This is a genomic window from Cellulophaga sp. RHA_52 (assembly GCF_007827205.1).
Lineage (GTDB): Bacteria > Bacteroidota > Bacteroidia > Flavobacteriales > Flavobacteriaceae > Cellulophaga > Cellulophaga lytica.
On the sequence record NZ_VIRZ01000001.1, the window covers coordinates 634,386 to 749,728 of the forward strand.

Genomic DNA, 115,343 nt, shown 5'->3' on the forward strand with positions numbered 1-115,343 from the left:
AAATTACTTTAGACACCTTTTTTATTTCAATACTCTAATATAACTTTTTATACTACACCCATTCTTTAGGTGTTTTTAAAACCTGAAGCAATTTTTCTTCTTCACTACCTTCCTCTGGAGTATGATCATAAACCCATTGTACATGCGGCGGTAAACTCATTAAAATACTCTCTATACGTCCGTTTGTTTTTAGCCCAAACAACGTTCCTTTATCGTGCACCAAATTAAATTCTACATAACGGCCACGTCTAATCTCTAGCCAATCTCTTTCTTCTTTGGTATAAGGCAATTCTTTTCTTTTTTCTACAATAGGCACATAACAATCTAAAAAACTATTGCCTACCTCAGTAACAAAATTGTACCAATCTTGCATAGACATAGCGTCTGTTGCTTTACAATAATCAAAAAATAAACCACCAACACCACGAGCTTCATTTCTGTGTGCGTTCCAAAAATACTCATCACAACGTGCTTTGTATTTAGCGTAAAACTCTAGATTGTGCTTATCACAAGCAGTTTTACATACGTTATGAAAATGAGTAGCATCTTCATTAAACAAATAATAAGGGGTTAAATCTTGCCCACCACCAAACCATTGGTCTACAATGTTACCGTCTGTATCATACATTTCAAAATAACGCCAATTTGCGTGTACAGTAGGCACCATTGGGTTTTTAGGGTGTAATACTAAGCTTAGTCCACAAGCAAAAAAGTTAGCATCTTCTACACCAAAATACTTTTGCATACTTTCTGGTAACTTTCCGTGAACTCCAGAAATATTTACACCACCTTTTTCAAAAACAGCACCATTTTCTATAACTCTGGTTCTACCTCCACCACCTTCTGGACGTTTCCAAATGTCCTGCTTAAATTTAGCATCTCCATCTATAACTTCTAACTTAGTGGTAATAGTATCCTGTAATTCTTGTATATAGTTATAAAACTTATCTTTCATTATATCATAAATTTTTAAATGTCTTTTATAAATCTTGTCTACTAGCTACTACTTTATTGCTATCATTAATTAAATATGCATCGGTTATTGCTAAAAATAAATAATAGAGAACCCCAAAAAATAGCGGAATTTGTGGCTGACTAACAAACAAACCAGTAATTGTAAGATCTTTATAAAAATTAGATTTTGCTAAAAAATCTTTAGTTAAACCTAGTTCTGGAATTACAGATTGTATTAGTAGTGTTCCCAATAATAAAAAAAAATAACCTATTACAGAAATAACAGACTTTAGTATTAATTCATTTTTCAACTCTTGTTTAACATTAAAAAAAGCATAGCGCATACGATTAAAAACTACAACACAATACAGTATTAAAATATCATTACCTTCTATAAAACTATTAAAAGCAAGAGCAAAAGCACCATATAAAGGTACTAAGAGAAATAATGATGTCCGCTTAGGTAAAAAAGCCATAAATAAACCAGAATGCACCATAGCAAATTCAAAAGCCATAAGGGTAACATATGATAATATTTTAGTAGCATCAGTAATGTTTGGCGTATACCAAACTACAAATAACTTATAGGCAAAAATTATATTTAAAACTATAGCTCCGTACCGAAAAGGTTTATCGTATTTCTCAATAATATTCATTTATTATTTTATAAGTGCATTTATCTAAACAAAGCATATCTCTTAAAACCATACTATTTTAAATCATTGATTTATTGTAATAAGTTTCCTTTTCAAAATCTCTAATATTAATAGCTACAAAAGGGATTTCTGGGAATAACTGGCTTAATTTACGTGTTATTTCTTTTGATAAATTTGCTTTTTGTTCCTTAGTTCTACCCTCCATAATGTTAGCAAAAACGTGAATAAAAGGTTTTTGCTCACCTCCTACCAAATAGTGCTCTGCAAAAGGGTTTAAACGTACTTTTATATCTGCTTCATCAAATAAATTAGAAGCTACTGCTACAGCGTGTATTGATTGTAAAACCTCCGCTGGATTTTGCAGTTTTAAAATATCACTAGAACAATCTATAACAAAGTGTGGCATACTAATTATTTTTTAATAGTTAAAGTATCTTTCTTTAAAATTTCTACTGTTTTTAATGTTGCAGCAGTAACAGACAAAGGCAAAACAAGAATAATACCTACTAATGGTACAAACAAAAACAGCATAAAAACAATACCATTACCTATAGCTAAACCTCTATTTTTTTTAACAAATGCAACACTCTCTTTGTAGTTAAAATGGCGTTCTAAAGTATAGTCCATATTACCAAAACCTGCGTAATATGCTTGCATTAAAAACAGTAACACTGTAGAGACTACCCCAATTACTGGTATAAAACCAAGTAATAGAATTGGTATTGTAAATAAAATTTCTTTAGCTAAGTTTCTTACGTTTATGCGTATACCACGCCATAATTGCTCACTAAAAGTAGTGTTTGTATGGCTATGTGCCGGTACACCTGTTAAATGTGCCTCTATTTTTTCTGATACAGGACTCATAAAAGGTGCAGATAATGCCATTACAATGTGTTTGTATAACAATAAACCTATTACAACAATTACTGTTGCGCCTATAAAGTTAGAAACTGCAGTAAAAGCCTCTTTGCCCCAATCCCAAATCCAGATTTGTGCTATAAAACCACCAATACTACCAGACAACCAAATAGCTAACAAAACAATTATTGCTGCTGTTAATACGCTAATTAGTACAGGAACAAGAAAATATTTCCAAAGTTTTAGCTTAGAAATTAAAGCAAAAGTACCAGCATAGGCTTTTATTCCTTTTAAGATATTTTTGAGCATTTGTTATGTTTTAAAATTCTTAAAAACTAAGATACAATATATACCATATTTGCAGGATATAGTTTTATGTCTTTTGCATTTGCAATTTTTTCGGCTACCTTACTTTTTTCAAAAATAAAGTTTATTAATTCCGATTCCTTTTTGTCTGCATAATTAAAAAAATAAAGTCTACCAACAGCATTGTTCTGTAGGTCCATTAGTTCATCTAACTCATTATTATTAGTAACTTTTTCATACAAATCGGTTACTTTTTGAGCCCAAAACACACTTTTTTGCTTGCTTTTTGTACGTTTTAGTGAGTAAGTACACAAAAGAGCATTCCACACTGCGTGTCTAAACGCATTACCTTTATTACTTTTACCGTGCCCACCTGGATAGTAGGTATTGCAAAGAGCAAATGTTTGTTTTGTTGCTTTTATACTAGGAACCAATAATAACGGATGTCTTAAAAACAGCAAAGACAGTTTAAAAAACTGTCTTACACTTAAACTTTTTATTCTGGTCCAGACTTTCACTAATTAGCTTTATACTCTTTTACAGCGTCTATAAATGCTTTTGCATTTTCTAACGGTATGTTTGGCAAAATACCGTGACCAAGGTTTACTATATACTTATCCTTACCAAACTCATTTATCATTTGGTGCACCATTTTTTTAATATCTTCTGGTGGAGATAATAACCTAGACGGATCAAAATTACCTTGTAATGTAATATTACCTCCAGTTAAGTAACGTGCATTACGTGCAGAACAAGTCCAGTCTACACCTAATGCAGATGCACCAGATTTAGCCATATCACCCAATGCAAACCAACATCCCTTACCAAAAGCTATAACCGGAGCTTCATCTTTTAAGGCATCTATAATTTGCTGTATGTACTGCCAAGAAAACTCTTGATAATCTGTTGGTGATAACATACCTCCCCAAGAGTCAAACACCTGAACAGCGTTAACACCAGCCTTAACTTTTTCTTTAAGGTAAGCTATTGTAGTATCTGTAATTTTTTGCAATAATTGATGAGCTGCAACCGGGTTGGTAAAACAAAATTCCTTTGCTTTATCAAACGTTTTACTACCTTGCCCTTGTACGCAGTAACATAAAATTGTCCAAGGAGAACCTGCAAAACCAATTAAAGGAATATCATCATTTAACTTCTCTTTTGTCATTTTAATAGCATCCATAACATAACCAAGTGTGCTGTTTATGTCTGGTACAATAACAGATTCTAAATCTTTAGAAGTACGAATAGGGTTTGGCAAATAAGGCCCAAAATTAGGTTTCATTTCAACCTCTATATTCATTGCCTGTGGAATAACCAAAATATCAGAAAATAAAATAGCAGCATCCATACCATATCTACGTATGGGTTGCACTGTTATTTCTGATGCCAACTCTGGGGTTTGGCAACGCGTAAAGAAATCGTATTTTTTCTTTATTTCCATAAACTCTGGCAAGTATCTACCTGCCTGACGCATCATCCAAACTGGTGGCCTGTCTACGGTTTCACCTTTTAAGGCTCTTAAAAATAAATCGTTTTTTATCATATCCTTTCCCTAGCCCTCTCCGCAGGAGAAGGAATTTATTTAACTTAAACTATATTTTTTAATAAACAAAAGCTAAAAACTATAAGCTATTTATAATGCTCGTTTACTAAATCTATAACACTTTCTACAGTTGGTAGTTTTGCTACTCTAACATCTTCAAAATGTTTTTTTGCCTCTGCTGCTGTTGTATCTCCTATACAAAAAGCAATTGCATTGGCTTTATTTTCTTTTAAAAAGCTTTCTATACCAGACGGACTGTAAAACAATACAGCCTCTACAGTGTTTGGCACCTTTTTGGCATCAAACTTTGTTTGGTAAGCTTCTATTTCATTAACTTTAATATCATTTTTTTCTAAAATAGAAGGCATATCATCTAACCTTAAATTACCAGAAAAATAGGTTATTTCTTTTACCGCTAAATTAGCTACTAAATACTCTGCTAATTCTTTTGCACTTTTTTCAAAATGTGCAACCGGACCAATATTGTTTTTTATAAAACGTCTGGTTTTACGACCTACACAGTAAATATTATTAAACTGAAGCTCTGACCCTGCGTAATTAGTTAGTACAGATTCTACTGCATTTTTACTCGTAAAAACTACATTTTCAATCTCTTTTTTAAATACTCTTGGTGGTATTCTGTTAGAACTAATTTTTATAAAATCACTACTTTCTGCAGCAATACCATTTGCTAACCTATCTTTTTGGTCATTAGTTAACAATTTGGTAGAAAAAACAGTGGTTTCTTTATTAGCACTGTGTAAACCTTCCATAATATACTTACCACCACGTTCTAAAACGTGTTCTGCAGCTTCTATTGCCAAGTTATTATGATCGCCTAATTTTACAAGTCTGTCTACCTCTATTTTCTTAGTTCCATCTGGACTTAGTAATACGGCTCTAAAAATTACTTGTTCGCTTTTTATATATGCCAAAGCACCAATTGGAGCAGTACAACCACCCTCTAACCTATTTAAAAAAGTACGTTCTATTGTTGTACAAATTTCAGTTTCTCTATGGTTTATTTCTTCACAAATAGCTAAAATTTCTTCTTCGTCTTCTTTTGCTGTAACCATTATTGCACCTTGTCCTGGCGCAGGAATCATCCAATCTAAATTAACAGCTTCCTCTGGTCGTAAATTTAATCTACCTATACCAGCGGCAGCAAATATTGCTCCGTTCCATGTTTCAGAATCTTCTAATTTTTGCAAACGTGTATTTACATTACCACGTATATCTTCTACCTTATGAGTTGGGTAACGGTTTAGCCATTGTGCTTTACGGCGCAAACTACTGGTAGCAATAACACCATCACGGGCACCTAAAAACTCTTCGTTATTTTTATATACCAAAGTGTCTTTAACATTACCACGTTCTAAAACAGCTGCTTGTACAATACCTTTAGGCAAAACAGTTGGCACATCTTTTAAAGAGTGTACTGCAATATCTATTTCTCCTTTAAGCATTGCTATATCTAGGGTTCTAGTAAAAATACCCGTAATACCAAGCTCGTACAAAGGTTTATCTAACTCTAAATCTCCTGCAGATTTAACAGCTACTATTTTAGTTTTAAATCCTAGGGTTTCTAATTCTGACTTAACTCTGTTTGCCTGATACAATGCAAGTTCACTATCTCTGGTACCAATGCGTATTATTTTGCTCATTTTGTTGTATTCACTTCTAATTGAAAAACTTTCTGTATTAAGTCTAAACTATTGTTAGCGTCTGTATTTTCATCTTTTAAGTGATTGGCAAACTGCTTTGTAATTTTCTGTATAATACGGTCTGTTATAATATCTGCCTCTTCTAAGTTAAAGTTAGCAGCCTTTTTGCTATGAAAATCTAGCTCTTCTTCTTTAATAGTATTTAGCTTTTGCTTTAATGCCTTAATTACCGGAGCAAATTTGCGGGTCTCTAACCACTTTATAAACTCGGTTTTAATTTCATCATTAATGGCTTCTGCTTGTGGTATAAACTGCTTTCTTTTTTCTAAAGTTTCATCAGTCATTTGAGATAAATGATCTAAATGAATAAGCGACACATTATCTAACTCCTCTACATTATCTGCCACATTTTTAGGTATAGAAAGATCTAAAATTAATAGTGGTTTTTTTGTATAAATTAACTCTTTAGAAATGGTTGGTTGTGCAGCACCAGTGGCAACTATTAATACATCTGTATTTCTAATTTCTGCCTGTAAATCTCCATAATCTTTAACCACCAAATTAAACTTACCAGCAACTTTCTCTGCCTTGTCTTTGGTTCTATTAATTAAAGTAATGTGTGAGTTTTGTGTGTGTTTTATTAAGTTTTCACACGTATTACGCCCTATTTTACCTGTTCCAAAAAGTAAAATATTCTTTTCTGATATATTAGGTACGTTTTTAATAATGTATTGTACAGATGCAAAAGCTACAGATGTTGCTCCGCTAGATATTTCTGTTTCGTTTTTAATACGCTTACTTGCCTGTATAACCGCATTACATAAGCGCTCTATAAAAGGGTTTGCTAAATTGTGTTTTTTAGAACGAACAAAACTTTGCTTAAGCTGACTTATAATTTCAAAATCTCCTAGAATTTGACTGTCTAAACCTGTACCAACTTTAAATAAATGGCTAATAGCATCGTTATTTTTATATACATATGCTACTTCCTGAAACTCTTCTACAGTACCAGAAGCATTATCACACAACAATTTTATTAATTGAAATGGATGCTTTGCAAAACCATGCAATTCTGTTCTGTTACAAGTAGAGGTTACCAACAAACCATCTATACCTTCTTCTGCCGCCTCTACTAGCAATGTGTTCATTGCTTTTTCATCTAAACTAAATTTGCCTCTTACTACTGCATCTGCCTTTTCATAATTAAGACCTATGGTGTAAAAGGAACTATGTTTAGAAATATGATAATTCTTCATTGGGAATTTTTCAAATCGGTTACAAAAATAATTCTAGCATTAGAATAAAAATAACGCTAGAAGAACAATAAGTATCGATTACCGCTTTTTAATCTCTTATTTACACTAAAAAGAGGCTAAATGCTTATATTTGTTATGGTAACAATGAATAGCTCTTTTCTATTTAGAAAGTTTCTAAATAGAGTGAAACTGTAACAAAATTTAAAATGGAAGTAAAAAATACCGCTCAAGGTTCATTTGAAGAAGTACTAATTGAAGATGGTTTTTATGTACTTAAAATACAAAACGATAGTATTGAAAATCAAAAAGTTGAACGTGAAATAGACAGCTCTTTCATACAGTTTCATTACTGCTTAAAAGGCAACGGAAAGTTTATTTTTAATGACAGTAGCTATGCATTAGAGGTTTCTGAAGAAAACTCTCTTTTACTTTACAATACACAAAAAGATTTGCCACTAAACCTAGAGTTAAGCCCTAACTCTTGGATGGTATCTGTGGTAATGACAATTCGTAAATTTCATTCATTATTTTCTAAAGAAGCAGATTACATTCCGTTTTTAAGTTCAGATTTTCAAGATAAAAAATACTACTCACAGGAAAATGTGAGTCCGGCTACAGCAATAGTTCTAAGTCAGATTATGAATTACAATCTGCACTCTTCTATAAAAAGCCTATACATAAAAGGCAAAGTTTATGAGCTTATTGCTTTGTATTTTAACAAAAGTGAAGATGCAGATATTGAGCAATGTCCTTTTTTGGTTGATGAAGATAATGTACAACGAATTAGAAAAGCCAAAGAAATTATTATTGCTAGAATGGCAGAACCACCAACATTAGCAGAATTGTCTGATGAAATTGGCTTGTCTTTAAAAAAGCTAAAAGAAGGTTTTAAACAAATTTATGGCGACTCTGTATATAGTTTTTTGTTTGAGCACAAAATGGATTACGCACGTAAAATGCTAGAAACCGGCCAACATAATGTTAACGAAGTTGGCTTAAAAGTAGGTTACAGTACTGCAAGCCATTTTATAGCTGCTTTTAAAAAGAAATATGGCACAACACCAAAAAAATATTTAATGTCTTTAACTAACGGCTAATTTAAATTGGTCTTGCAACCATAATACCAATGTTACTTTTTATGTTTTTAAGGTAATCTACTAATGGCATTTTTGTAATCTCTACTTGCATAGATCCTGTAGAGGCGTGCAACATATGTATACGCCCATCTTCTGCACGTATTGCAATACCTGTATGCGTAACATCTAAACCATTAATAGAGGTTGCTAGCGCAATAATATCTCCAGATTGTATTAGGTGTTCGTTAGCTGCAATATCTTCTTGTGACAATACACAAAACTCTTTCTCTTTAAGTGCGGCTTCTGTTTTTAATATGGTGTTATAATTTGCATCATCTTTTAAAAATGGATATAAATCTCTGTGTGTACCCATAAAGTTAATTTCCTTTTTAACAATTTTACCGCCAATTTTATTGGTAATATTTTTTACCAATCCCTTAGTTTCATTGTTAGAAATCCACTCTGTAAAATAATGTAACCTAGACCCATAACCATCTAAATTACCATCTCTGTATCTAATTTTTTTTAAGGTCGAAGTAAATGAAGGAAAATACAAACTATCTGCTCTAGAGATTAACCCAAAAGCAAGTACATTCTCTACAAAAGTGGTACAGTCTAAACCCTGAAGATTAACCACTAAAGATTCTTTTTCTCCTATTTCTAATGTTTTTGCAACATATGGTATTTTTAAAAATGTTTTACCAATAGCAATTAAAGAGTCGCCAAAAGTAGTTGCCTTACCCACTAATTTTATTTCATTAATTTTATTAGCAAAAGCCACGCTATCTTTAGGAGAACACGTAATATGTTGTGCATTACAAAATACACAACTTGCAAGTATAAATATTAAAAACAATTGTTTTTTCATAGCTAGTAAAAGTAACTAAAGTTTAGTAATTGTAATACCCAAATTGCGTATTGTATGCATTAGGCCTGTATACTGCTGCACGTTTTCTATCCTTTAAAATAAACTCTTCTGTAACCATATCTATAACCTCATCCTGACTATAAACATCTTCAAAATTTCTTCCTTTATTTTGATAAAAAGGTTGTACACCAATTTCTTTGCTTTTTGGATAAACTATAAGGTATATTTTTTCAGTTTCATCATAACTAGTTTTTTGTGTAAACTTGTAATAATACCCAACATAATTAGTGCCCTTGTACATCAAGTCTTTCTGATTAATAAAATCTACCGTATACTTATTTCTATTGTACTTGTTACGTAGGTAAATTAAACTCTCTCCCAAGCTTTCTTGTGTGTAATAATCTTTAGGAAATACTTGTAATTTTTTAGCAACTTTAAGCTTATCAAAAAGTAATTTTCTGCTTGCAGGTTTGGCTGCTAAAGAATCTAAAATACCATTTGGTATAGATGAATTAGACCTAGCTAACAAAGCTACATAGGTTGTTTTAACGGCAGCGTCATTACTTAACAATAGTTTTGTATAAAACCATTGCACTTCTTTTTCTTTACGAAAAGGAAAAAGTAGTATTGTATAATCTTCTAACGTGTTATAAGTAAAATTTCTTGAGCCAAACACACCACTAATACCATTTACCTTGTCCTTGCCTAAATGTCTTTTAAGCTGAATTTTAGCATCATTTAAAATTTGCTTTTTATATTTTTTATAGGCGCCAACTTTTATGTGAGAATGCAATTGCAAACGTGCTAAAATTGAAAATATAGGCGCCTTGTATTCTTCTATTGCACTATACTCTAAAATTTTAGGAAACAGTTGTTTTGCTAAAGGCAAACTATCTAAATACGGTTTAAATATGGTGTTAATTTCATAACTATTACTCACCAAAGGCAAATCTTTAGACATTAGGTCTAACAATGTTTTTACAGATGCCTCATTGGCTTTAGCCGCTACTGCTTGTAATATTTTAGTTTGGGCGCTAGAGTTGTTATAAGAGTCTTCATAAAAAGTAGTAAAAAACGGCACAACCCTGTTACTTTTTAGTTTGCCCATTTGCTGTATTAAATGAGATTGTATTTTCTTTTGACTGTCATTAAAATCAAACTTAGTTACATAATGTACTAAAGAATCTAAGTGTTTAGGTTCAAAATTTATAAATCGATATCCATTAAGAGCAATACTATCATTTTCACGCAGAGCTTTAAAAAACAAAGGTGTTTTATCTTCTAAAAACGATTTACCAATAACAGTATCTACAGGGGTAAAATTATTAATAAATGTTGTCACATATTTGCTAGATTTTTGAGTGGTGTCTACAACTGCTTTAATCTCATACAACAAACCATCTTTAGATATATTTCTAACAAAAATACCTCTTGTACTTGCGGTATCTGTTAAAATTAAATTTAACTGCTCATAGCCCTCTGGGGTTGTAGATTGTTGTTCTTTATGAATTACAAAGCTCTTTTTTTTGTATATTTTTTTACGCAATGTCCAAAGAGAGTCTACACTTGGTAACATTAAAAAATCATGTGCCTTGTTTACAGAAACACTAACCATTTCTCCGTTATTATTTTGGTAGATATTGGTTTTGGTATACGGGTTGTATTCTTTGGGCTTTTTTCTACCATTATTAAAACTGTAGTTATTTACCGAAAAATTAGGTGGCTTAACCGTAGATTTTGTGGTAAAGTACAACGCAGTATCCTTTACAAAAGTAAACTCCTTTTTATAAGTTGGACTCTTTAACTCTAAAGAATTAAAATAGGTGTTTGCTACGGTAGAATCTGTGCTAACCGTGCCTAGCAAATAATAGTTTATGCCGTTTACAACAGATTTTAAAAATAATTTTTTACCAGAAACAGAATCTAAAACTGCGCTAGAAACAAGTGATTTATTTTTAGTGTCTTTATACTTAGGTTTAATTTTTAGTTGCTGGTAAAATCGTTTTTGAATTTGCTTAAGCTCAAACGTATCTTCTTCAATAAAACGTAGATCGTTTTGTACTACTCTTTTAAGAAAAAAGTAATCGTCTGTAGCCTCATCTACACCTTGCACCAAACGACTTCCCAACCTATATTTATTAGGAAAAATGTAATTAGATGGCATTTCCACAGAAAAATCTTTAAATCCGGATGTAACTTTTGCCTTTTTTAAAACATCTTTTTTTAACTTAATGGTATTAAAAATAGTATCTGAGTATTGTTGCACATAAGTACCTTCACCACCCATTTTAAAAATGATAATTTCTAAAGGTGTAATGTAAATTTGGTATCGTTGATGATCACCATTTTTAAGCAAGTTTTTAATTTCAAAAAACGGAACACCGTCTTTTTCTAGCATATTTTTCTCTATAATTTTACCAGGAATATTCTCAAAAAGCAACTCGTCAATTTTTTTAAAATCAAAAGTTCTATCGTCTTTTAAATACGAGAAAGTAGGTATACGAGTTATCATTACATAACTACCATTTGCAAGGTCTGGCACTATATAACTGGTTACATTACTATCTGTAACAGCATACATTTTATTAGGCAACATTAAAGAAAAAGCCTCATCATCTGGCGTTTGCTCCTTATAATTATTTTGCCTAAAAGTTTTAACTATTTTTTCTTTTAATTGTCTGCCTTTAAATCCAGACTTAGAGGTTAACGGCTTTACGGTATATCCCTTGCTACGCAACAAAGAAATTACACCATTATCTCCAGGTAAATGAGCCGCACCAATACCAGTAAAAACCTTATTAGTTTTTAATAATGTATCTAACTTATTAACCATATTCTGGTTGCGTATATACAGCATATTTTTTAAATAATGATTGGTATACACACCAGAGTCTAAGGAGTCTATTAAATTTATATTACGCTCTCTGTAAGCATCTTGCAACAAAAAATCCATTCCTTTTTGCTGCATTTTTTTTAGCAGCCAATCGTCTGGTTTGTCTTTCATTGCATTTAAATTTGCCCTACCCACTAAAATTGTAGATTCATTTAAATCTTCTAATGCAACTATTTTTTTGTTAAACTTTTGTCCTGCTTGGTATATAAACATATCTAAATATGTTTCCTCCTCAAAATCTTGAGCAAAAGAGCTGGTTCTGTACAACAATCCATTTAAAATACGATCTTCAAAAGCAAGGTAAGATCCCACCTGCTCTACCTCAGGGTTCATCATCATAAATGAACTTGCGTAAAAACCCTTAGGGACGTAATTGTAACGTATGGCATTTTGAGAAATATCTTCTTCTAACCACGTAGCTGGGTCCGACTCTAATGCTACTACATCACTTTTTAATAACGATTCGTAAAAAATATCATCTAACCTAAATGCCACTTTTTTACTCACATGCATTGTTCCGTACAAATAAGAAGTTTGTTTTAATCCGTTACCAGAAATCTCCCAAAGCAAACTGTTTTTTTCTTGTGCATTACCAAAACAAAGAAATAACAGTAAAACAGAACAAATAAGAAAGCGCATAAATAGTATTTTTATAAAATAACAACGTATAATTTAGTTGTAAGTTGCATTAAATATAATTATCGCAAAAAAAATACACACTAATTAACGTTACATTATGAAGATAGTAAACTTTTAAAAATGATTATAACTATTAAAGAATAAGTATAAATTATAACCAAAAGTGTTAAAGTTGAGCAACAAGCCTTATTTTTGCATTTCTAAAAAGATACAGTTGTGAAAGGAGTTTTATTAGTAAATTTAGGATCACCAGATAGTCCAACACCTAAAGATGTTAAGCCATATTTAGATGAGTTTTTAATGGATGAAAGGGTTATAGATGTACCTAATTGGTTACGTAATATTATTGTACGTGGTATTATTTTACGTACCAGACCTAAAAAATCTGCTGAAGCATATAAAAAAATATGGTGGGAAGAAGGTTCGCCACTTGTTGTAATTTCAGAACGTTTTACAGACAAGGTAAAAGAACACACCAAAATGCCTGTTGCTTTGGGTATGCGTTACGGTAGTATGACTATTAAAAACGGATTGCAAGAGCTTAAAGATAAGGGCGTAGATGAAGTTTTATTAGTTCCTCTATATCCGCAGTACGCAATGTCTTCTTTTGAAACCGTTGTGGTTAAAACAATGGAAGAAAAAGAGCAGCATTTTCCTGAAATGAAAATAACTACGCTACAAGCTTTTTATAAGAATGAAGATTATTTAAAAGTACTATCTAACAGTATAGCAAAGAGCTTAGAAGGTTTTAATTATGATCATATATTGTTCTCTTACCACGGTATTCCAGAACGTCACATAAAAAAATCAGATCCAACTAAGTTTCATTGTAAAATAGATGGTTCTTGCTGCGCTACCAACTCTGTAGCTCACAATACATGTTACCGTCACCAATGTTATGAAACTACAAAAAGAGTTACTGCTCTTTTAGGCATACCAGAAGATAAAATAAGTGTATCATTTCAATCTCGTTTACCAAACGACCCTTGGTTAAAACCGTATACAGATTTTGAGTTTGAACGTTTTCCTAAAGAAGGTAAAAAGAATTTAGCTGTAATTACACCAGCATTTGTTGCAGACTGTTTAGAGACTTTAGAAGAAATTGCTATGGAAGGTAAAGAGCAATTTACAGAAGCTGGCGGTGTAGAGTACAAACACATACCTTGTTTAAACACAGATGAAAACTGGGTTGCTGTAATGGCAGACTGGGTAAATAACTGGGAAAAAGATGGTAGCTTACCAAGCTAAATAAACTAGTGTACTAATGGAAGAATATTACCTGTATATAAAATCGCTTCACTTAATTTTTGTAATTACGTGGTTTGCTGGTTTGTTTTATATACCTAGGTTATTTATTTACCATATTGAAGCCAGTTTTAAACCTTCACCAGAAAAAGAAATATTAACAACACAGTTTAAATTAATGACCAAGCGTTTGTGGTACATTATTACTTGGCCATCTGCAATTTTGGCTGTGTTATTTGCCCTATTGCTACTTATAATTAACCCATCATTTTTACAACTGCCTTGGATGCACGTAAAACTTGGGTTTGTTTTTTTACTTATTTTATACCATTTAAAAAATCATCAAATAGTAAACCAATTACAAAAAAACCAAATAAAGTACAGCTCCAAATTTATGCGTATTTGGAATGAAGCTTCTACGCTTATTCTTTTTTCTGTGGTGTTTTTAGTTATTGTAAGAAATGCTATTAACTGGGTTTACGGTGTACTTGGCATTTTTACTTTGGCACTACTTTTAATGCTAGGTATTAAATTATACAAGCGCATTAGAAGTAAAAATCCTAATGCATAAATTATACTACCAACACAAACCACTAGTGCATTAATTTCTTTGGTTATTAGTTTTTTTCGCTATTTTTAGAGAGACTAATTACAACCAAGAACATTATGAAACTCAATCACCTAAAAAACAGCACGTTTTTGTTGCTGCTTTTATGCATTTCTCAAATTTCTTTTGCTCAAAAAAGAAAACAAAAATCTACAACAGACCAATACCCAGAAGCTTTATATAGCAGTATGCAATACCGCTTAATTGGACCCTTTAGAGGTGGCAGATCTGCGGCAGTAACTGGCGTACCAAACAAACCTAACTTATTTTACTTTGGAGCTACTGGTGGTGGCGTTTGGAAAACCGAAGATGGCGGAAGAAGCTGGGGTAATATTTCTGACGGCTTTTTTGGCGGTAGTATTGGCGCTATAGAAGTTGCACAAAGCGATCCTAATATTATTTATGTTGGTGGTGGAGAAAAAACACTACGTGGTAATGTTTCATCTGGTTATGGAATATGGAAAACTGAAGATGGTGGTAAAACTTGGACCTCTGCTGGCTTAAGTAAAAGCAGACACATACCACGTATAAAAATTCACCCTAAAAACCCTAACATTATTTACGCTGCAGTTTTGGGTAACATATACAAGCCTACAGAGGAACGTGGTGTTTATAAAAGTACAGATGGCGGTAAAACGTGGCGTAAAACACTATTTGTTAATAGCAGTGCAGGCGCTGTAGATTTAACGTTAGACCCAAACAATCCTCGTGTTTTATATGCATCTACGTGGCGCGCAAAAAGAACACCGTATAGTTTAAGCAGTGGCGGAGACGGTTCTGCTTTATGGAAAAGTACAGATAGTGGAGAAACTTGGACAGAAATCTCTAAAAACGAAGGTTTTCCTAAAGATACATTGGGGATTATTGGAGTTACTGTTTCTCCTAAAAACTCAGAACGTGTATGGGCAATTGTAGAAAACAAAGAAAAAGGCGGCCTATACCGTAGTGATGATGGCGGTAAAAAATGGACACAAGTAAACCAAGAACGTAAATTACGTCAACGTGCTTGGTACTATACACGTTTGTATGCAGACACAGAAGATGTTAATACTGTATACGTACTTAACGTGCAATACCACAAATCTACAGATGGCGGTAAAACGTTTAGCACATTTAATGCACCACACGGAGATCATCATGATTTATGGATAGCTCCAGAAAATCCAAAGAGAATGATTATTGGTGATGATGGTGGCGCGCAAATTACCTATGATGGTGGCGATACTTGGAGCACTTACAACAACCAACCTACAGCACAATTTTACAGAGTAACTACAGACAATGCATTTCCGTACAGAATTTATGCTGCACAGCAAGACAATTCTACCATACGTATAAACCACAGAAGTGATGGGCGCTCTATTAGTGATAATGACTGGGAGGAAACCGCAGGTGGCGAGTCGGCACATATTGCTGTAGACCCAACAAATAATGACATTGTATACGGTGGTAGTTATGGCGGATTTTTAACTAGAAAAAACCATAAAACAGGTACAACAAGAGCTATAAACGTATGGCCAGACAATCCTATGGGATATGGAGCAGATGGGATGAAATACCGTTTTCAATGGAACTTTCCTATACTATTTAGCAAACACAACCCTAAAAAACTATACACCTTCTCTAACCACGTACACGTTACAGAAAATGAAGGTCAGTCTTGGAAATTATTAAGTGATGATTTAACTCGTAATGATCCTAGCAAACTAGTTTCTAGTGGCGGACCAATTACACAAGACAATACAAGTGTAGAGTACTATTGCACCATTTTTGCAGCTAATGAGAGTCCGCTTAAAGAAGGCTTACTTTGGGTTGGTAGTGATGATGGCTTGGTGCACGTATCTAAAAACGGTGGCGAAACTTGGGAGAATGTTACACCTAAAAATATGCCCCAATGGTCTATGGTTAATAGCATAGAACCTTCTGCTTTTAATGAAGGTACGTGCTATGTAGCTGCTACTAAATACAAGTTGGGCGACTTTGCACCTTACTTATACAAGACTACAGATTACGGACAAACCTGGACAAAAATAACAAACGGTATAAACAATGAGCACTTTACACGTGTAGTGCGCGAAGATCCTAAACAAAAAGGATTGTTATACGCTGGTACGGAAACAGGAATGTATATTTCTTTTAACGATGGTGCTAGCTGGAAACCTTTTCAGTTAAACCTACCAATTGTACCAATAACAGATTTAACAATTAAAAACAACAATTTAATTGTTGCTACACAAGGTAGAAGTTTATGGATTTTAGATGATTTGTCTGTATTGCATCAATTAGATGAAAATACAAAAAATGCAACATCAATATTATACAAACCAAAAGATACTTATAGAACAAAAGGCGGTAGCAGTAGCAGACCATCTAAATTAGCCGGAAGCAACCACCCAAACGGTGTAATTACGCATTTTTATATTAACAAACTAGAAGAAAACGATAACGTTAAACTAATCTATTTTAATAAAAAAGGAGATACTTTAGCTACGTTTAGCAATAAGGCCAAAGAAAAAAACAAGAAATTAAAAGTTAAAAAAGGAGGCAACACTTTTGTGTGGGACACGCGCGGAAAGGGAGCCGAGAAACTTAAAGGTATGATTTTTTGGTGGGCTAGTTTTAATGGACCAAAAGCAGTACCTGGAGATTACAACGTACAATTGGTGGTTAATGGCGCTACACAAAGTAAAGACTTTACCATTGTGCCAGACCCAAGAGCAGAAGCTAGCATTGCAGATATGCAAAAGCAGTACAATTTTATAACAGAGGTAAATGAAACGGTAAACAAAGCACATACTTCTATTAAAAAAATGCGAAAAATTACAGCACAACTTTCTGCTTTTGAAAAACAATATAAAGATACTGAAGCAACAAAAGAACTGGTAGAAAAAGCCAAAACAATGCGAGAAAAGCTAGAGAATATAGAAAAAGAGCTGTATCAAACTAAAAACAGAAGTAATCAAGATCCGCTTAATTTTCCTATAAAACTCACAAATAAATTAGCGCATATAAATAGTTTAATTGGTTTGGATGATTTTCCGCCAACAGACCAAGATATTGCCGTTAAAAATGAACTAACAGCAAAAATTAACACACAACTAACTGCTTTTAATAAGGTGTTAGATGATGAAATAACCGCTTTTAATACTTCCTTTAACAACCTAAAGTTAAATTATTTATTTGTTGAAGAGTAGGCATATGTAACCCTAAATAATGTTCTAATGACACATCTATCAGAAGACGCGTACAACATAGGATCCTATAAAAGAAAATATGCGTTTGCAGAATACCCTTCTGTAAAAATTTACAAATCTTCTGATGGTAGGTCTTGGGGCAATCATCTTTTATTTGGTGATTATATAAAAATTTTAGATACCAAAATTGTAAATAATAGAGTATTTGCCAGAAGCAGAAATACCAATGGTTGGGTAAAAGTAGATGAACTTAGAAAAGAAAGGTTATTAGAGGTTAACTTTGTAGATATTGGCCAAGGAGACGGTTGCCATATTGTTACTCCAAATGATAAACACATACTTATAGATGCCGGAAAAACGGATAATATGAACCGGTATTTATCATGGCGTTTTAATTTGTATGACCGTAAATCTCCCTTATCTTTTCCGTTCACAACAATTATTAGTCATTCTGATGCTGACCACTACCAAGGTTTTGGGTATGTTTTTGACAATGATAAAATAAAAATAGACACTATTTACCATAATGGTTTAGTAGAACGCCCTGGTGCTAACAGGTTAGGCACTAAAAAAGATGGCTATTATACAAATGTAATAACAACTACAGCGCAAATGTTGCACTTAATTACAGACGCTAAAAACAGAAAAGGTGCAGGTTCTACCTATTGTAAAACACTGTACAAAGTATTAAAACATAACCCTAATGTTAGTTTTAAAGCGTTAGACATTAGCGCTAATTATTTGCCCAATTATAGTAAAGAAAGCACTGTAAATAATACTAAAAACTCAATAAAAATATTAGGGCCAATTACTAAAAAAATTGAGGGTAAAGATGCACTAAAAAGTATTAACAATTTAGGAAAAGACAAAAACGGACACTCTGTTATTTTAAAGTACGAGTTTGGTAAGTCTAAAATTCTTTTAGGAGGAGATGTTAACACAGAGTTTGGCCAAATACTACAAGATTATTACAAAAATAATGCTCAGTTACATGAATTACAAGTAGATGTAGCCAAGGCTTGCCACCATGGCAGCAATCATTTTCATTATGCCTTTATACAAGCAATAAATTCTAGTGCCACAGTAATATCTTCTGGTGATGATGAAAGTTATGCTCATCCAAGGCCAGATACTATTGGTGCGTTAGGCAAATGTGGTTATGGAGAAAAACCACTTATTTTCTCTACCGAATTGGCTAGGTCTACAAAAGAAATAACGTATATTAAACTACAAGGTATTTCTAAAATGTTTGAAGACTTAAAAATCATAAAAAAGAACTATAAAGAAGAAACCGAAGAAGCGCAAAAAAAGAAGTTTTTAAAAAGTATAAAAAAAATTAATAAAGAAATAAACTCGTTTTTAACCAAATACGGAATGATTAACCTTAGAACAGATGGTGAGCGTATGATAATTGCCCAAAAACTAGAGCGTAATGCAGGCCATAGCAAATGGGACATACACAAACTAAAGTATTCTAAAACTACAAAAAGGTTTGAGCAAGAATAGTATTTTTACGTGTTAAACCTTATTTAAAAACAAGCCTTATTTAAACCAAAAAACAATGAACCTAAACCAGGTAACTGTACCCTCTTTAGATTTAACAAAGTCTATACCGTTTTATGAAAAATTAGGGCTAAAACTAATTGTAAAAGCATTACCGCATTACGCAAGGTTTGTGTGTCCAGATGGCAACTCAACTTTTTCTGTTCACCAGACAAAAGAATTGCCAAAAGGAGAAGGTATTTATGTTTATTTTGAATGCAAAAACCTTGACGAGCAAGTGAATACTATACAACAAAACGGAATTAATTTTGACCTACTACCAACAGACCAAAGTTGGATGTGGAGAGAAGCCAGGCTAAAAGATGTAGATGGAAACCAACTGATATTATTTTATGCTGGTGAAAACAGACTAAACCCACCTTGGAGAATAGAAAACTAAATTACAATTTATACAAGCCTCTTTTTAGAGGCTTTTTTGTTACACTAGCACCAAAATATAAGTTTAGTAATACAACTATATATCACTTGGTTTGTACCACAAAAATAATTACTATATTGTAAGAAAAATAACTAAAACATACTGCCATATGTGCGTTTACATAACCCTATTGGCGAAATAAACGCAATAAATTGCGTTTATTAACTAGTTGTACAACATTTGATGAAAAACAAAACGATAATATTGATAATCGGACTTTTAGTTCTGATTTCCTGCTCTGAAAAGTCGGAATTTCTAAATGATTGCGAATGTGAAAAAATTGATTTGAAAAGTGGAATAATTGTAAACGGAAAGGAAAACCGATATTCAATTATTTTGCCAGATAATAGTTGGGAACCAGAAATCGCTGATAATGGAATAAGTGCTGGAACTTTTGGAGAAAATGCTTTTAAATATTTCGGAATTACTGAAATGAGAAAAGCAAAACCTTGGATGACTCTTGAAGAACAACAAAAGGATGTTGAAAGCAAATATGACGTAATTGAATCTGGAATTACAGACGTGTTTGAAAAGAAAGCAATTTGGAATCTTGTTGAAGAGAAATTTGATACGATACCAATAATCGGATTATATGTGACTGTTGAGCATCCAACGAATGATTTATTCTATACTGTGAACCTTGCAGTTTCGAAAAACAAATATGGGAAAAAAGAAATATGCGAACTCGAAAATATAATCAAGTCGTTTAATATGAATTAAAAAAACGTTGTACAACAACGTATAAAATTAATTGCTTTGTACAAGCCTACTTACGAAAATCCTCGCGGATTTTCTATTCGGTTTGTACTTGCAAAGTTAGTTGCTAAACCACGCAACTAATCTTATACAATACCGTTGGCATTAATTTAGAACAAATGAAAAATAAAACCTTAATAACAATTTTAACAATGGGAATATTTAGTTTTTTTGGTTGTAACCAAAACAAAAAAGATTCAAAAGAGACTAAAATCGAAAATGTAGAAATTAGTGAAGACTTAGACGAAATAATAATTAAAGAAATTGAAGTTTCTGATTTTGGTGGAGCAACACCTGAATTGACTTTGAGGAAAAGTGGAAATGCTTATCTGATTGTAGAAGTTCCACCGTTCAACGGTGGAGATGGAAATGATATAGATGGTGACGAAGATTTCCCTGAAGTAATGGAATTTGAAAATCTAATTGCTGAATATATTGGTCAAAATGTTGAACGTGAGGACAGAGAAGTATTTATAATTCCAAATGCAACGGAAGAATCTCTAAAAAAGACAAAATATTTTATGGAGAATTATTGGACATTACGAAAAGACAAGTATAAGAAAAACTAATGCTAACAAGGTATATAAATAATAAGGATTAAGTTCCAAACCCAAAGTTGGTGTATATTAACAAAATCCGCCAAATTTACAATTTGACGGTTAAATGAAAATAATGGTAAAATTGTAAATTTGGCTAAGTTCTAAACCGAAAAGTTAGCGTTTATTTATACGCTCCGTTTCATACACGTATTCCAAGATCAAATCCTAGTAATTTCTCATTAAATTTTAAGCTGCATATTGATTTAGGGCAACATATGGAGTGCCTCTTTTTACAACTGAAAACACTCTCGCTAATAATTTGTTCCTAACATTGTTTAGTGCTATCATTTTTGGTTTTCCTTCCTTTACTTTCCGTTTATAATATAATCTTAATTCTGGGTCATGTTGTATTGCTGATATACTTGCCATACTCAGTAAACTTTTCATTTTCCTATCTCCTAAATAATGACATTTTTTACGTCTATGAATACTTGTTCCTGAACTATATTCGTATGGAGCTAAACCGCAATAGCTTGAGAATTTTCGCCAGCTAGAAAAGCGTTTGAAGTTTTCAGTATGATATAATAATTGACACGCAACAACAAAACCTATTCCTCTTATAGAGAGTAACAATTTATAGTTTGAAGAAAGTGACTCATCTTCTTTTAATAGAGAATCCATTCTAGATTCAATGCTCTTAATTTGTTTGCTTAAATTTTCTATACTCCTTCTTAAAACAATACAGCTAGTATCTGTAGATGGACTGCTTAAAAGCTGCTCTATCTCTTTTAAAGTGCCTAACAATCCTGCTCTATTTCTAACTAATTGATCTCGCAAGCCTATAAGTCTACCTAACTCTTGATAAACAACACTTTTTAATTCACTAGAAACCAATTCTTCTCGATGGATCCAAGCATATCTAGCTATAATCTCGGAATCAATCTTATCTGTTTTTTCTCTAACTAAACCTGATGAACGTTTAATTTTAATAGGGCTTTCTTCCACATATGCAATTCCTTTATAACTTAGGTAACTTGCGAGTTTTAAAGAATAATTTCCTGTATTCTCAAAACAGTAAAAAACAGAAACGCCTTTGGTTTGCTTTGTTACCCAATTTAACATAGATTGAAACCCCTTAACATCATTAGTGAAAACACGGTGTTTCATTGATAAGTGGCAACTTGCATCTATTGTTTTTTTTGATACATCGATACCTACTACTTCTTCATAATTTTTCATACTTTTATATTTAGCTATTAAAATTATGTCGCATAAACTATTTCCTTTAACGGGTTCTGGTAACCTAGTATTCCAATTGGTTCTATGCAACAGTTAAGAAGAAAGAGGACTAGTACGTGTAATAAGTCGTTAACTTGAAGACCGTTTTAGTTCTCCTCTTTTCTTCTATTAAATTAATAAATCAAAATAAAGAAAACCGTTAGCAAAAATTATAAAAAATAAAATCTCTTGAGCTACATAATTTCAATAACTAGAAAGGACATTCCAAAAATTGATAAAATTGCATGGGATCTGCTAGAAAAGCTTGACCTTAGAGAAAAGAATAAAAAGCCTAGACAGGATTTTGTGACTTTAATTCAAAAATTCACATCTAAATACCCTTGTATTTCTGAATTATCAGATGAAAATATTGATGATGGAATTTGGAGCGATGGTCCATTAATTGATAATGCTGGACACGACATTACCATTCTTGGATTGACCTATGAAAAGGTAGACGAGGTTCTTCCTTTTTTAATTAATACAGCAAATGAGAATGGATTTGTGGTTTTTGATAAACAAACTAATATTATTCATCGCAGTAATGATAATAAACAGAGATGGATTTGGGCTTTGGCTATGATTCTTTCAATAGTTGTTTTTCTATTATTTATACCTAATAGTATTTATAATCTTTCTCCACTAATATTTTCAGTACTTGGTACTGCATTAACAATGTTTTGTTTAATTCAAACTTTTTACAATTTTAGAAATATTCAAGATTATCACGACAGAGTTGAGCACGGAAATGATATGAAGTTTAAACTTTTAGCTATTTCATCTATTCCCCTGTGTTTTATACTTTATATGACTTTTATAATGAATTTTACTTTTAAAAAATCAAATGATATCTCCCAATATGGAATAAAAACTAATGGCACAATAATATCAACTAATATTACTAAGACAGTAAGAAAAACAGGGACTGGCAAAATTTATTATGCTAAAGTCAAGTTTATAACCGAAGACGGACAGACTATAATTGCCGAAGAACAAATTAATAAAGAAGAACATAAAAATCTTATTATTGGTCAACAAATAGAATTGAGTTATTCTGGCAAAGACCCAACAATAGTGGAACTCAAAATAGAATAAACTTGCAAATAACTATTGCTAACAATCCTTAAACGTAGTACGGATTTTTGAGCTAAAACTAAACAATAAGCTTAACTCAACCATTATACACAAGCTAAAAAATTAATATGCTAGAAAGTTTATTATTCATATTTCTAATTTTTGTTGGAGGAATAACCTTAATAATTTCTCTAATTTTTATACTAATTGGGCTTAGCAAGAAATCTTCTAAAGTAAAAAAGATAGGTTACGGCATAGGAATTGTTTCAATTTTATGTTTTGGACTAATAGCTTTATACTACTTACTCATTTTGCCATCGTTGCATAAAAATCAAATGGATGACTTAGCTGGGACTTACCAATTGGATGACTCTTCCAAACAAATAATTGCTAAAAAAGAGTTACATAGTCAATACCCAGAATTAATTTTATTAGCGGACGGAACTTATAAATTTGATGAAATCGAAGGTGTTGGACTTCAAAAAAATGGAACTTGGAAAACGGGTGGCATAGATGGAATGTTAGAGTTTGATGTTAAGCAAGGAAGAGAATGGGCAAGTCCTTCAGGAGACGAGAATGATGCAACTTTGACCTTTGAATATCAAAATAACCAAGATGATCGGGAGAACACCAAACTAATTGTATTTGTAAAAAAATAGGTGTAAAAAAATAGGTGTAAGAAAAGCCTGTGTACAACACAACCTACAAACAATACTAACCTCAGACCTGCTCCCTCAGTCTCCTATCAGTTAATTTTTTAACACCGAATATAAATTGAAAAACCACGAATATATATTGGTGGTTACTTTAGTATTAAATAATCTTAATATTTAGACTGTTAATAATTTGAAAAGATTACAGTTATGATTAAGAGTACTCACATATTAAGCCTAGTGTTATTATTTGCTTCTTTTTCTTGTAAAAAACATATTACCCCACAAAAGAACCAAATTAGTAATGAAAAAAAAATATTAGCAAACGATGAAGCTTCTATAATTAGTGCGGCCAAAATAGCAACAAAAAATACAGTAGATTTAGACATAATATCATCAAAAGGAGTATCTATTATGAGTAAGCATATAGTTACATTTGATTATGGTCATGATAATTTTTTAGATGCGCTAGTGTTTTGGGGGTTTAAAAACAACTCAGACAATTCATTTTATAAGTCAAAAATTTTATTCTTAAGAAATAATGGAAAAGAATTGATAGCTACAGATTCTTTAACTTATACAAGTAAATACATAATACCTTCCCAAAGCAAAACCTTTTACTCTAATAGAGGTGATGGTATTATAATTGAAAAATACTCTTCTGATGCTTACGGAAAACTATCGGATACTATTAGCAGCAGAGGAATAGTTATTTATCTTAGAAATTCATTATCCCTTGATCGTATATCAACCAACGATATCAAGTTCAACTTTACAAGAACAAACCATTGGAAATACGTATCAGCAAAAAAAGGTCTTTATTGCAGAGATCAGCCCGGAAAAAAAGGAAAAGTAATTCATACATTAAATTACGGAGAAGCTGTAAACGTTATCCGAAGAACAAATAAAGAATTAACAATTTATAATGAGGATATTAATGAATACATTACTGGAGACTGGGTGTGTATAAAATTAAATACAAACAGTACATATGCTACTGAAGGTTATGTTTTTAATGGTTATTTAACAGACGATAATCCTAATTAAAACACAGTAATTAATTAAAGTTATTGCTAATATATTAAGGCTTAAGTATAAAGATCAAAAACCAGTGAGTGATTTTGGGCCATTCTTTGATACACCTTCAAAAATTTTAAAATGGAATGGAGATGGAACATTTAGCGAATAACGTTTGCTAATAACGTGTACAATTAATTGCTAGTTCTCGGCTACTTACGAATCCCAAAGCGTATGGACTCCCCGACTTTCTGCATATTATTTATTTGTTAACTTTAGTGCTTAAACTACATAAACACATTAGCACACATAAATATGAGTGAAATTCTTAAAAAAATTAAACTAGAAATTGATAACTACGCAAAGGACTCTAATTTAACTGAATTACAAATAGTTGAAAAATTAGAAAAACACTACTTTAATAAAAAAGTAAACGATAATTTAAAACTGTACAAAAAAGGGAAGAAAAAGGTAAGTGACATTACAAAGGATCTGAAAATATCTCCACGAAAATTTTATGCAATTTTAGAAAGGAAGAAAATAGAACACAAAAAGTACAATAAAGGCTAAAAAACTGAGAAAATATAGGAACCTAAAAAATGTTGATTTAGTATACTTGCGTATTCTCAAAGTTTAGAATAACAATACATAATGCCAGAAAACAAAACTATTTTTTATCAATCTAAAAAAGAAAAAGTTATACGAATACTTGTGTTTACTATTCTTCTGCTCTTTTTTATAGGATTATCAATACTCTCTTTAACAATGTTTATGAGTTTTTTTGATGGCAAAACTATAACTGATATAAAATCTATATTTTTCTTAATATTTATGTCTATTATATTGCTTTCTCCTGTAGTAATTTCAATTTATTTACTGCTATTAATATACAATCAGTTTAAACAAAGCAAAGTAATATGTGAAATTGATACTAACACTATTTACGTTTCTGACTATACTATCTGGATAAAAAAAACAAGAACCATCCTTAAAAAAACCACAATTCCGATTGCTGATATAAAAAGTGTAGAAACTAAAAAAGTACTTTTTGAAACAATTATAAAGTTAGATTTTACTCTAAATAAATATAACACGCTTAAAGGAGGTATAAACTCCACTTTAAATAGAATCTCTGCTAAAGACAAAGCATTTTTTAAAAACAAAATTGAAGCTACACATAATAACAAAAACATATGAATGCGCTAATATTAGACAAAACATTTACCAAAGAAAATTTTACTATAAATAGATTGCCAACCGCAGAGTATGACAATTGCATTTTTAAAGAGTGTATTTTTGCTGAAGCTTTTTTGTCTGATGTTAATTTTGTAGAATGTACGTTTATTGGCTGTGATTTTACCAATGCAAAAACCAAGAACACTTCTTTTAACAACACAACTTTTAATAATTGTAAGCTCTTAGGAGTACTGTTTAACAGCTGTAATCCTTTTTTACTATCATTTACCTTTACAGATTGTAATTTGCAGCTAGCATCGTTCTATACGCTTGCTATTAAAAAGACGATGTTTAAAAATTGTAACTTAGAACAGGTAGATTTTTCTATGGCTAACCTAACCCAGTCTAGTTTTGATGGCTGTAATTTAAAGAATGCTATTTTTGATGATTCTAACTTAGAAAAAGCCGATTTTATAACCGCTTATAACTATACTATAGACCCCGATAATAACAACTTAAAAGGTGCTAAATTCTCTAAAAATGGCTTAGCTGGTTTGTTAACTAAATACAAGATTAGTATAAGCTAAATTTAACATAACAGTTTTATTTGTAACTTGTTAAACATAAAACCTTTTAAAAATTACATATAAATTTGGAGACTACTTGTTTAGAATGCGGAAAAAAACTGGTTGGTAGAGCAGATAAAAAGTTCTGTGAAGATTATTGCAGAAATGCCTACAACAATAAAATTAATAAAGACAGTAAAAACCTAATTAGAAACATAAACAATAGGCTGCGTAAAAACTATAGGGTTTTAGATAGTTTTACTTTAACCGAGGGAAAAACCAAAACTACACGTACTAGGCTTATAGACAAGGGGTTTGACTTTGAGTTTATAACAAACACCTACACCACCAAAAAAGGAACTACCTATTTTTTTGTATACGACCTTGGCTATTTACCCTTAGATAATGATTATTATATGATTGTGAAACGCGAGTAGCTCTACTCCTTAAACAAAAAATGGTTTCTGGGGACAGAAACCATTCATAAAAAAAGAGAAATCATAAGGTACGCTATTTATAATTTTGCCCATTTAACTTTAATGCTGCAATTACTACATCTTTTCTACTAATTTGTCCAACTAAAATATCATTTTTAAGTACAGGAAGTCTGCGCCTATTGTGCCTAACAAAAATACCAGCTGCATCAAAAATACTTATGTCTGGAGAAATAAACTCTACATCTCTAGTCATAAAATTTTCTACACTTTTGTTTAGTATTGGCTGGTTAAAGTAACGACTCTCCGAGATTTGTTTCATACAATCTGCCTCAGAAATAATACCTACTAAAAATCCGTTATTATCCAAAACCGGTCCACCAGAAATATTGTGCTTGGTAAACAGCTCCATTACTTCTAAAATAGATTGGTCTGGTTTAAACGTTATTAACTTTTTAGTCATATAATCTTCTACTAAAATTGGTGCTTCAAATTCCTTTTTAACGGTCTTCCGCACTCCTTGAAAGCTTTTTATTCCCATAATATTTGGTTTTAGGTTAATCTTAAACTTAGTGATTTTTAATGAATTATCTAAATAAATTGCGTTAAAAGCATCAAATTTGTATAATTTTAAGGTATCAATTTAGAAATACGTAACAAAATGAACAGAATAGCAAGAATTTTAACCTTAATACTTTTACTATTAGCAACTTACCTAAGTTTTGTTACTATAATGCCAACATATAAACAAGATGGTAATGCTTCTACAACATTTTTCTCTACAGATAGAGCACTAAAACACGTTGCTGAAATTGGTAAAAAACCACACGCAATTGGCTTTAAAGCCCACGCAGAGGTAAAAAATTATATAGTAGAAGAACTACAAAAATTAGGGTTAGAAACCACTGTACAAGAAGGCTACACTGCTGGCGATTGGGGTAATTTATCTTATGCAAGTAATATTTTAACAAAAATAAAAGGAGAAAATAATGGCAATGCCTTATTGTTACTGTCGCATTATGATAGCAATCCGCATTCTTCATTAGGCGCTAGTGATGCTGGTAGTGGCGTAGCTACTATTTTAGAAAGTGTACGCGCCTATTTACAGGAAAATAAAACACCCAAAAACGATATTATTATTTTACTTTCTGATGGAGAAGAACTTGGTTTAAATGGAGCTGAATTGTTTGTAAACAAACATCCGTGGGCAAAAGATGTTGGTTTGGTTTTAAATTTTGAAGCTCGTGGAAGCGGTGGACCTAGTTATATGCTTATTGAGACCAACCAAGGAAACAGCAGACTTATTGAAGAATTTACTGCTGCTAACCCAGAATATCCAGTTGCAAATTCTTTGGCTTATAGTATTTATAAAATGCTTCCTAATGATACCGATTTAACTGTTTTTAGAGAAGATGCAGATATACAAGGTTTTAATTTTGCTTTTATAGATGATCATTTTGACTACCATACCGAAAAAGATAATTATGAGCGCTTAGATAAAAAAACTTTGGCACACCAAGGAAGCTACTTAATGCCGTTGTTACAGCATTTTGCAAATGCAGACTTATCAACCTTAAAAACCAATGAAGACGCTATTTACTTTACCGTTCCTGTGTTTAAAACAGTGTCCTATCCTTTTAGCTGGATTTGGCCAATGTTTGCCATTGCTGTTCTACTATTTATAACACTACTTATATTAGGTTTTAAAAATAAGAAACTAGATGCCAAGGAAATTATTATTGGCTTTGCTCCGCTACTTACATCCTTACTTATTACGGGCGTAGTTGGCTATTTTAGTTATACAGTTTTAAAAATTATTTATCCGCAATACAATGATATTCTACACGGTTTTACATACAACGGTTATACCTATATAACTACTTTTACCCTAGTAGCACTTGCTGTATGCTTTTACGTTTACCATAAATTTAAAAAACTAAAAACACCAAATTTAGTAGTTGCGCCAATTTTTATATGGCTTGTAATTTCTGGTATGGCTGCAGTATTTTTAAAAGGCGCCAGTTACACAATAATACCTGTATTTGCTTTATTAGCTTCTTTTATGATTGTTAGCAACCAAAAAAAGCCAAATCCTTTTTTACTTTTCTTTTTAACCCTACCGCTATTAGCCATATTTGCACCTTTTGTAAAAATGTTTCCTGTTGGTCTTGGTTTAAAAATGTTGGTTGCAAGTACTGTTTTAACAACACTTTTATTTGTTGCTATTACGCCAATATTTGGCTTTTACAAACATAAAAACAGACTTGCTTTACTTTGTTTATTGTTAAGTTTAGGTGGTTTTGCAATGGCACATTTAAAGTCTAATTTTACAAAAGATAATGCCAAACCTAGTAGTTTACTTTATGTATTAGACGCTAACAGCAATACTGCTAAATGGGCTACTTATGACAGTTATTTAACAGAATGGACGGCACAATATGTAAACAATACAAAAACAAAACCACAGCAATTGGCTAGCAATACAATTAGCAGTAAATACAACTCTAACTTTACATACGTTACTAATGCTCCAATAAAAAATATACTTGTACCTAAAATTGAAAAAACAGTTGATACACTTATAAATAACCAAAGACATTTAAAAATTTGTATTACACCACAGCGTAAAGTAAACCGTTTAGATATTTATAAAAATAATGTAGCTTTAGCAAAAGCCACAGCAAACAGAGTACCATTACCAAATTACTCTTTATTAAATACTACAAATAAGTTTATAACCCATTACATTAGCAATAACAATTACACAGAAATTAGTTTAATTTTGGAGCCCAATGCACCTTTAGAACTTACTTTTTACGAGGCCTCTAATGATTTGCTAACCAACCAACATTTTAGCATACCTGCAAGACCTGTAAATGAAATACCAATGCCTTTTGTTTTAAACGATGCAATACTAATTACAAAAACAGTAAAATTTTGAAAAACAAAATAGCCGTATTTGGCTGCGGATGGCTGGGTTTACCTTTAGCCACTACATTGCAAAAGCAAGGATATAAAATTAATGGCAGTACTACTACTAAAGATAAATTAACACTATTAGAGCAACAATCTATAAATTCTTTTTTAGTTGATTTAAATGATGATGACTTTACAACACAATTAGATGCTTTTTTGAGCAATGTAGATGTGCTTATTATTAATATTCCACCAAGAATGAAAACTGGTGACGCAAGTAGTTACCTTACTAAAATGAAGCTAGTACATAAACATAGTAAACTAGCAAACGTTAAAAAAGTAATTTTTGTAAGTAGTACATCTGTATACGGAGATTTAAATGGTGAAATAACCGAAAAAACCACTCCTAAACCCCTAACAAGCGCTGCAAAGCAATTGGTTGCTATAGAACAGTTGTTTTTAAACGATACAGGCTTAAAAACAGCCATAATACGTTTTGGAGGCTTAATTGGTAATGGTAGACATCCTATTTTTCATTTGGCAAAAAAAGACGAAGTAAACAACGGCAATTACCCTATTAACTTGATAGATATTACAGACTGTATTTCAATTATAGGGCTAATAATAGAAAAAAACTATTGGAACGAGATTTTTAATGCAGTGTATCCTTACTACCCATCAAAAGAAGAATACTATACACAAATAGCTAATACTAAAGGACTTAAACCACCTGTATTTACACATAACAAAAGCAACTCCGGGAAGAAAGTTATTTCTTACAATTTGATTTCTGTTAAATTTTACAATTTTGTGACATCAGTTTAAGATACTTTCACAACACTTTTTTAATGTTTCACAACAAAGGCATAGACCAAGTGTTAATTATAAACGCTGATTAACAGGCTTTTGTAGATTATTTGGTAAATTAGAGGTATCAATTAATCAAAAAATATAATGAAAAATACAGATATTAAATCAAGGATAGAAAACAACATCTATAGTTTAATTTCTTCTACATGCTCACAAAGAATAGATGATAAATCTAGAGCTTTACACATAGCAATTATAAAAAAACATTACAACGCCACAGATGTAACTATAGACTACTTTAGAAAAAGGTTAGATATGGATTTGGTGATAGACGATACATTTTATGACCCTAATACCATAAATACTTACATACCTACTTTTAAAGCCAATTTTTATTATTTAGACTTACAAGATTTTTTAAAATCTTGTATTGAAAGAGATGACAGAAGTATTGCATTTTATGCTAGTTTATTACGCTCATTAAATTTTTTGGACGAACACCATAAACTACTTAAAACCGCTTGACAATTTACTTATATATAGAAAAGAAAAAAGACCGCAATTGCGGTCTTTTTTTATATTTTATAGTGTAGTAACTACAGTGTATTAAAATGCATAGTTTAAACCTAACATCCAAAACGATTGTAACTTATTGTCTACATCATCAAAAGACGTTGCTGTAGCAGGAGTTTGAGCTAAAGAGTAGTTTAAAGCTTCTTGTTTATTGCTTCTTAAGCCAAAGTCAAAACCAACACCAATCATTTTCCAAAGTGTGTACCCAAAAGAGTTTGTCCATGTTACGTTAGACAAGTCTGAGCTTTTATAGCTTTGAAACATTGATAAGTTAGACTTAAAGTTTACTGCACCAATTTTTTTAGTGTAATCTGCAACTATTTTAGCACCTAAAGACGACTCAAAAACAGCGTCGTTATCTGCAAACACAAAGTTGTAGTTTAATGGGTGTATTACCACTACTAGATCTTGTATTGGAGTCCACGTTGCACCAACACCTAAATCTAAGTAACCAGGGTTATTAAAGTTATTTAAAATAGTAGTTCTGTATTCTGCTAAACCAGAAATTGCAAATTTCTCTGATAATTTACGACCGTATAACGATGTTAGAGTAAAAACATCTGTAGTACCTTCAAACTTATCACTGTCGTTAGGGTTGTCCTTATCATCTAACTTTACCCAAGCAAGGTTTACGTTAGCAGAGTTTCTCCAGAAAAATTTATCTTGTTTAAGGTTAGCATAAGCATTAACAGTAAAACCAATATTACCAGAGTTGTTGTTAGGAGAACCTTGAGCGTACCAGTTATCAAAACTAGAAATAGTACCACCAATAGTACCAAAAGCACCCATTTTCCAACCTGGCATAGCGTCTAACTTAGCCTGTATAGCACCTATTCTTGCTTGTATAGCGGCAACAGAATCTTTTTTAACCGCTTGTTCTGCTTTTAATTCTTCTTCCGTTTGCGCAAAAGATACAGTTGCAACAAATAATAGTGCAGCTGTTAAAACAATTTTCTTCATTTTATAGTTTTTTTTTAATGGTTTAATGAAGCGCAAATGTAAGCATAGTTCTTTAAAATAAAAACCAACTTCTATTTTCTCTTGTATAGAGGCACAGAAGAACAGGCCTCTCCATACATGATACTTTTAGCGTAAGACTGCATTTTTGCTGTAGCCCATAAGTATGCATTTGGCGGCACTGGCTTGTTGCTACACCCCTTAATAATAACTGGTTTATCTTTATAAACAGAAAAATCTAAGTTAGCTATAATAGTCTGATAAACAGAAGAATACAACTCCTCTAGGTTTCCTTGTACTATATATTTTGCATGTGGTTGTAGCTGCGTAGTAATTAACATATATGCCCAACCAGGCACTATGGCATCTGTAGAGCAATACAATGCTACATAAGCATTATTATATTGCTCCCAATTGTGCTTTGCAATATGTTCTCTAAAATCTTTTTCTTTTAAAATAAAGCCTTCAAAAAGCCAATCTTTTATATCTAAAAGCACTTTTTCTTCCTTTGGAAAGTAATCTTCCAAATCAAAAGTAACAAGTTTAGAACTTGCCACCCTATTTATAATTTCATTAGGCTGTGCCATATAGTAAGATTTAAAAACCAGAAAATTTAGCTACTAATTACAAAAGTCCAAGCTCTAATTTAGCTTCTTCACTCATTAATTCTTGTGTCCAAGGCGGATCAAAAGTAATTTCTACCTCAGCACCTTTTACAAGGTCTAAAGATTTTACTTTTTCTTCTATCTCTACAGGTAAAGATTCTGCAACTGGGCAGTTAGGAGATGTTAATGTCATAAGTATTTTAACATCATTATCTTCATTTACGAAAACATCGTAAATTAAACCTAGTTCATATATATCTACAGGAATTTCTGGATCGTAAATAGTTTTTAAAACCTTTACTATATCTTCTCCTAATTGGTGTGTATCTACTGCTTCACTCATAACTTATATAATTGTTACTTGTTGTTATTTTAATTGCGTTTGGTATGCAATGGCGTACATTTTTATTTGCTTAATCATACTTACCAAACCATTTGCTCTTGTAGGAGACAAATGTTCTTTTAATCCAATTTCATCAATAAAACTGGTATCTGCATCAATAATATCTTTAGGGTGCTGCCCACTAAAAGCACGTATTAAAATAGCTATAATACCTTTTGTAATAATGGCATCACTATCTGCGGTAAAAGAAAGTTTATCTTCTTCTAAATCTGCATGTACCCAAACTTTACTTTGGCAACCTTTTATAATATTGTCATCGGTTTTGTATTGCTCATCTATTAAAGGTAATGACTTGCCAAGATCTATCATATATTCATAGCGTTGCATCCAGTCATCAAACATAGAAAACTCGTCTACTATTTCTTCTTGTATTTCTTTAATTGTCATAGTTCCTTTTTAATTTTACAAAAAGCCGAAGCGTTTATATTTAAAACAAAAATACGATAACAAAAGTGCTTATCAAATTAGCGTGTAGTAATTAACTTTTTATTGTAGCATTGCTACTGCTCTTTTTACACCAGCAACTAAAGTATCTACTTCTTCTTTTGTATTATAAAAGCTAAAGCTAGCCCTTACAGTACCTGGTATTCCGTAAAAATCCATTATTGGTTGCGCACAATGGTGGCCTGTACGTACTGCTATACCAAGTTTATCTAAAATAGATCCAATATCATATGGGTGAATGCTACCTACGTTAAAAGATATAACAGATGTTTTTTCTAATACTGTACCGTAAATTTTAAGTCCGTCTACCGTTAATAATTGCGTTGTTGCATACACTAGCAACTCATGCTCATAATCTGCAATAGCACTAAAACCAATAGCATTCATATAATCTAAAGCAGCACCAAAAGCTATACCACCGCAAATGTTGGGTGTACCAGCCTCAAACTTATGTGGCAAATCTGCGTAGGTTGTTTTATCAAAAGTAACCTCAGCAATCATTTCGCCACCACCTTGGTAAGGAGGTAGTTTATTTAACCACTCTTCTTTACCGTATAACATACCAGCCCCTGTTGGTCCGCACATTTTATGTGCAGATACAACATAAAAATCTACATCTAAAGCTTGCACGTCTGCTTTTATATGTGGTGCAGCTTGTGCGCCATCTATTAAAACAGCTGCACCAACATTGTGTGCTGCGTTTATAATTTCTTTTATAGGATTAACTGTCCCTAAAGCATTAGAAACGTGGTTACAAAAAACAAGTTTTGTTTTATTAGATAGTAACTCGTAATACGCGTCTAGTTCCAACTCGCCATTAAGGTTCATTGGTATTACTTTTAAAACCGCACCAGTACGCTCACATAGCATTTGCCAAGGAACTATATTAGAATGGTGTTCTAATGCAGATACAATAATTTCATCTCCCTTTTTTAATAGTGATGAAAAACCATTTGCAACAAGGTTAATACCGTGTGTTGTACCAGCAGTAAAAATTATTTCATGTGCATGCTTGGCATTAAAATGATGTTGTATTGTTGCTCTAGCTTGCTCATACTTATCTGTAGCTTCTTGAGAAAGTGTGTGCACACCTCTATGTATATTTGCATTGTAACCACTGTAATAGTCCACAATAACATCTAACACCTGTTTTGGCGTTTGTGATGTTGCTGCATTATCTAAATACACTAAAGGTTGCCCATTTACAGTTCTACTTAAAATAGGAAAATCTTTGCGTATTGTTTGAATATCTAGGGTTGTTTTCTGCATAATTTTTTAAGCTATCAGATTGTATTTTTTACAAGTCAAAACCTAAATTAACACCTAATTTATTAGCTATTAATTTATTAATTCTAACTTTTAATTCTGGTATACGTACGCTTTCTAATACGTTATTTGCAAAGGCATACATTAGTAATGCTCTTGCTTCTTTTTTAGGTATACCTCTAGACTGTAAGTAAAACAAAGCCTCTTCATCTAACTGGCCAATAGTACAACCATGAGAACATTTAACATCATCTGCAAAAATCTCTAATTGTGGCTTTGTGTTAATAGTAGCTTTATCACTTATTAATATGTTGTTATTTTGCTGAAAAGCATTTGTTTTCTGAGCAATTTTATCAACTATAATTTTACCGTTAAATACACCTGTAGCACTGTCTGCATAGATACCTTTATAATCTTGGTGACTCTCACAATTTGGCTCTATATGGTGTACTAATGTATGGTGATCTACGTGTTGCTTATCTCCAATAATTGTAATACCCTTCATTGTAGAATCTATACGCTCTCCGTTCTGATAAAAATTAAGGTTATTACGCATTAATTTACCTCCAAAAGAAAAAGTGTGCACTTTTACGTGGCTTCCATCTTTTTGATCTACATAAGTGTTATCTATAAGAGATGCAGAATCTACATCGTTTTGCACCTTATAATAATCTACAATTGCATTTTTTGCAGCAAAAATTTCTGTAACACAGTTTGTTAACACCTCATTACTAGTTAAACTCTGGTGACGCTCTATAATTTGCATTTCAGAATTTTCTTCGGCAATAATTAAGTTACGTGGTTGCAACATTAAAGCAGCATCATTACCTGTAGAGAAATGTATAATCTCTATTGGTTTTTTTGGCACTTTATTTTTTGGAATGTAAATGTATGCACCCTCTCTACTAAATGCAGTGTTTAATGTAGTTAAAGAGTCGTCTTTAGAAGCTACTTTATTAAAGTAAACATCTATAACAGCCTTATACATTGGTTTAGTTAATGCTGCACTCATTAAACAAATATCTACACCATCATGCGTAGTTTCAGACAAGTTAGAGCTATAAACACCATCTACAAATACTATTTTATAAGTATCTATTTGATGTATAAAGTATTTTTTAACATCCTTATACTCTAAAGAACTTTCTTTTTTAGGAAAGATGCTAAAATCTATTTTTTGTAAGCTGTTTAATGAGGTGTATTTCCAGGCTTCCTCTTTTTTAGAAGGAAAACCTTTAGTTTCAAAATTTTTAATAGCCTCTGTACGTACATCGTGCACAGGGTTGTGTACGTCTACGTTATTCTCGAACGCTAAAAATGAAGAAACTAATTTATCTTTTAAATCCATATTATTTAATATTGAGTAGTAAGTAGTAGCTAATGCACAAGTATTATGCATTAAAAGAATTAACTTATTACTTTTTTAAACTGCCGCTTCCTGCTTAATCCAATCGTATCCTTTTTCTTCTAACTCTAAAGCAAGTTCTTTAGTTCCAGATTTTACAATTTTACCATTGTAAAGTACGTGTACATAATCTGGCACTATATACTCTAACAAACGTTGGTAGTGTGTAATAACAACAATAGCGTTGTCTTTACTTTTTAGTTTGTTTACACCATTAGCTACAATACGTAAAGCATCAATATCTAAACCAGAATCTGTTTCATCTAAAATAGCAAGTTTAGGCTCTAACATTGCCATTTGAAAAATCTCATTACGTTTTTTTTCACCACCAGAAAAACCTTCGTTTAAAGAACGAGATAAGAATTTACGGTCTATCTCTAACAACTCAGATTTATCTCTAATAAGTTTAAGCATATCTTTAGCCGGCATATCTTCTAAACCTTTTGCCTTACGAGACTCATTAATAGCCGTTTTCATAAAGTTAGTTACAGAAACACCAGGAATTTCTACTGGGTATTGAAATGATAAGAAAACACCATTATGAGCTCTTTCTTCTGGAGAAAGATCTTCAATGTTTTCTTCATTTAAAAAGATATCTCCTGCTGTAACCTCGTAAGTTTCATTACCAGCTATAACAGAAGCCAATGTACTTTTACCAGAACCATTTGGTCCCATAATAGCATGTACCTCTCCAGGGCCAACCTCTAAATTAATTCCTTTTAGTATTTCTTTGCCATCAACATTGGCGTGTAAATCTTTAATTTTAAGCATTTTATCGCTACTTTAATGTTCTTTATTTTTCTTTTCTTTTTTTAGGGTATTTTTTTATCAATCTAAAAACACCCAGCGTTTCTTTATTAGAGAAACATGTTTAACCTACAGAGCCTTCTAAACTAATTTCTAATAGTTTTTGAGCTTCTACAGCAAATTCCATTGGCAACTTATTTAGTACTTCTTTACTAAAACCGTTTACTATTAATGCAATTGCTTTTTCTGTATCTATACCACGTTGGTTACAATAAAAAATTTGGTCTTCACCAATTTTACTTGTTGTAGCCTCATGCTCTATCATAGCCGATTTGTTTTTAGCCTCTATGTATGGGAACGTATGTGCACCACACTCATTCCCCATTAAAAGAGAATCGCACTGAGAAAAGTTACGTGCATTTTCTGCACGACTACTTACTTGTACTAAACCACGGTAACTATTTTGAGATTTACCTGCAGATATACCTTTAGAAATAATTGTACTCTTGGTGTTTTTACCTAGGTGAACCATTTTTGTACCAGTATCTGCTTGCTGGTAATTGTTTGTTACTGCAATAGAATAAAACTCTCCAATAGAGTTATCTCCTTTTAAAATACAAGAAGGATATTTCCATGTTACTGCAGAACCGGTTTCTACTTGTGTCCATGATACTTTTGCGTTTTTCTCGCATAAAGCTCTTTTTGTTACAAAATTATAAACACCACCTTTACCCTCTTTATTACCAGGGAACCAGTTTTGTACTGTAGAGTATTTAATTTCTGCGTCATCCATTGCAATTAACTCTACAACGGCTGCGTGTAATTGGTTTTCGTCTCTAGATGGCGCAGTACAGCCCTCTAAATAGCTTACATAACTCTCTTGGTCTGCTACAACCAAAGTACGCTCAAACTGACCCGTACCTGCTTGGTTAATTCTAAAGTAAGTAGAAAGCTCCATTGGGCAACGTACGCCTTTAGGAATGTAACAGAAAGACCCATCTGTAAATACAGCCGAATTTAATGCTGCATAAAAGTTATCTGTAGTTGGCACTACAGTACCTAAATACTTACGCACCAACTCTGGATGTTCTTGTATAGCTTCAGAAATTGGCATAAAAATAATACCTTTTTCTGCTAATGTTTTTTGAAAAGTAGTGGCAACAGAAACAGAATCTACAACAATATCTACTGCAACATTTTGCAATTTCTTTTGTTCGTCTATAGAAATACCTAGCTTTTTATACATTTCTAACAACTCCGGATCTACATCATCTAAAGTTTTATTAGGATCTGCTTTTTTAGGGGCAGAATAGTAACTTATTGCCTGAAAATCTGGTTTTTCATAATTAACATTTGCCCAATCTGGTTCTTCCATTTTTTCCCAAACACGGTATGCTTCTACACGCCAGTCTGTCATCCACTTAGGCTCATTTTTCTTTTTAGAAATAGCTACAACAATTTCTTCACTTAATCCTATAGGAAAAGTATCAGACTCTATATCGGTATAAAAACCATATTCATACTCTTTGGTTTCTAGCTCTTTCTTTAACTCTTCTTCTGTATATGCCATATCATCTTAATTTGCTAACAAAAGCATTATTTTATTAGCTAATTTTTAAATCTTTGCTTTTATATTTTTAATCATTGTTTATAACGAAAAACTTTCGCCACAACCACATGTTCTTTGTGCATTTGGATTATTAAACACAAAACCTTTTCCGTTTAATCCTCCAGAATACTCTAAAGTAGTTCCTACTAGATATAAAAAACTTTTTTTATCTACCACAATTCGTACCGCATTATCTTCAAAAACCTTGTCTGTTTCTGTTGTAGTTTTATCAAAATCTAATTCGTAAGATAAACCACTACATCCGCCGCTTTTAACACCAACACGTACAAAATCTTTTTCAGCATTAAAACCACTTTCTGTCATTAAATCTATGACTCTCTTCTTTGCTGTTTCTGAGACTTTTATCATACTAATCTTAATTTAAATTAGACCTAAGCTCAAATTTCTTTTGGTTTAGTTCTAAACAATTCACAAATATAGTGTATAAGTAGGGTTTTACCATACATCCTAACATTATTATAACGAATGATAACATAAGATTTCTCTATTTACCAAAAAAGTTAATCTATATTAAGATTCTTTTATGTGTAAAAAACACATTTTGTATAATATCCTTATTATTTTTGCAGTATGTTAGACGATAAAAATCCAAAGAGAACATCTCTTGAACAATTAGGCGAATTTGGTTTAATTAACCACCTTACTAAAGATTTTACTTTACAGCACAAATCTAGTATTAAAGGTATTGGTGATGATGCTGCTGTTATAGATTTTAAAGATAAGAAGACTGTAATTTCTACAGATTTACTGATTGAAGGCGTACATTTTGATCTTAGCTACGTACCTCTTAAACATTTGGGATACAAGGCTGTAATGGTAAACCTGTCTGACATTTATGCGATGAATGCTACCGCAACACAAATTACGGTTTCTATAGCGGTATCTAACAGGTTTCCGTTAGAGGCTTTAGAAGAATTGTATAGTGGTATTGCACTTGCTGCAAAAACATATAATGTAGATTTAGTTGGTGGTGATACTACCTCATCTACAAAAGGAATGCTTATTAGTATTACTGCTATAGGCCAAGCTAATGAAGAAGACTTGGTTTACAGAAATGGTGCTAAACCTAACGATTTGCTTGTTGTTACAGGAGATTTGGGTGCTGCTTATATGGGACTACAAGTTTTAGAGCGCGAAAAAGAGGTTTTTAAAGTAAACCCCAACAACAATCCAGACCTATCTATGTACACCTATATTGTAGAACGACAATTAAAACCAGAAGCTCGTAAAGATATTGTGCCTTTACTTAACGCTTTAGAGGTTAAGCCAACTTCTATGATTGATGTTAGTGATGGTTTATCTTCAGAAATTTTACATTTATGCGAGCAAAGTAATGTAGGTTGTAATTTGTATGAAGACAAAATACCGTTAGACCCAACTGTTATTAGCTCTTGTGAAGAGTTTAAAGTAAACAGCACAACTGTTGCCTTAGGCGGTGGTGAAGATTATGAACTGCTTTTTACTATAGACCAAAAAGAATTCCCAAAAATAAAAGGGAATCCTAACTTAACTGTCGTAGGGCATATGACAGATAAGAATGAAGGTGTTCACTTAATTTCCAGGAATAATACTAAAATTCCGATAACCGCGCAGGGCTGGAACTCTTTATCTGAAGAACAATAACACTAGGCCGCGTGTTGCGGTGCGTGTTGGTGTTTTTTCTTGTATACTTTTTGTAATGTGTTGTTAATGTCTTCTAACTCTGGTGTTAGTGCAGACAAATTACCTGTTACATCTGTAGTAACTTGTTTTTTACAGTGTATACACTCGTACTCATTTATATGCGAAGTTACTTTTTTTGTTACTGCATAATAATGACCAAAAATTCCACAACATAACGCGTTAAAAACTGAACTAGAAGTGGCTAAAAATTTTTTCATAGCTTGTAGGATTTAAACAATGTTTGGTGGGGACCAGGCACTGATATTTATATTATTTTTTTATGATGATTGTTAACCGTTAATTACCATCATTTTTTAATTAACGCTCTGATGTTAAAAATATTGAGTCTTTGTTAATTTTTTTTAACAAAAAACAATTTTTTCGATGAAATACATAAAATTTTATGAACAACTAGCCGTTTGTCGATAATTTAGAATACACTATCTTTCCCTTTTTAATACAATATGTACCCAATGAATAATACCAAAGAAACTCTAGTATCTGCTTTTGCATTGTTTTCGCTCTTTTTTGGTGCCGGAAACTTAATTCTTCCTCCCTTTATAGGGTTTAACTCTGGAGAATTATGGTGGGTAATGGCCATAGGTTTTTGCTTATCTGCAATACTAATACCAATACTAGGCATTTTTGCCCATGCAAAACTACAAGGCACTATTTTTGACTTTGGCAAAAAGGTTTCTAACACTTTTAGCTTGGTGTTTTCTATATTAATTTACTGTATTGCAGTAGCACTACCCTCTCCCAGAACAGCATCGGTAACGCATGAAATTGGTATTGCTCCTTTTTTTAACATACCATCTATATACACCAGTGTAGTTTATTTTGGTTTGGTTTTAGTATTTGCACTTAACAGATCTAAAATTTTAAATATACTAGGTAAGTTTTTAACTCCTGCAATACTCTTAATTTTACTTGCCATTATAGGCATTTGTGTATTTAGTTTTGATTTTACCTTTGGAGCATCAACCGTAAAAAGCCCATTTACAGATGGTATATTAGAAGGCTACCAAACTTTTGATGCTATTGCAGCTGTTGTTGTGGGTGGCGTATTAATTATCTCCATTAACCTAAAAAATAAAGACATATCTTATACAGACCGTAAAACACTAATAAGAAACGCTGGTATTTTTGCCGGTCTAGGTTTACTATTTGTTTACGGAGGTTTAATTTTAACTGGTGCATTAATGCATTCTAACTTTAACGCAGATATTAACCGTACAGATTTACTAAACGGAATTAGCAGAACTCTTTTAGGCAATGAAGGAAACAAATTTTTAAGTATTTTGGTAAGTTTAGCTTGTTTTACTACAGCTATTGGTATTGTTACTGGTACTGCAGATTTTATAAAAGGCAGGTTTAACAACTCTAACAAAGCGTACACAATTACAGCTATTATAAGCTGCGTACTGGGTATTGTTATGGGCCAATTTAATGTAGACTATATAATTGTTGTTGCCATACCCGCTTTAATGTTTATTTACCCAATTACTATAATTTTAATAGTGCTTAATGTTTTACCAGATAAATATACAGCACCAAAAGTATTTAAGGCAGTAGTATGTACCACCATTTTATTTAGCGTTCCAGATTTTTTAAACAGTATTGGCATTACTAGCGTTGCAAAATTTACAGCAGCATATTTACCTTTAAGCACATATAGTTTAGCTTGGGTACTACCAGCGACTATTGCATTAGTTATAGGAAATTTAAGCTCTGGAAAAGCCACAACGGTATAATTTTTGACTAATATAAAAACTGATACACATTTGGTTACCATACCATTTGTTTTTTTAATAATTTTACAAGCGTATGAGCTGTATTTGTAACCACTTATTAAAAAAATGCTTATTGCTATCAATATTGATTGCAAGTTTTGGCTATGCCCAAGAAATAGAAAATAGTGCAGATGTTTTTTTAGAAGAATATTCTGATGATTTTCAGGAGGCTTTTTTTGAAGGGTTAAAACAAAAAGGAATAGAAAACTATGACCGTGCTGTAAACAGTTTTTTAGTATGCCAAAAAATAGAACCTAAAAATGCAGCAGTAGCTAATGAACTTGCTAAAGCATACCTAAAAAGCAAACAATATAGCTTAGCACAAGAACAGGCCGAAATTGCTTTAAATGAAGACCCAAATAATATGTGGTATTTAGAGAGCCTATATATTTCTTTAAAAAAACAATATAAAAACGTTAGTAATTTAAAGGAAATTGTACCTTATAGTAATTACCAATTAAAAGAAAACTTAGCCCACTTACTGTATTTAAAACAGAACTACAACGAGGCTAAAAATGTACTTGTAGAACTAAATGATGGCGCTTTTAAAGAAGATTTAAGTGCAAAGTTACAAGCTGCAATAGACCACAGAAAAGCAAATACCAATAGTTTTACGTTTACAAGCACTACAGTTACCAATACTCCAACAAAAAAAACCACAGCTAGGCAAACTACTAGCAACAGCAGTAATTCTGCCTTTAATTACAAAAGCAGACTAAAGTTTACCCTAAAGCAAAAGAACTATGTTTTTTTAGAAACCACAGCAAAAGAAGCGCTAGAAGCTTATCCTTCTCAGCCATATTTTTACTATGCTTTAGGAACTGCTTATAACGGCAGAAAAAAACACAGAGCAGCTATAGAAACTTTAAAAATGGGTTTAGATTATGTTTTAGATGATATACGCCTTGCAGATAATTTTTACAGGGAAATTGCCGCTGCATATACCGCAATGGGCAACCCAGCAAAAGCAAATATGTACTTGGCTAAAGTAAAATTTAAAAAATAAAAAATGATAAAAAAGCTTCAAACAACACCCAAAATACTTTTAACACTTATTGTTGTGTTGTTTTTTGTCTCTTGCAAGTCTAAAAAAGTTATTGCAGAAGGCACATCAACCTTAAAAAAACTAAACACAAAAACTGTGGTAAAGAACCACTATGCAAATACCTTAGATTTTAAAACGCTACGCGGAAGACTAAAAATAGACTATACAGATGGTACAGATACGCAAGGCTATACTGTTAGTTTTAGAATGGAAAAAGACAAAGCAATATGGATAAGCGCAACACTTGGTGTTGTTAAAGCCTACATTACACCAACAAGAGTTAGTTTTTACAACAGATTACAAAACGAGTATTTTGATGGAGATTTTACATACTTAAGCAATTTACTAGGCACAGAGTTAGATTATAACAAGGTTCAGAATTTATTATTAGGCCAAGCTTTATTTGATTTACGTAAAGAAAAATACAATACCGTAGAACTAAACAACCAATACCAATTGGCTCCTAAAAAAGCAAATAACCTTTTTAAAACATTACTACAAATAGAACCTAACAATTACAAGGTTGCAGGTATGCAACTGTCTCAGCCCTTAAAAAATAGAGTTTTAAACGTACAGTATAAAAACTACCAAGTAGTAGACAAAAAATTAGTGCCAAATATTATAGATATTTACGTAAAAGACCAAGATAAAACAGATACTATTGCACTTACTTTTAAAAACATAGAGCTTAATAAAAGTTTTAGCTTTCCTTATAAAATACCAAACGGTTTTAAAGAAATTGTTTTAGAATAACACTACTATTTATGCGCCACATTACGTTTTTTACATTATTTTTTTCTCTGCTATGCGGAAGTTTTTTGGCTGCACAAACCAACCAACAAATAGCATTAGAAAAAAAGCGCGCACAGTTACAAAAAGATATTAGAGCTATAAACCGACTTTTATATGCTGAAACTAAAGAAAAAGGTAATGTTTTAGAACAAGTAGAGAGTTTAGAGCAAAAAATAAATGCACAACAACAGCTTGTACGTATTACCAACCAACAAAGTAATTTACTTAACAGACAAATAAATGCTAATGTGCGCAACATTGGCACATTAAAAAAGGATTTGCTTACCTTAAAGGAAGATTATGCTGAAATGATACAAAAATCGTATCAAAACAAATCGCAACAAAGTAGGTTGCTATTTTTACTGTCTTCCGAAAATTTTTTACAAGCCTACAAGCGCTTACAATACATAAAACAATATACAAATTACAGACAAGAACAAGGAAAATCTATAATTGCTAAAACAGATACGCTAAAATTAAAAAACCAAGATTTAATAGATCAGCGTAAATTAAAAGAGCAATTGCTTAAAGAAAACCTAGCTACTAAAAAAGAATTAGAAAAGGAGAAAAAAGCTAAAGACGCACTTTTAAGAACAATTAAAAAAAATGAAAGCAAATACACTGCTAGTATTAATAAGAAAAAATCTGAAGCACGTAAAATAGATCAGCAAATAGAAAAACTTATACGCTCTGCCATTGTTGCTACAAATAAAAAAACAACTGGCAAAACCACTACAAAAACTAGCAGTACAAAATTTGTATTAACACCAGAAGCTAAAATTGTTGCCAACAATTTTACTGCAAATAAAGGCAAGCTTATTTGGCCCGTTGCAAAAGGCTTTAAAAGTAAAGGATTTGGCGTATACAAAGATGCCGTTTACCCAGGTATTAAACACCAAAATAATGGTGTAATTATAGCTACAGACAAGGGCTCTAAAGCACGCTCTATTTTTGAAGGTGAAGTTATTGCTGTACTTGCTGTACCAGGAGGCAATAAAGGTGTACAAATAAAACACGGTAATTATATAACTACCTATTACAACCTATCTACCACTTATGTAAAAAAAGGCGATAAGGTTACTGCAAAACAAGAGATAGGAGAGGTTGCTACAAATAAATTTAGCGGACAAACTTTACTTAAGTTTTACTTATATAAAAACGTTAGTAAGTTAAACCCAGAAGAATGGATATACCAGTTGTAATACCAGTTTAATAACTGCACACAAATTACTTTTCAATTTTAATACTCCAAGGACTGTATGTTAATTTATCCATATAATCTTGTTTTTGTATTATTAGCATTTTATCTATGCCCTTTTCCTTTATTGGCAAATATCCGTACTCATAACAAAAAAAATAAGTTCCTGTTTTAAACGGATATATTTGCGTAAACAAATCTACCCTATAACCAAGTTGCTCTAAAACCTCCTTTTTAACTGTACCTTTTCCGCTTGGACAAAAATGCGCTAACAAGCTTCTGTTTTTTCTTAACGCACTATTTATCTTTTGTATACTTATTTCATGTAACGGTCTGTTTGTATTGTGGTACGTACTTCTGCATTCTGTATCACAAAACTTTTTATCGGACCTACCCACAAGCTCTTTATTACAGGATAAACAAAATTTCATTTTCATAAAAGTATCATTAGACGTTTATACACGTATATAAACGCTTAAATATAAGCTTTTTAACTCTATTTTATTCATTTTTACACAATGAAACCCAATACAATAGCTACACAATTACTAAAGACTGAAGAAACAAAACCAGATTATGCGCTGGCTATGTCGTTAATGCATCAGAAATTATTGTTAAAAAACTACAGCAAAAACACTACTAAAACTTATATGCATATGTTTAAGCAGTTTTTAACATATATGTATCCTATGCCTTTACACCAGGTTTCTACTGCTCATATTATGTATTACCACAAAGAATTAGTTACTAAGCAAAACGTATCTGCATCATACCAAAACCAAAGTATTAACGCTATTAAATTTTATATTGAAAAAGTATTAAACTTACCCAAAGTACAATATGATTTTTGTAGACCTAGAAAAGCTAAAAAACTACCTAAAGTACTGTCTTTACAAGAGGTAGCTGACATTATAACGGTCACAAATAACATAAAGCATAAAACCATTTTAAAGATGATATATGGTTGCGGATTAAGAATATCTGAATGCGTAAACCTTAAAGTAGAAGACATAGACTCTAACAATATGCGTGTATGGGTAAGAAACGCAAAAGGTAACAAGGACAGAATTACGTTATTATCACCTACTATGTTAGCGCAATTACGTGCATATTATATAGTATACAAACCTAAAAAGTGGTTGTTTGAGGGCGCAGATGGAAAGCAGTATAGTGCCTCTAGCATACGACAGGTATTTAACAGATCTAAAAATAAGGCTAGAGTACATATGCCCGCAACAGTGCACACCTTAAGGCATTCTTTTGCTACACATTTATTAGACGCAGGCACCAATTTAAGGTACATACAAAAATTATTGGGGCACAACAGCTCTAAAACTACAGAAATTTACACCCATGTTAGTACTACTAATCTTATAAATATTACAAGCCCTTTAGATATGTTACCTAAATAATATATATTTGAAAGAGAAATAAACGCAATAAACTGCGTTTACTAACTAGTTAGCTTTAATTGTTCCGAAAAATGAAAATCGTAACCGAAAAAATAAATAGCGAACCAAATCATTCCATATCGAAAAAGGATGTGAAAGCGATTATCGAAATTATTCCTGATGATTGGATTGGAATTGCTCACATTTTTTCAATTTCTTCTCAACTCTTTGAAAATTCGAATTGGGACAGACCAGTTATTCAGAATAACACGACATTTAAAATATTATCACGCGGAATTCACCGAAACGAAATAATAAAAGAATTACTAATTGAATTGGCTATTAGACCAACCAAAACGTATCCACCGAAAGGACATTCTTTGACAAAATCACAACGGAAAAAATTAGAGGAATTGATAATGCCATATTATAATAAATTGACTGAATAAAACGGAATTATCACTCAAGCGGAATTTGAGCAAGTTTGCGGAATTGAAAATCGGAATAATAATAAAACGTGTTCACTCAAATGTGTCACAACTAAAAGCTAACAATGTATAAAAATAATGCTAAATTAGTTGCTTAATCAAAGGTTAGTACGCTTTTGTTACGTCTGATTTTCCTTCGGAAAATCCTCGCACACAAAACCGCACTATTCTTATACGTAACCGTTGGGCACAATATCTGAACAGAACGCAAATGAAAGAAAATAAAGATAGAGTGATAATCGCAAGTGACGTAAATGAACGTGACGGAATCGGAATTGAAATCTATCGAAATGACGAATTGATTGCGGAAATTTTCAGAGACGACACAGAAAAAACTAGAAAAATCCGAATATTTAAAGAAAATATATCACTTGAATTAATGGAGGAATGTATTCAGACCTTTAAAAAAGAAATACCTTGGGAATTTATAAAATATGACGAAACCGATTAAAATATTATTGTCAATTCCATCGATTGTCGGAATTGTTTATATGTTCACTTTTTTGAGTGTTGATTTTTTCAAATGGATTACGAATAATGTTGTCGAATTTGAATATCAAGGACCAATTGTTAACGGACTGATTTTAATACAAATCGGGTATCTGATTTATCGACTTTGGAATTATAAAAATGTAGAGAAAAAAACAAAAACTGAATGGACTTGGCTTTTAGTAATATTCAACTTCATTTCAAGTTTATTCTTCATTTGGAAAAAAGATGCTAAATTAAATAATATGAATAAAAATACTGTGCCCAACAATGTATAAAAATAATGCTAAATTAGGTGCTTAATCAAAGGTTAGTGCAATTTTGTTACGTCTGATTTTCCTGCGGAAAATCCTCGCACACAAAACCGCACTATTCTTATACTAGACCGTTGTGTGTAATTTGAGCAATGAAACAAACGATAACCAAAAGTGACAAAAATTTAAAGATTCTGAACAAACTAATTGTGAACGGATTTTACAATGGATCTGTCGGAACTGAAAAGTTCGAATTAATGCGGAATCGTTTTCCTAACAATCATAGAATAATCGGAATTGTGAATGACAGAGGGAATTACGATTTGAAATTTGACTTTAAGTCACCAATGAATATTTTAGCAAAAGTTTTACTCGGACTTGGAATTCTGACTATAATAGCTTCTCTGATTAAAGGAAATTGGATTTTGCCAATCGCGTTGACCATTTTCGGACTGATATTCTTTGCGGATTTTAAACTAAAAGAGAAAAAAGAAATAAATCGTTTGACTGACAAAATATTGGAATTTCATAAATCGGAATATGAATAAAAACTACACACAACAATGTATAACCGCAATTACGGCGGATTCGACTACGTCCGAATCCATCCATAATTGCTAAGGCGTGTCCTAAGCCGAAAAACATTAAATTTAATCCCGTAACTTCGGTTATACCTACCGTTAGCAAATATTTACATCAACCAAATGGAATTACACAAAGATGACATACCAACATTAGACTTTATGTTGGATTTATTAATAAAACGTGATTCACATATTTTTGAGCAAGACTTAAAAAATTTTGGAAAATATAAAAACGAAAAAGAATCATATATATACTCTGAATTCAAACGATTAATTTTCTTTTTTGACCATTTTAGTTGTGGAAACCCAAGAAATGATAGAGGGCTATCGCAATGGATTGATATAAATTCATATTCATCACAATTTAAACATTCTGGTGGATTCAAAAATGCGTATGAAAATCTAGAAAAGGAATCCGAGGACAAACGATTTGAAAAAGAACTTAAGAGATTGCAAAAAGAAAAGCTAGAGTATGAAGTACAAATACGAGATAAAAATACAGAAATAAGGAGCTTAAAAAGAGATAATCTTAGGTTGAAAAATTGGGATATTCGATTCAGATGGTATATCGCAATCGTGACATTTGTTGTTGGTTTTATTGTAAAGCATTTCATTAGCAAGTAATTATATATTTTAATAATAACATTGAACCAAGAATCAATATTGCATACACTAAGACTTGGCAAATCTTACCTAAAATATATTCGATTTTATAAAACGTATTGGACTTAAAAAAACTCATAATCTGGATTTTAAAATTAGTACTTTGAAAAAAAACATTTGCTAACAACACCTATAAACAATACGGGCTTCTGTGTTTAATTAAATAGTATTTGTATATTTATAAGGTCGTCAAATCAGTTTGATTTAAAATTTAAATAATTAAAAAAAATAAAAGCAAACAAACAGTTTTGGCTTAGTAAGTGGTGGAATGTAATCGCTTACTTGCCCCGTACTGTTCATAGCTAAACCGTTGTAAAACATTAAAACAAATGAACAAAAATGAACAAAAATGAAAAATAAATTTATTCTAATATTGATTACTTCAATTACTTTTTTAAGTATGACATACAAGAATTTAGAACCTGTGAAGTGCTTCGTTGGAGGTAATAATGGTTTATTTGATGTACACCTTAAAATAAATGGAGTAAGCATTAAAAAAGGATATGTACGTAACATTAAAATCATGAATGAAAATCACCCTTTAAAAGAAGAATTAGAAAATATGCCTTCTTTTATGAGAGATGTACTTTTTTTTGTGTTAAAAAAAGGTGAAAACGATATTGAATTAGAATTTAAAAGGGAAAATGGTAGCTATGAAAGCAATGGACAATTTACTTTTTCATTGACCCCTTCAAGTTTAAACATTCCTCTTTATTATTTTTCAAGTCGAAAAGATTCTGGAAAAGTAACTTCAAAGTTTTATATACAGGATAAGAAACTAAAAGAAAATTATACCAGTCTAGGTAATACAGATGCTTCATTTATTGCTTCTGAAAGAATTAATTACTTCCAAGCTTTTTTAAATGATGAAAGTTTAATGTCTTTTGGGAATTCAAGTGGAATTACTGATTTAGATTTAATTGAAGATAATAACAAATTAGAAATCAAATATAAAAGTGCATACGAAGGTGAATTCTCATATTATATTAAAACTCCTAACTTTACTAAAAAAGTAATAAAAAACATATCTAAAGATCAACTTAATAAAACAATAATTGATATCTACAAGTTTAAAAAGTAAAATAACGTTTTACAACACGGTGTATAAAACATAGCTAATAGGTGCTAAACCGAAAGGTTTGTTTTCATTTACTAATACCACCAAATTTTTAAATTTGGCTTTTAGAATAGAAAAATTAAAAACAAAACATAAAAATTCGGATCTGTGTTAATCCGAAAAACTAGTGTCTTTTTACACGCTACATTTCATACACGTATTCCAAGATCAAATCCTAGTAATTTCTCATTAAATTTTAAGCTGCATATTGATTTAGGGCAACATATGGAGTGCCTCTTTTTACAACTGAAAACACTCTCGCTAATAATTTGTTCCTAACATTGTTTAGTGCTATCATTTTTGGTTTTCCTTCCTTTACTTTCCGTTTATAATATAATCTTAATTCTGGGTCATGTTGTATTGCTGATATACTTGCCATACTCAGTAAACTTTTCATTTTCCTATCTCCTAAATAATGACATTTTTTACGTCTATGAATACTTGTTCCTGAACTATATTCGTATGGAGCTAAACCGCAATAGCTTGAGAATTTTCGCCAGCTAGAAAAGCGTTTGAAGTTTTCAGTATGATATAATAATTGACACGCAACAACAAAACCTATTCCTCTTATAGAGAGTAACAATTTATAGTTTGAAGAAAGTGACTCATCTTCTTTTAATAGAGAATCCATTCTAGATTCAATGCTCTTAATTTGTTTGCTTAAATTTTCTATACTCCTTCTTAAAACAATACAGCTAGTATCTGTAGATGGACTGCTTAAAAGCTGCTCTATCTCTTTTAAAGTGCCTAACAATCCTGCTCTATTTCTAACTAATTGATCTCGCAAGCCTATAAGTCTACCTAACTCTTGATAAACAACACTTTTTAATTCACTAGAAACCAATTCTTCTCGATGGATCCAAGCATATCTAGCTATAATCTCGGAATCAATCTTATCTGTTTTTTCTCTAACTAAACCTGATGAACGTTTAATTTTAATAGGGCTTTCTTCCACATATGCAATTCCTTTATAACTTAGGTAACTTGCGAGTTTTAAAGAATAATTTCCTGTATTCTCAAAACAGTAAAAAACAGAAACGCCTTTGGTTTGCTTTGTTACCCAATTTAACATAGATTGAAACCCCTTAACATCATTAGTGAAAACACGGTGTTTCATTGATAAGTGGCAACTTGCATCTATTGTTTTTTTTGATACATCGATACCTACTACTTCTTCATAATTTTTCATACTTTTATATTTAGCTATTAAAATTATGTCGCATAAACTATTTCCTTTAACGGGTTCTGGTAACCTAGTATTCCAATTGGTTCTATGCAACAGTTAAGAAGAAAGAGGACTAGTACGTGTAATAAGTCGTTAACTTGAAGACCGTTTTAGTTCTCCTCTTTTCTTCTATTAAATTAATAAATCAAAATAAAGAAAACCGTTGGCAGTAATTACACAAAATGAGAAAACTGATATTAATAATGGGAATTTTTAGTGCACTATTTGGCGGAAAAGCAAAAGCTCAATCCACAGACGAAAAATATAAACCTGTTCTGAATGACTTAAATACGGAACAAATTGAATTTATAAAAAACAAATCAAAACAAGCATCTGAATTTGTTGCGAAATACTCCGAATTCAAAAAAGAGAGTATAATGGAATTTCAATATTTGGATACATCCATAGAAAATTGGAAAAATGCTGACCAGAAATCACGTGAAAAAACAGAGGATGTAATAGATATGATTGGAGCATTATTCGGACAAACTTTATCTAAAAAACTGAATTTTGAATGGCAACTAATTACTGACCAATATGGAACGGACTTTACCGTAATCGACAAGAAATATTTCGTAAATGGATTCCCTTTCTCTTCTGTTCAAAAGTCTGTTTTGGAATATCGACCGAATGCTTTAAGTGAAATTTATGAATTAATAAAAGAGCAATTAAAAAAAGCCAAAGAAAGCGGAGAAGTTGACGAAAGAAATTAAAAAACTACTGCCAACAATGTATAACCGCAATTACGGCGGATTCGACTGCGTCCGAATCCACTCGGAATTGCTAATGTCTGTGACAAGCCGAAAAACATTAACTTTAATCCCGCAACTTCGGTTATACCTACCGTTAGCAAATATTATAAGAAAAACCGTAACATATAAGAAACCAAGTAGTCATAGTAATAAACATTCATCAATCAAATAAATCAAAATGACCAAAATTATGACCAAAATCGTTCTTCTAAACCTATTTATTACTCTTTTTGGATGCCAAAACAATGAGAATATTGACACTTACTTAAACAGACTTCACGGAAAAGGAGAACTCAACGGAAATGTTTTAATAATCAAAGACGGAATAACACTTTACGAAAAGTCATTTGGTTTCACAGATGGCTCGAAAAACACAATGCTGACTAAAGATTATCGCTTTAATATTGGTTCAATCTACAAAGAATTTCCTGCAGTTTCTATAATGCAACTACAAGAGAAAAATCAAATAAATTTAGAAGATAAAATTTCCAAGTATATTCCCGAACTTCCTAATTGGTCTGAAAAAATATCCGTTCAAAATTTAATGCAATACTCAAGCGGATTACCAACGATAGGTTGGGACATTTATTTTAGCCAAGGAATAAATGTGAATGACAATCACATAATGGAAGAACTAAAATCCTTAAAAAATCTTGAATTTGAGCCAGGCTCAGATTATTTATATTCAAATAGTAATCCCATTTTGTTGATTAAAATAATCGAAAACATTACCAAAACTACTTTCAACAACTATTTAAAAGAGAATATATTTATTCCTTATGGAATGGAAAGTACAATCATTAAAGAACAATATCCATACGAGGATAAAACATTAATGGCAATTCCTTTCAACACAGATTTTAAAGAAGACGATTACAAATTATCAGTCAAAAGTCTTTTATTCAGTTCGACAGCGAACAATATGGCAAATTGGTTTGAACAATTAGACGATTTTAAAATTATCAATGAAAAATCTGTCAAAAAGCTATCTGACCAAGCAAAAAAGGGAGATGATATACAATCGCCTCTTGGAAATACCGAATGGAAAAATGACAAAATTATCGAGCATTCTCATCACGGATCAACTGCGAGTTACGAATGTATAGCACGAAGATTTAAGAAAGACGGAATAACCCTTGTGATTTTAACAAACCAGAACCAAGGGAATGTTTATGAAATATCCGAGCAGATTTATGACATTATAAAATCGGACATTTAAACATAATCGGGTAAATAACATTTGCTAACACCGTATAAAATTAATTGCTAGTTTCTAGCCTACTTACGAAAGTCCTCGCGGACTTTTTATCTGTGATTTATTTGCTAAATTTAGTGCTTAAATCACGCAACTAATCTTATACATAAACGTTGTGTGTCATTTACAAACAAAAACCTGAATACAAAAAATGAAAAATAAAACATACAAGAAAATATCTAATTGGTACCGAAAATTCCAAATTAGTAAATCACCTCAAATGAATTTAGTTTGGGGATTCTTTTTATATACGCTCATTGGATTTATTTTACTGTCTATTCCTTTTTTTCACAAAACCGACATATCCGTTTTAGATAATTTGTTTATTTCGACTTCTGCAATTTCAACTACTGGACTTGTAACTATAAGCGTTTTCGATTCCTATAATTTTTTCGGTCAGTTTGTTATTATGGCATTAATACAAATTGGCGGAATTGGATATATGACGCTAACGACATACTATTTAATATTTACCACAAAAAAAATAACTCATTGGCATAGTAAGTTAATAGGTACGGAATTTACTTTACCCAATACAATTCAGATAAAAGATTTCATCAAAAGCGTTATTGTTTTTACCCTAATAATGGAAACTATTGGAGCTATACTTTTCTACTTTGCCTTTACCAATTCAGGAATGGGAAGTTTAAAAGCAATTTGGTTTTCAATTTTTCATAGTATTTCATCGTTTTGCACAGCTGGATTTGGATTGTTTAATGATGGTTTCGAAAGCTATCAAGACAATACTTTTATTAATACAATTATTTCTGTATTAGCAATTTCTGGTTCTTTGGGTTTTATTGTAATTACAGATTTGTGGTATCGAATTAGAGGTAAATCAAAAGAAATTTCGTTTACAACTAAAATCATTGTTTATGGCTTTTTGTTTTTGCTTTTTTTAGGTACTTTACTCATTTACACAACAGAGTCATCATCTATTCTTGGCTCAAATAGTTCACTAATGACCTCTTTCTTTCAAGCAATGTCAGCTATGACAACTGTTGGATTTAACACGATACCTATCGGTGAATTATCTTTGCCAATATTGTTGCTTGTAACCTTTCTTATGTATATCGGTGCTTCGCCTTCGGGAACAGCAGGAGGAATGAAAATAACGACATTAACGGCAATGCTATCGATATTGAAAAGCCGATTGTTTGGTCAGAAAAAAATCACATTTTTAAACCGACTTATTCCATTTGAGAGAATATATGTTGCGACATCTACTTTTATGCTTTATACGAGTTTAATTTTCTTGTTTTCATTTTTACTTTCTTACTTTGAAAACTTTTCTTTTGAAAGCATATTATTTGAAGTAGCATCCGCTTTAGGAACTGTTGGATTAAGCACAGGAATTACAGGAGATTTATCTAATATTGGGAAAACATTGATAATTATTTTAATGTTTATTGGTCGAGTTGGAGTTCTAACTTTTGGATTTGCTTTGTTGCAACAAAAAGATAACGATTCTAAAAAAATCAGAGCTGATGATTTGGCTGTATGAAAAAATTAATATAAGGAAAAATAGAAAAAAACGCCACACAACAATGGCTATAAGTAATTGCTTGTTCTCGCCTTCTTTGAAAATTCCGCAGGAATTTCCAACTTGGTGTGTACTTGCAAAGTTAAGTGCTAACCCACGCAACTACTCATAGCCGAGACCGTTGTGCGTAAGCTAAAAATTATACGATATTGAATGATATTTCACGGCATTAATAACCAAATTGTAGAATTAAAAATAACAAATTATCAGTTTCCTAAAATAACGGATTACGAATATGATTCTAATTGGTTATTGATTTATCTAAATGTAAAAAGTGACTGTGGAAATTGGCAAACTGTTGACCCATCACTTTTGGTTGGAGATGTAATAGAAATAATAGAGTGGTTCGAAAAAATATCTCAAAACAAAACGCCAAAATATGAATGTTTGGATTTTATCGAGCCAAATTTGGCATTTGAGCTAACCAAAGCTGGAATGGACTTTAAAACTGTTCGCATAAAATTTGACTTAGAATCTAGACCTAAGAGTGCAGATGATAAAAAAGATTATTTCGTGGACTGTAAAATGGATAACTCGCAATTGCAAAAAGTTATAGAAGGACTAAAAAAAGAATTGAAACCGTATCCAATAAGAGCGGTTAGATGAAAAAAGCCTACGCACAACAATGGCTATAATTAATGCGGAGGTTTGGTATTTATTCAAAAAGCTTGTGTACTTTTATAAAGTCGATAAATTGAAAATTACACGATAGTGAAATATTCAAAATTTAGCTTTAGACAAGAAAAAATAAAACTAAACAATAAGCTTTAGCTTAGTGCGCAGAAGGAAACAAAAGGTTTCCTTACTCCCGCACAGCGCATAACCAACCCGTTAGCAACAAGCCAAAGAAACATTACATAAAATATAGATACTGAATATAATTAATGTGTGAATTAAATTTAAATTTTTATAACTTTATTATAATTGCATCTATATTTATAGGAACAACATTTGGACTGTTACTTATTTTTACTAAACGGGCTAATAGAAAAGCCAATATACTGCTTGGTATAGTTACTTTTATCATTGTTTTTTGGAGTGTTTGGATTTTGAGTTTGGATTTTCAAATAACTAATTACCTTACCTATTTCTATTTAATTCCATTAAATTACTCTCTGGCACTTGGTCCCTTACTATATTTATATGTTAAAAAAATAACCGATTTTAACTATCATATATCTAAAAAACATGGCGTTCATTTTTTACCGCTTATAATAGAACTTACCGTGCATATAATTATTTGCCGTGATGCGCTTATAAATAATATTACTGCTGTAGAAACTGATACATACCTTAAATTAATGCCCATCATTCAATTTTTAGCCATAATCTCAATCATTACTTATTCAATTTATTCACTTAAGGCAATCAAATTTTATCATTTCTGGTTAAAAAAAAATTATAGTACTAATGATGCATATAGTTTAAGGTGGTTGTATAGATTAATTACCATATTTGCAATAATTTGGTTTTCATGGACTCCTTATACCATTATTGATTATGTTGTCTTCGATTTTCAATTAGGAATAAGTGATTATTATCCTATTTATGTGTTACTTTCTATTACCACCATTTGGATTAGTGCTGAAGCTTTTTTAAGACCAGAAGTAATTTTACTTGAAACCAATAAACCAAAAAGTATAAAAAAAGAAAATCCATCTGAAGAAATTGCAAAAAAAGCATCTTGGTTAAAAGAACAAATGGAAACCAATCTTTTTTACCTTAATTCAGAATTAACATTGAAATCTTTAGCTGACAATCTTGACATCCATCCAAATGTTCTATCAAAATTAATAAATGATGGCTTAGGTAAAAACTTCTCAGACTTTATAAATGAATACCGGGTAAATGCCATTATTCAAAAATTACATAGCGGTAATTATGATCACATCACTTTATTGGGTATTTCTTTTGAATGTGGTTTTAATTCAAAAACAACTTTTAACAGAGTCTTTAAAAACATCAAGGGTATCACTCCTTTAAATTATAAAAAATCAATAAAAAAAAGCTTACACAACTTTAAATAAGCACCATTCTATAATTTGGGGCGTTTAAAATAGCATCTTACCATTATGTTTGTTCAAAAAATAAAACATGAAATTAAAATATTATTTAACTCTTACTATCTGTTTAATTATTTCTGGTAACGCTATAAGTTCTGCACAAACAAAAAAAATTGAAAACCTGTATTTTTCAAAAATTGACTTAAAAAAAGAGAAAATAAAATTAACAGACTACACGAATAGTTTTACATTAAATAAAGATAAATTTTTAACAGCTCACTTTACATTAGATAAACCTCTTATTGAATGTCTTAAATTATTAGCTCCAAATTTAACGCAAGACCAATTGTTAAATAAAGGAAGTTTTCAGTTTTCATTTTTAGTAGATGGTAAAATAGTTTATACAGAAAACTTAAATAAAGGATCAGGAAATATTAAATCTAAAACAACTCAACTAAAACATACAATCCCTTTAATTTATCCTAAGCAACTTGATTTTTGGGGTTGGTTTATGTGGTTAAAGTTTATGAAGTTAGGAGGAGGACAAGATGTTCTTGCTAAAGGAAATCATTCTTTAACTATTGAAGTAAGGCCATATATAAAAAGAAGTGAGATAAAAGTTGGGGCAATTTTAGCTAAGGGAAATATTACTATAGAAGTAGCTAAAGCACTTGTAGATGAAAGTTTAATACCTGTTCAAAAAATACAGCCTAATAGCGGTTGGAAATTATCTAAAGATAATTTTAACACTAAAAAAATAGAAGCCTTAAATAGGAAAATAGCTGAAAAAAGATTTGAAAACATTAATGGTATTGTAGTAATAAAAGAGAACAAACTTTTAATAGAAGAATATTTTAACGGCGAAAACAGAAATAGTTTGCATGATTCAAGATCAGTAGGAAAATCATTTGCATCTACAATGTTGGGTGTGGCTATTGAAGAAAAATATATTGATAATGAAAACGTATTATTAAAAGATTTTTACAATTTAAAATCTTTTAATAATTATAGCGAAAAGAAAGATTCAATAACACTAAAATCTCTTTTAACAATGAGTTCTGGTTTTCTTGGTGATGACCGAGATTACGATAGTCCTGGAAATGAAGAAAATATGTACCCAACAGATAACTGGGTGAAATTTTCACTTGATTTACCTATGAAAAATGATAAAGTAATTGGTAAAGATTATATGTATTTTACAGCAGGCGTTGTTATTTTAGGAGATATAATTCATAAATCTGTTCCTGAAGGTTTGGTTTCTTATACAGATAAAAAGTTATTTAAACCTCTAAATATTACTAATTACAAATGGCAATACACACCACAAAAAGTTGGTAATACTGCGGGAGGAATACAGTTAAGAGCTATTGATTTTGCTAAGTATGGGCAATTATATAAAAACAAAGGAAAATGGAATGGGAAGCAAGTTCTGACTAAAAAATGGGTAGAAAAAAGTTTATCAAAACAAGTATCGCAAGCTTATGGTGGAATAGATGATGGTTATTATGGGTACCTTTTCTGGAATAAAACATATACTGTTAATGGTAAAAATTATGAAGTTTCCTTTTGTAGTGGTAGAGGAGGAAATAAGATTTTTATTTTTAAAGACATTCCTTTTGTGGTCGTTGTAACTTCTTCTGCATATGACAGCCTTTCAGCTCATACCAATACAGATAAAATAATGACTGACTATATATTACCTGCAATAATTGATAAAGAATAAAACCCGTTGCCAACAAAGTATTGTGGTAAAAAACAAGTAGAAAAGATAGAGGGGATTTTTTTAGAAGTTTAGTTTAAGAATACTGAAATAAAATATACATACCAAAAGGTATAAAAACAAGTATTTTATTTGTAAAACCTGATACAAGAGCGGAAATGGAAATATAAAAACTATTGGCAACATTAGGCCTAATTAATTGGAGTTTTTATCTGTTTTAGATATGCTAAAAAATATTTTTAATTTAATGTTTCTGTCCAAAAAAGATAAAAGCAAAATATTATATTTGACTTTTATCAATACTAAACGCCTTACTAATAACCTGCCCTACGCTTCAATACAAGTAAATTGGCAAATATCCTCTAGTGCACAGAAAAATTTATACTATGAAAAAACTAATAATTCCTATTCTACTAATTTCATTTCTTTTTGTTGGATGTAAAGAAAACAATAAGCAGGAGAATACTTTACAAACTTATTTTAGTTATTCTAATTCTAGTGATATATTAATTAGTTCTCACCGTGGAGGAAAAGGGTATCCTGGCTACCCTGAAAATTGCTTAGAAACTATGCAGTATATTAAAAAACATATTCCTAACGCGTTATTTGAAATTGATGTAGCAAAAAGTAAAGATGGGGTATTATTACTTATGCATGATAATTCACTTGAGAGAACATCAACTGGTTTTGGGAGAGTTGACCAAAACAGCTGGAAAACAATGTCTCAACTAAAACTTAAAGATGATTTTGACTCTATAGTTGATTTTAAAATTCCGTTATTTAAAGACGTATTAGACTGGGCAAAAAAAGAAAACGCAATACTTACAGTTGATATTAAGCGAAGTGTTGACCCCGAAGATGTACTACATTTTATTGAAAAAAACGATGCCTTAAAGCAATCGGTTATTATTACTTACTCTATTAAAACAGCTCAAAAGTTATACAAGTTAAATCCAAAAGTAGTACTATCTGTTAGCATTAGAAATACCGAAGAGTTTAACAGAGCTGCCAACTCTGGCATACCTTGGGCAAATATGGTTGCATTTACAGGAACAATGGTGTCAGACTCATCATTGTATAACAAGCTACACAAAAAGGGGGTTATGTGTATGTTGGGGACTTTAGGTAACTTAGATAAGAGAGCCGCTGCAAAAGGCGAACATCTTTACAGAGAATGGGCCAAACTAGGAATTGACGTTTTTGCAACAGACAGGCCACTAGAAACACAAAAAGCTCTTATAACGCATCAATAAATAGCTTTTAAGTTAAACTGCTTATAAAAACTAATAACTCACGTATTACAAAACTAAAATTCATGAAAGAGCACTTTTCTACAGAAGAAAATATTCTATTTAATTTTTTAAGTCAAGTATACCCACTAACTCAAATAGATTTTATGCCTTTAGCTAAGGTTATAAAAAAGAAAAAAATTAAAAAAGGAGAGCTCTTGCTAAATATTGGACAGGTAGAAACCAAAACATGTTTGGTGCTAAAAGGCTTTATACATCAATACACTATTATTGAAGATAATTTATTTACTATTGATTTTTCGCTTTCGGGTATGAGCTTTAACAACTTTACAAGCTATATGGAAGAGTCACCCTCTAACCAAATACAAGAAGCACTAATTGATACTGAAATTATTTATTTTGAAAAAATAGACATTGAAAAGCTACTACTAAATAGTCATCCTTTTTCTTTTATATATACCAAGTTATTTGAGCAAGTACACTTAGAGCGCGAAAAAAGATCTTTAATACTACAGCATAAAAATGCATACAAAAAATATGAACTTTTTTTAAATACAATTTCTAAATCTAAAAGGTTTTTAGAAGAAGTACCACAAAAGTTAATTGCCAATTATTTAGGTATGACTCCAGAAACATATAGCAGAGTTAAAAAAACATACTTAAATAAAGCTTAAAGGTTAATTTCTTGATTTAAAATAAGTTTTAAGTTTTAAAGATTTTAGATTTTTGAAAAATAAAGTCTAAGGTTATGAAACTTACAACACTTATTGTATTCTGCATTGTATTATTAAGTTGCTCTGCTACTGATGATGATTTTGACATTATTGGGTCTAAAGAACAATTTACTATAAACTCATCTATAGTAAATGACAGTTATGCTATTTATGTATTTCTTCCCAAAAATTACAATAGCAGCTTAGCAAACCAATTAATTATTGCTTTAGATGGTGATACCAGGTTTACCTCTATTGCCAATATTGTATCAAACAAGGTTAAAAAAAACAGTATGCCAGCTTGTATTTTAGTTGCTATTGGTAATAACAAACAAAGAAATAGAGACTACACACCTACTATTTATGCGCATGGCTCTGGTGGCGCAGAAAATTTTTATCAGTTTATTAAAAATGAATTAATTCCTGAATTAGAATCTAGATATAGTATAGATTCATCTAACAACAAAACATTAATTGGGCATTCTTTTGGCGGGCTATTTACTCAATACGTTATGGCAAAAGAAAGAGCTTCTAACCCGTTTAATAAGTTCATTTCTGGAGGCACATCATACTGGTACGACTCTGGTGTTATATTTAATTTTGAAGAATGCTACGCCAGCTCTAACACCGATTTGGATGTGATATTCTACAACGGAATGGGCTCGTTAGAAGGTGGTGTTATGTTAGCATCATTTGAAGAAATGAACAATAGACTCCGTTCTAGAAACTTTCCAAATTTTAAGCATAAAAGTGAATTGATAAAAAAAAGTGGCCATAGCGGTTCTGCAACTAAAATAGTTAAAAAAGGTTTAGACTATGTATTTTATAAATAAAGTAATTTTAGCTCTGGTATTGTGTGTTTCTTCAACAACGTTATGGTGTCAAAAAACAAACAGCAACAATTTAGAAATAGGTGTGTTAGCTGCTGGCGATGAGGCCTTATATTATGGAGGATATAGCAAATACACTACTCCACTATCTCAAAACAAACATCATTTTACCTTAGCATTTTCAATAGTTGCATATTTTGACTTTAAGGGAGAGTCTGAGCAAAATGCAACATTAAAAAATGATATAGATATGCGTTTACTACCAACAATTAATTTTGGTTACTCCCTTAATTTTAATAGCGTACAAATAAATTTTGAAGTTCCTGTTGGCGCAAGCATAGCTATTACCAAAGGAACTTTAATTAATAAAAAAATAGGCTTTAAAAAAACCTATTCTAATACCGAAACCTTTTTTAACTACGGCTTGTCTTTTTCTCCAAAATACAAGCTTAATAGCTCCAATAGCATAGGTATTTACAGTTTTATACCTTTAGTTAGTGACAAAGCACAATCTGGATACCAAATAGGAATTGGATGGACTAAAAATATAAGTGTTAAAAACTAATAAATTTCAAATGTTATATTGTCTATGTCGCACTTATGAAAAATACTCCATATATAATTCTCAAACTTTGCTGGTAACATAACTTTTTTAAGCATTTTATTACTTGCAAAACTTCCCTTAGGTATTTCTGTTAAATGATCTGGTATAGTTAGTTCTTCAAAATTATTTTCTGCAAAGCAATCATTACTCATATTTTTTACTGTTTCTGGTAAATTTAAACTAGTTAAAGCATTACCTACAAAACAAAACATTGGTAAAAATTCAATACTGGACTCAATTACAAGTTTTTCAATATTGTTACGTCCAAAGGCACCACCACCTATTTTGTTTACTTTACTTGGTATTATTATCTCTTTAATTTTATTATCATAAAAAGCATCTTCACCAATATATTCTAATAAGCTAGGTAATGTAACCGCTTCAATTCCTTTTTCGCAAAAAGCCTCTTTGTAAATATAAAGTACAGGTTTATCATTAATGTAATCTGGTATACTTACGTTTTTAGCTTTGCCTACATAATCTAAAATAGCTATACCATTACTAAACTGCCTAAAAGAATAATCTTCATTAACTAAATCTACTACTGATTCTTCCATAATTATTATTTTATAATTTTTACTTTTAATTAAACACAGAGCTATTTAAAATACAGTAGCTCTATTAATAATTATTAAATATAATTGAAGCAATAGAAGACTTTTAAAAGCAATTTGTTTTCGTAGTTGTTTTTTTTGTATTCGTTAGTTAAAGCAAAACATGTAATTTTACACCCAACAAAAACTACATCTTTACAAATTACAAACAAGCTATTATGACTAAAAAAAAGTATGCAACATTTATGGCAATAATGTTGCTTATAAGTGTAAGCTTAAAGGCACAAACATTAAAAGACAGCACTATTTTTAGTTTTAAAGATGTAAATAATGTTGTAACCCAAAAAACCAAACAATACGGAGTAGAAAATGTACTTGTTATTGTAGATATTGATAATACACTTTTAACCAGCAATGTAGATCTTGGCGGAGACATTTGGTACAATTGGCAAAGAGGTAAAATTAAAGATGCTATACCAACAAAAAAACAAAAAATTGAAAACTGTTTTTATGAAGATGTTATTGGTTTATTGTACGAGCTTGGCACAATGAAATTAACAGACTCTTTAATACCCAAATACCTAAACAACTGGCAAAATAATGGCACAACTGTATTTGCACTAACATCTAGAAGCCCTAGGTACAGAACCGCAACACAAAGAGAATTGTTAAAAAATGGTATAAACTTATCTAAATCTCCTATTACACAGATTGATGGTTCTAAAGCTGTTTACAATTACACCTTAGAAAGAGAAATGAGTTACAGAGATGGACTTATGATGACCACAGGTATGAATAAGGGAGATATGATTGCACATATATTAGGAAGAACAGGAAGAAGCTACAAAGCTATAATTTTTGTTGATGACTCTGATAAAAACGTAAAAGATGTTAAGCATAAGTTTAAAGATAATACTGCAATTGATTTTACTGTTTTTTATTTTGATAAAATAGTTAGAGACAGAAAAATAGCTAATGGTGGTATTTTAATAACCAAAAAGCAAGCAAAGAAAATGACAGCAGACTGGGAGAAATTATCAAAAACATTAAAAGATATTTTTCCTGGCAGAAATACCAAAAACAAATGTGTTAGTCCAAACTAACAGATTTAAAACAACTTAATCTGTTTTATAGCGTTAATTGTTTTTAACCAATTTAACTATAATTACAATATGAAAAAATTATTTTTCACGCTATTATTTACCGCATTACTATTTTCTTGTTCTTCTGATGATGACAATTCTCAAAAAAGCTTAGAAGAAACTGTATTAGAGGGCTCTTGGCTTTTTCAAAGATTAGGAGAAACCTGTGATAATGATTATGATTTAGAAGCAGGAGACCCTTATACTTTTAAATTTTTAGAAAACAACACTATAGAGTTTGAAGATCCAGGTTACCTATCTAGCTCTATGTACACTATAGATGGTAACAATTTAACCTTAGAGACTATTTACACTTTACCTTCTGGAAGCAAACGCAAATTTGTAGGCAATTATACTTTTTCTGAAGATACAGGTAACTTTACTGGTACAAATACGTTTACAGCTTATAATGATACAGAAACACAGTGGACCTGCCAAGGCGCTACTAGTATCTCTAGATAACAACATAAAACATTTATAAATTAGCTATTCATATGCAAACTAAACCATATGAATAGCTAATTTTTTTTACAACAAAATTTTTAGAAAATAACCACCTATTTAAAATTCTTATATTTACTATAAGCAATAAACTACTAAAATATATGAGCTTTTTAAAATCACTATTTAAATCAAAAGAAGAGCCAATAAACTCTTACGAAGATTTTTGGAAATGGTTTTCTCAAAACCAACAAGCATTTTATAATGTAATTAAAGACAAAGGCAATGTTAACAAAGAATTTTTTGAAAAACTATCGCCAAAATTAGATCAACTTAAAGACGGAATTTGGTTTTTAGCAGGTATGTTTAATGATACTACTGCAGAACTTATTTTAACTCCAGACGGAGTAATAAAAAACATTGTATTTGTAGAAGAGTTGGTAGCTGCAGCACCTGAGATAAAAAATTGGAAGATAACAGCTCTTAAACAACCATCTGACCTAGGAAAATTTGGAATAGAAATGGATGGCTACATATTTAACGAAAGTAAAATGCAATTTTATGCTACAGAACATTCTTCTATGCCAGACGAAATTGATATTACCATAACCCATGAAGATTTTACCGAAGAAAATAAAGCTATTATGACAAATGGTGTTTACCTTGCTTTAGACCATTCTTTAGGCGAATTAAACTCTATAACCAAAATAGATAATGTAAATATTATTGCTCCCGAAAATGCCACATCAGAATTGGTACCTTTTAAAAAACTAAAAGACTTTTTAATATGGAGAGAAAAAGAGTTTGTAGAAAAATACAAAGGACTAAAGCACAATACCGAAAACGATAAATATTCTGGGTTAGAAGCAACTTTAAATAACGGATTACCATTAATTGCAGTTGTAAATACTGATTTACTTGCTTGGGATAGTAAAGCGTCTCACCCTTGGATTGCCGTAATGGAAATAAAATACGATGGTGATAATAACAATGGTATGCCAGATAGCGACACCTACCAATTGTTAAGCCAAATTGAAGACAAAATAACAGCAGAACTCAAAGATTCTGATGGCTATTTAAACGTTGGTAGGCAAACAGCAGAATCTGTAAGAGAAGTATATTTTGCCTGTATGGATTTTAGAAACCCTGCTAAAGTATTCCATAAAATAAAAAAAGAATACCATAATAAAATTGAAATAAATACAGACATTTATAAAGACAAATACTGGCAATCTTTTAATAGGTTTATGCCTAATTAAATATTGTCTAAATGAAGAAAATCAACTTTTCAGAAGAAGAAGTTAAATCACTTTTGTTTGTAATTGAAAAAAGAATAGATAGTATTAGAGATGTTGAAATATCACAACCAAAATTCATTAAAAACGAATTTTATTACCCCTTATTTACAACAAGAGGTAAATTAGAAAAAAGAGAGACTAAATTCCTAAAAAAAGAAATTGAAATTTTAAAAATATGTCTAAATAATTTCGAAATAAAAGAAGAAGTCATGGAAATTAATGGATTTAAAAAGAATAGATTAGTCAGACCTTTTTCTTCCGCTTATAAAAAATTATAATTATTCAAAGCGTTTATAATATCTAATAACCTAAATTAGTAAATGAATCTTAAAGACTTTACAATATTTTTTGCTTTATTAATTGGATTAAATATTGCTGGCTATTTATTAAACATAGGTATTAGCTTGGTGTGGAACAAAGTCTACAAACACCAATCTACAATTACAAAAAAAGAAGTTTTATCATCTATCCTAACCCTATTTATAAATATTATAATAGCTATTCCAGGATACATTCTGTGGATAAAAGGCTTTATTACATTTAATAATCAAGACCCTTGGCTTACTTTTATAATTCTGTTTCTATTTTTAGATATACTAATGTATATTTTACATTGGGCATCACACAACATTGTTGTATTAAAAAAAATTCATTTACAGCATCATGAACATACAGAGCAGTTTAATGTTGTAAGCCTGTATTATATGTCGCCCTGGGAATCTATACTATTTGGTTTACTATTAACGGTAGTTGCGTTATTATTTTCTTTAAATGTTTATGGTTTTATAGCCTTTTTAATTTTCAACTGGTTTTACGGTGTTGTAACACACCTAAACACAAAATTAAGTAAGCCTTACTTTTTAATATTTACCACCAATTACTTTCATAAAAATCATCATAAGCTATTTTCTAAGAATTATGGTTTTTATACTATTTTATGGGATAGGTTATTTAAAACGGAAAGTACAAATTTATAGTCGCCACATTATGAGAATAGCGTTAAAAGTATTGTTTTTACTTATAATTACTGTTAGTTGCAAAAACAATAGCACAAAAGAAGAAACTAACAACATTAACGAACAACACAAAATACTAAAAGGCAACAGTTATAAGAATACAGAAGCAAATGACCTTAATGAAAAAGGGGTTGACCTATCTATAACTGGTAATTATTACGAAGCTCAAATTGCATTTAAAAAATCATTAAAAATAGAACCAGACAACCCAACAACGTTAAGCAATTTAGGGTTAAATAACTTTATGCTTTACGAGTATGATAATGCAATTAAATATTACCAAGAGGCGTACAAAATATCAGACTCTACCTACCATATGGCAGCCATAAATTTAGGGTTAACCTATTATTACAAAAAAGACTTTAACAAAGGCATAGAAATCACAACCTATGTAATCAATAATACAACAGATACGTCTATACTATCTACAGCTTATACACACAGAGCACTAAATTTTATTGGTAACAACAACTGTGATAAAGCAAAAACAGATTTAGAACATATAAAAAGTAATTACCGCGGAATGCAGAATGTTGCTTACAATATTATAGACTTAAACAATAAATTAAACGCCTGTATAGAACTAAACCCATAATTGTAATGGCACTATAAATACAATAAGCTATTCGTCTATCTTAAAAATGGCACAAAAAATATCAGAATTAAAAACCTATAAAACTGTAAACCGTAGAGACAGAAACGGAAATTACAAAGCAATGGAGTTTGAGTTTAAATACAACCCTAATGTAAAAAGCTTTAACTTTCGGTTATTGTCTAAATTACTAGACTTACTTTTGTATTACTGCATTGTATATGTACTAGCAAAATTCTTCACTTTTGCTTATCCACATATACTTATTGCAACATTAGGTCTTTTTACAATAAATCCAGTTTTAGAAACCATAACCGGTAAAACATTTGGTAAATTACTTATTGGTTTTGAAGTTGTAGATGATCATTGCAAAAAGCCATCAGTATTAAAATCATTTATAAAAAATATATTGCAGCTTTTAAATTTAGTAATCTATGTGTTTACTGAAGGTGTTATTTGGGAAGAAGACATTTATTTTCACAACACAATAACAAACACCTACATTATTAAAAGTAAAAACAAAAAAGAGATTATTGCTATGATGAATAAAGCATAGTACCTTTGACGACCTAAACACAGTAAAATGGCTATAGAAAATATTCCTGAAATTTACTTTGATACACCATCAAAAAGCAAAGACATTTTTGTGTACGATTTTAAAATGACTAATGATGTTGTAAAAAGCAAGGTAAATTTAAGCATGAATATGTTTAGCTTTCTTCAAGTAGGAAAAAAGCAAGTACATTTTGCAAACACCTCTAAAGCAGTTAATAGCGAACAATCTTTATTGCTAAAAAAAGGAAACTGGCTTTGGACAGAGTTGTTAGATACTGAAGCAATTTACTATTGTAAACTCTTCTTTTTTTCTGAAAAAAAACTCACCGATTTTTTAAGCAAATACACCAAAGACGTTAAGCCGTACCAAGAGAAAGTGCCTTATTTTGTGATTGAAAACGATGATTATATTGCATCATTTATAAGCTCACTATCGTCAAAAACATTTGAAAACAGTGCGTATTGTGATGCTATGCTATCGCTTAAATTTGAAGAAATATTACTGTATTTACTAGATAAATATGGTAGTGAATTTGAGCATTACTTACACGCATTAATATCTAAGGAAGTTTCTCCTTTTAAAAACATTGTAGAAGATCACATACATTCTAATTTAAAGTTAGAAGAAATTGCCTTTTTATGTAATATGAGTTTGTCTACTTTTAAAAGGCATTTTACTGCCGAGTATAAAGAAGCTCCAGGAAAATGGTTAAAAGACAAACGACTGCAAAAGGCAAAAGAACTTTTACAAGGAGGCGATTTAAAACCGTCTGATATTTATTTAGATATAGGATATAACAACCTGTCTAACTTTAGTATAGCCTTCAAAAACAAGTTCGGAATTAGTCCAACAGAAATATAAATTATTTTTAATAATCTGATTATCAAATACTTAATGATAAATTAATATTTGTTTAACATCAAAAAACACAACTTGAACTGTTTTCATAAGTTATTGAGCCATATCAATAAATAAGAAGCTTCTACTCCATTATACATTTGCATCATAATTACAACGCTTGTTTTTTCAAGCAGATTTTTAAAAAAATTAAAACAAAGTAATATGGCAAATGTAACAAAACCCGAATTTAAAGAAAGATATGGAAACTTTATTGGAGGAAAATTTGTTGACCCAATTAAAGGTCAATATTTTGAAAACAGATCTCCAGTAGACGGAAAAGTATTTACACAAGCAGCAAGATCTACACAAGAAGATATAGACCTTGCATTAGATGCAGCACACGAGGCTTTCCCAGCGTGGAGCAACGCATCTGCAACAGAACGTAGTAATGCGTTATTAAAAATTGCTCAAGTTATGGAAGATAACTTAGAGTATTTAGCAACCTTAGAAACTATTGATAATGGGAAACCAATTCGTGAAGCACGTGCAGCAGATATTCCTTACTGTATAGATCACTTCCGTTATTTTGCAGGAGTTATTCGTGCAGATGAAGGTAGTATTTCTGAACACGATAAAGATACTGTTAGTATTGTATTACACGAACCAGTTGGTGTTGTTGGTGAAATTATTCCTTGGAATTTTCCAATGTTAATGTTAGCCTGGAAAATTGCTCCGGCTTTAGCAGCAGGTTGTACAGCGGTTGTAAAACCAGCAGAACAAACACCTACCAGTGTTATGGCTTTAATGGAACTAATTGGTGATATTTTACCTGCAGGTGTATTAAATATTGTTACTGGTTTTGGTAAAGAAGCTGGTGCTGCATTAGCAACATCTAAAAGAATAGCAAAATTATCATTTACTGGTTCTACAGAAACAGGACGTACTGTATTGCACAATGCAGCAGAAAACATTATTCCTGTAACTATGGAATTAGGTGGAAAATCTCCTAACATTTTTTTCCCATCTGTAGCAGATAAAGATGATGAATTCTTTAGTAAAGCTATAGAAGGTGCATTAATGTTTGCCTTAAATCAAGGTGAAATTTGTACATCTCCTTCTCGTATTTTAGTACACGAAGATATTGCAGATCGTTTTGTAGAAAAAATGCAAGAACGCTTAAAATTAGTGAAACCAGGAAACCCATTAGATCCAGAAACAATGATTGGTTCTCAGGTATCTAAAGCACAATACGAAAAAATATTAAACTATATTAAAATTGGTATTGAAGAAGGTGCAGCGGTGTTAGCTGGTGGTGAAGCTGGTAATTATGAAGGTGAATTAGCCGACGGTTACTACGTACAACCAACTGTTTTAAAAGGAGACAACAAAATGCGTGTGTTCCAAGAAGAAATTTTTGGACCTGTTGTAGCATTAACAACCTTTAAAACTACTGAAGAAGCTATTGCTATTGCAAACGATACACCTTACGGTTTAGGTGCTGGTGTTTGGTCTCGTGATGCTCACGAATTATACCAAGTACCACGTGCTATACAAGCAGGAAGAGTTTGGGTAAACCAATACAATACCTATCCTGCACACGCTCCTTTTGGTGGTGTTAAAGAGTCTGGATTTGGTCGTGAAAACCACAAAATGGCATTAGACCATTACCGTGTTGTAAAAAACATGTTAATCTCTTACGATAAAAAACCAATGGGCTTCTTTTAATTAAGTTAAACCTATAGATTTTTATACAAAACCTCAGATTTATCTGGGGTTTTGTTATTTTAAAAAACAAACTACAACATAGGTAATATTCTTTTTGCTATATTTAAACTAAATCAAAAAACACAATAATTATTATGGACTACCTATCTCCTACCTATTTTTTTGATTATGAAACAAAAGAAATTCAAAATCTTATAGCAGCATATAAAAAGCCGACGCTTACACCCAAAGAGCAATGCAAACTTGTATATTTAAAAATAAGAGATTCTTGGAGGTACAACCCTTACAACCTTAGTTTTTCTAAAGAAAACTATAAAGCAAGTACAATTGCTAAAAGAGATAGCGGACATTGCATAGACAAATCTATTTTATTAATTACCTGCTTAAGAGCGCTTAATATACCTGCTAGGCTACACTTAGCCAAAGTTAAAAACCACATAGGAGCAGAACGCCTTATTGAAAAATTTGGAAGCAATGAATTAACTAACCACGGTATGGTTAATGCTTATATAAATGGCAAATGGCTTAAAATGTCTCCTGCTTTTAACGCATCACTATGTAAAATGTTTAACGTTGCACCTTTAGAGTTTGATGGAGAAAATGATTCCGTTTTACAAGAATTTAATAGAGAAGGGAATACTTTTATGGAATATTTAGAAGATTACGGTCATTTTGATGATGTGCCAGTAGCATTTATGATTAAAAATGCTAAAGAACATTATCCGCATATTTTTGACACTCCAAAAAACCAAACAGAATTTAAATTATAGTTTACTCCATTAGTATGTATGAAAAATATACAAGAGTACACCTTTAAAAAGGAACAGGAAGATTTTGGGATAAACGTATGGGAGTTAGATTATTTTTTAGCCAATTATGACATACAAAACAGAAGCATTCCGCACAGATTAAAGTTCTACGCTATAGTTTTTATAACAGAAGGCACAGGTGAGCATCTTATAGATTTTAAAACATACAGCTATAAAAAAAATGACATGTTGTTTGTTGGTAAAAATCAGACTCACGCTTGGTTAAAGCAAAAAAATGTTAAAGGTTATATTGCTATTTTCACTCAAGATTTTTTAAATGAAAATCAGCAAACATTTAAAGACCTAAGTTATAGCTACCCATACAACAGCTTTTTACACAGTCCAAAATTAACTATTACTAACACAAATACACACTACACACTTGTTACTGTTTTTGCTCTTATTTATAAAGAGTTTTCATTATCAAAAACAACTGTTAGTAAGCAAATAATACAATCGTTGCTTAGAGTAGCGTTTTTAAAAATAAAAACACTCTCTAAACAGTTTAATTTAGAGCAAAACAAATCTGATATTAGCTTGTTTATTCAATTTCAAAACCAGTTAGACAAAAATATATCTATCACAAGAAATGTAAATGAGTATTGCAAAATTTTAAACACAACTTACCGTAAATTAAATGATACCTGTAAAGTATTTACCCATAAAACCGCAAAAAGCTTTATTGACAACGTAATTATTCTTAAAGCAAAACAATACTTATCAGACCAAGATAAAAACATAAGCATAACATCTTATTTGCTTGGTTTTGAAGAGGTTTCTAATTTTTCAAAATTCTTTAAAAAACACACCAACTACACACCTAAACAATTTATAGCATCAATAAAACAAAATTAATTGTTGTAAAGATTAACAAATCTATGCAAACATTTACCTTTTTTACACTAACATAACTCACTTACTTTGCACTATACTTAAATTATAAAACAATAGTGTAATGAAGATAGCAGTAACCGCAGCAAATGGCAACTTAGGAGCTGCCATTGTAAAAGAATTAAAAACACAAATTGGAGCTGAAAATGTTATAGCTATTGCTAGAACTCCAAAAAAAGCAGAATTCCTTGGCGTAGAAGTAAGGAAAGGAGATTATGATAGTTATACCGATTTTGAATCTGCCTTAAAAGGTGTAGATAAAATACTAGTAGTTTCTGGTATGGACACTCCCAAAAAAAGGATACAGCAACACCGCAACATTATTAAAGCAGCAGAAGCTAACAGCCTAAACAAAATTGTATATACTAGTATTGTTGGCAACACAACAAATACTGCTTTTGACCCAATTATTAATAGCAACAGGCAAACAGAAAGAGATATTGAAGCCTCTAAACTAAACTGGGTAATTGGCAGAAACGGTTTGTACATAGAGCCAGACTTAGAGTATATAGAGCAGTACAAAACAAAAGGTTGTATTTGGAACAGCGCTGGCGATGGTAAATGTGCTTACACTAGTAGAGAAGAACTTGCTAATGCATATGTACAAATGTTATTAAATGACAGTATAAAATATAACGTTTACAATTTGGCAGCAACTCCTATTACACAGCAAGAACTGGCTAATGAAATAAACAAAACCTACAGCACAAAACTTACTTACAAGCAGTTAAGTTCAGAAGAATATTTAGAGGAACGAAAAGCAGAATTAGGCAATTTTATTGGCACTGTAGTTTCTGGTATTTATGACGGAATAAATAACGGTAGTTTTAATGTAGCATCTGACTATGAAAAGGTAATGAACAGAAAACACAAGTTAGTTAGTGAATTAATTAAAGACTTTAAAAATAAATAAAGAGTATGGCCACTAAAAGAAATAATAAGTACACACTACACTTACAGGAAATAGAGAAAAAAGATGGCTCTGAAGCAAATGAATTTACTGAATTTGACATAGAAAACCACGATGATATTTTAAAACTATTAAATGCAGCCAAAGGAAAACTTGGGTTTAAAGGAGATAACGAAAGTGTAGAATTTATACTTGGCATTAAACTATTTGGAGAAGTAATGCTAAGAAATAGAAAAAATCCACTTTTTGAAGAATTTCAACCTGCTTTTGCAGCATTTATGAAAAACTTAAAAAGCAATATGAGTAATTAACAAACTTAACCTACAGCTTAAAAAGTATGTTGTTACTTATTTAGGGGTAGAGCACTGGTTTAAATTGCCTTACCCCTATATTTATTTTAAGCTAGCTTATTACAAAATCACCAAGTAACCTCTAAACAAATTACAGTTTAAAAATAAAATTGTATTTTACTAGAATGTTACAAAGTCAAAGAATACAATTTACGCCCTTAAGTACCACGTACAGAAAACCACTAGAAGACCTGTTTTGCAAAAATCCGTTGGTTATGCAAAACACTTTAAAAGGTCGTGTTTTAACTGCTAATGAACTACAAAAAATAGTTGAAGATGATTTTATTACCACAACAGATGAAACTGTTGGTTTTTGGTGCTTAACAAGCAAAGAAGATAATGCTTTTATTGGTGTATCTGGCTTATTAAAGTGCAATTATCTTGGCAAAGAAAGTTATGAGTTTGGCTTTATATTAGATGATAATTTTTGGGGCAAAGGCATTGCTACAGAAATAGGTAAGTTCTGGATAGACTACGCTAAAAACGAACTTAATTTAACTGAAATTTTAGCTACCGCTAGCCCAGAAAACCACGCATCTAGGAGAGTTTTAGAAAAGTTAGATTTGCAAATGGTACGCCAATTTACATCTAAAGAACGTGGAGCAAGGTTGTTGTTTAGCAAAAAACTATAAACACCAAGCAGCTACTTATCTAACCAAATTTTAAAATTTTTAACCTCAAACTTGCTTACTAAAATAGGTTTTGTACTTGCGTGTGCCACTTTTAGGTTTAATTCTATTTTTTGCGGATTATGTTTTACAATCTCTTTTATAGCATTTATGTGTATAATATAATTTCTGTTTACTTTAAAAAAGATCTCAGTGTTTAGTTTTTCTGATATATCTCTTAACGTGTCTTTATACAAGTAATTTTCAGATGTGGTTGTAAATAAAAAAAGATTTTTTCCTTCGCTATAAAAAAAGGCAACCTCAGCACTTTCTATAGATTTTAGCTGATGACCAGACTGCACTAAAAAACGCTCTTGCTGTGTTTTTCCATCTAAAGCCTCTAAGGATTTTGCGGTATTGTAAAATGAAAAATTTTCTTTTATCTGCGTATACTTTTGCAATGCCTTATACACATCTTTAGCTTCAAAAGGCTTAAGTAAATAGTCTATTGTAAAGTGTTTAAATACACGTATGGCATAATCATCATAAGCTGTAGTGAAAACAATAGGAGCAGTAATATTTGTTTGTGTAAAGGCCTCTAAACTTTTACCATCACCTAAGTGAATGTCCATAAAAATTAAATCTGGCTTGGCATCATTAAAAAAAGACACCATTTCTTGCACAGAACCCAAATGTATTATTTTAGTTACAGGCACAACACTTTGCGCTTTTAGCAAACCAATTAAATAATCTGCTGCCAAATCTTCATCTTCTACTACAACTACAAGCATATTATTTTTTGCATAAAAATAAAAAAACCCGATAAAATTATCGGGTTTAGTTGAACAATAATTGCTCGCTGACTAACTCGTAATATTATAATTCCGGGTTATTTAATCTTGCATCTGCAGGAAATGTCAAAGTATATCGTGGATCATTTTCACTTAACTGAAAGTCTACACCGCTTAAAGTGTGTGTTATTACCTTTTGGTTACTTCTTCTTAAATCAAACCAACGGTGACCTTCTAGCGCCAATTCTCTCCAACGTTCTTCATATAACTCTTGCATAAACTCATTAGCAGACATTGGGTTAATAGCTGTTGCTAAATTAGCCATATATGCACTTTGGTAACGATTTTGCATAAATGCCAACAAGGTAGCTTTTGCATCCTCTAAAGCTCCTAGTTTTGCCTGTGCTTCGGCTTTTATTAAAACCAACTCAGACACTCTAAATGAACAATTAAACTCTTGCTCACCGCCTTTTGCTGCTTTGTAGTTACTACCATCTTCAGAAAAATACAATCCAAACCTTAAATCGTTTGCTGTATCATAAATAGCTAATAAATCATCAGAAATAAAAGAACTATTTCTAACACTAGGATCAAACACATCTTCTAATGCCATGATAGACTCCACAGATGTGTATAAATTTGGCAATTGTGGCGTGTCATTTAAATTAACAAGCTCTTTATTTAAAGCTAAAGCAGCATTAGCAGCCGTTAAAGCGGCTTCACTATTATTCATATACGTATGCACACGAGCCTCTAAGGCTAAAATTGCTGTTTTAGTAAATCTGTAATTTAAACCAGCATCAAACTTAGTAACATTTAATAGCGACTTTGCCTTTTCTATATCTATTAGCACTTGGTTATACACTTCTTGCACAGATACAGGTACAAAAACCTGCTCTAGATCTATCCCCAAAGCCAAAGGAACTCCAGTATCTGTTGCTGCAGTTGTAGCATTATAAGGTACTCCATAAAGGTTAACCAAATCAAAATGTGCATAAGCACGAAGTGCATAAGCCTCTCCCAATAATTGATTTTTTTCTGCTGATTCTTCAATTTTTTCTGCACCATCTTCTATAACATGATTAGTGTAAAAAATAGAGTTATACACTTGTATATAAGGGTAAGGTGCCGTTTGCGGATCTGGATTGGCATCTTTCCAAGAATACACATCTTTGTACGATGTAAAATCAAAACTATTTTCATCTAAAATTAACTCATCTGCCCTGTAAGCAACCCTAGATTTTTGCTCCGGAAAAACATCATATCCTTTTGTTAGTACCGCTCTAAATTCTTCTAGAGATTCTGGTATAACTTTTCCTTCTGGTTCAATTTCTAAATAATCATCGCAGCTTACAGCAAAAAATGCTACTAATGCTACTAGATATATATATTTTTGTTTCATTATTTACTATTTTAAAAAGTTACATTTAACCCTATTGCAATTGTTTTGGCTATAGGCTGCGCATATATGTTTCCGTAGGTTTCAGGATCAAAATAACCGTTATAATCAGACCCAAATACCAACAAGTTTTTACCCTCTAGACTTAAGCGGAAGCTATTAATATTTAGCTTGGTAGTTAAGCTTTTAGGAAAACTGTAGCCAACACGCATACTATTAATTCTTATATAACTCATTTCTTTAACCCAAGTATCTAACAAAGGCATTGTTTCTACTGGATTTAAGCCCCCAAACCACTTGTAGGCCATCCAAGAATCTCCTGTGCCAGATGTTTCACCTACAATAGCTGGCAAATTACTATCTGTATTTGTAGCAGACCAAGCATCTAAAACTCTAGCAGAATAGTTTTGCCCACGATCTAATTGTGTACCATTATAAGGTTGGCGCTCTACAACTGTCTGTTTTAAGTTAAAGTTAGCAGCAACAGTAAAATCTAAATTTTTAAATTTAAAAGTGTTTATAATACCGCCACTATATTTAGGATCCTGGTCTCCTACATATGTAAACAGGTTTCTAAATTCTTCATTAGTTAACTCTGACTCTGTTAAAAAGCCTGGGAAAAAATCTGCCCAAGGATCTTTTAACTTAAAAAAGTCTACAGCAGAAACAGCCTCATCTCCACGTTTAAATAATGGGTAACCACTTTCATCTATACCAGCTGTTTTTAAAGCAAATACAGCATTTACTGGCAAACCTTCTCTAGATGGTAAAAAGCTATTATCTCTAACCTGTATTTTATCTACGTTACTTTTATTGTGAGATATATTAATGTTTGTAGTCCAAGAAAAATCTTTAGTTACAATGTTTCTTGTAGACAAGCTAATCTCATACCCTTTATTAGTTACCTCTGCCCAGTTTAGGTTGGTAAACTCAAATCCATTTTCTAATGGCACAGAACGCAAACCAATTAAATCTGTACTGTTACGCTTATAAACATCTGCAGCAATATTAATTCTACCATTAAACAAACCTAAATCCATACCAACATTGGTATTAGTTGTTTTTTCCCAACGCAACTTAGCATTTGGCGGTGATGTAACTACAATTGTTTCTTCTGATGTACCAGGCAAAATGCTAGTAGTGTCATACTCACCAATTACAAACGGCGAAGTATTACGGTCTATATTACCTTGCAAACCATAAGATCCTCTAAAGCGTAAGTTAGATATAACATCACTTGTTTTTAAAAAGTCTTCTTCACTAGCCAACCAAGATCCAGAAACAGACCATAATGGCAAATATTTATATTTAGGATCTACTCCAAATAAGTTAGACCCATCATAACGTACGCTACCAAAAAATGTGTATTTACGGTCATAGGTATAAGAACCTGTAGCGTAAAAAGATGCGTATGCATTTTCTGCAGTAGTCTTATCATACGTTTGATAAGTACTTTCATTAGCTGTATCTTCATTAGGAAAAATTATAGGTGTAGTAGTTAACGTATTTTTATTATACCCAAAACCACGACTCATAATATTAGTATACTTAGAGCGTCTAAACTCAGACCCCAACAAACCTTCTACTTCATGTTTACCAAAGCTAGCATCATACGTTAGTAAAGATTTCCAGTTGTACTGAAAAAAATCTTCGTTCCAGTTTTGTATAATTCCACCTTCTGGTAAAAAGTAATAATAATCACTTATACTAGAGTCGTAACGTCTACTTTTTTCACGCTCTTTTCTAGAAAAATACGTTTCTTCCCCAGCATACTTTTCAGTGCTAGTTTTATCAAATTGCAACCCTAGTTGTGTAGATAATGTAAGGTTGTTTGTAATTTTATAAGCACCATCAAAAATTGCCTTTACAGCTTGGTTTTTTAAATCGTATGCCGTGTTTTCTCTTTCTTCTAAAAAGTTAAATGGCACATATCTACCGTCTGTACCCTCTATATCTTGGTCGTAATTGTAAGACCCATCTTCTGCATAAGGCATAAAATAAGGGTTTACATTTCTGCTGTAATTTGCCGGGTTAGTAAATGCATCTGTACCCGTTAAGTACGACTCTTTTTTAGATTGAGAAAGAAAAATAGAAGCACCAGCACTTAGGCGATCACTAATATCAAAATTATTTTTAAGAGTGATATTGTAACGCTCTAACCCTGTACCAATAGTAGTACCTTCTTCATCATAATAACCTAAAGAAAAGTAATAGTCTGATGTATCTGTACCTCCAGAAATTCCTAAGCTATACTGTGTGTTTACACTAGTTTGGTATAGTAAATCTCCCCAATTAGCATTGTTATTTTTTAATGTATTTATCTGAGATTGAGTTGCAGAACTTAATGAAGAAAAACCACTAGTTTGATACGTTCCTAATTCGCCAGAATTATTTAAAATACGTGCAACCTCACCTTTATTAGTTCTAAAATCTAAATCTGTACGTGCTGCTAAACCAAGTTCAAAATCTACTTTTTGTTCAGAGTTCATTAGGTTTAACTCATCAAAATTAGGCTTTGTAGAAAAAAACGTGTTTGCAGAAAAGTTAACTCTCATTTTACCGCTTTTTCCTCTTTTAGTAGTAACTACAATTACACCATTAGCCGCTCTTGCACCATAAATAGCAGTGGCAGCAGCATCTTTTAAAATGGTAATATCTTCTATATCACTAGGGTTTAAACCAGCAATAGCGTAGTTACGTAATTGATCTATATTGTCTTTATCACTAAAATCTGGCACATCATTACCCTCTAAAGGCAACCCATCTACAACCCATAACGGATCTTGTGGGCCAGATAAAGATGCTGTTCCTCTAATTCTAATTTTAGCAGGTGCTCCTGGTGCTCCTGTTTGTGTGGTAGCAACTACACCGGCAACCTGGCCTTGCAATAATTGATCTACACTAGCAACACCAATTTGCTCAATATCATCCATTTTAACCTTAGCTACGGATGATGTTAACTTTCTCTTCTCTACCTTTTGGTATCCTGTTAAAATAACCTCATCTAAACTATCTACATTTTCTTTTAAAGAAATAGTATAGTTATTAGCAGCAGTTAAGTTTATGGTTTTAGTTTGATAACCTAAATAAGAAACTGTAATTTGTGTTATTGCAGCTGGTATTTTTAAAGAAAACTTACCATTAAAGTCTACAACAACACCAATAGATGTATTTTCTATTACACCAGCAACGCCGGTTTCATTGGCAATCATATTTTTAGAGACGTAAACCGATGCTCCTGGCAAAGGCATACCGTCTTCTGCTCCTATTACCTCTCCGGTAATTGTTCTCGTATCCTGTGCCCACGCTGCTGTAACAGCCACAAAGAATAACGTAAAAAGGAATTTATTCATAAAAATTGGTATTTAGGGGTTAAAATTAGAATTTTAATGTGTTTTTAATACGATAAATCAAATCATTATAATGCGCTTGCGTATTTGCATCTCCTTTACGCTTCTTTTTTAACAACAATTGCAATACATTTTGCAACTCTTGGCGCTTGTATGACGCTATTTCTGATGTACGCGTCATAGAACTATAATTAATATTACGTGCTTGCTTTTCTTCAGCCAAAGCAACAGCACAAAAGCTAGTTGTAGTAAAAAAGTTTGCTGTATTAAGTTTTTTAACTGTGGTTTTTTCTAAAATTTTTTGTGTGTCAATTAGCAAAACATCTACATAGTTTTTCTGTGTCATACGCTCTACTAAGGTTAAAGACGCACCTTTTTTAGTGCTTTTAAAAATGTACGAACGCAAATCTCTAAACAAATCTTGTACTGTGTAGCGCGCCTGATGCTCTGGGTTGTACAAATTGGTTTCTACCATACGCAGTAAGCGCTCATTAGAAAGTAACTTATATAACGTATTGTATTGTAAAGACCTAGACAAGGTATAAGGTGCTTGCTCAAAAGGTCCTAAAGGAGAGTCTTTAATTGCGTATGTATGTTTTAAAACCGGATTAAAAAATAACCACTCTGGTATTGTAAATACATTTTTGTTTAAGTAAGCAACAGCATCTTTCTGCAATTGGTAAGGCACTGGTTGGTAACTTTGTTTACCGTCTTTATGTAGTGTATTATTTAAGTAAATACCACCAACATTATTAGTAACATGGTCATTATACATGTTCCACTGTCCAATAATACCCATATACAATTTACCCGTATTGTAATAATCATCTCCTTCTTGGTATGTCCACTCCTCTAAATTGTCTGCAACACGCTGTAAATTTTTAAGTCCGTATGTGCTTGCTGTCATTGAATTATCTCCTAAATCTTCAGATTGAGACCTAGGATCTATAGTGTTTAAATATGGCTGCTGCTCTCCATAAAAGTAAAGTGGGTTGTTAGCATGGCTATTCACCAATGCTTTTAATTGTTTTTTTTCTTCTAGTGGCGACTTAAACCATTGGTACCCCCACTGTATTGCGTACGTATCATAAACACCTATTTTAGGAGTTATAGCTGTTACATTATCTTCTGGTTGTGCAACATAATTGTAACGAGCATAATCCATTATTGATGGCGCAGTACCACCCATTTTATCTGTAAATGTTTTAGATCGAAGAGAATCTACCGGAAAACTATGTGAAGCTCCCATATTATGCTTTAATCCAAAAGTATGGCCTACTTCATGAGAAGACACAAATCTAATTGCTTCTCCCATATGCGCATCATTAAAAACATTACCTCTAGACTTGCTATCTATTGGTCCTGTTTGTATACGCATCCAACTTTGTAAAGATGTCATTACGTTATGCCACCAAATAATATCTGCCTCTATAATTTCTCCGCTTCGTGGATCTACAACAGATGGCCCCATAGCATTTGCTTGTGGAGATGCTGCATAAGTAATTACAGAATAACGCACATCATCTATATCAAAATCTTTATCATTAGCATCTGGTTCTTTTGCTATAATTGCATTTTTAAAACCTGCTTTTTCAAAAGCTATCTGCCAATCTTTTACACCTTGTATTATATAACTTCTCCACTGTTTAGGTGTTGCAGGATCTATATAATAAACAATTGGTTTTTTTGGTTCTACCAATTTACCACTTAAGTACCTATCTACATCTTCTGGTTTAGGCTCTAAACGCCACCTAGTAATAAACTCTTGCTTTTTCATAGCCTGTTGTTTATCATTAAAATACCAGTGTTTTTCTGTAAAGTAACCTACACGCTTATCTAATTCTCTTGCTTGCATTGGTATTTTTGGCAACAATACTATGTTGCTAGTTACCCCTAATGTAACGTACATAGCTGGCCCACCTTCATTAACCGTTGTGGTTAACTGAGACTTAACTACAACATTTTCTGGAAACGACTTTATTTTTTGAATATATGACAAATCGCTTTTAACGCTACCGCCTAAACCAACATTATTTAGCACATCATTAAAGCTTTTTTCTTTTCCATTAAAAACCTTATTAACCTTTATTAATGGTGCATTTGTTTTAGGATTGTAACTTTCAATATCAAATTTTTCTATAATAGACTCTGCAAAATTGTCTTTTACAGATAAGGTTATAGCATCATTTTTAGGAGAAGAAACCATTGGGTTACTAGTTTTAACCCAAATTGTTTTAGACAAACTATCTTTATGAAACGTAATTAATTTATTTTCATAATTCATTCCTTTATTTAAACCGTGCTCATTTATTGCTAAAGGAACCTGAGATATTTTATTTACTATTAAAAACTCTCTAGTAAAAAGACTATCTGGAATTTCAAAGTAATAATCGGTATCAGTTTTAATTACACTAAACAAGCCTTTAGTTACTGTTGCATCTTTTAAAAGTTTAGTATAATCCTTATACCCTTTATTTAGGCTATCTTTAGATTGTTCTTTATCTTTTTTATTCTCTTTTTGAGCAGAAACACCAATTGTATTTCCTAAAAAAAGAATAAATAGCACTATTTTAACTATAAATGCAGACTGATTTTTACGCATAATGAGGTTATAATTTTGCCTAAAAATCTGTGTTTTACTAAATACTCACAAAAAAAGGAGAGTGAGTGGATATTATTAAGGAGTGAATGGATTATTTAATAATTATGTAAGGTAAATGACAAATGTATTGTGAATTTTTCTGATAATTTGTGAAGTTATTTACATTATAATAAGCGTAAATATTTTTTAGATAGTCTATTCCAAAGTGATTACTTTTTTGTGGTGTAGCTATAGGTTGGTAATTATTTACAACCTTTATATCATCTTCAGCTAAATGTACCGTTATTAAAAGTGGCTTAACTTTAGTTGCCGCATTGTGCTTAATAGCATTTTCTACAAGGGTTTGTAATGCTAAAAACGGAATATACTTGTGTTCTACTACATTTACATTACCCAAAATAGTTACTTCTAAACTTTTACCAAAACGTGTTTGTTGTAAATAAATATATTCATTAAGCAGTTCTAACTCATTTTTTACAAGGGTAATATTGTTTGCTGGCGGTGTAATAAAATAACGGTAGAGCTTAGAGAGCTTTAATGCAAAGGTTTTAGATTTTTCTTTATTTATATCTATTAACATATACAAAGAGTTAAGAGCGTTAAATAAAAAATGTGGATTTATCTGCTCTTTTAATTGCTGCAATTGCAAAAAAGAACTCTCTTTTTCTGCAATTTGGTTCTGTACAATTAAATTATTTTTCTCCTTTAGTAAACGCTCCTTTTCTTTGTACTGTTTTTTAACTCTTTCATTAAAAAAGTAAAATACAAATAGTAGTAATATGGTAGATATACCATAGATTAGAAAAGTGTATTGCCTAATTTTAGTAACATTTTCTTCACTAATATTTTTAGGAGAACTTACTGCAATATACCAAGAGGTTTCTTTTAATTGCAAGGGCTGTAAGTAACGTATAACATCTAATTGTAAATACTCAGACTTTACAACGCTTGGCACCTGATTATTAACTGTTAACTCTATGGTATCCTTAGGAGATATAGAACTAAATGTAAACACACTTTTACCTAATAAATTTTCATCTGGATGTAACAAAACCAAACCATCTTTATTAAAAACATAAGCGTAATTAATAGATTTAGAGTCTACGTTTGCAAAATAACGTTGCAAATCTTTTAATGCTATATCATACCCTAAAAATAGAGAGTCTTTTGTAGCAGTAACTACAGCAAGCTTGTTACGCCAAACATACCCAGTAGAAGTAGGCACAATTACACTTTGCTTTTTTACTACAGCTAACGATTTATTTTTGTTTTTAGAAGATAAAACAGTGTCTTGCAAGGTTTCTATAGATGCTTGCGAATCTGTATACTGCGTAAACGAAACTTTTTGCCAAGAGATTAAGGAATCTAATTGTTTTGGCTGAAAAGAAATCCAAGTATTAAAATTTTGTTGCAAATCATTAACCGAATTAGACCTATTTACAATAGTTTCAATTCTAGTTAAAAAATTTTCTAAACGTGTTAATTCTTGGTAAACATCATCATATTTTTCCATAAAATTACGCTTAGCAATATCTTCGCTAACAATAGTAATTTCATCTGTAATTAAATAACTTAATGCTAGAGTACTAAACACTGTAACTATAACCATTACTAATACCAGAGTGGTGTATTTAATTTTAGAAAAAAAGCGAATAATACTCATACAGGAAAGAAGGTTATAATGGCTACAAATGTAAATAAACAAAATTGAGTTTTTGAAATTAAAGTACAATCCATAAATTATAATATGCAACTACCTAATTCATAGCAACCATAAAAATCTTAACAAAAAACCAACATTATTACTTACCTCAAAAACTTAATTGTTCTATACTTTTGTTAAACTCTTAAATAAAATAATACGCTTTACGTATTTAAAATAACACATAAGAATAATGGAAAATATAAAAGGACAAAAAGCTCTTATTACTGGTGGCAGTAGAGGTCTTGGTAAAGCAACAGCTTTGGCTCTTGCTAATGAGGGTGTAGCGGTAGCAATTACAGGAAGAAATAAAGAAACTTTAGAAAAAACAGTTGCAGAAATTAAGGCTCTGGGTGTAGAGGCAACCTATGCCGCTTTTGATGTTGGCAACCCAGAAGAGGTAAAAAAAGGAATTGCATCTATATTTAATGATTTTAAAAGCATAGACATTTTAATTAACAACGCTGGTATTGCTGCCTTTGGATCTTTTAATGATATGGAAGCTGACCAGTGGACACAAATTTTACAAACCAATGTACTAGGTGTTTATTATGTAACAAAAGAAGTATTACCACATTTAATTGAAAAAAATTCTGGAGATATTATTAACATATCTTCTACTGCCGGTTTAAATGGTAATGCAAACACATCTGCTTATTCTGCTTCTAAATTTGCTGTTATTGGCATGTCTGAGTCATTGATGAAAGAAGTACGCAAAAATAACATTAGAGTAAACACCCTTACACCAAGTACAATTGCATCAGATATGTCTATAGATTTAGGCATTGCAGATAAAGACTCTAAAGATAGTGTACTGCAGCCTGAAGACTTTGCAGAGCTAATTGTTGCTGGTTTAAAACTACCAAGAAGAGCTATGCTTAAAAACGCTTCATTATGGTCTACAAATCCTTAAAATAATTAGTATTGCGCTAATGTATATTAGCGCAATACATCATCAAGTTTATACTTAAAAACATCTAATGTCTACACCTATGTCTTTAGAGAAAAAACCAAATAAACTTGAGTCTAAAAAAAGCTTTTATAAAACTATAGAAAACTACTACAACCCTATAGTTAACGACAAAATACCAAATGGTTTATTGTTAAATTTATATTCTTATTTAGCAAAATCGCAGCATAAAATATACAAAGCTCTCAGAAAAAAGCACCCCAAATCTAAAGCACGCTATTCTTCTTTTAAAACAAAAGACCTACACTACCCTTTTACGCAATATGGTATTACAAATTTTTTAAAAGAAAAAGATGCTGTAAATTACACAACCTATTGCAAAATACTTTTTAAAATGAATGACGAAGAACTTGCAAAGTATTTAAAAGAAAAACACACATACGAAACAAAATAAGAAAATGAATACTATTAAAAATGCTACACTTTTAGTTTTTAATTATGATGATGCAATAGCATTTTACACTAAAAAACTAAATTTTATTTTGACTGAAGATGTACCACTTGATAACGGAAAAAGATGGATTACAATACAAGCAAAAGACCAACCTAATTTTGCATTGGTAGTAACACTTGCAAATACAGACTTGCAAAAAGCAACTGTAGGTAAGCAAGCTGGTGATGGTGTTGCTTTTTTTATGCAAACCAATACGCTAGAAAAAGACTTTAGTACTTTTAGTAAAAACGGAGTTGAATTTTTACAAAAACCCACAAAACATCCCTATGGTACAGTTGCAATTTTTAAAGATTTGTACGGTAATAAGTGGGACTTAATAGAGTCTGTTAAATAGCAATTAGGCTTTCTTTTCTTTATAAAAAAGATAAATCCAAATAATTCTAGAGTATCTGTAGTTAAAAGTGCTTAAAATAAGAGCAAAAAACAGTACACCAAAAAAAGTATACAGAATTGGCATTTTCAAAATAAAATAAAAAAGAATAGAAAATGCAATAAATTCTGCCACAGCCAACGCATAACTAACAAACATTGCCCCAAAGAAAAAGCCAGGTTCTTTCTCAAACTTAAAATTGCAGTTTTTACACACAGCATCCATCTCCGGAATAGACAGTAAAAACAACCCTTGCGCAGCATTAAAAATACTTCTTTTTTTACACTGCGGACATTTTCCCTTTAAAAGCGATGATACTAAACTTGCCATAACTTATTTTTTTAAGCAAAGGTAAAGTGCTTATCCCATAAAAAAGCTATACATATTTCTCCATTTTTTGTACATTTAAGACATTTATAAAATTGTATGAAGATTATTCCTGTATTAAATATTAAACAATTTGAACATAGAGTTCCCTTAACAGACTTTTATAGTAATGATTTAAGCACACATTTACATAAAAACGCAGCTGTTGTAAATAAGCCACATAGCCATAACTTTTACCTATGTGTAATATTTACAAAAGGCAAAGGAACTCATGAAATAGATTTTAATAGTTATGAGGTTAATACTGGTAGTGTTTTCTTTTTAAAACCAGGGCAAACTCATTATTGGAAATTTACAAATACACCAGAGGGTTACATTTTTTTTCATACGCAAGATTTTTATGAGCTGCATTTTTCAACCAGTAAATTAGAACAATTTCCTTTTTACTATTCACACAAAAACACTCCTCATATAACGGTAAACAAAAATGTACTTGCACAACTAATTACCAATTACAGAAGTATTAACCAAGAGTATTACGCCAATTTACCCTATAAAAAACAAAAAATAGCCAGTTTACTACACACTGTGTATATAGATTTGGCTAGGCAATATAACAAAGAGGCTCCTACTACAGAAACAAACTCTGTTGCATATATAGAAACCTTACGTGCTTTGGAACAAGAAATTGAAATACATTTTAAAACTGAAAAATCTGCCCAGTTTTACGCAGACAAATTACATATTACCGCAAAGCACTTAAATAGAGTTTGCAAAACAACATTAAATAAAACTACAACAGAACTAATTACAGAACGCGTAATATTAGAGTCTAAAAGATTGTTAGTACACTCTAAAAACACTATGTCATCAATTTCTGAAAACTTGGGTTTTAAAGACTATGCTTACTTTTCAAAAGTATTTAAATCTAAAACTAAACTAACACCACTAGAGTTTAAAAAAAGTTATAAGTAATTTTGTAGATATTAGCTGCTAAATTTTCATCTATGAAAAACAAATTACATATATTTAAAACCGTTGCACAACACGCTAGTTTTACCAAAGCAGCAGAGCAGCTATTTATATCTCAGCCTGCTGTATCAAAAGCAATAAGAAATTTAGAAGACGATTATAAGTGTGCTTTTTTTATTAGAAAAAGAAACTCTATAGAACTAACCACTAATGGCAAAGCGTTTTTGGTGTATGTAAACAGAATTTTAGACATCTATGCAGAAATTGATCAGCAATTTTTATACAAAGAAAAAACATACCCAGATGAAATTAGCTTTGGTGCAAGTACTACAATTGCCAATTATATTTTGCCAAAAGTAATAGCTAAGTTTAAAACTCAGTTTCCTAATACCAATATTAAAATTGATAGTGAAAACTCTGATGAAATTGAAGAATTAATTTTAAATCAACAAATAGATTTTGGAATTACAGAAGGCAAAAACACAAATCCAAAGTTGCATTTTACTAAGTTTATTAAAGATGAAATTGTACTGGTAACCAACAGTAAAAATAGCAACCACAAAAAAGGAATAATTAACTTAGATGAGTTAAAAAACTTACCTATAATAGAACGTGAAATAGGTTCTGGCACAAAAAAAAATATTCAACAATTTTTACAACAAAACAATATTAAAAAACTAAATACAGTAGTTACCCTAAACAGTACAGAAGCCATAAAAAATTACCTGTATTACGCTAACAGTTATGCTCTATTGTCTATAAATGCAGTTACAGAAGATCTGCTGCACAACAAGCTAAAAGTTATTGACATTAAAAACTTTAGCATAGAGCGTTGGTTCTACTTTGTTTCTAGAACAGGTTACCAAAATACTACTATGACTAATTTTGAAAAATACATACGCAACAATCATAACTTTTAGTTATACTACATAGCATTAATGTTTGCAGAACAGTTATATGTTAACTGTACTTTTGTATCAGATTAAAATAGTTTGATATGAATACCACAATTACAAAACTCGTATATTTTAGCATAGTTATAGCTGCAATAACAGGATACTTAAATAGTGCTACAGCACTAACTTTAGGTTTTGTTTTTACGTTAATATTTAAAAACCCTTTTAAAGTACATAGTCATATGGCCATACACTACTTTTTAAAAATATCTGTAGTTGGTTTGGGGTTTGGTATGTTTATAAAAGAGACATTGCAAACAGGTAAAGAAGGTTTAAGTCTTACCTTTTTATCTATTGTACTTACAGTAAGCTTAGGTCTAATTTTAGCAAAATTTTTAAAAATAGATCTAAAGCTTGGGCATTTAATCACCTCAGGCACATCTATATGCGGTGGTAGTGCTATTGCTGCTATTGCACCTGTTATAAAAGCCAATGGTAAAACAATAAGCATTGCCCTTGGTGTTGTATTTTTATTAAACTCTATTGCCTTATTTGTGTTCCCTGCTGTTGGGCATTGGTTAGGACTAAATCAGTCTCAATTTGGACTATGGTGTGCTATTGCCATACACGATACAAGCTCTGTTGTTGGCGCAGCATTAGATTACGGAGACCAAGCACTTAAAATAGCCACAACCGTAAAACTATCAAGAACTTTATGGATTATACCTCTTTCTATAGTATCAATGTTTATTTTTAAAACTAAAGGAGAAAAAATAAGAATACCTTATTTTATTTTACTCTTTATAGGCGCTATACTTATAAATAGCTACCATATTTTACCAGCTTTTGTTACAACAAACATTGTTTTATACTCTAAACGCTTGTTAGTACTAACTCTTTTTATTGTAGGCACAACCATATCTGTAAAAGACCTTAAATCTACAGGCTCTAAGCCAATTGTTTTAGCCGTTTGCTTATGGCTTTTTATCTCGGTTTTTTCTTTAACTTACATTCTAAACACAAAATAACAATTGGTATATATTGCCAAATAATACTATTAGAGTATAAAAAAATATTTTTTGTGTAGATATAACGGATAATTTACAACATTTGCACTAACAATGTAAACTATAGATTTATGAAAGTATATGTAACCGCAATAATTAAAAGTAAGCCAGAATTTACTACAGAAGTTAAAGCTGCTTTACAAAATATGGTAGTTGAAACTTTAAAAGAAGAAGCTTGCATACAATATGACTTACAGCAGGGGCTAACAGATGACAACACTTTTATTTTTCATGAAATATGGGAGAATGAAACCGGATTAGATTTACACGGGCAGCAACCTCACATTACTAGTTTTAAGGTCTTAGCAGCTACAAAGCTTGAAGAAAAACCAATTGTTGTTAGAACAAAACTGATCTAATTTTAATAGCTTATACTAATTTTAACAAAAATTAAATAAAAATAATTGGAATACTCATTCCAATAATTTTACCTTTGCTGTATGAATAAAAAAGAAACCATATTAAAAGCAGCCTTAGAGCTATTAGTAGAAAATGGCATACACGCTACACCTGTTTCTGCAATAGCAAAAAAAGCTAATACTGGTATGGGAACTATTTATAATTATTTTGAAAGTAAAGAAGTACTAATTAATGCTATTTACGTAGCTATTAAAGAAGAAGAAAAAAAAGTTTTAGACACTGTGTTTAATAATGATTTACCAGTTAAAATTCAGTTTGAAAAATACTATACTATTGTAATAGAATTTTTCACTAAAAACAAGTTGTATTTTGGTTTTATGGACCAATTACAAGCTTCTCCTATAATAACTAACGAAAGTAAATCTGTAGGTTATAATGCCATAGATGGAGCAATATCTTTACTAATAAAAGGTAAAAATGAACATATTATTAAAAACATAGATAATGATGAGCTACTACAGTTTATTGGTGGCTCTATATTATCTTATTTAAGGTGGATTAACTTGCCTGATCACAACAATAAATCCATTAAAAACCAAATTACTTTGGTTTGGGATGCAATAAAAGAGTAAAAAAATTTAAACAACAATTGGAATGAATATTCAATCCAAAAAATAAACAAAATGAAAAAAAACGTATTAATCACAGGAACATCAACAGGAGTAGGATTAGAAACAGCAATACTATTTGCTAAAAATGGTTACAAAGTTTATGCTACCATGCGTAATCTTTCTAAAAGCGAAGCATTAAAACATAAAATTGAGAAAGACAAATTAGATATAGAAATACTTGAGTTAGATGTTACTAAACAAGAAACTATTACCAAAACTGTAGAATACATTATTTCTAAAGATAAAAAAATAGATATACTAATAAATAACGCTGGCGCAGGATTTGCTAAAACAACAGAACAAGCCACTGTAAAAGAAATTGAGTGGGTTACTAACGTAAACTATTTAGGTGTTGTATTTACTACCAAAACAGTACTACCTTATATGAGAAAACAAAAAGCTGGTCATATTATAACATTATCATCAGTAGGCGGTTTAATTGGTCAGCCGTTTAATGAGTTATATTGTGCAGCAAAATTTGCAGTAGAAGGCTTTATTGAAGGTTTGGCTACTTATGTAGGCCCTTCGTTTAATATAAAATTCTCTGTGATAGAACCAGGTGGTATTGCTACAGAGTTTATGAAATCTGCAATAAGTAATACAGCAGTAAACGGACAATTTGCTACGGGTGAATATGAGCCTATTTTTGCAAAATATTTAGAAGGAAATCAACGCAGAGCAAATGAGGAGGCCGAAAACACCTACCAAACACCTTTAGAAGTTGCCACGGTTATTGCCAACGTAGCAGAGGATGAAAATCCGCCTCTACGCATAAGAACATCAGCGTGGGCAGAGGATTTTACCAAATTAAAAACAATTGGAGATCCTGACGGAAAAAAGGTTATTGAACAAATTTCAAGCACATTTCTATAATAAACCTAAGAGCAGCGTTACACAAACGTTGCTCTTTTTTTTCTAAAAACAGACAGACTTGTCTATTTTTAAAATTTTATGCTATATTTGCAGAGTGAAACATTCTAAGGTAAAACAAAATATAATAGAAACAGCATCTGCTCTTTTCTACAGAAATGGTTATAACGCTACAGGTATAAATGAAATTATAGCTGAATCTGGCATTGCTAAAGCAACATTATACAATCATTTTAAATCTAAAGAGGACATTTGTTTAGCTTACCTAAAACATATGAATGCTACTTTTATAAAAGATATTAAAAGCTTTTGCGAAAGTAGTCCAAAAGGGGAGCAACGTGTTCTTGCTTTATTTGACTTTTTAGACAATTTCTTTCTTCAAAAAGATTTTAATGGCTGTTGGTGCATAAAAACAGTATCAGAAATTCCTAAAGATAATGTACGTGTTAGGGCTGAAATACAAAGTCAAAAAACCAATTTCATAGCTTTAATTTCTAACTTAATTGCTGATAATTTAGAAATTAAAAACCATAAAAATCTGAATAGTTATGCTAGACAAATTTATTTACTGTATGAAAGTGCTGTCGCAGAAAGTCACTTACACCAAGACAGTTGGCCAATAAAGGAGACAAAAAATATATGTTCGCAAATCATAGCTTAAAAAAATTTGCACAAACAAAGACAGACTTGTCTGTTCATATTAAAAATTATAAAGAAAAAAATGGAAGATTTAAAAGACAAAGTTGCCATAGTAGTTGGTGGTACAAGCGGAATTGGTAGAGCTACCACAGAACAGTTGTTAGCTAATGGAGCAAGCGTAATAGTTGTTGGTAGGAATATTGATAAGATAGACGACACTAAAAACTTATCTAAAGTAAAAGCAGACATCACTAACAGTGAAGATTTAAAACAATTGGTTGACAAAATTAACCAATTAGAAGATGTAGATTATCTAGTTAATGCTTCTGGCATATTTAATCCAAAACCTTTTTTAGATCACAATGAGGACGACTACAACGCTTATTTAGACCTAAATAGAGGCTTTTTCTTTTTAACACAAGCTGTAGCTAAAAAAATGAAAGCAACCCAAGGTGGTTCTATTGTAAATGTTGGATCTATGTGGGCAAAACAAGCTGTAAAAATGACACCTTCTTCTGCTTACTCTATGCAAAAAGCAGGTTTACACTCGTTAACGCAGCATTTAGCTATGGAATTAGCAGATGATAACATAAGAGTAAACGCTGTATCGCCAGCCGTAGTAAATACTCCGGTTTATCATAGCGTTTTTGGTAGTAAAGATGAAGCAGAAAAAGCATTAGAAGGTTTAAATGGGTTTCACCCAATTGGCCGTAATGGTACACCACAAGATGTAGCTAATAGCATTGTATTTTTACTATCTAATAAAACATCATGGGTAACTGGTGCCATATGGGATACAGATGGTGGCGTAATAGCAGGAAGAAATTAAAAACACCTAAACTAAAACGGCTAGGATTAATTTCCTAGCCGTTTCTTAGTTTATACCAAATAGTACATTGTACTTAAGTAACATATTTTTAACTTGTTACCTCTCAATATACCAATTGTTATTTATCTATAAATATTGCTTTTAACTCAGTTGCATCTTTAGGTTTAAGCTTGCCAGCTAGTACCAAACTAAGCTGTTTTCTACGTAGAGCAGCTTCAAAACGCTCAACCTCTAAATCAGTTTCAGGAATTAATGCAGGCACTTCAGTAGGTTTTCCGGTATCATCTACAGCAACAAAAGTATAAATAGCTTCGTTTGCTTTTGTTTTTTCACCGCTAAACCTATCCTCTATCCAAACATCAATAAAAATCTCCATAGAAGTTTTAAATGCTCTAGAAACAGCTGCTTCTACAGTAACAACACTTCCTACAGGAACAGATCTATTAAAAGCTACGTGGTTTACAGACGCAGTTACAACTATACGTCTACTGTGTCTACGTGCAGCAATACTAGCAGCCCTGTCCATACGCGCTAACAGTTCGCCACCAAACAAATTGTTTAGCGGATTGGTCTCACTAGGGAGTACCAAATCTGTCATAACTGTTCTACTATCTTTAGGTGTGTGCATTTTCTATTTTTTAAATTTTGCGCAAAGATACTACGCTTTTAATTTAAAAAAGAAAATATTTTACTTTACTGAAAGCAACCAAGCATCTGAAGATACGCCCGATTTAATTTTTTGCAAAAACTTTAAACCTTCGTTAGCATCACTAAAACTTGCATAAGCTACTTGGTGTAAACCATATTTATTTACGCCAACATACAGTGCATTGTAGCCTTGTTTTTTAAGTTCTTCTATTTTACGGTTTGCATTTTTTTGCACTCTAAATGCACCAGCAATTACATAATGCTCTTGTGTAGCAGGCTTTGCTATAATATCTAAAGACAAAGATGGCAGCTCTAATGGTGTAGTATCAAAAAAAGTAGCCTCTTGTATAGTTCTAGATATTTGCTCTTGTGCATCTTGCTGTGCAATTTCTTGTATTGCAACTGTAGTATTGTAGTAACGTAAACCTGTTAAACCAGTAGAAATTGCCAATAAAGCAATTGCTGCATACTTTAAATACGGTCTAAAAGTAGTTGTTTTTCTTTTTTCTGGTGTAATAATAAATGGTACTTCTTCTTCTAAAGCTACCACTTCTTCTTTTAACACTTCTCTAGTAACTGGTGATGCCACTACAGTAGATAAACCAAAAGATGTTGTTAAATAATTTACTTGGTTAGCTGGTATAAATTGTATTTTTTGGTCCTCATTTAAAAACAACTCACCTACTGAAGCAAACTTAATTCTTTGCCCCAATTTTAACATTCTCTTCCAATGCTCAACTTCTTTTGTCAACGCCTCCAAAACCTCTTCAAAAGTAGATTTTTCTGCCGTTGCAATATATGTTATTAACAAGCCATCATTAGAATTTACTTGTTGGTTAAACGAAACTATCTTTGTAGGTGGCGTAAAGGTATTAGTAGCCTCATCTAGTTCAGCAGATTTTTTTTGCGTTAAAAAAGCTCCAAACTCAGGTATTACAACACAGTTGTACCTATATAATAATTCTTCAATATATTGTTCTGTTCGCATTGTGGCAAATATTGTAAAAAATCATCTTTCTTTTAACATTTGGCCTAACTTTTTATTAACATTTTAATTGTTGTATTTTGTAGCCAATTACAGAAAGCCTCTAAATGACTACAACAGAATTAATTGCAACTTTAAGATTACAAAGCATTCCTAATATTGGAAGTGTTACAGCTAAAAAATTAATTGCCCATTGTGGCAGTGCCTCTCAAATTTTTAGTAGTAGAAAAACAGATCTTTTAAAAATTGATGGCATTGGAACGCTAAAGTTGAAAAATATTTTTGATACATCACATTTAGATGCTGCAGAAGAAGAGCTTCAATTTATTAAAAAAAATAATATTGAAACACTTTATTTTAAAGATGAAAATTATCCAGATTATTTAAAACACGCTATAGATGCTCCTATTTTATTATTTAAAAGAGGGAATATCAATTTAAAAAATAGAAAAATTATTAGTGTTGTTGGCACACGTAAAATTACTAGTTATGGCACTGCCTTTTGCGAAAAATTTATTGCTGACATTGCTCCTTTAAATCCAATTATTGTAAGTGGCTTTGCTTATGGCGTAGATATTTGCATACAAAAAGAAGCTATAAAACACGGTTTACAAACCATTGGTTGCTTGGCACATGGTTTAAATCAAGTTTACCCAAAAGTGCATAGTAAGTATACAACAGATATTGAGAAAAATGGCGGATTTTTAACTGAGTTTTGGAGCACAAGCACACCAGAGCGTGAAAATTTTTTAAAACGAAACAGAATTATTGCTGGCTTAAGTGAAGCCACTGTGGTAGTAGAATCTGCTGAAAAAGGAGGTAGCTTAGTTACTGCAGATATAGCGCACGGATACAATAGAGAGGTTTTTGCGGTTCCTGGGAGAACTCAAGACAAATACAGTTTAGGTTGCAATAATTTAATTAAACAACAAAAAGCACAAATGATTACTTCTGCTGCAGATGTTGTATATTTATTAGGCTGGGAACCTAAACAAAAGGCAAAAATTACGCAACAACAATTGTTTGTAGAACTTACCGAGGTAGAGCAACAAATACACTCTTTTTTACAAACTGAAGGCAAACAGCTACTAGATACTATTGCTTTGGCGTGTAACATTCCTGTTTTTAAAACCTCATCTACATTACTAAATATGGAAATGAAAGGAGCCATTAGACCACTACCCGGAAAATTGTTTGAAGCTATATAAAACCACCCTAAAAAAAAGCATTAATACCCCACTAACATACCTAAATAAACAAACTAGTTAGTTTGCTAGGCTAGTAAACAATGGCTTACTATACATAAATAAAGTTGCTTGTCTTTTAAATACATCTAATAATCCTAAAATGTATAATGGTTACTGTTGCAAAATTTTACACAACATACCGTATAGTTTGTTTCATCTTTTAATTAAATAGAAATAAACACAAGGAGAAATACTACAGATTTTGGTTACTTTTGATAGAAAATTTAGAAAACAAAAATGAAAAAACTATTAATTGTAGCATTAACCCTTGTAATAGGTAACGCTAGTTATGCTCAAAAAAAGAAAGATTTAATAAAGGAAGTAGCCGCTTTAAAATCTGAAGCTTCTACCCTAAAAAAAGAGTTAAATCAACTTAAAAAAGCCAAAGAAGTAAACCTAAACGACAGTATACACAAATTTAGTTACGCATTTGGTGTTGAAATAGGAACCAGCTTAAAATCCGTGGGTGTAAAGTCTATTAACTATGATGTGTTTGCAGTTGCATTAGAAGAAACTTTAAATGGTAACGAAAAAATTTCTAGACAAGACGCTAGTTCATATATCCAGAAAAGCGTGATGGAAATTAAAGAAAGAGAATCCAAAAGGTTAAAGTTAGACAGCGAGAATTTTTTAGCCGAAAATGCTAAAAGAGAAGGTATTAAAACTACAGAAAGTGGATTACAGTACGAGATTTTAACTCCTGCTGATGGTCAAAAACCAACTGCGGATGATAAAGTTGAAGTACATTATGAGGGAAAACTTATAGACGGAACCATTTTTGATAGCTCTATAGAGCGTGGAGAATCTATAGTATTTGGAGTATCGCAAGTTATAAAAGGGTGGACAGAAGCATTACAATTAATGTCTGTTGGCTCTAAATACAGAATTTATATTCCTCAAGAATTGGCTTATGGAGAAAACGGAGCAGGAGGCCAAATACCTCCTTACGCCGCTTTAATTTTTGATGTAGAATTAATTTCTATTAAATAAAAAAACCAGTATAATAAGGGCAAAAGTTAATAACCTACTTTTGCTCTTACTCTACTTAGCACCTCAGTTGCAACCGCAGTTGCCTTTGCTGCTCCTTTAGCAAGTGCTGCATCTATCTCATCTAAATTATTCATGTAATAATTATACTTTTCACGTGCATCTGCAAACTTATCAACAATAAGCTCAAATAACTCTTGTTTTGCGTGTCCGTATCCGTAATTACCACCTTTATATTTAGCACGCATTTCATCAACCTGCTCTGTTGTTGCTAATATTTTATATAACTCAAACACATTATCACCTTCTGGGTCTTTAGGGTCTTCCATTGGTGTGCTATCTGTTTGTATACCCATAATTTGTTTACGCAACTTCTTATCGGTCTGGAACAAATTAATTAAGTTGCCTTTACTCTTACTCATTTTAGTACCATCTGTACCCGGAATAAACTTAGATTCCTCTTGCACCTTACCTTGCGGCAAAACAAATGTTTCTCCTAATTGCGCATGAAATCTAGACGCTACATCTCTAGTAATTTCTAAATGCTGCATTTGGTCTTTACCTACAGGCACAATCTCCGCATCATACAACAATATATCTGCTGCCATAAGCATTGGGTAAGTAAATAAACCAGCATTAACATCTTCTAACCTATCTGCCTTATCTTTAAAGGAATGTGCTAGAGTTAGTCTTTGGTACGGAAAAAAACAGCTTAAATACCATGATAATTCTGTGGTTTGCGGAACATCACTCTGTCTGTAAAAAACAGTTTTTTCAATATCTAAACCAAAAGCAAGCCAAGTAGCAGCTACAGCATAGGTGTTGTTACGTAATTCTTCTCCGTTTTTTATTTGCGTTAGCGAATGCATATCTGCTATAAAAAGAAAAGATTCGTTTTTAGGGTCGTTTGCCATTTCTATTGCTGGCATAATTGCACCTAAAATATTACCTAAATGTGGCACTCCTGTGCTCTGTACTCCTGTTAAAACTCTTGCCATTTTATTTAAAATAATTGTAAAAATCAAAGGTAATGCAAATAGAAGAATAGACCAACATTTTGGTTTTTGCTTTTTTTAGTTTGATGCGATTAAAAAGTAAACTTTTTTAACCATAGTTTTAATTAATTGCTATTTTTGAAGTTATGTTCACTTTTTTAAAAAACATAGGTCACTTACTTTACCGCATTTGGTTTTATATACTTGTGGCACTGCCTATACTCTTATTTTTTCCATTATTATTTGTGTTTTGTATTAAAGAAAAATGGTACCCTTACTTTTTTTGGTTGGCGCGTAACTGCTGGGCCAGACCAATTTTATTAGGTATGGGCTGTCCGCAACAAATAAAAAGAGAACAAAAAATTGAAAAAGGAAAAAGCTATATGCTAGTTGCTAACCACACTAGTATGCTAGATATTATGCTTATGTTGCGCGCTAGTAGAAACCCTTTTGTATTTGTAGGTAAAAAAGAATTGGTTAAAATTCCGCTTTTTGGTTTCTTTTACAAACGCGTTTGTATTATGGTAGACCGAAGTAATACCAAAAGTAGAACTGCTGTGTATATGCGTGCACAAAGAAGATTAAAACAAGGACTAAGTATTTGTATTTTTCCTGAAGGTGGCGTGCCAGAGGAAGACGTTATTTTAGATGAGTTTAAAGATGGTGCTTTTAAAATGGCCATAGCTCATAAAATACCTATTGTACCTATGACATTTTTAGACTGTAAAAAACGTTTTTCTTTTACCTTTTTTAGTGGAAGCCCAGGTTTATTGCGTGTAAAAATTCATTCCTTTTTTGAAACCAAGGAGTTAAATGAAGAACACAAAGCAACATTAAGAGAAGATGTGCGAAACGTTATACTTAAAGAGTTGCAAAGTAAAAAACCAACTGGTATTTCATTTTAGATAGATGTATCACTAACATATAAATTTTCATCTCTTTTTTAAATAGAAAAGATTTAATAACAATAGTACTATTTTTAATAGTATTCAACTTCAATAGTTTTTTCTATTTGAATTTCATCATTAATAATCTTATAAATAATAAACTCATTAATCCAAGAGTCCATATTAAGCAGTAAATAATGATAAACAATATACCTATTGGAACTAATTTCTATAGGGTTAGAAAATGAATGACACCTGCCAGATACAGATTCTTTATCATAAGCAACTACACCCTTGTCTTTTAAGTCCAGTATATTATGAATACTATTTTCTGGTATGCTTTTAATTACCTTAGTAACAATTTCCTTGGACAAGTACTTGGCTAACCTATTATTATTTTTAGAATCCATCTCTAAATAATACCTAAAAGCTTCATTATCTGCCTTTTTAAAAACTCTCAATTCTAGCGACTTTTTTTGCACTGCATAAGTAATACTATCTTGCTTAGTTATTACACCACTTTTAATTTTATTAGACAATGCAATGCCCTCAAGCTTACTTACTAATGTATCTTTTGCTACAACATAAGAGATAATGTCTGTAACTTCATTGCTATTGTTTTGAGCATAAGAGCCCCAAAAAATAAGTGCAAATAGCAAAAAGCTTAAAAGATTTTTCATATTGATAATATTTAAGAAATGTTAAAACACAATATAAAAACAAGAATAAACCTACACAAAATACCTTTGATAAGGTTTTTATATTCTATAAAAGAATCTAAAACTTAAAACTAAGACCACTATAAACGCCCATAGAAAAAGGCTGAAAATCTCCAGAGCTATTAGAAAATGTATTTAATTGGTATTTAAACATTGGCTCTACACTTAACTGCATTTTAGGCGTAAACATATAATTAAGTCCAAAACCAATATTAGTACTAAAATTAAGGCTATTTATGTTATTAGATTCTCCTATTTTAGTTCTTAAATCATCAGACTCTAAGGAGATAGAATCATCTACTAGAAACAAAGAACTTACACCGCCTATCAGGTTTACACCAAATTTTCCCTCTGTAAGCGCGTAATTAAGCTCTAAAGGAACCTCTAAATACCCAAATTGCTGTACCATTTTACCCTCTCTACTAGTACTTTTATTTGCATAACTAAATTCCTCTGATTTTGGACTGCTCGGCACTAAAAGTGCATCTGAATCTGTTTGTATAACAATACTTTCTGCATTTGCACTATAATCTATTGTGCTAACCATATTGTTACTTTTAGGATCAAAAGCAGATTTAAAAAATACATTATTAGTATTGTAACCATAGTCTACCTTATGCACTCCAGATCGTATGCTTAATTTTTTATTTACTGCATAAGCAACAGTTACTCCATAACTCATATTTACATTACCAGACTTTGAGTTAGATACAAAACTAGGGTCTACTGGAGAACCGTCTTTTAAAGAATTAAAATATACTGGTGCCACATTAGCACCTACAGACCACTTGTCTTTTTTTACAGACACAACAGCTTTTTCTTCAGCCTCTTTTATGGCATCATAAATAGATTTTTTACCAACAGTATCTGTACTTACAACTGCTTCTTCTATTTCTTTAGAAAAAAGTTGTTCTTTTTCTTCTTTTAAGTTTGGTGTTGATTTTGTTTCAACACTATCTACATTACCTACTTCTTTGTTGTGCTTTGTCGCATTTTTAACTAAAGCAGCTGCAATAGCACTATTCTCTCTGTTTTTAACAGTTAATAAGGTTGTAGCTTCTTCTCTAGTTACTTTATGTTTTTGTGTAGCTGTAAAAGTATGAGTATTACCTTTATTCTTATTGACTACAGATGCATTATTACCGTGTTCTTTATTTGTAGTAGTTACAACAGAGCCTTCATTAATAGGTAAATTAATATTGTTTTTATCAGTAGTGTCCTCTCCATTTATTTTTGCATTCTTATCTACAATTTCTGTATCTATATTAGGCAGTACCTTTTCTGTATCTGTAATTGCAGGCACTAATGCATCATCAGCCATAAAAAAAGGTTTTACCGCAAAAAACAACAAAGCAAAAACAGCAGCTATTCCGCCAAGTTTCCACCAAATAGGAATTACAAACCTATCTTTTTTCTTATCGTCTAAAGACGCATTAAGCCGCTGCCAAACTTTATCATCTGGCACTTGTCCAAAGTCTTTAAACTTATACTGGAACAGCTTGTCTAAATTTTCTTTACTCATTTTAATTATTATATACTGACTACAATTAAAATTGCAACCAACAAAATAGCACTATGGAAACTACTATTTTTAGCTTTGTTTTTTCTATTTTATCCTTTAAAATTTGTCGCGCTCTAGCTAAGTTAGATTTAGATGTACCTGCCGTTGTACCCAACAAATCTCCTATTTCTTTGTGCGTATAGCCATCTAACACATATAAATTAAACGTTGTTCTGTATTTGTACGGCAACTCTTGTATGTAACTTAAAAGCATTGATAATGAGGGAGAGTCTTCTGTAACTTCTACTTCAACTGGCTCTTCAATCTTTTCTTCTTCTTTTATAGCTACGTAAGTTTCTTTTCTGTATTTCTGCAGAACAGTATTAACGGTAATTCGTTTTATCCAACCATCAAAAGAACCATTAAACTTAAACTGACCAATTTTATTAAAAATGGTCATAAAGCTATCATGCAAATTGTCTTCTGCCTCTTCTTTATTTTTAGAATACTTTAAACAAACACCATAAAGCATAGGAGCGTAATGGCGGTAAAGCTGCTCTTGTGCTGCTCTATTTCCTTTTACACAATTATGTATAGTTTCATTTAAGTCCAAAAAACGTAAAATGGTTGGTTATAAAATATTTTATTGGTTTACTGGTACTGTAATTTCTATGTACTGGTCTTCACCATCTGCATTTTGCCCTGTCCAAAATTTAAATAAGTAATCTTCATTATAAATTACCTCAAAATCAAAAGACACTTCTACCTCTTCTGTACTTTCTTGGCAGTTATCATTACCTATTAACTCTGTTCCAATAGGGTAAACCTCACGCTCTGTTAACTGATGCTTGTGAATGTCAAACCCTTCAAAATAGGTACACGTATTAGGATTAGCGTATGTAACAAATATGGTATACCTTTCTCCGTACTCAAAGGCCTCTGGCACTTCTGCACTTAACACCTTTAAATTTACGTATTTAAAATTAGTATTATCATCATCATCTAAAGAGCAAGCGTTAAAAGATAAACTTACTATCACAAGCATTAAAATACTTAAACTTTTTTTCATGTTGTAATTATTATATTGTTGCTTTATAGATGATTATTAAATGGTAAGGTTGCGTTAAAAACGACAAAATCCCGAAAAAATCGGGATTTTGAATGTTTTAGGCCCATTTTTGGGTAAAACTGTTTATTTTATAAATAAAAATTAAGCTGTAACTGCTTTTATAGCATCTTTAATTTTTACTTCTAATTCCTCTAGCAATTCTGGGTTATCTGCTAAAATACTTTTAACAGCATCTCTACCCTGACCAAGTTTTGTATCGCCATAACTAAACCAAGATCCACTTTTCTTAATTATTTCGTATTGCACACCTAAATCTAAAATCTCTCCTACTTTAGATACACCTTGACCATACATAATATCAAACTCAGTAGTTCTAAACGGTGGTGCAACTTTATTTTTAACAACTTTTACTCTTGTTTTATTACCCTGCACATCACCATCTGTATTTTTAATTTGTGTAGATCTTCTAATATCTAAACGTACAGAAGCATAAAATTTTAATGCATTACCACCAGTAGTAGTTTCTGGATTACCAAACATAACCCCAATTTTTTCTCTTAACTGGTTAATAAAGATAACAGTACAATTTGTTTTACTAATAGAGCTTGTTAGTTTACGTAGTGCTTGCGACATAAGTCTGGCATGTAACCCCATTTTAGAGTCACCCATTTCACCTTCAATTTCACTTTTAGGCGTTAAAGCGGCAACAGAATCCACAATAACAATATCAATAGCTCCAGACCTAATTAAATTATCTGCAATTTCTAAAGCCTGCTCTCCATGATCTGGCTGAGAAATAATTAAATTATCTATATCTACTCCTAATTTTTCTGCATAAAAACGATCAAAAGCGTGCTCTGCATCTATAAAAGCAGCAATACCACCAGCTTTTTGAGCCTCTGCTATAGCATGCAACGTTAATGTTGTTTTACCAGAAGATTCTGGTCCGTATATTTCTACAACTCTACCACGTGGATAACCACCTACGCCTAAGGCAATGTCTAAACCTAAAGATCCAGAAGATATAACAGCTACATCTTCTACAACCTTATCTCCCATCTTCATTACAGATCCTTTACCGTAAGTCTTATCTAGCTTGTCTAAAGTTAATTTTAACGCTTTTAATTTTGCTTCTTTTTCGTTGCTCATTTCTAATAGTGTTTGTACCGCTAAATTACCATTTCTTTTGTCATAATACAATGCCAACGCAACCTTTTTACCAAAGCTGCATCTACAAGGTGTGTTCACCTTCAATCTTAAAACGAAGGTGCCTTAAGATTCTACATTTTTAAGGCAGGTTTATTTTTCCGCTTTGTTGGTTAAGTCGGAAAAAGCATCTAAAAAGGGTTTAACTATATGTTATAACCCTTTTTTGTTGCCCAAAACCTCAATATTTTATAGCTTTGCTGCTATTCTTTAACTTAATAAAATTAGTATAGCATGCAACTGTACAATACATTAAGCGCCAAGGAAAGAGCAGCCCTTATTGAAGAGGCTGGTAAGGAACGCCTAACCATTTCTTTCTACAAATATGCGCACATAGGCAACACATCTTTATTTAGAGATCACTTATTTATTACCTGGGACCAATTAGAGGTTCTTGGACGTATTTATGTAGCAACAGAGGGTATAAACGCTCAATTATCTGTTCCTGCAGAAAATTTTAATGCCTTTAAAGCACATTTAGATAGTATTACATTTTTAGAAAATGTACGACTAAATATTGCCATTGAACAAGACAATATGTCCTTTTTAAAATTAAAGGTAAAAGTGCGTAATAAAATTGTTGCTGATGGTTTAAACGACAATGCTTTTGATGTTACAAACAAGGGTGTACACGTTAATGCTGAAAAATTTAACGAGCTTATTGAAGACCCAAATACGGTGTTGGTTGATATGCGCAACCATTATGAAAGTGAAATTGGTCACTTTAAAAATGCTATTACTCCAGATGTAGATACTTTTAGAGACTCTTTAGATATTATAGAGAACGATTTAAAAGACCACAAAGAAGATAAAAAACTAGTAATGTATTGTACTGGTGGTATACGTTGTGAAAAAGCTAGTGCTTACTACAAACACAAAGGCTTTAAAAACGTTTACCAACTAGAAGGTGGTATAATAGAGTATACCAGACAGGTAACTGATAAAAACCTAGAAAATAAGTTTATTGGTAAAAACTTTGTTTTTGACCACAGAAGAGGTGAGCGCATAACTGATGATGTTATTGCCAACTGTCACCAATGTGGAGATCCTTGTGACACACACGTAAACTGCGCTAACGAGGCTTGCCATTTATTATTTATACAGTGTAAAAAATGTGCCGAAGAAATGGACAATTGTTGTTCTACAGAGTGCAAAGAAATACACGCACTGCCTTACGAAACACAAAAAGAGCTTAGACGTGGTAAAACGGTAAGCAACAAAATATTTAAAAAAGGAAGATCTGAGGTTTTAAAATACAAAAAATAGATTTTAACTCTAAACTTCCCCACACAAATAAAGGCTGCTAAAACACTTGTTTTTAGCAGCTTTTTTACATTAAAACAGCAGACAATAAAAAGCTATTTTATTCAGTTTAAATAATTAACATTTTACAATAAAGTACTGTCTTATTTATTTCAACTTAAAAATAGTATCTTTACGGTTAAGTAAATTAATATGAACCTTTTTTGGCACAAAGCAGCTTTGTTTTTAGTGTCAAATCAATATATATAATATGGGTTGTAGCAGTTGTTCAACTGGTAAAGACGGCCAACCAAAAGGATGTAAGAACAATGGTACTTGCGGAACAGATGGCTGTAATAAATTAACGGTTTTTGATTGGCTCTCTAATATGTCGTTGCCAAACGGCGCAGAGCCTTTTAATTGCGTAGAGGTACGCTTTAAAAATAGTAGAAAAGAGTTTTTTAAAAACACAGATAAATTATCTCTAGCAATAGGAGACTTAGTAGTAACCGAAGCAAAATCTGGTTATGATGTTGGTATGGTAACACTTACAGGTGAGCTTGTAAGGGTGCAAATGAAAAAGAAAAAAGTTGCTTTAGATAGTGAAGATATTCTAAAACTATACAGAAAAGCTAGTCAAAAAGATGTAGATACTTGGCAAAATTGCAGAGATAGAGAAGAGGCTATTAAAAAGAGAGCCAGAGAAATTGCAATTGCACTTAATTTAGAGATGAAAATATCTGATGTTGAGTTTCAAGGAGATGGCTCTAAAGCTACATTTTACTACACAGCAGAAGACAGGGTAGATTTTAGACAGTTGATAAAAGATATGGCAAAGGCATTTTCTATTCGTATAGAAATGCGCCAAATTGGTTACAGACAAGAAGCACAACGTTTAGGCGGAATTGGATCTTGTGGTAGAGAACTTTGCTGCTCTACTTGGTTAACAGACTTTAGATCTGTAAGTACTGCTGCTGCCCGCTACCAACAACTTTCTTTAAATCCACAAAAGCTAGCTGGCCAATGCGGTAAACTAAAGTGTTGCTTAAACTATGAGTTAGATGTGTATTTAGATGCCTTGAAGGATTTTCCTAGTCAAGACACTAAAATATTTACAGAAAAAGGAGTTGCATACTGCCAAAAAACTGACATTTTCAAAGAAATGTTATGGTTTTCTTACAGAGATGATGCCGCAAACTGGCATATGCTAACCAAAGATCAAGTAAATGAACTTGTTGCCTTAAACAAGCAAAAAGAAAAAATTGTTAGCTTAGAAGATTATGCGGTAGAAAACATAGTTGAAGAAAAAGCAATGGTGTTTGAAAATGTTGTTGGCCAAGACAGTTTAACTCGTTTTGACAAACCAAAAAAGTCTAACAAAAAGAGACGCAACAATAATAAAAAGCGCAACAACAACAACAACAACAACAACAACCCTAATAATAAGAGGTCAAAACCAAAGTCAAACCCTAATAGCAAGAGTAACAAGGCTAAAAGTCCGGCTAAAAAAAGACCTGTTGCAAACAAAAAAAATAACAACCCAAATAGTAACAGCAACACTAACAAAAAAAGACCCACAAAAAATGCTAAGAAATAGTTTTATCATTTTTTTACTTGTACTCTTAGGTGCCTGCAACTCTAATATTATAGAAACCAAATACAAGGCAACTAAAAATGGTGTTTGGAATAAAGATGAAATAATGAGTTTTTCATTTAATGCACCAGACACAATCAGCAGGTATAATGTATTTATCAACCTAAGAAATGACAATACATTTCCTTACAGTAACTTATTTTTAATATCAGAGTTAAGTTTTCCTAACGGAACTGTTATTAAAGACACCTTAGAATACCAAATGGCAGAGCCTAATGGTGAGTGGTTAGGTAAAGGAAACGGAAGTATTAAAGAAAATAAGCTTTGGCTTAAAGAAAACATCGTTTTTCCAGAAAATGGCGTATATACATTACAAATTTCACAAGCTATGCGCAAAAATGGCAATGTAAACGGCATAGTAAATTTAGAAGGCATCACTGATGTTGGGTATCAAATAGAAAAAATTAAAGAATAGCAATGGCAAAGGCTGTAAAGAAAAAAGAAAGTAAACCATTTTTTAAGTTTATTAAATGGTTTTGGATATTATTTGTTGTAGGTATTATATCTGTGGTGCTTATATTTTTATTAGCATCTATGAATGCTTTTGGCGAGTTACCAGATTTTGAACGCTTAGAGAATCCTCAAACAAATTTAGCCAGTCAAATTATCTCCTCAGATGGTGAGTTATTAGGCAAGTACTATTTTGAAGACAACAGAACAGATGTAGCTTACGAGCAATTGCCTAAACATTTAGTAGATGCTTTGGTTGCAACAGAAGATGCTCGTTATTTTGAGCACTCTGGAATAGATGCCCGTGGTACACTAAGAGCATTTTTCTACCTAGGAAAAAAGGGAGGCGCAAGTACAATTTCTCAGCAGCTAGCAAAGCAATTATTTACAGGCCAAGCTGCAAGAGGATGGCAACGTTATACTCAAAAAATTAAAGAATGGGTTATTGCAACTCGTTTAGAGCGCCAGTATACTAAAGAAGAAATTATAGCAATGTACTTTAACATTTATGATTTTGGTAATAATGCAGATGGTATACGTTCTGCTTCTCGTATTTACTTTGGCAAAGAACCTAAAGATTTAGATGTTAAGGAATCTGCGATGCTGGTAGGTATGTTTAAAAATTCATCTTTATACAACCCTACCCCAAAAAGAAACCCAGAAGGAACTTTAAATCGTAGAAATGTAGTGTTAGCGCAAATGGCAAAATATGGCTACATTACTCAAAAAGAAAAAGACTCATTACAAAAAACACCGTTAAGCTTAAACTTTTCCCCAGAAAACCATAAAGAAGGTCTTGCAACGTATTTTAGAATGTACTTACAAGGTTTTATGAGCGATTGGGCAAAAAAGAACCCTAAGCCTGCATTAAAAGGAGAGCGCGACAAATGGAACTTATTTTTAGACGGATTAAAAATCTACACCACTATTGACTCTAGAATGCAGAAAAACGCAGAAGTAGCAGTAGAAAGACATATGACGAAGTTACAGGCTGAGTTTTTTGTTCAAAATACACCAGAACGTAATAAAACCGCTCCATTTTTAGACCTAAACAAGGACGAGGTAAATAGAATACTGGAAAGAGGTATGAAAACTTCAGACCGATGGAGATCTATGAAAAGAAACGGAAAATCTGAAAAGGAAATTAGAGCAGCATTTAAAAAGCCAATTCCAATGAAGGTTTTTAGCTGGACAACCAAAACTAAAAACAAAGACACTGTAATGTCTCCTTTAGACTCTATTAGATATCACAAATCTTTTTTAAGAACAGCTATGATGTCTATGGAACCACAAACAGGGCACGTTAAAGCCTGGGTTGGTGGTATAAACTATAAGTATTTTCAGTATGACAATGTATACAGCGGGTCTAGACAAGCAGGTTCTACATTTAAACCGTTTGTGTATGCTGCCGCTATAGACCAATTGCGTTTATCTCCTTGTGATTCTATTATGGACACACAACATTGTATTGCAGCTGGCAAACACGGTAACACAGACGCTTGGTGTCCTAAAAACTCAGACGGTAAGTATTCTGGAGAAATGATGACACTTAAAAAAGCTCTAGCAAAATCCGTAAACTCTGTTACAGCAAAATTAATAGACGAAGTTGGCCCTGCACCAGTAGTACAAATGGCAAAAAAATTAGGCATTACTAAAGAATTGCCAGAAGTACCATCTATTGCACTAGGTACAGCAGACATGAGTGTTTATGAAATGGTTGGTGCATATGGTGCGTTTGCAAACCAAGGTGTGTATGTAAAACCCGTAATGGTTACCAGAATAGAGGATAAAAACGGCACAGTACTTTATGAGTATACTCCAGAAACAAGAGATGTTATGAGTAAAGATGTTGCTTATGCCGTTGTAAACCTAATGGAAGGTGTCACCAACGAAGGCTCTGGTGCCAGACTTAGATCAGGTAGTTCAAATGCAAAATTTTACAAAGAAGTTATGACTGGTCACCCTTACGAACTTAGCAACCCAATTGCTGGTAAAACAGGAACTACACAAAACCAAAGTGATGGTTGGTTTATGGGTATGGTGCCAAACCTAGTTACTGGCGTTTGGGTTGGTGGGGAAGATAGAGCAACCCACTTTAGAAGTATTAGATACGGCCAAGGAGCAACAATGGCTTTACCAATATGGGGTATGTATATGAAAGCAAATTATGCAGATAAAGATTTAGGCATATCAGACAAAGCATTTACCAAACCTAAAAACCTATCTATTAATGTAGATTGCGCCAAGGTTAGAAAAGAAATGCAACAAGATCAGCGTGTTGATGACGACATAGAAGATCTTGATTTTTAATTAATTCTTATTTAAAATGATTAGAAAAACAGTAGCAAACGTTAAAGAAGCCCTTAAAGGCGTAAAAGACAATATGACTTTTATGGTTGGCGGCTTTGGATTATGCGGCATTCCAGAAAACGCAATAGAAGAGCTTGTTAACCTAAACGTTAAAAATATTACTTGCATATCTAACAATGCAGGTGTAGATGATTTTGGACTTGGCTTATTACTACAAAAACGTCAAGTTAAAAAAATGGTATCTTCATATGTTGGTGAAAATGATGAATTTGAAAGACAAATGCTAAGTGGTGAGCTAGAAGTAGAATTAACACCACAAGGCACTTTAGCTGAAAAATGTAGAGCTGCACAATCTGGCTTTCCGGCTTTTTACACTCCTGCCGGCTACGGTACAGAGGTAGCAGAAGGGAAAGAAACAAGAGAGTTTAATGGCAAAATGTATGTTTTAGAGGAAGCTGCTAAAGCCGATTTCGCTTTTGTAAAAGCCTGGAAAGGTGACGAAGCAGGGAACCTTATTTTTAAAGGTACAGCCCGTAACTTTAATGCTGTTATGTGTGGTGCTGCCAAAATAACTGTTGCCGAAGTTGAAGAACTTTTACCAGCAGGAAGTTTAGACCCAAATGAAATTCATATTCCAGGAATATTTGTGCAACGAATTTTTCAAGGAAAAGATTATCAAAAAAGAATAGAACAACGTACTGTTAGAGCTAAAGAGTAATACAGAAAGTGCCTTATGAAATTAGCATATAGATGTCCTTCTTGCAAAGCAACAAATTATTACACACCAGTAATTGCAACCAGAGGAGATTTACATATGAAAATTGGCGATAGTTTTAATGCTAATTGCACAAGTTGCAACTCTAAAGAAAAAGTACATATTAATAAAATTACAGCAGTACAAGACAAGAGATTAATAGTAATAGGCGCTATAATTGGCCTTGTATCTGCAATAATATTATGGTCTATTTTTGGCGCTATTGGAACAGTTGCAGTTGGTATTCCAATACTTTTTATGTCCGTAGAAAGTAGCGCAACCAATACCTTTAACAAATATATGATAAGACGCAGGTAACTTATCTAATTAAAAAAATATTCAATTTTATAGTAACTATTATGCTAGATAAAAACGGAATAGCTAAACGCATTGCAAAAGAAGTACAAGACGGGTTTTACGTGAATTTAGGTATTGGCATACCTACTTTAGTAGCTAATTTTGTAAACAATGATATAAGTGTTGAGTTTCAGAGTGAAAATGGCGTATTGGGTATGGGCCCTTTCCCTTTTGAAGGAGAAGAAGATGCTGATATCATTAATGCTGGTAAACAAACCATAACAACTTTACCAGGAGCTTCTTTTTTTGACTCTGCAACAAGTTTTGGTATGATTAGAGGGCAACACGTAGACCTTACTATTTTAGGCGCTATGGAAGTTTCTGAAAACGGAGATATTGCCAACTGGAAAATACCTGGAAAAATGGTAAAAGGTATGGGTGGGGCTATGGACTTAGTTGCATCTGCAGAAAATATTATTGTTGCTATGATGCACACCAACAGAGCAGGAGAGTCTAAATTATTAGACAAATGTACCTTACCTTTAACTGGTGTTGGTTGTGTAAAAAAAATAGTAACAAACCTAGCTGTTTTAGAGGTTACTAAAGAAGGGTTTTTACTTTTAGAGCGCGCTCCAGGTGTAACTGTAGATGAAATAAAGAAAGCCACAAAGGGTACTTTAATTGTAGATGGAGACGTTCCTGAAATGGATATTTAAACAAAAAATGTAGGTATACAACATAAAAGTAGCGTTTTACAACAATTGTTTTACAATTTTAAAGGATGCACCTATATTTACATTGTATTATAAGTTTAACCCCAAATTAAAACTTTTAACAACCTAAATTATGAATGCCCAAATTTACCCAACATCAGAGAAAGTAATTTACAAGAAAAGTTTCTTTTCTGGAGTTATTAGCCTAACGAAAAAACTATTTATGCTTTCATAAATGAGTTTAAACTAAAGACATTAAAAGGAGCTACATTTAGTAAAATGTAGCTCCTTTTTATTTTCTCAAAAAATCAATTAAAATAAGCCACTTAAGGCAATTAATACAAAACATATATAAGATACTATTAATTTATACTAAAATAGCCTTAAAGCGTTTGATTAGCTCATTAAAGCCATGTAACTTAGTGCTAAATCTAATTAAAATGAAAAAAGCAAAACACACCACTCAACTTCTAGCGTTATTTTTGTTTACCGTTGTAGCTTCTGCACAGGTACCTAAAGACCACAACAACAGAGAACGCTTACTAGGTAAAATTAGCAAGTCTGACCTAACAAAAAATTCATTTGAAAATTGGTTTACACCCAACTACAACGATTATAAGGTAGACACAGAAACAATAAACACAATAAAAGACAAACTAAAAGCGTACAAAATAGTTGCCTTTATGGGTACCTGGTGCGGTGATAGCAAAAGAGAAACACCACCGTTTTACAAAGCATTAGAAGCAGCAAACTACCCAATGGAAAATTTTAGTTTAGTAGCGGTAGATAATGCAAAAAATAATTACAAAAAAAGCCCTGGAGGAGAAGAAAAAGGGTTAAACATTACACACGTACCTACTTTTATTTTTTTTAAAAACGGTAAAGAAATTAACCGTATTGTAGAATCTCCTATAATAAGCTTAGAAAAAGACATAAAAGCTATTATAACTGGCAGCACATACATTCCTAATTACGCAGAATAGCAAATACAATTTATAAAAAATCCCAAGCTGTATACACAACTTGGGATTTTTAATTTTATACAAAATAGTTACACTGTAACTTATTTTAGCTTATCCTTTAATGTTTGCAGATAAAAACTCACGATTCATACGTGCAATATTTTCTAAAGAAATTCCTTTAGGACACTCTACTTCACATGCTCCAGTATTTGTACAGTTACCAAAACCTTCTAAATCCATTTGAGCAACCATATTTTTAACACGGTCTACAGCTTCAACTTGCCCTTGTGGCAATAAAGCATACTGAGATACTTTAGCACCAACAAATAACATAGCAGAAGAGTTTTTACAACTTGCTACACAAGCACCACAACCAATACAAGTTGCAGCATCCATAGCTTCATCTGCAGCGTGTTTAGAAATAGGAATAGCATTAGCATCTTGCGTATTACCAGAAGTATTTACAGATATATAACCACCTGCGTGCTGTATACGATCAAAAGCACCTCTATCTACAACTAAATCTTTTAAAACAGGAAAAGCTTTTGCTCTAAAAGGTTCTATTGTAATGGTATCACCGTCTTTAAACATACGCATATGCAATTGACAAGTAGTTACACCCCTATCCGGACCGTGTGCTTCACCATTAATATACATAGAACACATACCACAAATACCCTCACGGCAGTCATGATCAAAAGCTACTGGCTCTTCACCAGAGTTAATTAATTGTTCGTTTAAAACATCCATCATTTCTAAGAAAGACATATGTTCTGAGATCTCAGTCACTTTATAATCGACCATTTTACCTTTCGACTGAGCATCTTTTTGACGCCAAATTTTAAGTGTTAAATTCATAATGTCTATCTTATTTGTATGAACGTTGTTTTAATTCTATTTCATTGAACTCTAGCTCCTCTTTATGCAATACAGCATCACCAGGTTCTCCTTTATATTCCCAAGCAGAAACAAAAGCAAACTCCTCATCGTTACGCTTAGCTTCACCTTTTTGTTCGCCGTCTAATTCTACAGATTCTTCTCTAAAGTGCCCACCACAAGATTCCTCTCTAACAAGTGCATCTTTAGCAAACAACTCACCTAATTCTAAGAAATCTGCCACACGGCCTGCTTTCTCTAATTCGCTATTTAACTCATTAGCATTACCAGGTACACTTACATTTTTATAGAAATCTTCACGTAGTGCTTTAATTTCTACCATTGCCTCTTTTAACCCTTCAGCATTACGAGACATACCACATTTCTCCCACATAATATTACCTAATTTCTTATGGTAATAATCTACAGAGTGTTTACCGTTATTGTTTACAAAGAAGTCAATTTTATCTTTAACCTCTTTTTCAGCAGCATCAAACTCTGGAGTGTCAGTAGGTATTTTACCCGTTCTAATCTCATGCGATAAATAATCTCCAATTGTGTAAGGCAACACAAAATAACCATCTGCTAAACCTTGCATTAAAGCAGAAGCTCCTAGTCTGTTTGCACCGTGATCAGAGAAGTTAGCCTCACCAATACAATATAAACCGTCTACAGTAGTCATTAAGTTATAATCTACCCAAACACCACCCATTGTGTAATGTACCGCTGGGTAAATCATCATTGGTGTTTTGTATGGATCTTGATCTACAATTTTCTCATACATCTGGAACAAGTTACCGTATTTAGCCTCAACAATAGCCTTACCTAAATCGTATATCTTTTCTTTAGATGCATTTGTAATATTGTGAATTTTAGCCTGTTCTTTACCGTAACGCTCAATTGCAGAAGCAAAATCTAAATAAACTGCCTCACCAGTTGCGTTAACACCGTAACCAGCATCACAACGTTCTTTTGCTGCTCTAGACGCAACATCACGCGGTACTAAGTTACCAAATGCAGGATATCTTCTTTCTAAGTAATAATCTCTTTCATCTTCAGACAAATCGGTTGGCTTTTTCTTGCCTTCACGAATTGCTTTAACGTCTTCAATATGCTTTGGAACCCAAATACGACCATCATTACGTAAAGACTCAGACATCAATGTTAATTTAGATTGATAGTCTCCTGAACGAGGTATACAAGTTGGGTGAATTTGCGTGTAGCAAGGGTTTGCGAAAAACGCTCCCTTTTTGTGTATTTTCCAAGCAGCTGTTGCGTTAGAACCCATTGCATTGGTAGATAAGAAATATACATTACCATAACCACCAGAGGCAATTACTACTGCATGAGCAGAATGACGTTCTATTTCACCAGTAACTAAGTTACGAGCAATAATACCACGAGCTTTACCATCTACCTTAACAACGTCTAGCATTTCATGACGATTGAATGGAGTAATTTTACCACGCGCAATTTGTCTGTTCATTGCAGAATATGCGCCTAACAACAATTGCTGACCTGTTTGTCCTTTAGCATAAAAAGTTCTAGAAACTAATACACCACCAAAAGAACGGTTGTCTAACAATCCGCCATAATCACGTGCAAAAGGAACCCCTTGAGCAACACACTGGTCTATTATATTTGCTGATACCTCAGCCAAACGATAAACGTTTGCTTCACGAGAACGATAATCACCACCTTTAACCGTGTCATAAAACAAACGGTAGGTAGAGTCTCCATCTCCTTGGTAATTTTTTGCTGCATTTATACCACCTTGTGCCGCAATAGAGTGTGCTCTACGCGGAGAATCTTGGTAGCAAAATGTTTTTACATTGTAGCCCAACTCTGCTAAAGTAGCAGCAGCAGAACCACCAGCTAAACCTGTACCAACAACAATAACATCTATGTTACGCTTGTTAGCTGGGTTAACTAAATCTATATGGTTTTTATAATCGGTCCACTTAGTTTTAAGAGGGCCTTTAGGTACTTTAGAATCTAATACAGACATATGATACTATATTATTAATGATTAAAATGATGAAAAAGGGCTATAAAAATAAATCCTAAAGGAATTATTATAGCATAAGCCTTACCAAAAGCCTGAAGCTTTTGTTTTCTCATAGAGCTAACTCCAGAAGATTGAAACGCAGAACTAAATCCGTGCATAAGGTGTAAAGATAAAAACACAAATGCCAAAACATAAGCGCCAACTCTTAATGGGTTAACAAATTTGTGTGTAAGCTCTTCGTAATAACGAAAGCCTTCACCATCTGCTAATAATCCAGACATATCGCCTTGGATGTATTTAGTGTTAATTTCTGGCAACCAGAAATCTATAAAATGTAGTACTAAGAAACCTAATATAGCCAAACCGCTATAAATCATATTTCTACTCATCCAGCTAGAATTAGCTGCTCCATTGTTTTTTGCATACTTTACCACTCTTGCTTGTCTATTTTTAAATTCAAGAATAAAGCCCATTATAAAATGGTACATTACTCCAAAAATTAAAATCGGTTGTAATAAATACTGCACAGCCCAAAAAGTACCCATAAAATGAGAAGCCTCATTAAATGCGTTTGGACTAAACACCGATAAAATATTAATAGCAAAATGCTGAAGTAGAAAAAACATTAAAAATAAAGCAGAAAGCGCCATCGCATACTTTCTACCAATTGAAGATTTAAAAAATCCGCTCATTTGTTGTTAGTTTTGTTTTACAAATTTACGACTCAATTAAGTTATCAACAAACTTTGCTTAAAATATGTAACGTATTTAGAATTATTTTAAAGAAACTTTGATTAACAATTCTGTTAATTACTATTTTTGACCGATATTCATAGAAAATTTAAGAGTAAAAAATGGACATTGGCTTACTTTCTGTTAGTATGGGCGTGTACTCTACACGAAGAATTGCACAAGAAGCAGAAAAGCGCGGGCATTATATAGAGCTCGTAGACCACACCAAATGTTCTGTAAAATTAGGAGCAACTACTCCTAAAATATATTTAAACGAAGAAGATATCACCAATGAGTTTGATGCTATTATTCCTAGAATAGGAAATAAAGTAACTAGGCACGGTGCGGCTGTGGTTAGGGAGTTTGAGTTAAATGGCGTTTTTACCACAGTAAAATCTTTAAGCATAATAAAGGCACGAAACAAAGTAAAAACATTGCAAATAATGACTAGGTGTGGCGTACCTGTCCCAGAAACATTATTTTCTATTAATCCTAATAACATAGAGTCTCAAATAGCACTGCTTGGTGGCACACCTGTAATTATTAAGTTGCAAGAAGGCACACAGGGACTTGGTGTAATTTTAGCAGAAACCAAAAAATCTGCAAAATCTATTATAGATACTTTTTACAAAATGGATACAAGTATCTTAATTCAGAAATTTATTAAAGAATCTAACGGAGAAGACATAAGAATTTTTATAGTTGGCAATAAAATAGTAGCTAGTATGAAAAGAACC

Annotated in this window: 118 protein-coding genes (1 of these 118 only partly in view); 76 read left to right on the forward strand and 42 right to left on the reverse strand. The window is 31.9% G+C overall.

The genetic code is table 11. The features are described 5' to 3' along the window. Positions 1–52: 52 nt before the first annotated feature. The 8 genes from hemF to hemA form a co-directional block, all read right to left on the reverse strand. Positions 53–955: an oxygen-dependent coproporphyrinogen oxidase gene (gene hemF / locus JM80_RS02775; protein WP_144709156.1), complete on the reverse strand. Its 903-nt coding sequence runs from the start codon at positions 953–955 to the stop codon at positions 53–55. Between the two features lie 25 nt (positions 956–980). Beyond that, positions 981–1,610, reverse strand: coding sequence for a hypothetical protein (locus JM80_RS02780; RefSeq protein WP_144709157.1), 630 nt, complete (start codon positions 1,608–1,610; stop codon positions 981–983). A 58-nt stretch (positions 1,611–1,668) separates the two neighbouring features. Continuing rightward, positions 1,669–2,016, reverse strand: coding sequence for a 5-carboxymethyl-2-hydroxymuconate Delta-isomerase (locus JM80_RS02785; RefSeq protein WP_144709158.1), 348 nt, complete (start codon positions 2,014–2,016; stop codon positions 1,669–1,671). Positions 2,017–2,021: 5 nt separating this feature from the next. After that, positions 2,022–2,777 (reverse strand): EI24 domain-containing protein, encoded by a 756-nt coding sequence (locus tag JM80_RS02790; protein ID WP_144709159.1) that lies wholly within the window; start codon positions 2,775–2,777, stop codon positions 2,022–2,024. Between the two features lie 26 nt (positions 2,778–2,803). Continuing rightward, positions 2,804–3,235, reverse strand: a complete 432-nt coding sequence (locus tag JM80_RS02795) for a hypothetical protein (protein ID WP_144709160.1) — start codon at positions 3,233–3,235, stop codon at positions 2,804–2,806. 56 nt (positions 3,236–3,291) lie between these two features. Beyond that, positions 3,292–4,320 carry a uroporphyrinogen decarboxylase gene (gene hemE / locus JM80_RS02800; protein ID WP_013621118.1) on the reverse strand — a complete coding sequence of 343 codons (1,029 nt, stop codon included), beginning with the start codon at positions 4,318–4,320 and terminating at the stop codon, positions 3,292–3,294. Between the two features lie 86 nt (positions 4,321–4,406). Next, on the reverse strand, positions 4,407–5,984 hold the full coding sequence (gene hemC, locus JM80_RS02805) for a hydroxymethylbilane synthase (protein WP_144709161.1): 1,578 nt from the start codon (positions 5,982–5,984) through the stop codon (positions 4,407–4,409). After that, complete coding sequence (hemA, locus tag JM80_RS02810; protein ID WP_013621116.1) at positions 5,981–7,240, reverse strand: glutamyl-tRNA reductase; 1,260 nt, start codon at positions 7,238–7,240, stop codon at positions 5,981–5,983. The genes hemC and hemA overlap by 4 nt, the downstream gene beginning before the upstream one ends. Positions 7,241–7,446: 206 nt before the next feature. On the opposite strand from hemA, the gene JM80_RS02815 reads away from it, so the two are divergent. Beyond that, positions 7,447–8,337, forward strand: a complete 891-nt coding sequence (locus JM80_RS02815; RefSeq protein WP_013621115.1) for an AraC family transcriptional regulator — start codon at positions 7,447–7,449, stop codon at positions 8,335–8,337. Position 8,338: 1 nt separating this feature from the next. Here the strand turns inward: JM80_RS02815 and JM80_RS02820 are convergent, their stop codons facing one another. Then, on the reverse strand, positions 8,339–9,184 hold the full coding sequence (locus JM80_RS02820; RefSeq protein ID WP_144709162.1) for an N-acetylmuramoyl-L-alanine amidase-like domain-containing protein: 846 nt from the start codon (positions 9,182–9,184) through the stop codon (positions 8,339–8,341). A gap of 22 nt (positions 9,185–9,206) precedes the next feature. After that, positions 9,207–12,716, reverse strand: coding sequence for a TraB/GumN family protein (locus JM80_RS02825; RefSeq protein WP_144709163.1), 3,510 nt, complete (start codon positions 12,714–12,716; stop codon positions 9,207–9,209). A 216-nt stretch (positions 12,717–12,932) separates the two neighbouring features. On the opposite strand from JM80_RS02825, the gene hemH reads away from it, so the two are divergent. The 7 genes from hemH to JM80_RS02860 all read left to right on the forward strand — a co-directional run bounded on the left by hemH (position 12,933) and on the right by JM80_RS02860 (position 21,068). After that, on the forward strand, positions 12,933–13,964 hold the full coding sequence (gene hemH / locus JM80_RS02830) for a ferrochelatase (protein WP_013621112.1): 1,032 nt from the start codon (positions 12,933–12,935) through the stop codon (positions 13,962–13,964). Positions 13,965–13,980: 16 nt separating this feature from the next. Continuing rightward, entirely contained in the window at positions 13,981–14,532 is a 552-nt protein-coding gene (locus tag JM80_RS02835) for a CopD family protein (protein ID WP_013621111.1), read from the forward strand. A gap of 95 nt (positions 14,533–14,627) precedes the next feature. Next, entirely contained in the window at positions 14,628–17,762 is a 3,135-nt protein-coding gene (locus JM80_RS02840; RefSeq protein ID WP_144709164.1) for a glycosyl hydrolase, read from the forward strand. A gap of 27 nt (positions 17,763–17,789) precedes the next feature. Further along, positions 17,790–19,268, forward strand: coding sequence for a ComEC/Rec2 family competence protein (locus JM80_RS02845; protein WP_144709165.1), 1,479 nt, complete (start codon positions 17,790–17,792; stop codon positions 19,266–19,268). Between the two features lie 55 nt (positions 19,269–19,323). Beyond that, the gene (locus JM80_RS02850; RefSeq protein ID WP_144709166.1) at positions 19,324–19,704 is read left to right on the forward strand and encodes a VOC family protein; all 381 of its coding nucleotides are present in this window, start codon (positions 19,324–19,326) and stop codon (positions 19,702–19,704) included. Positions 19,705–19,926: 222 nt separating this feature from the next. After that, positions 19,927–20,463: a hypothetical protein gene (locus tag JM80_RS02855; RefSeq protein WP_186439747.1), complete on the forward strand. Its 537-nt coding sequence runs from the start codon at positions 19,927–19,929 to the stop codon at positions 20,461–20,463. A gap of 155 nt (positions 20,464–20,618) precedes the next feature. Beyond that, on the forward strand, positions 20,619–21,068 hold the full coding sequence (locus tag JM80_RS02860; protein ID WP_144709168.1) for a hypothetical protein: 450 nt from the start codon (positions 20,619–20,621) through the stop codon (positions 21,066–21,068). Between the two features lie 216 nt (positions 21,069–21,284). Here JM80_RS02860 and JM80_RS02865 read toward each other — a convergent pair whose 3' ends face one another. Further along, positions 21,285–22,277, reverse strand: coding sequence for an IS110 family transposase (locus JM80_RS02865; protein ID WP_038505582.1), 993 nt, complete (start codon positions 22,275–22,277; stop codon positions 21,285–21,287). Positions 22,278–22,505: 228 nt separating this feature from the next. Here JM80_RS02865 and JM80_RS02870 point away from each other — a divergent pair, with 228 nt between their 5' ends. The 7 genes from JM80_RS02870 (at position 22,506) to JM80_RS02900 (ending at position 27,239) form a co-directional block, all read left to right on the forward strand. Then, a complete protein-coding gene (locus JM80_RS02870; RefSeq protein WP_144709169.1) occupies positions 22,506–23,411 on the forward strand; it encodes a DUF3592 domain-containing protein in 906 nt (301 codons plus the stop codon). Between the two features lie 107 nt (positions 23,412–23,518). Continuing rightward, the gene (locus JM80_RS02875; protein ID WP_144709170.1) at positions 23,519–24,049 is read left to right on the forward strand and encodes a hypothetical protein; all 531 of its coding nucleotides are present in this window, start codon (positions 23,519–23,521) and stop codon (positions 24,047–24,049) included. Positions 24,050–24,253: 204 nt separating this feature from the next. Next, complete coding sequence (locus JM80_RS02880; RefSeq protein ID WP_144709171.1) at positions 24,254–25,090, forward strand: SH3 domain-containing protein; 837 nt, start codon at positions 24,254–24,256, stop codon at positions 25,088–25,090. A 285-nt stretch (positions 25,091–25,375) separates the two neighbouring features. After that, the gene (locus tag JM80_RS02885; protein ID WP_144709172.1) at positions 25,376–25,630 is read left to right on the forward strand and encodes a hypothetical protein; all 255 of its coding nucleotides are present in this window, start codon (positions 25,376–25,378) and stop codon (positions 25,628–25,630) included. 81 nt (positions 25,631–25,711) lie between these two features. Then, positions 25,712–26,257, forward strand: a complete 546-nt coding sequence (locus tag JM80_RS02890) for a hypothetical protein (RefSeq protein WP_075694906.1) — start codon at positions 25,712–25,714, stop codon at positions 26,255–26,257. Further along, positions 26,254–26,823, forward strand: coding sequence for a pentapeptide repeat-containing protein (locus tag JM80_RS02895; protein ID WP_144709173.1), 570 nt, complete (start codon positions 26,254–26,256; stop codon positions 26,821–26,823). The genes JM80_RS02890 and JM80_RS02895 overlap by 4 nt, the downstream gene beginning before the upstream one ends. A gap of 65 nt (positions 26,824–26,888) precedes the next feature. Then, the gene (locus tag JM80_RS02900; protein WP_013621094.1) at positions 26,889–27,239 is read left to right on the forward strand and encodes a hypothetical protein; all 351 of its coding nucleotides are present in this window, start codon (positions 26,889–26,891) and stop codon (positions 27,237–27,239) included. A gap of 73 nt (positions 27,240–27,312) precedes the next feature. On the opposite strand, the gene JM80_RS02905 is transcribed toward JM80_RS02900, so the two are convergent. Further along, positions 27,313–27,777 carry a CBS domain-containing protein gene (locus tag JM80_RS02905; protein WP_013621093.1) on the reverse strand — a complete coding sequence of 155 codons (465 nt, stop codon included), beginning with the start codon at positions 27,775–27,777 and terminating at the stop codon, positions 27,313–27,315. A 120-nt stretch (positions 27,778–27,897) separates the two neighbouring features. On the opposite strand from JM80_RS02905, the gene JM80_RS02910 reads away from it, so the two are divergent. The 3 genes from JM80_RS02910 to JM80_RS02920 all read left to right on the forward strand — a co-directional run bounded on the left by JM80_RS02910 (position 27,898) and on the right by JM80_RS02920 (position 31,487). Further along, entirely contained in the window at positions 27,898–30,177 is a 2,280-nt protein-coding gene (locus tag JM80_RS02910) for a M28 family peptidase (protein WP_144709174.1), read from the forward strand. Next, positions 30,174–30,977 carry an NAD(P)H-binding protein gene (locus JM80_RS02915; RefSeq protein WP_144709175.1) on the forward strand — a complete coding sequence of 268 codons (804 nt, stop codon included), beginning with the start codon at positions 30,174–30,176 and terminating at the stop codon, positions 30,975–30,977. The genes JM80_RS02910 and JM80_RS02915 overlap by 4 nt, the downstream gene beginning before the upstream one ends. 129 nt (positions 30,978–31,106) lie before the next feature. Beyond that, complete coding sequence (locus JM80_RS02920) at positions 31,107–31,487, forward strand: hypothetical protein (RefSeq protein ID WP_013621090.1); 381 nt, start codon at positions 31,107–31,109, stop codon at positions 31,485–31,487. Between the two features lie 81 nt (positions 31,488–31,568). Here the strand turns inward: JM80_RS02920 and JM80_RS02925 are convergent, their stop codons facing one another. The 9 genes from JM80_RS02925 to JM80_RS02965 all read right to left on the reverse strand — a co-directional run bounded on the left by JM80_RS02925 (position 31,569) and on the right by JM80_RS02965 (position 39,340). Beyond that, positions 31,569–32,495, reverse strand: coding sequence for a DUF3078 domain-containing protein (locus JM80_RS02925; protein WP_013621089.1), 927 nt, complete (start codon positions 32,493–32,495; stop codon positions 31,569–31,571). Between the two features lie 71 nt (positions 32,496–32,566). Further along, positions 32,567–33,079, reverse strand: coding sequence for a DUF2480 family protein (locus tag JM80_RS02930; RefSeq protein WP_144709176.1), 513 nt, complete (start codon positions 33,077–33,079; stop codon positions 32,567–32,569). 37 nt (positions 33,080–33,116) lie between these two features. Next, positions 33,117–33,440 (reverse strand): DUF59 domain-containing protein, encoded by a 324-nt coding sequence (locus tag JM80_RS02935; protein ID WP_013621087.1) that lies wholly within the window; start codon positions 33,438–33,440, stop codon positions 33,117–33,119. Positions 33,441–33,464: 24 nt separating this feature from the next. Then, positions 33,465–33,887, reverse strand: a complete 423-nt coding sequence (locus JM80_RS02940) for a SufE family protein (protein ID WP_013621086.1) — start codon at positions 33,885–33,887, stop codon at positions 33,465–33,467. A gap of 99 nt (positions 33,888–33,986) precedes the next feature. Further along, a complete protein-coding gene (locus JM80_RS02945) occupies positions 33,987–35,213 on the reverse strand; it encodes an aminotransferase class V-fold PLP-dependent enzyme (RefSeq protein WP_144709177.1) in 1,227 nt (408 codons plus the stop codon). A gap of 28 nt (positions 35,214–35,241) precedes the next feature. Next, complete coding sequence (sufD, locus tag JM80_RS02950) at positions 35,242–36,558, reverse strand: Fe-S cluster assembly protein SufD (RefSeq protein ID WP_034647069.1); 1,317 nt, start codon at positions 36,556–36,558, stop codon at positions 35,242–35,244. A gap of 75 nt (positions 36,559–36,633) precedes the next feature. Beyond that, complete coding sequence (sufC, locus tag JM80_RS02955; protein WP_034647052.1) at positions 36,634–37,386, reverse strand: Fe-S cluster assembly ATPase SufC; 753 nt, start codon at positions 37,384–37,386, stop codon at positions 36,634–36,636. Between the two features lie 100 nt (positions 37,387–37,486). After that, complete coding sequence (gene sufB / locus JM80_RS02960; protein WP_034647050.1) at positions 37,487–38,932, reverse strand: Fe-S cluster assembly protein SufB; 1,446 nt, start codon at positions 38,930–38,932, stop codon at positions 37,487–37,489. 78 nt (positions 38,933–39,010) lie between these two features. Further along, positions 39,011–39,340, reverse strand: coding sequence for an iron-sulfur cluster assembly accessory protein (locus tag JM80_RS02965; protein ID WP_013621081.1), 330 nt, complete (start codon positions 39,338–39,340; stop codon positions 39,011–39,013). 222 nt (positions 39,341–39,562) lie between these two features. On the opposite strand from JM80_RS02965, the gene thiL reads away from it, so the two are divergent. Continuing rightward, complete coding sequence (gene thiL, locus JM80_RS02970; RefSeq protein ID WP_013621080.1) at positions 39,563–40,615, forward strand: thiamine-phosphate kinase; 1,053 nt, start codon at positions 39,563–39,565, stop codon at positions 40,613–40,615. A gap of 2 nt (positions 40,616–40,617) precedes the next feature. Here the strand turns inward: thiL and JM80_RS02975 are convergent, their stop codons facing one another. After that, positions 40,618–40,872: a hypothetical protein gene (locus JM80_RS02975; RefSeq protein WP_013621079.1), complete on the reverse strand. Its 255-nt coding sequence runs from the start codon at positions 40,870–40,872 to the stop codon at positions 40,618–40,620. A 255-nt stretch (positions 40,873–41,127) separates the two neighbouring features. Here JM80_RS02975 and brnQ point away from each other — a divergent pair, with 255 nt between their 5' ends. From brnQ to JM80_RS02995, 4 genes are all read left to right on the forward strand, one after another. After that, the gene (gene brnQ / locus JM80_RS02980) at positions 41,128–42,408 is read left to right on the forward strand and encodes a branched-chain amino acid transport system II carrier protein (RefSeq protein ID WP_186439748.1); all 1,281 of its coding nucleotides are present in this window, start codon (positions 41,128–41,130) and stop codon (positions 42,406–42,408) included. 112 nt (positions 42,409–42,520) lie between these two features. Continuing rightward, positions 42,521–43,453, forward strand: coding sequence for a lipopolysaccharide assembly protein LapB (locus tag JM80_RS02985; RefSeq protein ID WP_141103740.1), 933 nt, complete (start codon positions 42,521–42,523; stop codon positions 43,451–43,453). 3 nt (positions 43,454–43,456) lie between these two features. Beyond that, positions 43,457–44,245 carry a DUF4292 domain-containing protein gene (locus tag JM80_RS02990; RefSeq protein ID WP_013621076.1) on the forward strand — a complete coding sequence of 263 codons (789 nt, stop codon included), beginning with the start codon at positions 43,457–43,459 and terminating at the stop codon, positions 44,243–44,245. Between the two features lie 11 nt (positions 44,246–44,256). Then, positions 44,257–45,486, forward strand: coding sequence for a murein hydrolase activator EnvC (locus JM80_RS02995; RefSeq protein WP_013621075.1), 1,230 nt, complete (start codon positions 44,257–44,259; stop codon positions 45,484–45,486). A 25-nt stretch (positions 45,487–45,511) separates the two neighbouring features. Here the strand turns inward: JM80_RS02995 and JM80_RS03000 are convergent, their stop codons facing one another. Continuing rightward, positions 45,512–45,919 (reverse strand): hypothetical protein, encoded by a 408-nt coding sequence (locus JM80_RS03000; RefSeq protein ID WP_144709179.1) that lies wholly within the window; start codon positions 45,917–45,919, stop codon positions 45,512–45,514. Between the two features lie 81 nt (positions 45,920–46,000). Here JM80_RS03000 and JM80_RS03005 point away from each other — a divergent pair, with 81 nt between their 5' ends. From JM80_RS03005 to JM80_RS03030, 6 genes are all read left to right on the forward strand, one after another. Then, on the forward strand, positions 46,001–46,894 hold the full coding sequence (locus JM80_RS03005; protein WP_144709180.1) for a tyrosine-type recombinase/integrase: 894 nt from the start codon (positions 46,001–46,003) through the stop codon (positions 46,892–46,894). A gap of 71 nt (positions 46,895–46,965) precedes the next feature. Then, positions 46,966–47,322, forward strand: a complete 357-nt coding sequence (locus JM80_RS03010) for a hypothetical protein (protein WP_144709181.1) — start codon at positions 46,966–46,968, stop codon at positions 47,320–47,322. Positions 47,323–47,572: 250 nt separating this feature from the next. After that, positions 47,573–47,812 carry a hypothetical protein gene (locus JM80_RS03015; RefSeq protein ID WP_144709182.1) on the forward strand — a complete coding sequence of 80 codons (240 nt, stop codon included), beginning with the start codon at positions 47,573–47,575 and terminating at the stop codon, positions 47,810–47,812. 444 nt (positions 47,813–48,256) lie between these two features. Next, entirely contained in the window at positions 48,257–48,652 is a 396-nt protein-coding gene (locus JM80_RS03020; protein ID WP_013621069.1) for a hypothetical protein, read from the forward strand. Positions 48,653–48,808: 156 nt separating this feature from the next. After that, entirely contained in the window at positions 48,809–49,312 is a 504-nt protein-coding gene (locus tag JM80_RS03025; RefSeq protein WP_144709183.1) for a hypothetical protein, read from the forward strand. A gap of 388 nt (positions 49,313–49,700) precedes the next feature. After that, on the forward strand, positions 49,701–50,432 hold the full coding sequence (locus tag JM80_RS03030) for a hypothetical protein (RefSeq protein ID WP_144709184.1): 732 nt from the start codon (positions 49,701–49,703) through the stop codon (positions 50,430–50,432). A gap of 232 nt (positions 50,433–50,664) precedes the next feature. Here JM80_RS03030 and JM80_RS03035 read toward each other — a convergent pair whose 3' ends face one another. Beyond that, the gene (locus JM80_RS03035; RefSeq protein WP_038505582.1) at positions 50,665–51,657 is read right to left on the reverse strand and encodes an IS110 family transposase; all 993 of its coding nucleotides are present in this window, start codon (positions 51,655–51,657) and stop codon (positions 50,665–50,667) included. Positions 51,658–51,875: 218 nt separating this feature from the next. Here JM80_RS03035 and JM80_RS03040 point away from each other — a divergent pair, with 218 nt between their 5' ends. From JM80_RS03040 to JM80_RS03090, 10 genes are all read left to right on the forward strand, one after another. After that, the gene (locus JM80_RS03040; protein WP_144709185.1) at positions 51,876–52,406 is read left to right on the forward strand and encodes a DUF3806 domain-containing protein; all 531 of its coding nucleotides are present in this window, start codon (positions 51,876–51,878) and stop codon (positions 52,404–52,406) included. A 217-nt stretch (positions 52,407–52,623) separates the two neighbouring features. Continuing rightward, on the forward strand, positions 52,624–53,664 hold the full coding sequence (locus tag JM80_RS03045) for a serine hydrolase (protein WP_144709186.1): 1,041 nt from the start codon (positions 52,624–52,626) through the stop codon (positions 53,662–53,664). A 187-nt stretch (positions 53,665–53,851) separates the two neighbouring features. Next, the gene (locus JM80_RS03050) at positions 53,852–55,204 is read left to right on the forward strand and encodes a TrkH family potassium uptake protein (protein ID WP_013621352.1); all 1,353 of its coding nucleotides are present in this window, start codon (positions 53,852–53,854) and stop codon (positions 55,202–55,204) included. A 192-nt stretch (positions 55,205–55,396) separates the two neighbouring features. After that, positions 55,397–55,849 carry a hypothetical protein gene (locus JM80_RS03060; protein WP_144709188.1) on the forward strand — a complete coding sequence of 151 codons (453 nt, stop codon included), beginning with the start codon at positions 55,397–55,399 and terminating at the stop codon, positions 55,847–55,849. A gap of 278 nt (positions 55,850–56,127) precedes the next feature. After that, positions 56,128–57,270: an AraC family transcriptional regulator gene (locus tag JM80_RS03065; RefSeq protein ID WP_034644040.1), complete on the forward strand. Its 1,143-nt coding sequence runs from the start codon at positions 56,128–56,130 to the stop codon at positions 57,268–57,270. Between the two features lie 67 nt (positions 57,271–57,337). Continuing rightward, positions 57,338–58,969, forward strand: coding sequence for a serine hydrolase (locus JM80_RS03070; RefSeq protein ID WP_144709189.1), 1,632 nt, complete (start codon positions 57,338–57,340; stop codon positions 58,967–58,969). Positions 58,970–59,352: 383 nt separating this feature from the next. After that, on the forward strand, positions 59,353–60,219 hold the full coding sequence (locus JM80_RS03075) for a glycerophosphodiester phosphodiesterase family protein (RefSeq protein WP_013621034.1): 867 nt from the start codon (positions 59,353–59,355) through the stop codon (positions 60,217–60,219). Between the two features lie 62 nt (positions 60,220–60,281). Next, the gene (locus JM80_RS03080; RefSeq protein ID WP_013621033.1) at positions 60,282–60,890 is read left to right on the forward strand and encodes a Crp/Fnr family transcriptional regulator; all 609 of its coding nucleotides are present in this window, start codon (positions 60,282–60,284) and stop codon (positions 60,888–60,890) included. A gap of 74 nt (positions 60,891–60,964) precedes the next feature. Then, entirely contained in the window at positions 60,965–61,762 is a 798-nt protein-coding gene (locus JM80_RS03085) for an alpha/beta hydrolase (RefSeq protein WP_144709190.1), read from the forward strand. Further along, positions 61,746–62,324, forward strand: coding sequence for a hypothetical protein (locus JM80_RS03090; protein ID WP_144709191.1), 579 nt, complete (start codon positions 61,746–61,748; stop codon positions 62,322–62,324). The genes JM80_RS03085 and JM80_RS03090 overlap by 17 nt, the downstream gene beginning before the upstream one ends. Here JM80_RS03090 and JM80_RS03095 read toward each other — a convergent pair. Then, positions 62,321–62,920, reverse strand: coding sequence for a leucine-rich repeat domain-containing protein (locus tag JM80_RS03095; protein WP_144709192.1), 600 nt, complete (start codon positions 62,918–62,920; stop codon positions 62,321–62,323). The two genes, JM80_RS03090 and JM80_RS03095, sit on opposite strands and share 4 nt — an antisense overlap. A 215-nt stretch (positions 62,921–63,135) precedes the next feature. On the opposite strand from JM80_RS03095, the gene JM80_RS03100 reads away from it, so the two are divergent. The 14 genes from JM80_RS03100 (at position 63,136) to JM80_RS03165 (ending at position 74,119) form a co-directional block, all read left to right on the forward strand. Then, positions 63,136–64,020, forward strand: a complete 885-nt coding sequence (locus JM80_RS03100) for a DUF2608 domain-containing protein (RefSeq protein WP_013621029.1) — start codon at positions 63,136–63,138, stop codon at positions 64,018–64,020. 69 nt (positions 64,021–64,089) lie between these two features. Next, positions 64,090–64,521 carry a hypothetical protein gene (locus JM80_RS03105; RefSeq protein WP_144709193.1) on the forward strand — a complete coding sequence of 144 codons (432 nt, stop codon included), beginning with the start codon at positions 64,090–64,092 and terminating at the stop codon, positions 64,519–64,521. Positions 64,522–64,664: 143 nt separating this feature from the next. Next, positions 64,665–65,759 (forward strand): DUF695 domain-containing protein, encoded by a 1,095-nt coding sequence (locus JM80_RS03110; protein ID WP_144709194.1) that lies wholly within the window; start codon positions 64,665–64,667, stop codon positions 65,757–65,759. An 11-nt stretch (positions 65,760–65,770) separates the two neighbouring features. Then, the gene (locus tag JM80_RS03115) at positions 65,771–66,076 is read left to right on the forward strand and encodes a hypothetical protein (RefSeq protein ID WP_144709195.1); all 306 of its coding nucleotides are present in this window, start codon (positions 65,771–65,773) and stop codon (positions 66,074–66,076) included. A 42-nt stretch (positions 66,077–66,118) separates the two neighbouring features. Beyond that, the gene (locus JM80_RS03120; protein ID WP_144709196.1) at positions 66,119–66,775 is read left to right on the forward strand and encodes a sterol desaturase family protein; all 657 of its coding nucleotides are present in this window, start codon (positions 66,119–66,121) and stop codon (positions 66,773–66,775) included. A 10-nt stretch (positions 66,776–66,785) separates the two neighbouring features. Continuing rightward, positions 66,786–67,409: a tetratricopeptide repeat protein gene (locus tag JM80_RS03125; RefSeq protein ID WP_186439749.1), complete on the forward strand. Its 624-nt coding sequence runs from the start codon at positions 66,786–66,788 to the stop codon at positions 67,407–67,409. A 46-nt stretch (positions 67,410–67,455) separates the two neighbouring features. Next, positions 67,456–67,962, forward strand: coding sequence for an RDD family protein (locus tag JM80_RS03130; RefSeq protein WP_144709198.1), 507 nt, complete (start codon positions 67,456–67,458; stop codon positions 67,960–67,962). A gap of 27 nt (positions 67,963–67,989) precedes the next feature. Further along, on the forward strand, positions 67,990–68,823 hold the full coding sequence (locus tag JM80_RS03135) for an AraC family transcriptional regulator (RefSeq protein WP_144709199.1): 834 nt from the start codon (positions 67,990–67,992) through the stop codon (positions 68,821–68,823). A 201-nt stretch (positions 68,824–69,024) separates the two neighbouring features. Continuing rightward, complete coding sequence (locus tag JM80_RS03140; protein ID WP_144709200.1) at positions 69,025–70,527, forward strand: aldehyde dehydrogenase family protein; 1,503 nt, start codon at positions 69,025–69,027, stop codon at positions 70,525–70,527. A gap of 134 nt (positions 70,528–70,661) precedes the next feature. Then, the gene (locus JM80_RS03145) at positions 70,662–71,297 is read left to right on the forward strand and encodes a transglutaminase family protein (RefSeq protein ID WP_013621020.1); all 636 of its coding nucleotides are present in this window, start codon (positions 70,662–70,664) and stop codon (positions 71,295–71,297) included. Positions 71,298–71,315: 18 nt separating this feature from the next. Continuing rightward, positions 71,316–72,191 (forward strand): helix-turn-helix domain-containing protein, encoded by an 876-nt coding sequence (locus JM80_RS03150; protein ID WP_144709201.1) that lies wholly within the window; start codon positions 71,316–71,318, stop codon positions 72,189–72,191. Between the two features lie 100 nt (positions 72,192–72,291). Beyond that, positions 72,292–73,140 carry an NAD(P)H-binding protein gene (locus JM80_RS03155; RefSeq protein WP_144709202.1) on the forward strand — a complete coding sequence of 283 codons (849 nt, stop codon included), beginning with the start codon at positions 72,292–72,294 and terminating at the stop codon, positions 73,138–73,140. Between the two features lie 5 nt (positions 73,141–73,145). Beyond that, positions 73,146–73,448, forward strand: coding sequence for a DUF3861 domain-containing protein (locus JM80_RS03160; RefSeq protein WP_013621017.1), 303 nt, complete (start codon positions 73,146–73,148; stop codon positions 73,446–73,448). A 164-nt stretch (positions 73,449–73,612) separates the two neighbouring features. Continuing rightward, complete coding sequence (locus JM80_RS03165) at positions 73,613–74,119, forward strand: GNAT family N-acetyltransferase (RefSeq protein ID WP_013621016.1); 507 nt, start codon at positions 73,613–73,615, stop codon at positions 74,117–74,119. An 11-nt stretch (positions 74,120–74,130) separates the two neighbouring features. Here the strand turns inward: JM80_RS03165 and JM80_RS03170 are convergent, their stop codons facing one another. The 5 genes from JM80_RS03170 to JM80_RS03190 form a co-directional block, all read right to left on the reverse strand. Further along, a complete protein-coding gene (locus JM80_RS03170) occupies positions 74,131–74,886 on the reverse strand; it encodes a LytTR family DNA-binding domain-containing protein (protein ID WP_144709203.1) in 756 nt (251 codons plus the stop codon). An 85-nt stretch (positions 74,887–74,971) separates the two neighbouring features. After that, positions 74,972–76,288 carry a RagB/SusD family nutrient uptake outer membrane protein gene (locus tag JM80_RS03175; protein ID WP_144709204.1) on the reverse strand — a complete coding sequence of 439 codons (1,317 nt, stop codon included), beginning with the start codon at positions 76,286–76,288 and terminating at the stop codon, positions 74,972–74,974. An 11-nt stretch (positions 76,289–76,299) separates the two neighbouring features. Then, a complete protein-coding gene (locus JM80_RS03180; RefSeq protein ID WP_144709205.1) occupies positions 76,300–79,638 on the reverse strand; it encodes a SusC/RagA family TonB-linked outer membrane protein in 3,339 nt (1,112 codons plus the stop codon). 25 nt (positions 79,639–79,663) lie between these two features. Beyond that, positions 79,664–82,237, reverse strand: coding sequence for a zinc-dependent metalloprotease (locus JM80_RS03185; RefSeq protein ID WP_144709206.1), 2,574 nt, complete (start codon positions 82,235–82,237; stop codon positions 79,664–79,666). A gap of 91 nt (positions 82,238–82,328) precedes the next feature. Further along, positions 82,329–83,900, reverse strand: a complete 1,572-nt coding sequence (locus tag JM80_RS03190) for a histidine kinase (RefSeq protein WP_144709207.1) — start codon at positions 83,898–83,900, stop codon at positions 82,329–82,331. Between the two features lie 232 nt (positions 83,901–84,132). Between JM80_RS03190 and JM80_RS03195 the strand changes: the two genes are divergently transcribed. The 3 genes from JM80_RS03195 to JM80_RS03205 all read left to right on the forward strand — a co-directional run bounded on the left by JM80_RS03195 (position 84,133) and on the right by JM80_RS03205 (position 85,697). Then, the gene (locus tag JM80_RS03195) at positions 84,133–84,852 is read left to right on the forward strand and encodes a 3-ketoacyl-ACP reductase (RefSeq protein WP_013621010.1); all 720 of its coding nucleotides are present in this window, start codon (positions 84,133–84,135) and stop codon (positions 84,850–84,852) included. A gap of 67 nt (positions 84,853–84,919) precedes the next feature. Beyond that, a complete protein-coding gene (locus JM80_RS03200) occupies positions 84,920–85,303 on the forward strand; it encodes a hypothetical protein (protein ID WP_144709208.1) in 384 nt (127 codons plus the stop codon). A 4-nt stretch (positions 85,304–85,307) separates the two neighbouring features. After that, on the forward strand, positions 85,308–85,697 hold the full coding sequence (locus JM80_RS03205; RefSeq protein WP_144709209.1) for a VOC family protein: 390 nt from the start codon (positions 85,308–85,310) through the stop codon (positions 85,695–85,697). Between the two features lie 3 nt (positions 85,698–85,700). Here JM80_RS03205 and JM80_RS03210 read toward each other — a convergent pair whose 3' ends face one another. Beyond that, positions 85,701–86,063, reverse strand: a complete 363-nt coding sequence (locus tag JM80_RS03210; RefSeq protein ID WP_013621007.1) for a DUF983 domain-containing protein — start codon at positions 86,061–86,063, stop codon at positions 85,701–85,703. A 96-nt stretch (positions 86,064–86,159) separates the two neighbouring features. Here JM80_RS03210 and JM80_RS03215 point away from each other — a divergent pair, with 96 nt between their 5' ends. The 8 genes from JM80_RS03215 (at position 86,160) to JM80_RS03250 (ending at position 92,364) form a co-directional block, all read left to right on the forward strand. Beyond that, on the forward strand, positions 86,160–87,035 hold the full coding sequence (locus tag JM80_RS03215) for an AraC family transcriptional regulator (RefSeq protein ID WP_034644096.1): 876 nt from the start codon (positions 86,160–86,162) through the stop codon (positions 87,033–87,035). Positions 87,036–87,067: 32 nt separating this feature from the next. Beyond that, positions 87,068–87,952 carry a LysR substrate-binding domain-containing protein gene (locus tag JM80_RS03220; RefSeq protein WP_144709210.1) on the forward strand — a complete coding sequence of 295 codons (885 nt, stop codon included), beginning with the start codon at positions 87,068–87,070 and terminating at the stop codon, positions 87,950–87,952. A gap of 77 nt (positions 87,953–88,029) precedes the next feature. Continuing rightward, a complete protein-coding gene (locus tag JM80_RS03225; protein WP_075694860.1) occupies positions 88,030–88,956 on the forward strand; it encodes a YeiH family protein in 927 nt (308 codons plus the stop codon). Positions 88,957–89,066: 110 nt separating this feature from the next. Further along, on the forward strand, positions 89,067–89,354 hold the full coding sequence (locus JM80_RS03230; protein ID WP_144709211.1) for a putative quinol monooxygenase: 288 nt from the start codon (positions 89,067–89,069) through the stop codon (positions 89,352–89,354). A gap of 81 nt (positions 89,355–89,435) precedes the next feature. After that, on the forward strand, positions 89,436–89,987 hold the full coding sequence (locus JM80_RS03235; protein WP_144709212.1) for a TetR/AcrR family transcriptional regulator: 552 nt from the start codon (positions 89,436–89,438) through the stop codon (positions 89,985–89,987). Positions 89,988–90,038: 51 nt separating this feature from the next. Continuing rightward, positions 90,039–90,899, forward strand: coding sequence for an SDR family oxidoreductase (locus tag JM80_RS03240; RefSeq protein WP_144709213.1), 861 nt, complete (start codon positions 90,039–90,041; stop codon positions 90,897–90,899). Positions 90,900–90,993: 94 nt separating this feature from the next. Then, positions 90,994–91,557, forward strand: coding sequence for a TetR/AcrR family transcriptional regulator (locus tag JM80_RS03245; protein ID WP_034644106.1), 564 nt, complete (start codon positions 90,994–90,996; stop codon positions 91,555–91,557). A 60-nt stretch (positions 91,558–91,617) separates the two neighbouring features. Then, positions 91,618–92,364 (forward strand): SDR family NAD(P)-dependent oxidoreductase, encoded by a 747-nt coding sequence (locus tag JM80_RS03250; RefSeq protein WP_038505534.1) that lies wholly within the window; start codon positions 91,618–91,620, stop codon positions 92,362–92,364. A 118-nt stretch (positions 92,365–92,482) separates the two neighbouring features. Here JM80_RS03250 and JM80_RS03255 read toward each other — a convergent pair whose 3' ends face one another. Beyond that, positions 92,483–92,992: an acyl-CoA thioesterase gene (locus JM80_RS03255; protein ID WP_013620998.1), complete on the reverse strand. Its 510-nt coding sequence runs from the start codon at positions 92,990–92,992 to the stop codon at positions 92,483–92,485. Between the two features lie 60 nt (positions 92,993–93,052). After that, positions 93,053–94,000 (reverse strand): SPOR domain-containing protein, encoded by a 948-nt coding sequence (locus JM80_RS03260; protein WP_038505532.1) that lies wholly within the window; start codon positions 93,998–94,000, stop codon positions 93,053–93,055. Between the two features lie 104 nt (positions 94,001–94,104). On the opposite strand from JM80_RS03260, the gene dprA reads away from it, so the two are divergent. Together dprA and JM80_RS03270 are read left to right on the forward strand one after the other, a co-directional pair. After that, positions 94,105–95,205 (forward strand): DNA-processing protein DprA, encoded by a 1,101-nt coding sequence (gene dprA, locus JM80_RS03265; protein ID WP_038505530.1) that lies wholly within the window; start codon positions 94,105–94,107, stop codon positions 95,203–95,205. Between the two features lie 276 nt (positions 95,206–95,481). Further along, positions 95,482–96,234 carry an FKBP-type peptidyl-prolyl cis-trans isomerase gene (locus JM80_RS03270; protein WP_013620995.1) on the forward strand — a complete coding sequence of 251 codons (753 nt, stop codon included), beginning with the start codon at positions 95,482–95,484 and terminating at the stop codon, positions 96,232–96,234. Between the two features lie 26 nt (positions 96,235–96,260). Here JM80_RS03270 and trpS read toward each other — a convergent pair whose 3' ends face one another. Continuing rightward, complete coding sequence (gene trpS, locus JM80_RS03275; RefSeq protein ID WP_038505528.1) at positions 96,261–97,229, reverse strand: tryptophan--tRNA ligase; 969 nt, start codon at positions 97,227–97,229, stop codon at positions 96,261–96,263. Positions 97,230–97,372: 143 nt separating this feature from the next. Here trpS and JM80_RS03280 point away from each other — a divergent pair, with 143 nt between their 5' ends. After that, entirely contained in the window at positions 97,373–98,131 is a 759-nt protein-coding gene (locus tag JM80_RS03280) for a 1-acyl-sn-glycerol-3-phosphate acyltransferase (protein WP_144709214.1), read from the forward strand. A gap of 74 nt (positions 98,132–98,205) precedes the next feature. Here the strand turns inward: JM80_RS03280 and JM80_RS03285 are convergent, their stop codons facing one another. The 5 genes from JM80_RS03285 to recA form a co-directional block, all read right to left on the reverse strand. Beyond that, a complete protein-coding gene (locus tag JM80_RS03285) occupies positions 98,206–98,793 on the reverse strand; it encodes a hypothetical protein (protein ID WP_144709215.1) in 588 nt (195 codons plus the stop codon). A 97-nt stretch (positions 98,794–98,890) separates the two neighbouring features. Then, positions 98,891–100,354, reverse strand: coding sequence for an outer membrane beta-barrel protein (locus JM80_RS03290; RefSeq protein WP_144709216.1), 1,464 nt, complete (start codon positions 100,352–100,354; stop codon positions 98,891–98,893). A 25-nt stretch (positions 100,355–100,379) separates the two neighbouring features. Beyond that, positions 100,380–100,946: an RNA polymerase sigma factor gene (locus JM80_RS03295; protein ID WP_034644117.1), complete on the reverse strand. Its 567-nt coding sequence runs from the start codon at positions 100,944–100,946 to the stop codon at positions 100,380–100,382. Positions 100,947–100,976: 30 nt separating this feature from the next. Then, positions 100,977–101,402 carry a hypothetical protein gene (locus tag JM80_RS03300; protein ID WP_034644121.1) on the reverse strand — a complete coding sequence of 142 codons (426 nt, stop codon included), beginning with the start codon at positions 101,400–101,402 and terminating at the stop codon, positions 100,977–100,979. A 141-nt stretch (positions 101,403–101,543) separates the two neighbouring features. Beyond that, entirely contained in the window at positions 101,544–102,551 is a 1,008-nt protein-coding gene (gene recA, locus JM80_RS03305; protein ID WP_034644323.1) for a recombinase RecA, read from the reverse strand. A gap of 291 nt (positions 102,552–102,842) precedes the next feature. Here recA and JM80_RS03310 point away from each other — a divergent pair, with 291 nt between their 5' ends. From JM80_RS03310 to JM80_RS03345, 8 genes are all read left to right on the forward strand, one after another. After that, positions 102,843–103,874, forward strand: a complete 1,032-nt coding sequence (locus tag JM80_RS03310; RefSeq protein WP_034644124.1) for a rhodanese-related sulfurtransferase — start codon at positions 102,843–102,845, stop codon at positions 103,872–103,874. A 247-nt stretch (positions 103,875–104,121) separates the two neighbouring features. Next, on the forward strand, positions 104,122–105,447 hold the full coding sequence (locus JM80_RS03315; protein WP_144709217.1) for a regulatory iron-sulfur-containing complex subunit RicT: 1,326 nt from the start codon (positions 104,122–104,124) through the stop codon (positions 105,445–105,447). Beyond that, positions 105,434–105,919, forward strand: coding sequence for a gliding motility lipoprotein GldH (locus tag JM80_RS03320; RefSeq protein ID WP_013620986.1), 486 nt, complete (start codon positions 105,434–105,436; stop codon positions 105,917–105,919). The genes JM80_RS03315 and JM80_RS03320 overlap by 14 nt, the downstream gene beginning before the upstream one ends. A 2-nt stretch (positions 105,920–105,921) precedes the next feature. Beyond that, positions 105,922–108,264 carry a penicillin-binding protein 1A gene (locus JM80_RS03325; RefSeq protein WP_013620985.1) on the forward strand — a complete coding sequence of 781 codons (2,343 nt, stop codon included), beginning with the start codon at positions 105,922–105,924 and terminating at the stop codon, positions 108,262–108,264. A gap of 16 nt (positions 108,265–108,280) precedes the next feature. Continuing rightward, positions 108,281–108,982 (forward strand): CoA transferase subunit A, encoded by a 702-nt coding sequence (locus tag JM80_RS03330; RefSeq protein ID WP_013620984.1) that lies wholly within the window; start codon positions 108,281–108,283, stop codon positions 108,980–108,982. Positions 108,983–108,997: 15 nt separating this feature from the next. Continuing rightward, positions 108,998–109,336: a hypothetical protein gene (locus JM80_RS03335; protein ID WP_075694850.1), complete on the forward strand. Its 339-nt coding sequence runs from the start codon at positions 108,998–109,000 to the stop codon at positions 109,334–109,336. Between the two features lie 41 nt (positions 109,337–109,377). Further along, positions 109,378–110,031 carry a 3-oxoacid CoA-transferase subunit B gene (locus JM80_RS03340; RefSeq protein WP_013620982.1) on the forward strand — a complete coding sequence of 218 codons (654 nt, stop codon included), beginning with the start codon at positions 109,378–109,380 and terminating at the stop codon, positions 110,029–110,031. Positions 110,032–110,468: 437 nt separating this feature from the next. Next, entirely contained in the window at positions 110,469–111,011 is a 543-nt protein-coding gene (locus JM80_RS03345; RefSeq protein WP_144709218.1) for a thioredoxin family protein, read from the forward strand. 90 nt (positions 111,012–111,101) lie between these two features. Here the strand turns inward: JM80_RS03345 and JM80_RS03350 are convergent, their stop codons facing one another. Genes JM80_RS03350 through JM80_RS03360 form a run of 3 tightly spaced genes read right to left on the reverse strand, consistent with a single transcriptional unit; the run spans position 111,102 to position 114,566 of the window. Next, positions 111,102–111,848: a succinate dehydrogenase/fumarate reductase iron-sulfur subunit gene (locus tag JM80_RS03350; RefSeq protein ID WP_013620980.1), complete on the reverse strand. Its 747-nt coding sequence runs from the start codon at positions 111,846–111,848 to the stop codon at positions 111,102–111,104. 10 nt (positions 111,849–111,858) lie between these two features. Next, positions 111,859–113,874, reverse strand: a complete 2,016-nt coding sequence (locus tag JM80_RS03355; RefSeq protein WP_013620979.1) for a fumarate reductase/succinate dehydrogenase flavoprotein subunit — start codon at positions 113,872–113,874, stop codon at positions 111,859–111,861. Between the two features lie 14 nt (positions 113,875–113,888). Continuing rightward, positions 113,889–114,566 (reverse strand): succinate dehydrogenase cytochrome b subunit, encoded by a 678-nt coding sequence (locus tag JM80_RS03360; protein ID WP_013620978.1) that lies wholly within the window; start codon positions 114,564–114,566, stop codon positions 113,889–113,891. Positions 114,567–114,728: 162 nt separating this feature from the next. Between JM80_RS03360 and JM80_RS03365 the strand changes: the two genes are divergently transcribed. Next, positions 114,729–115,343, forward strand: the 5' portion of a protein-coding gene (locus JM80_RS03365) for a RimK family alpha-L-glutamate ligase (RefSeq protein WP_013620977.1). The gene runs 276 nt beyond the window's last position; the window shows 615 of its 891 coding nt (coding positions 1–615); it begins with the start codon at positions 114,729–114,731; its stop codon lies off the right edge, out of view.

Coding starts and splice junctions, on each gene's coding strand:
- JM80_RS03355 (WP_013620979.1), bottom strand. CDS start 113,874: ATGTCTGTATTAGATTCTAAAGTACCTAAAGGCCCTCTTAAAACTAAG.
- JM80_RS03065 (WP_034644040.1), top strand. CDS start 56,128: ATGTGTGAATTAAATTTAAATTTTTATAACTTTATTATAATTGCATCT.
- trpS (WP_038505528.1), bottom strand. CDS start 97,229: ATGGCAAGAGTTTTAACAGGAGTACAGAGCACAGGAGTGCCACATTTA.
- JM80_RS03140 (WP_144709200.1), top strand. CDS start 69,025: ATGGCAAATGTAACAAAACCCGAATTTAAAGAAAGATATGGAAACTTT.
- JM80_RS03255 (WP_013620998.1), bottom strand. CDS start 92,992: ATGCACACACCTAAAGATAGTAGAACAGTTATGACAGATTTGGTACTC.
- JM80_RS03000 (WP_144709179.1), bottom strand. CDS start 45,919: ATGAAAATGAAATTTTGTTTATCCTGTAATAAAGAGCTTGTGGGTAGG.
- JM80_RS03195 (WP_013621010.1), top strand. CDS start 84,133: ATGGAAAATATAAAAGGACAAAAAGCTCTTATTACTGGTGGCAGTAGA.
- JM80_RS03205 (WP_144709209.1), top strand. CDS start 85,308: ATGAATACTATTAAAAATGCTACACTTTTAGTTTTTAATTATGATGAT.
- JM80_RS03270 (WP_013620995.1), top strand. CDS start 95,482: ATGAAAAAACTATTAATTGTAGCATTAACCCTTGTAATAGGTAACGCT.
- JM80_RS02820 (WP_144709162.1), bottom strand. CDS start 9,184: ATGAAAAAACAATTGTTTTTAATATTTATACTTGCAAGTTGTGTATTT.
- JM80_RS03185 (WP_144709206.1), bottom strand. CDS start 82,237: ATGCGTAAAAATCAGTCTGCATTTATAGTTAAAATAGTGCTATTTATT.
- JM80_RS02920 (WP_013621090.1), top strand. CDS start 31,107: ATGAAAAATACAGATATTAAATCAAGGATAGAAAACAACATCTATAGT.
- JM80_RS03015 (WP_144709182.1), top strand. CDS start 47,573: ATGAAAGAAAATAAAGATAGAGTGATAATCGCAAGTGACGTAAATGAA.
- JM80_RS03190 (WP_144709207.1), bottom strand. CDS start 83,900: ATGAGTATTATTCGCTTTTTTTCTAAAATTAAATACACCACTCTGGTA.
- JM80_RS02850 (WP_144709166.1), top strand. CDS start 19,324: ATGAACCTAAACCAGGTAACTGTACCCTCTTTAGATTTAACAAAGTCT.
- JM80_RS03030 (WP_144709184.1), top strand. CDS start 49,701: ATGAAAAATAAATTTATTCTAATATTGATTACTTCAATTACTTTTTTA.
- JM80_RS03045 (WP_144709186.1), top strand. CDS start 52,624: ATGACCAAAATTATGACCAAAATCGTTCTTCTAAACCTATTTATTACT.
- JM80_RS03215 (WP_034644096.1), top strand. CDS start 86,160: ATGAAGATTATTCCTGTATTAAATATTAAACAATTTGAACATAGAGTT.
- sufD (WP_034647069.1), bottom strand. CDS start 36,558: ATGGATTTAAAAGATAAATTAGTTTCTTCATTTTTAGCGTTCGAGAAT.
- JM80_RS03285 (WP_144709215.1), bottom strand. CDS start 98,793: ATGAAAAATCTTTTAAGCTTTTTGCTATTTGCACTTATTTTTTGGGGC.
- JM80_RS03220 (WP_144709210.1), top strand. CDS start 87,068: ATGAAAAACAAATTACATATATTTAAAACCGTTGCACAACACGCTAGT.
- JM80_RS02975 (WP_013621079.1), bottom strand. CDS start 40,872: ATGAAAAAATTTTTAGCCACTTCTAGTTCAGTTTTTAACGCGTTATGT.
- JM80_RS03130 (WP_144709198.1), top strand. CDS start 67,456: ATGGCACAAAAAATATCAGAATTAAAAACCTATAAAACTGTAAACCGT.
- JM80_RS03200 (WP_144709208.1), top strand. CDS start 84,920: ATGTCTACACCTATGTCTTTAGAGAAAAAACCAAATAAACTTGAGTCT.
- JM80_RS03060 (WP_144709188.1), top strand. CDS start 55,397: ATGATATTTCACGGCATTAATAACCAAATTGTAGAATTAAAAATAACA.
- sufC (WP_034647052.1), bottom strand. CDS start 37,386: ATGCTTAAAATTAAAGATTTACACGCCAATGTTGATGGCAAAGAAATA.
- JM80_RS03320 (WP_013620986.1), top strand. CDS start 105,434: ATGCTAAGAAATAGTTTTATCATTTTTTTACTTGTACTCTTAGGTGCC.
- JM80_RS02930 (WP_144709176.1), bottom strand. CDS start 33,079: ATGGCACAGCCTAATGAAATTATAAATAGGGTGGCAAGTTCTAAACTT.
- JM80_RS03165 (WP_013621016.1), top strand. CDS start 73,613: ATGTTACAAAGTCAAAGAATACAATTTACGCCCTTAAGTACCACGTAC.
- JM80_RS03210 (WP_013621007.1), bottom strand. CDS start 86,063: ATGGCAAGTTTAGTATCATCGCTTTTAAAGGGAAAATGTCCGCAGTGT.
- JM80_RS02785 (WP_144709158.1), bottom strand. CDS start 2,016: ATGCCACACTTTGTTATAGATTGTTCTAGTGATATTTTAAAACTGCAA.
- JM80_RS02790 (WP_144709159.1), bottom strand. CDS start 2,777: ATGCTCAAAAATATCTTAAAAGGAATAAAAGCCTATGCTGGTACTTTT.
- JM80_RS03100 (WP_013621029.1), top strand. CDS start 63,136: ATGACTAAAAAAAAGTATGCAACATTTATGGCAATAATGTTGCTTATA.
- JM80_RS03105 (WP_144709193.1), top strand. CDS start 64,090: ATGAAAAAATTATTTTTCACGCTATTATTTACCGCATTACTATTTTCT.
- JM80_RS03240 (WP_144709213.1), top strand. CDS start 90,039: ATGAAAAAAAACGTATTAATCACAGGAACATCAACAGGAGTAGGATTA.
- JM80_RS02995 (WP_013621075.1), top strand. CDS start 44,257: ATGCGCCACATTACGTTTTTTACATTATTTTTTTCTCTGCTATGCGGA.
- JM80_RS03085 (WP_144709190.1), top strand. CDS start 60,965: ATGAAACTTACAACACTTATTGTATTCTGCATTGTATTATTAAGTTGC.
- JM80_RS02845 (WP_144709165.1), top strand. CDS start 17,790: ATGACACATCTATCAGAAGACGCGTACAACATAGGATCCTATAAAAGA.
- JM80_RS02885 (WP_144709172.1), top strand. CDS start 25,376: ATGAGTGAAATTCTTAAAAAAATTAAACTAGAAATTGATAACTACGCA.
- JM80_RS03170 (WP_144709203.1), bottom strand. CDS start 74,886: ATGCTTGTAGTTGTAGTAGAAGATGAAGATTTGGCAGCAGATTATTTA.
- JM80_RS03070 (WP_144709189.1), top strand. CDS start 57,338: ATGAAATTAAAATATTATTTAACTCTTACTATCTGTTTAATTATTTCT.
- hemF (WP_144709156.1), bottom strand. CDS start 955: ATGAAAGATAAGTTTTATAACTATATACAAGAATTACAGGATACTATT.
- JM80_RS02940 (WP_013621086.1), bottom strand. CDS start 33,887: ATGACAATTAAAGAAATACAAGAAGAAATAGTAGACGAGTTTTCTATG.
- JM80_RS03335 (WP_075694850.1), top strand. CDS start 108,998: ATGAAATTAGCATATAGATGTCCTTCTTGCAAAGCAACAAATTATTAC.
- JM80_RS02895 (WP_144709173.1), top strand. CDS start 26,254: ATGAATGCGCTAATATTAGACAAAACATTTACCAAAGAAAATTTTACT.
- JM80_RS02825 (WP_144709163.1), bottom strand. CDS start 12,716: ATGCGCTTTCTTATTTGTTCTGTTTTACTGTTATTTCTTTGTTTTGGT.
- JM80_RS03090 (WP_144709191.1), top strand. CDS start 61,746: ATGTATTTTATAAATAAAGTAATTTTAGCTCTGGTATTGTGTGTTTCT.
- JM80_RS02855 (WP_186439747.1), top strand. CDS start 19,927: ATGAAAAACAAAACGATAATATTGATAATCGGACTTTTAGTTCTGATT.
- JM80_RS03330 (WP_013620984.1), top strand. CDS start 108,281: ATGATTAGAAAAACAGTAGCAAACGTTAAAGAAGCCCTTAAAGGCGTA.
- JM80_RS02945 (WP_144709177.1), bottom strand. CDS start 35,213: ATGCAGAAAACAACCCTAGATATTCAAACAATACGCAAAGATTTTCCT.
- JM80_RS02935 (WP_013621087.1), bottom strand. CDS start 33,440: ATGAGTGAAGCAGTAGATACACACCAATTAGGAGAAGATATAGTAAAG.
- JM80_RS03235 (WP_144709212.1), top strand. CDS start 89,436: ATGAATAAAAAAGAAACCATATTAAAAGCAGCCTTAGAGCTATTAGTA.
- JM80_RS03230 (WP_144709211.1), top strand. CDS start 89,067: ATGAAAGTATATGTAACCGCAATAATTAAAAGTAAGCCAGAATTTACT.
- JM80_RS03005 (WP_144709180.1), top strand. CDS start 46,001: ATGAAACCCAATACAATAGCTACACAATTACTAAAGACTGAAGAAACA.
- JM80_RS03260 (WP_038505532.1), bottom strand. CDS start 94,000: ATGCGAACAGAACAATATATTGAAGAATTATTATATAGGTACAACTGT.
- JM80_RS03115 (WP_144709195.1), top strand. CDS start 65,771: ATGAAGAAAATCAACTTTTCAGAAGAAGAAGTTAAATCACTTTTGTTT.
- JM80_RS02905 (WP_013621093.1), bottom strand. CDS start 27,777: ATGGGAATAAAAAGCTTTCAAGGAGTGCGGAAGACCGTTAAAAAGGAA.
- sufB (WP_034647050.1), bottom strand. CDS start 38,932: ATGGCATATACAGAAGAAGAGTTAAAGAAAGAGCTAGAAACCAAAGAG.
- JM80_RS03135 (WP_144709199.1), top strand. CDS start 67,990: ATGGCTATAGAAAATATTCCTGAAATTTACTTTGATACACCATCAAAA.
- JM80_RS03315 (WP_144709217.1), top strand. CDS start 104,122: ATGGGTTGTAGCAGTTGTTCAACTGGTAAAGACGGCCAACCAAAAGGA.
- JM80_RS02780 (WP_144709157.1), bottom strand. CDS start 1,610: ATGAATATTATTGAGAAATACGATAAACCTTTTCGGTACGGAGCTATA.
- JM80_RS03175 (WP_144709204.1), bottom strand. CDS start 76,288: ATGAAACAAAAATATATATATCTAGTAGCATTAGTAGCATTTTTTGCT.
- JM80_RS03120 (WP_144709196.1), top strand. CDS start 66,119: ATGAATCTTAAAGACTTTACAATATTTTTTGCTTTATTAATTGGATTA.
- JM80_RS03325 (WP_013620985.1), top strand. CDS start 105,922: ATGGCAAAGGCTGTAAAGAAAAAAGAAAGTAAACCATTTTTTAAGTTT.
- JM80_RS03075 (WP_013621034.1), top strand. CDS start 59,353: ATGAAAAAACTAATAATTCCTATTCTACTAATTTCATTTCTTTTTGTT.
- JM80_RS03010 (WP_144709181.1), top strand. CDS start 46,966: ATGAAAATCGTAACCGAAAAAATAAATAGCGAACCAAATCATTCCATA.
- JM80_RS03110 (WP_144709194.1), top strand. CDS start 64,665: ATGAGCTTTTTAAAATCACTATTTAAATCAAAAGAAGAGCCAATAAAC.
- brnQ (WP_186439748.1), top strand. CDS start 41,128: ATGAATAATACCAAAGAAACTCTAGTATCTGCTTTTGCATTGTTTTCG.
- JM80_RS03300 (WP_034644121.1), bottom strand. CDS start 101,402: ATGAAAAAAAGTTTAAGTATTTTAATGCTTGTGATAGTAAGTTTATCT.
- JM80_RS02910 (WP_144709174.1), top strand. CDS start 27,898: ATGAACAGAATAGCAAGAATTTTAACCTTAATACTTTTACTATTAGCA.
- hemE (WP_013621118.1), bottom strand. CDS start 4,320: ATGATAAAAAACGATTTATTTTTAAGAGCCTTAAAAGGTGAAACCGTA.
- JM80_RS02815 (WP_013621115.1), top strand. CDS start 7,447: ATGGAAGTAAAAAATACCGCTCAAGGTTCATTTGAAGAAGTACTAATT.
- JM80_RS03290 (WP_144709216.1), bottom strand. CDS start 100,354: ATGAGTAAAGAAAATTTAGACAAGCTGTTCCAGTATAAGTTTAAAGAC.
- recA (WP_034644323.1), bottom strand. CDS start 102,551: ATGAGCAACGAAAAAGAAGCAAAATTAAAAGCGTTAAAATTAACTTTA.
- JM80_RS03360 (WP_013620978.1), bottom strand. CDS start 114,566: ATGAGCGGATTTTTTAAATCTTCAATTGGTAGAAAGTATGCGATGGCG.
- JM80_RS03040 (WP_144709185.1), top strand. CDS start 51,876: ATGAGAAAACTGATATTAATAATGGGAATTTTTAGTGCACTATTTGGC.
- JM80_RS02875 (WP_144709170.1), top strand. CDS start 23,519: ATGCTAGAAAGTTTATTATTCATATTTCTAATTTTTGTTGGAGGAATA.
- JM80_RS02890 (WP_075694906.1), top strand. CDS start 25,712: ATGCCAGAAAACAAAACTATTTTTTATCAATCTAAAAAAGAAAAAGTT.
- JM80_RS03150 (WP_144709201.1), top strand. CDS start 71,316: ATGAAAAATATACAAGAGTACACCTTTAAAAAGGAACAGGAAGATTTT.
- JM80_RS03080 (WP_013621033.1), top strand. CDS start 60,282: ATGAAAGAGCACTTTTCTACAGAAGAAAATATTCTATTTAATTTTTTA.
- JM80_RS02865 (WP_038505582.1), bottom strand. CDS start 22,277: ATGAAAAATTATGAAGAAGTAGTAGGTATCGATGTATCAAAAAAAACA.
- JM80_RS02860 (WP_144709168.1), top strand. CDS start 20,619: ATGAAAAATAAAACCTTAATAACAATTTTAACAATGGGAATATTTAGT.
- JM80_RS03225 (WP_075694860.1), top strand. CDS start 88,030: ATGAATACCACAATTACAAAACTCGTATATTTTAGCATAGTTATAGCT.
- JM80_RS03020 (WP_013621069.1), top strand. CDS start 48,257: ATGAAACAAACGATAACCAAAAGTGACAAAAATTTAAAGATTCTGAAC.
- JM80_RS03050 (WP_013621352.1), top strand. CDS start 53,852: ATGAAAAATAAAACATACAAGAAAATATCTAATTGGTACCGAAAATTC.
- JM80_RS03345 (WP_144709218.1), top strand. CDS start 110,469: ATGAAAAAAGCAAAACACACCACTCAACTTCTAGCGTTATTTTTGTTT.
- JM80_RS02840 (WP_144709164.1), top strand. CDS start 14,628: ATGAAACTCAATCACCTAAAAAACAGCACGTTTTTGTTGCTGCTTTTA.
- JM80_RS02925 (WP_013621089.1), bottom strand. CDS start 32,495: ATGAAGAAAATTGTTTTAACAGCTGCACTATTATTTGTTGCAACTGTA.
- JM80_RS03155 (WP_144709202.1), top strand. CDS start 72,292: ATGAAGATAGCAGTAACCGCAGCAAATGGCAACTTAGGAGCTGCCATT.
- JM80_RS03180 (WP_144709205.1), bottom strand. CDS start 79,638: ATGAATAAATTCCTTTTTACGTTATTCTTTGTGGCTGTTACAGCAGCG.
- dprA (WP_038505530.1), top strand. CDS start 94,105: ATGACTACAACAGAATTAATTGCAACTTTAAGATTACAAAGCATTCCT.
- JM80_RS02990 (WP_013621076.1), top strand. CDS start 43,457: ATGATAAAAAAGCTTCAAACAACACCCAAAATACTTTTAACACTTATT.
- JM80_RS02835 (WP_013621111.1), top strand. CDS start 13,981: ATGGAAGAATATTACCTGTATATAAAATCGCTTCACTTAATTTTTGTA.
- JM80_RS03095 (WP_144709192.1), bottom strand. CDS start 62,920: ATGGAAGAATCAGTAGTAGATTTAGTTAATGAAGATTATTCTTTTAGG.
- JM80_RS02880 (WP_144709171.1), top strand. CDS start 24,254: ATGATTAAGAGTACTCACATATTAAGCCTAGTGTTATTATTTGCTTCT.
- thiL (WP_013621080.1), top strand. CDS start 39,563: ATGTTAGACGATAAAAATCCAAAGAGAACATCTCTTGAACAATTAGGC.
- hemC (WP_144709161.1), bottom strand. CDS start 5,984: ATGAGCAAAATAATACGCATTGGTACCAGAGATAGTGAACTTGCATTG.
- JM80_RS03250 (WP_038505534.1), top strand. CDS start 91,618: ATGGAAGATTTAAAAGACAAAGTTGCCATAGTAGTTGGTGGTACAAGC.
- JM80_RS03350 (WP_013620980.1), bottom strand. CDS start 111,848: ATGAATTTAACACTTAAAATTTGGCGTCAAAAAGATGCTCAGTCGAAA.
- JM80_RS03340 (WP_013620982.1), top strand. CDS start 109,378: ATGCTAGATAAAAACGGAATAGCTAAACGCATTGCAAAAGAAGTACAA.
- JM80_RS03145 (WP_013621020.1), top strand. CDS start 70,662: ATGGACTACCTATCTCCTACCTATTTTTTTGATTATGAAACAAAAGAA.
- JM80_RS02965 (WP_013621081.1), bottom strand. CDS start 39,340: ATGATAAAAGTCTCAGAAACAGCAAAGAAGAGAGTCATAGATTTAATG.
- JM80_RS03035 (WP_038505582.1), bottom strand. CDS start 51,657: ATGAAAAATTATGAAGAAGTAGTAGGTATCGATGTATCAAAAAAAACA.
- JM80_RS03025 (WP_144709183.1), top strand. CDS start 48,809: ATGGAATTACACAAAGATGACATACCAACATTAGACTTTATGTTGGAT.
- JM80_RS03160 (WP_013621017.1), top strand. CDS start 73,146: ATGGCCACTAAAAGAAATAATAAGTACACACTACACTTACAGGAAATA.
- JM80_RS03310 (WP_034644124.1), top strand. CDS start 102,843: ATGCAACTGTACAATACATTAAGCGCCAAGGAAAGAGCAGCCCTTATT.
- JM80_RS03280 (WP_144709214.1), top strand. CDS start 97,373: ATGTTCACTTTTTTAAAAAACATAGGTCACTTACTTTACCGCATTTGG.
- JM80_RS03125 (WP_186439749.1), top strand. CDS start 66,786: ATGAGAATAGCGTTAAAAGTATTGTTTTTACTTATAATTACTGTTAGT.
- hemA (WP_013621116.1), bottom strand. CDS start 7,240: ATGAAGAATTATCATATTTCTAAACATAGTTCCTTTTACACCATAGGT.